General features: G+C 38.8%; 117 protein-coding genes (1 of these 117 running past the window's edge). 63 read left to right on the forward strand and 54 right to left on the reverse strand.

The annotated features are described in order from the left end of the window. From K8F54_RS10215 to K8F54_RS10225, 3 genes are all read left to right on the forward strand, one after another. Window positions 1-693: efflux RND transporter permease subunit (locus tag K8F54_RS10215; RefSeq protein ID WP_290790431.1), on the forward strand; the 693-nt coding region annotated here is incomplete at its 5' end. Next, complete coding sequence (locus tag K8F54_RS10220) at window positions 690-995, forward strand: hypothetical protein (protein ID WP_290790434.1); 306 nt, start codon at window positions 690-692, stop codon at window positions 993-995. The genes K8F54_RS10215 and K8F54_RS10220, both read left to right, overlap by 4 nt. Window positions 996-1,014: 19 nt before the next feature. Continuing rightward, window positions 1,015-1,200: a DUF2892 domain-containing protein gene (locus K8F54_RS10225; RefSeq protein WP_290790437.1), complete on the forward strand. Its 186-nt coding sequence runs from the start codon at window positions 1,015-1,017 to the stop codon at window positions 1,198-1,200. 15 nt (window positions 1,201-1,215) lie between these two features. On the opposite strand, the gene upp is transcribed toward K8F54_RS10225, so the two are convergent. Next, window positions 1,216-1,869 (reverse strand): uracil phosphoribosyltransferase, encoded by a 654-nt coding sequence (gene upp, locus K8F54_RS10230; RefSeq protein WP_290790440.1) that lies wholly within the window; start codon window positions 1,867-1,869, stop codon window positions 1,216-1,218. A 118-nt stretch (window positions 1,870-1,987) separates the two neighbouring features. On the opposite strand from upp, the gene K8F54_RS10235 reads away from it, so the two are divergent. The 3 genes from K8F54_RS10235 (at window position 1,988) to K8F54_RS10245 (ending at window position 3,620) form a co-directional block, all read left to right on the forward strand. Further along, window positions 1,988-2,383, forward strand: a complete 396-nt coding sequence (locus K8F54_RS10235) for a DUF302 domain-containing protein (RefSeq protein WP_290790443.1) — start codon at window positions 1,988-1,990, stop codon at window positions 2,381-2,383. A gap of 90 nt (window positions 2,384-2,473) precedes the next feature. Then, window positions 2,474-2,773: a ribosome-associated translation inhibitor RaiA gene (gene raiA, locus K8F54_RS10240; RefSeq protein WP_290790446.1), complete on the forward strand. Its 300-nt coding sequence runs from the start codon at window positions 2,474-2,476 to the stop codon at window positions 2,771-2,773. A gap of 10 nt (window positions 2,774-2,783) precedes the next feature. Then, window positions 2,784-3,620 carry a universal stress protein gene (locus tag K8F54_RS10245; protein WP_290790449.1) on the forward strand — a complete coding sequence of 279 codons (837 nt, stop codon included), beginning with the start codon at window positions 2,784-2,786 and terminating at the stop codon, window positions 3,618-3,620. Between the two features lie 65 nt (window positions 3,621-3,685). Here K8F54_RS10245 and deoD read toward each other — a convergent pair whose 3' ends face one another. From deoD to K8F54_RS10270, 5 genes are read right to left on the reverse strand one after another with little or no spacing between them, the layout of a single operon-like run. Beyond that, window positions 3,686-4,387, reverse strand: a complete 702-nt coding sequence (gene deoD / locus K8F54_RS10250; RefSeq protein WP_290790451.1) for a purine-nucleoside phosphorylase — start codon at window positions 4,385-4,387, stop codon at window positions 3,686-3,688. Between the two features lie 4 nt (window positions 4,388-4,391). Continuing rightward, window positions 4,392-5,036: a deoxyribose-phosphate aldolase gene (gene deoC / locus K8F54_RS10255; RefSeq protein WP_290790454.1), complete on the reverse strand. Its 645-nt coding sequence runs from the start codon at window positions 5,034-5,036 to the stop codon at window positions 4,392-4,394. Continuing rightward, on the reverse strand, window positions 5,036-5,335 hold the full coding sequence (gene trxA, locus K8F54_RS10260) for a thioredoxin (RefSeq protein ID WP_290790457.1): 300 nt from the start codon (window positions 5,333-5,335) through the stop codon (window positions 5,036-5,038). Before trxA ends, deoC begins: the two co-directional genes overlap by 1 nt. A gap of 46 nt (window positions 5,336-5,381) precedes the next feature. After that, the gene (locus K8F54_RS10265) at window positions 5,382-6,260 is read right to left on the reverse strand and encodes an RsiV family protein (protein ID WP_290790460.1); all 879 of its coding nucleotides are present in this window, start codon (window positions 6,258-6,260) and stop codon (window positions 5,382-5,384) included. A gap of 10 nt (window positions 6,261-6,270) precedes the next feature. After that, window positions 6,271-6,675 (reverse strand): hypothetical protein, encoded by a 405-nt coding sequence (locus K8F54_RS10270; protein WP_290790462.1) that lies wholly within the window; start codon window positions 6,673-6,675, stop codon window positions 6,271-6,273. 106 nt (window positions 6,676-6,781) lie between these two features. Between K8F54_RS10270 and K8F54_RS10275 the strand changes: the two genes are divergently transcribed. From K8F54_RS10275 to K8F54_RS10310, 8 genes are all read left to right on the forward strand, one after another. Further along, entirely contained in the window at window positions 6,782-8,005 is a 1,224-nt protein-coding gene (locus K8F54_RS10275) for a PAS domain-containing sensor histidine kinase (RefSeq protein ID WP_290790465.1), read from the forward strand. Window positions 8,006-8,011: 6 nt separating this feature from the next. Then, window positions 8,012-9,070, forward strand: a complete 1,059-nt coding sequence (locus tag K8F54_RS10280; RefSeq protein ID WP_290790468.1) for a response regulator — start codon at window positions 8,012-8,014, stop codon at window positions 9,068-9,070. 82 nt (window positions 9,071-9,152) lie between these two features. Then, window positions 9,153-9,992: a universal stress protein gene (locus K8F54_RS10285; protein WP_290790471.1), complete on the forward strand. Its 840-nt coding sequence runs from the start codon at window positions 9,153-9,155 to the stop codon at window positions 9,990-9,992. Window positions 9,993-10,111: 119 nt separating this feature from the next. Continuing rightward, window positions 10,112-10,960, forward strand: coding sequence for a universal stress protein (locus K8F54_RS10290; protein ID WP_290790474.1), 849 nt, complete (start codon window positions 10,112-10,114; stop codon window positions 10,958-10,960). A gap of 16 nt (window positions 10,961-10,976) precedes the next feature. Beyond that, entirely contained in the window at window positions 10,977-11,828 is an 852-nt protein-coding gene (locus K8F54_RS10295) for a universal stress protein (RefSeq protein ID WP_290790477.1), read from the forward strand. A 15-nt stretch (window positions 11,829-11,843) separates the two neighbouring features. Next, complete coding sequence (locus K8F54_RS10300) at window positions 11,844-12,650, forward strand: universal stress protein (protein WP_290790480.1); 807 nt, start codon at window positions 11,844-11,846, stop codon at window positions 12,648-12,650. Between the two features lie 8 nt (window positions 12,651-12,658). After that, window positions 12,659-13,510: an ATP cone domain-containing protein gene (locus K8F54_RS10305; protein WP_290790482.1), complete on the forward strand. Its 852-nt coding sequence runs from the start codon at window positions 12,659-12,661 to the stop codon at window positions 13,508-13,510. Between the two features lies 1 nt (window position 13,511). After that, on the forward strand, window positions 13,512-14,882 hold the full coding sequence (locus tag K8F54_RS10310) for an MBL fold metallo-hydrolase (protein ID WP_290790485.1): 1,371 nt from the start codon (window positions 13,512-13,514) through the stop codon (window positions 14,880-14,882). Between the two features lie 14 nt (window positions 14,883-14,896). On the opposite strand, the gene K8F54_RS10315 is transcribed toward K8F54_RS10310, so the two are convergent. The 15 genes from K8F54_RS10315 to K8F54_RS10385 form a co-directional block, all read right to left on the reverse strand. After that, window positions 14,897-15,739, reverse strand: coding sequence for a restriction endonuclease (locus K8F54_RS10315; RefSeq protein WP_290790488.1), 843 nt, complete (start codon window positions 15,737-15,739; stop codon window positions 14,897-14,899). Window positions 15,740-15,896: 157 nt separating this feature from the next. Beyond that, on the reverse strand, window positions 15,897-16,481 hold the full coding sequence (locus tag K8F54_RS10320; RefSeq protein ID WP_290790491.1) for a Pycsar system effector family protein: 585 nt from the start codon (window positions 16,479-16,481) through the stop codon (window positions 15,897-15,899). A 32-nt stretch (window positions 16,482-16,513) separates the two neighbouring features. Further along, window positions 16,514-18,346, reverse strand: coding sequence for a pyruvate kinase (locus K8F54_RS10325; RefSeq protein ID WP_290790493.1), 1,833 nt, complete (start codon window positions 18,344-18,346; stop codon window positions 16,514-16,516). Window positions 18,347-18,448: 102 nt separating this feature from the next. Further along, window positions 18,449-19,369, reverse strand: coding sequence for a hypothetical protein (locus tag K8F54_RS10330; protein WP_290790497.1), 921 nt, complete (start codon window positions 19,367-19,369; stop codon window positions 18,449-18,451). Continuing rightward, on the reverse strand, window positions 19,362-19,757 hold the full coding sequence (locus K8F54_RS10335; protein ID WP_290790500.1) for a hypothetical protein: 396 nt from the start codon (window positions 19,755-19,757) through the stop codon (window positions 19,362-19,364). Before K8F54_RS10335 ends, K8F54_RS10330 begins: the two co-directional genes overlap by 8 nt. Further along, complete coding sequence (locus K8F54_RS10340; RefSeq protein WP_290790503.1) at window positions 19,754-20,512, reverse strand: TIGR00730 family Rossman fold protein; 759 nt, start codon at window positions 20,510-20,512, stop codon at window positions 19,754-19,756. Before K8F54_RS10340 ends, K8F54_RS10335 begins: the two co-directional genes overlap by 4 nt. Before the next feature lie 5 nt (window positions 20,513-20,517). Beyond that, window positions 20,518-21,639, reverse strand: a complete 1,122-nt coding sequence (locus K8F54_RS10345; protein WP_290790506.1) for an ABC transporter permease — start codon at window positions 21,637-21,639, stop codon at window positions 20,518-20,520. Further along, entirely contained in the window at window positions 21,639-22,745 is a 1,107-nt protein-coding gene (locus tag K8F54_RS10350; protein WP_290790509.1) for an ABC transporter permease, read from the reverse strand. Before K8F54_RS10350 ends, K8F54_RS10345 begins: the two co-directional genes overlap by 1 nt. A gap of 15 nt (window positions 22,746-22,760) precedes the next feature. Then, window positions 22,761-23,495 carry an ABC transporter ATP-binding protein gene (locus K8F54_RS10355; RefSeq protein WP_290790512.1) on the reverse strand — a complete coding sequence of 245 codons (735 nt, stop codon included), beginning with the start codon at window positions 23,493-23,495 and terminating at the stop codon, window positions 22,761-22,763. Next, on the reverse strand, window positions 23,485-24,414 hold the full coding sequence (locus K8F54_RS10360; RefSeq protein ID WP_290790514.1) for an ABC transporter ATP-binding protein: 930 nt from the start codon (window positions 24,412-24,414) through the stop codon (window positions 23,485-23,487). Before K8F54_RS10360 ends, K8F54_RS10355 begins: the two co-directional genes overlap by 11 nt. 18 nt (window positions 24,415-24,432) lie before the next feature. Then, entirely contained in the window at window positions 24,433-24,891 is a 459-nt protein-coding gene (locus tag K8F54_RS10365) for an OsmC family protein (protein WP_290790517.1), read from the reverse strand. Between the two features lie 16 nt (window positions 24,892-24,907). Beyond that, on the reverse strand, window positions 24,908-25,405 hold the full coding sequence (locus K8F54_RS10370) for a hypothetical protein (protein WP_290790520.1): 498 nt from the start codon (window positions 25,403-25,405) through the stop codon (window positions 24,908-24,910). Window positions 25,406-25,471: 66 nt separating this feature from the next. Next, on the reverse strand, window positions 25,472-26,365 hold the full coding sequence (locus tag K8F54_RS10375; RefSeq protein WP_290790523.1) for an HlyD family efflux transporter periplasmic adaptor subunit: 894 nt from the start codon (window positions 26,363-26,365) through the stop codon (window positions 25,472-25,474). Between the two features lie 12 nt (window positions 26,366-26,377). Beyond that, the gene (locus K8F54_RS10380) at window positions 26,378-27,640 is read right to left on the reverse strand and encodes a TolC family protein (RefSeq protein WP_290790526.1); all 1,263 of its coding nucleotides are present in this window, start codon (window positions 27,638-27,640) and stop codon (window positions 26,378-26,380) included. A gap of 5 nt (window positions 27,641-27,645) precedes the next feature. Then, window positions 27,646-28,242 (reverse strand): TetR/AcrR family transcriptional regulator, encoded by a 597-nt coding sequence (locus K8F54_RS10385; protein ID WP_290790529.1) that lies wholly within the window; start codon window positions 28,240-28,242, stop codon window positions 27,646-27,648. A gap of 286 nt (window positions 28,243-28,528) precedes the next feature. Here K8F54_RS10385 and K8F54_RS10390 point away from each other — a divergent pair, with 286 nt between their 5' ends. From K8F54_RS10390 to K8F54_RS10405, 4 genes are all read left to right on the forward strand, one after another. Next, a complete protein-coding gene (locus K8F54_RS10390; RefSeq protein WP_290790531.1) occupies window positions 28,529-28,972 on the forward strand; it encodes an Hsp20/alpha crystallin family protein in 444 nt (147 codons plus the stop codon). A gap of 63 nt (window positions 28,973-29,035) precedes the next feature. Then, window positions 29,036-29,479 carry a hypothetical protein gene (locus K8F54_RS10395; RefSeq protein WP_290790534.1) on the forward strand — a complete coding sequence of 148 codons (444 nt, stop codon included), beginning with the start codon at window positions 29,036-29,038 and terminating at the stop codon, window positions 29,477-29,479. Between the two features lie 35 nt (window positions 29,480-29,514). Next, complete coding sequence (locus tag K8F54_RS10400) at window positions 29,515-30,150, forward strand: hypothetical protein (protein ID WP_290790537.1); 636 nt, start codon at window positions 29,515-29,517, stop codon at window positions 30,148-30,150. 8 nt (window positions 30,151-30,158) lie between these two features. After that, window positions 30,159-31,145 (forward strand): NAD(P)-dependent oxidoreductase, encoded by a 987-nt coding sequence (locus tag K8F54_RS10405; RefSeq protein ID WP_290790853.1) that lies wholly within the window; start codon window positions 30,159-30,161, stop codon window positions 31,143-31,145. 10 nt (window positions 31,146-31,155) lie between these two features. Here the strand turns inward: K8F54_RS10405 and K8F54_RS10410 are convergent, their stop codons facing one another. After that, complete coding sequence (locus tag K8F54_RS10410; protein WP_290790540.1) at window positions 31,156-31,989, reverse strand: universal stress protein; 834 nt, start codon at window positions 31,987-31,989, stop codon at window positions 31,156-31,158. Between the two features lie 173 nt (window positions 31,990-32,162). On the opposite strand from K8F54_RS10410, the gene K8F54_RS10415 reads away from it, so the two are divergent. The 18 genes from K8F54_RS10415 to K8F54_RS10500 all read left to right on the forward strand — a co-directional run bounded on the left by K8F54_RS10415 (window position 32,163) and on the right by K8F54_RS10500 (window position 48,837). Next, window positions 32,163-32,666, forward strand: a complete 504-nt coding sequence (locus tag K8F54_RS10415; protein WP_290790542.1) for a cytochrome c — start codon at window positions 32,163-32,165, stop codon at window positions 32,664-32,666. 94 nt (window positions 32,667-32,760) lie between these two features. Further along, the gene (locus K8F54_RS10420) at window positions 32,761-33,333 is read left to right on the forward strand and encodes a fasciclin domain-containing protein (protein WP_290790545.1); all 573 of its coding nucleotides are present in this window, start codon (window positions 32,761-32,763) and stop codon (window positions 33,331-33,333) included. A 28-nt stretch (window positions 33,334-33,361) separates the two neighbouring features. Beyond that, window positions 33,362-35,323: a Sec-dependent nitrous-oxide reductase gene (gene nosZ, locus K8F54_RS10425; protein ID WP_290790550.1), complete on the forward strand. Its 1,962-nt coding sequence runs from the start codon at window positions 33,362-33,364 to the stop codon at window positions 35,321-35,323. Between the two features lie 104 nt (window positions 35,324-35,427). After that, window positions 35,428-36,021, forward strand: coding sequence for a hypothetical protein (locus tag K8F54_RS10430; RefSeq protein ID WP_290790553.1), 594 nt, complete (start codon window positions 35,428-35,430; stop codon window positions 36,019-36,021). A gap of 11 nt (window positions 36,022-36,032) precedes the next feature. Further along, window positions 36,033-36,464: a nitrous oxide reductase accessory protein NosL gene (locus K8F54_RS10435; RefSeq protein WP_290790555.1), complete on the forward strand. Its 432-nt coding sequence runs from the start codon at window positions 36,033-36,035 to the stop codon at window positions 36,462-36,464. Between the two features lie 2 nt (window positions 36,465-36,466). Next, window positions 36,467-36,694 (forward strand): hypothetical protein, encoded by a 228-nt coding sequence (locus K8F54_RS10440; protein ID WP_290790558.1) that lies wholly within the window; start codon window positions 36,467-36,469, stop codon window positions 36,692-36,694. 101 nt (window positions 36,695-36,795) lie between these two features. Then, window positions 36,796-38,037 carry a nitrous oxide reductase family maturation protein NosD gene (locus K8F54_RS10445; protein WP_290790561.1) on the forward strand — a complete coding sequence of 414 codons (1,242 nt, stop codon included), beginning with the start codon at window positions 36,796-36,798 and terminating at the stop codon, window positions 38,035-38,037. Continuing rightward, complete coding sequence (locus K8F54_RS10450; protein ID WP_290790564.1) at window positions 38,030-38,740, forward strand: ABC transporter ATP-binding protein; 711 nt, start codon at window positions 38,030-38,032, stop codon at window positions 38,738-38,740. Before K8F54_RS10445 ends, K8F54_RS10450 begins: the two co-directional genes overlap by 8 nt. Beyond that, entirely contained in the window at window positions 38,733-39,515 is a 783-nt protein-coding gene (locus tag K8F54_RS10455) for an ABC transporter permease (protein WP_290790567.1), read from the forward strand. Before K8F54_RS10450 ends, K8F54_RS10455 begins: the two co-directional genes overlap by 8 nt. Window positions 39,516-39,578: 63 nt before the next feature. After that, entirely contained in the window at window positions 39,579-40,871 is a 1,293-nt protein-coding gene (locus K8F54_RS10460; protein WP_290790571.1) for an acetyl-CoA hydrolase/transferase C-terminal domain-containing protein, read from the forward strand. Between the two features lie 123 nt (window positions 40,872-40,994). Continuing rightward, on the forward strand, window positions 40,995-41,453 hold the full coding sequence (gene nrdG / locus K8F54_RS10465; protein WP_290790574.1) for an anaerobic ribonucleoside-triphosphate reductase activating protein: 459 nt from the start codon (window positions 40,995-40,997) through the stop codon (window positions 41,451-41,453). Further along, the gene (gene nrdD, locus K8F54_RS10470) at window positions 41,450-43,312 is read left to right on the forward strand and encodes an anaerobic ribonucleoside-triphosphate reductase (RefSeq protein ID WP_290790577.1); all 1,863 of its coding nucleotides are present in this window, start codon (window positions 41,450-41,452) and stop codon (window positions 43,310-43,312) included. Before nrdG ends, nrdD begins: the two co-directional genes overlap by 4 nt. A gap of 161 nt (window positions 43,313-43,473) precedes the next feature. Continuing rightward, complete coding sequence (locus K8F54_RS10475; protein ID WP_290790580.1) at window positions 43,474-43,923, forward strand: cytochrome c; 450 nt, start codon at window positions 43,474-43,476, stop codon at window positions 43,921-43,923. A 10-nt stretch (window positions 43,924-43,933) separates the two neighbouring features. Next, on the forward strand, window positions 43,934-45,274 hold the full coding sequence (locus tag K8F54_RS10480) for a cbb3-type cytochrome c oxidase subunit I (RefSeq protein WP_290790583.1): 1,341 nt from the start codon (window positions 43,934-43,936) through the stop codon (window positions 45,272-45,274). A 116-nt stretch (window positions 45,275-45,390) separates the two neighbouring features. After that, window positions 45,391-46,236: an AAA family ATPase gene (locus K8F54_RS10485; RefSeq protein WP_290790586.1), complete on the forward strand. Its 846-nt coding sequence runs from the start codon at window positions 45,391-45,393 to the stop codon at window positions 46,234-46,236. 10 nt (window positions 46,237-46,246) lie between these two features. Continuing rightward, window positions 46,247-48,016, forward strand: coding sequence for a VWA domain-containing protein (locus tag K8F54_RS10490; protein ID WP_290790589.1), 1,770 nt, complete (start codon window positions 46,247-46,249; stop codon window positions 48,014-48,016). Window positions 48,017-48,019: 3 nt separating this feature from the next. Continuing rightward, window positions 48,020-48,601 (forward strand): cytochrome c oxidase subunit 3, encoded by a 582-nt coding sequence (locus K8F54_RS10495; RefSeq protein ID WP_290790592.1) that lies wholly within the window; start codon window positions 48,020-48,022, stop codon window positions 48,599-48,601. A 2-nt stretch (window positions 48,602-48,603) separates the two neighbouring features. After that, window positions 48,604-48,837 carry a cytochrome C oxidase subunit IV family protein gene (locus K8F54_RS10500; RefSeq protein ID WP_290790594.1) on the forward strand — a complete coding sequence of 78 codons (234 nt, stop codon included), beginning with the start codon at window positions 48,604-48,606 and terminating at the stop codon, window positions 48,835-48,837. On the opposite strand, the gene K8F54_RS10505 is transcribed toward K8F54_RS10500, so the two are convergent. Continuing rightward, window positions 48,829-50,910 carry an acetate--CoA ligase family protein gene (locus tag K8F54_RS10505; RefSeq protein WP_290790597.1) on the reverse strand — a complete coding sequence of 694 codons (2,082 nt, stop codon included), beginning with the start codon at window positions 50,908-50,910 and terminating at the stop codon, window positions 48,829-48,831. The genes K8F54_RS10500 and K8F54_RS10505 overlap by 9 nt on opposite strands. A gap of 113 nt (window positions 50,911-51,023) precedes the next feature. Here K8F54_RS10505 and K8F54_RS10510 point away from each other — a divergent pair, with 113 nt between their 5' ends. Both K8F54_RS10510 and K8F54_RS10515 read left to right on the forward strand, forming a co-directional pair. Continuing rightward, window positions 51,024-51,515 (forward strand): cytochrome c, encoded by a 492-nt coding sequence (locus K8F54_RS10510; protein ID WP_290790600.1) that lies wholly within the window; start codon window positions 51,024-51,026, stop codon window positions 51,513-51,515. After that, window positions 51,505-52,830 carry a cbb3-type cytochrome c oxidase subunit I gene (locus tag K8F54_RS10515; RefSeq protein WP_290790602.1) on the forward strand — a complete coding sequence of 442 codons (1,326 nt, stop codon included), beginning with the start codon at window positions 51,505-51,507 and terminating at the stop codon, window positions 52,828-52,830. The genes K8F54_RS10510 and K8F54_RS10515 overlap by 11 nt, the downstream gene beginning before the upstream one ends. 9 nt (window positions 52,831-52,839) lie before the next feature. On the opposite strand, the gene K8F54_RS10520 is transcribed toward K8F54_RS10515, so the two are convergent. Beyond that, entirely contained in the window at window positions 52,840-53,286 is a 447-nt protein-coding gene (locus K8F54_RS10520) for an Rrf2 family transcriptional regulator (protein ID WP_290790605.1), read from the reverse strand. A 185-nt stretch (window positions 53,287-53,471) separates the two neighbouring features. On the opposite strand from K8F54_RS10520, the gene nadA reads away from it, so the two are divergent. The 3 genes from nadA to K8F54_RS10535 are packed head-to-tail and all read left to right on the forward strand — an operon-like array spanning window position 53,472 to window position 56,587. After that, complete coding sequence (nadA, locus tag K8F54_RS10525; RefSeq protein WP_290790608.1) at window positions 53,472-54,398, forward strand: quinolinate synthase NadA; 927 nt, start codon at window positions 53,472-53,474, stop codon at window positions 54,396-54,398. A gap of 1 nt (window position 54,399) precedes the next feature. Next, window positions 54,400-55,989: an L-aspartate oxidase gene (gene nadB / locus K8F54_RS10530; RefSeq protein WP_290790610.1), complete on the forward strand. Its 1,590-nt coding sequence runs from the start codon at window positions 54,400-54,402 to the stop codon at window positions 55,987-55,989. Then, window positions 55,970-56,587 (forward strand): thioredoxin family protein, encoded by a 618-nt coding sequence (locus K8F54_RS10535; protein WP_290790612.1) that lies wholly within the window; start codon window positions 55,970-55,972, stop codon window positions 56,585-56,587. The genes nadB and K8F54_RS10535 overlap by 20 nt, the downstream gene beginning before the upstream one ends. On the opposite strand, the gene K8F54_RS10540 is transcribed toward K8F54_RS10535, so the two are convergent. The 6 genes from K8F54_RS10540 to K8F54_RS10565 form a co-directional block, all read right to left on the reverse strand. Next, window positions 56,584-57,789: a hypothetical protein gene (locus tag K8F54_RS10540; protein WP_290790614.1), complete on the reverse strand. Its 1,206-nt coding sequence runs from the start codon at window positions 57,787-57,789 to the stop codon at window positions 56,584-56,586. The genes K8F54_RS10535 and K8F54_RS10540 overlap by 4 nt on opposite strands. A gap of 173 nt (window positions 57,790-57,962) precedes the next feature. Next, entirely contained in the window at window positions 57,963-58,685 is a 723-nt protein-coding gene (gene ric / locus K8F54_RS10545) for an iron-sulfur cluster repair di-iron protein (RefSeq protein ID WP_290790616.1), read from the reverse strand. A gap of 18 nt (window positions 58,686-58,703) precedes the next feature. Then, the gene (locus K8F54_RS10550) at window positions 58,704-59,312 is read right to left on the reverse strand and encodes an SCO family protein (RefSeq protein WP_290790618.1); all 609 of its coding nucleotides are present in this window, start codon (window positions 59,310-59,312) and stop codon (window positions 58,704-58,706) included. A gap of 15 nt (window positions 59,313-59,327) precedes the next feature. Beyond that, window positions 59,328-60,032 carry a formylglycine-generating enzyme family protein gene (locus K8F54_RS10555; protein ID WP_290790855.1) on the reverse strand — a complete coding sequence of 235 codons (705 nt, stop codon included), beginning with the start codon at window positions 60,030-60,032 and terminating at the stop codon, window positions 59,328-59,330. 90 nt (window positions 60,033-60,122) lie between these two features. Then, window positions 60,123-61,589 carry a copper-containing nitrite reductase gene (gene nirK / locus K8F54_RS10560; RefSeq protein ID WP_290790620.1) on the reverse strand — a complete coding sequence of 489 codons (1,467 nt, stop codon included), beginning with the start codon at window positions 61,587-61,589 and terminating at the stop codon, window positions 60,123-60,125. A 10-nt stretch (window positions 61,590-61,599) separates the two neighbouring features. Next, a complete protein-coding gene (locus K8F54_RS10565) occupies window positions 61,600-62,874 on the reverse strand; it encodes an alginate export family protein (RefSeq protein ID WP_290790622.1) in 1,275 nt (424 codons plus the stop codon). Window positions 62,875-63,161: 287 nt separating this feature from the next. On the opposite strand from K8F54_RS10565, the gene K8F54_RS10570 reads away from it, so the two are divergent. The 9 genes from K8F54_RS10570 (at window position 63,162) to K8F54_RS10610 (ending at window position 74,031) form a co-directional block, all read left to right on the forward strand. Next, window positions 63,162-65,564 carry a heavy metal translocating P-type ATPase metal-binding domain-containing protein gene (locus K8F54_RS10570; RefSeq protein ID WP_290790857.1) on the forward strand — a complete coding sequence of 801 codons (2,403 nt, stop codon included), beginning with the start codon at window positions 63,162-63,164 and terminating at the stop codon, window positions 65,562-65,564. 80 nt (window positions 65,565-65,644) lie between these two features. Then, window positions 65,645-65,866, forward strand: a complete 222-nt coding sequence (gene ccoS, locus K8F54_RS10575; RefSeq protein WP_290790624.1) for a cbb3-type cytochrome oxidase assembly protein CcoS — start codon at window positions 65,645-65,647, stop codon at window positions 65,864-65,866. Next, window positions 65,857-68,058: a cytochrome-c oxidase, cbb3-type subunit I gene (gene ccoN, locus K8F54_RS10580; protein WP_290790626.1), complete on the forward strand. Its 2,202-nt coding sequence runs from the start codon at window positions 65,857-65,859 to the stop codon at window positions 68,056-68,058. Before ccoS ends, ccoN begins: the two co-directional genes overlap by 10 nt. Window positions 68,059-68,060: 2 nt before the next feature. Next, window positions 68,061-68,252 carry a CcoQ/FixQ family Cbb3-type cytochrome c oxidase assembly chaperone gene (locus K8F54_RS10585; protein ID WP_290790628.1) on the forward strand — a complete coding sequence of 64 codons (192 nt, stop codon included), beginning with the start codon at window positions 68,061-68,063 and terminating at the stop codon, window positions 68,250-68,252. Continuing rightward, entirely contained in the window at window positions 68,249-69,196 is a 948-nt protein-coding gene (locus tag K8F54_RS10590; RefSeq protein ID WP_290790630.1) for a cbb3-type cytochrome c oxidase N-terminal domain-containing protein, read from the forward strand. Before K8F54_RS10585 ends, K8F54_RS10590 begins: the two co-directional genes overlap by 4 nt. A 15-nt stretch (window positions 69,197-69,211) precedes the next feature. Then, window positions 69,212-70,633 (forward strand): cytochrome c oxidase accessory protein CcoG, encoded by a 1,422-nt coding sequence (ccoG, locus tag K8F54_RS10595; RefSeq protein WP_290790632.1) that lies wholly within the window; start codon window positions 69,212-69,214, stop codon window positions 70,631-70,633. A 149-nt stretch (window positions 70,634-70,782) separates the two neighbouring features. Beyond that, window positions 70,783-71,229, forward strand: a complete 447-nt coding sequence (locus tag K8F54_RS10600) for a FixH family protein (protein ID WP_290790634.1) — start codon at window positions 70,783-70,785, stop codon at window positions 71,227-71,229. 2 nt (window positions 71,230-71,231) lie between these two features. Then, a complete protein-coding gene (locus tag K8F54_RS10605) occupies window positions 71,232-71,957 on the forward strand; it encodes a sulfite exporter TauE/SafE family protein (protein ID WP_290790636.1) in 726 nt (241 codons plus the stop codon). A gap of 238 nt (window positions 71,958-72,195) precedes the next feature. Next, window positions 72,196-74,031 (forward strand): hypothetical protein, encoded by a 1,836-nt coding sequence (locus K8F54_RS10610; RefSeq protein ID WP_290790638.1) that lies wholly within the window; start codon window positions 72,196-72,198, stop codon window positions 74,029-74,031. Here K8F54_RS10610 and hemN read toward each other — a convergent pair. After that, the gene (gene hemN, locus K8F54_RS10615; protein ID WP_290790640.1) at window positions 74,024-75,388 is read right to left on the reverse strand and encodes an oxygen-independent coproporphyrinogen III oxidase; all 1,365 of its coding nucleotides are present in this window, start codon (window positions 75,386-75,388) and stop codon (window positions 74,024-74,026) included. The genes K8F54_RS10610 and hemN overlap by 8 nt on opposite strands. A 138-nt stretch (window positions 75,389-75,526) precedes the next feature. On the opposite strand from hemN, the gene K8F54_RS10620 reads away from it, so the two are divergent. The 3 genes from K8F54_RS10620 (at window position 75,527) to K8F54_RS10630 (ending at window position 77,748) form a co-directional block, all read left to right on the forward strand. After that, a complete protein-coding gene (locus tag K8F54_RS10620; protein WP_290790642.1) occupies window positions 75,527-76,060 on the forward strand; it encodes a hypothetical protein in 534 nt (177 codons plus the stop codon). A gap of 34 nt (window positions 76,061-76,094) precedes the next feature. After that, the gene (locus K8F54_RS10625; protein ID WP_290790644.1) at window positions 76,095-76,808 is read left to right on the forward strand and encodes a Bax inhibitor-1 family protein; all 714 of its coding nucleotides are present in this window, start codon (window positions 76,095-76,097) and stop codon (window positions 76,806-76,808) included. 103 nt (window positions 76,809-76,911) lie between these two features. Continuing rightward, window positions 76,912-77,748 (forward strand): zinc-dependent peptidase, encoded by an 837-nt coding sequence (locus K8F54_RS10630; RefSeq protein WP_290790646.1) that lies wholly within the window; start codon window positions 76,912-76,914, stop codon window positions 77,746-77,748. A 49-nt stretch (window positions 77,749-77,797) separates the two neighbouring features. Here K8F54_RS10630 and K8F54_RS10635 read toward each other — a convergent pair whose 3' ends face one another. The 9 genes from K8F54_RS10635 to rpsO all read right to left on the reverse strand — a co-directional run bounded on the left by K8F54_RS10635 (window position 77,798) and on the right by rpsO (window position 86,952). Beyond that, window positions 77,798-78,922 carry a T9SS type A sorting domain-containing protein gene (locus tag K8F54_RS10635; RefSeq protein WP_290790649.1) on the reverse strand — a complete coding sequence of 375 codons (1,125 nt, stop codon included), beginning with the start codon at window positions 78,920-78,922 and terminating at the stop codon, window positions 77,798-77,800. A 93-nt stretch (window positions 78,923-79,015) separates the two neighbouring features. Then, complete coding sequence (locus K8F54_RS10640; protein ID WP_290790651.1) at window positions 79,016-80,101, reverse strand: helix-turn-helix domain-containing protein; 1,086 nt, start codon at window positions 80,099-80,101, stop codon at window positions 79,016-79,018. A gap of 78 nt (window positions 80,102-80,179) precedes the next feature. Beyond that, entirely contained in the window at window positions 80,180-80,842 is a 663-nt protein-coding gene (rpe, locus tag K8F54_RS10645) for a ribulose-phosphate 3-epimerase (RefSeq protein ID WP_290790653.1), read from the reverse strand. A gap of 145 nt (window positions 80,843-80,987) precedes the next feature. Then, a complete protein-coding gene (locus K8F54_RS10650; protein WP_034261238.1) occupies window positions 80,988-81,851 on the reverse strand; it encodes a sigma-70 family RNA polymerase sigma factor in 864 nt (287 codons plus the stop codon). Window positions 81,852-81,965: 114 nt separating this feature from the next. Then, a complete protein-coding gene (locus K8F54_RS10655) occupies window positions 81,966-82,553 on the reverse strand; it encodes a hypothetical protein (RefSeq protein ID WP_290790655.1) in 588 nt (195 codons plus the stop codon). Continuing rightward, on the reverse strand, window positions 82,553-83,092 hold the full coding sequence (locus K8F54_RS10660; protein WP_290790657.1) for a sigma-70 family RNA polymerase sigma factor: 540 nt from the start codon (window positions 83,090-83,092) through the stop codon (window positions 82,553-82,555). The genes K8F54_RS10655 and K8F54_RS10660 overlap by 1 nt, the downstream gene beginning before the upstream one ends. A 24-nt stretch (window positions 83,093-83,116) precedes the next feature. Then, entirely contained in the window at window positions 83,117-84,145 is a 1,029-nt protein-coding gene (locus tag K8F54_RS10665; protein WP_290790659.1) for a hypothetical protein, read from the reverse strand. Window positions 84,146-84,262: 117 nt separating this feature from the next. After that, on the reverse strand, window positions 84,263-86,488 hold the full coding sequence (locus tag K8F54_RS10670) for a polyribonucleotide nucleotidyltransferase (RefSeq protein WP_290790661.1): 2,226 nt from the start codon (window positions 86,486-86,488) through the stop codon (window positions 84,263-84,265). A gap of 194 nt (window positions 86,489-86,682) precedes the next feature. After that, window positions 86,683-86,952, reverse strand: coding sequence for a 30S ribosomal protein S15 (gene rpsO / locus K8F54_RS10675; protein ID WP_100804323.1), 270 nt, complete (start codon window positions 86,950-86,952; stop codon window positions 86,683-86,685). Window positions 86,953-87,128: 176 nt separating this feature from the next. On the opposite strand from rpsO, the gene K8F54_RS10680 reads away from it, so the two are divergent. Continuing rightward, the gene (locus K8F54_RS10680; RefSeq protein WP_290790664.1) at window positions 87,129-87,959 is read left to right on the forward strand and encodes a hypothetical protein; all 831 of its coding nucleotides are present in this window, start codon (window positions 87,129-87,131) and stop codon (window positions 87,957-87,959) included. A 48-nt stretch (window positions 87,960-88,007) separates the two neighbouring features. Here K8F54_RS10680 and accD read toward each other — a convergent pair whose 3' ends face one another. Genes accD through K8F54_RS10695 form a run of 3 tightly spaced genes read right to left on the reverse strand, consistent with a single transcriptional unit; the run spans window position 88,008 to window position 92,591 of the window. Further along, window positions 88,008-88,874, reverse strand: a complete 867-nt coding sequence (gene accD / locus K8F54_RS10685; RefSeq protein ID WP_290790859.1) for an acetyl-CoA carboxylase, carboxyltransferase subunit beta — start codon at window positions 88,872-88,874, stop codon at window positions 88,008-88,010. A 47-nt stretch (window positions 88,875-88,921) separates the two neighbouring features. After that, window positions 88,922-89,989, reverse strand: a complete 1,068-nt coding sequence (gene fbaA / locus K8F54_RS10690) for a class II fructose-bisphosphate aldolase (RefSeq protein WP_290790666.1) — start codon at window positions 89,987-89,989, stop codon at window positions 88,922-88,924. A gap of 43 nt (window positions 89,990-90,032) precedes the next feature. Further along, entirely contained in the window at window positions 90,033-92,591 is a 2,559-nt protein-coding gene (locus K8F54_RS10695) for a BamA/TamA family outer membrane protein (protein WP_290790668.1), read from the reverse strand. Window positions 92,592-92,644: 53 nt separating this feature from the next. Here K8F54_RS10695 and K8F54_RS10700 point away from each other — a divergent pair, with 53 nt between their 5' ends. Continuing rightward, complete coding sequence (locus K8F54_RS10700) at window positions 92,645-93,373, forward strand: RNA methyltransferase (protein ID WP_290790670.1); 729 nt, start codon at window positions 92,645-92,647, stop codon at window positions 93,371-93,373. On the opposite strand, the gene K8F54_RS10705 is transcribed toward K8F54_RS10700, so the two are convergent. Both K8F54_RS10705 and ubiE read right to left on the reverse strand, forming a co-directional pair. Then, complete coding sequence (locus K8F54_RS10705; protein ID WP_290790672.1) at window positions 93,360-94,067, reverse strand: porin family protein; 708 nt, start codon at window positions 94,065-94,067, stop codon at window positions 93,360-93,362. The two genes, K8F54_RS10700 and K8F54_RS10705, sit on opposite strands and share 14 nt — an antisense overlap. Window positions 94,068-94,069: 2 nt before the next feature. Beyond that, the gene (ubiE, locus tag K8F54_RS10710) at window positions 94,070-94,801 is read right to left on the reverse strand and encodes a bifunctional demethylmenaquinone methyltransferase/2-methoxy-6-polyprenyl-1,4-benzoquinol methylase UbiE (RefSeq protein WP_290790674.1); all 732 of its coding nucleotides are present in this window, start codon (window positions 94,799-94,801) and stop codon (window positions 94,070-94,072) included. A 254-nt stretch (window positions 94,802-95,055) separates the two neighbouring features. Between ubiE and trkA the strand changes: the two genes are divergently transcribed. Beyond that, a complete protein-coding gene (gene trkA, locus K8F54_RS10715) occupies window positions 95,056-96,405 on the forward strand; it encodes a Trk system potassium transporter TrkA (RefSeq protein ID WP_290790676.1) in 1,350 nt (449 codons plus the stop codon). Beyond that, the gene (locus tag K8F54_RS10720; protein WP_290790678.1) at window positions 96,405-97,910 is read left to right on the forward strand and encodes a potassium transporter TrkG; all 1,506 of its coding nucleotides are present in this window, start codon (window positions 96,405-96,407) and stop codon (window positions 97,908-97,910) included. The genes trkA and K8F54_RS10720 overlap by 1 nt, the downstream gene beginning before the upstream one ends. A gap of 135 nt (window positions 97,911-98,045) precedes the next feature. Here the strand turns inward: K8F54_RS10720 and K8F54_RS10725 are convergent, their stop codons facing one another. Then, on the reverse strand, window positions 98,046-99,236 hold the full coding sequence (locus tag K8F54_RS10725; protein ID WP_290790680.1) for a pyridoxal phosphate-dependent aminotransferase: 1,191 nt from the start codon (window positions 99,234-99,236) through the stop codon (window positions 98,046-98,048). A 5-nt stretch (window positions 99,237-99,241) separates the two neighbouring features. Next, entirely contained in the window at window positions 99,242-100,345 is a 1,104-nt protein-coding gene (locus tag K8F54_RS10730; RefSeq protein ID WP_290790682.1) for an acyl-CoA desaturase, read from the reverse strand. Window positions 100,346-100,472: 127 nt separating this feature from the next. Here K8F54_RS10730 and rsmG point away from each other — a divergent pair, with 127 nt between their 5' ends. Further along, entirely contained in the window at window positions 100,473-101,102 is a 630-nt protein-coding gene (gene rsmG, locus K8F54_RS10735) for a 16S rRNA (guanine(527)-N(7))-methyltransferase RsmG (RefSeq protein WP_290790684.1), read from the forward strand. A 71-nt stretch (window positions 101,103-101,173) separates the two neighbouring features. Here the strand turns inward: rsmG and K8F54_RS10740 are convergent, their stop codons facing one another. After that, complete coding sequence (locus K8F54_RS10740) at window positions 101,174-102,841, reverse strand: Omp28-related outer membrane protein (RefSeq protein ID WP_290790686.1); 1,668 nt, start codon at window positions 102,839-102,841, stop codon at window positions 101,174-101,176. Between the two features lie 399 nt (window positions 102,842-103,240). Here K8F54_RS10740 and K8F54_RS10745 point away from each other — a divergent pair, with 399 nt between their 5' ends. Then, window positions 103,241-103,960 carry a T9SS type A sorting domain-containing protein gene (locus K8F54_RS10745; RefSeq protein ID WP_290790688.1) on the forward strand — a complete coding sequence of 240 codons (720 nt, stop codon included), beginning with the start codon at window positions 103,241-103,243 and terminating at the stop codon, window positions 103,958-103,960. Between the two features lie 72 nt (window positions 103,961-104,032). Here K8F54_RS10745 and K8F54_RS10750 read toward each other — a convergent pair whose 3' ends face one another. Together K8F54_RS10750 and K8F54_RS10755 are read right to left on the reverse strand one after the other, a co-directional pair. Continuing rightward, window positions 104,033-105,682 (reverse strand): DUF6029 family protein, encoded by a 1,650-nt coding sequence (locus K8F54_RS10750; RefSeq protein WP_290790690.1) that lies wholly within the window; start codon window positions 105,680-105,682, stop codon window positions 104,033-104,035. Window positions 105,683-105,793: 111 nt separating this feature from the next. Further along, window positions 105,794-106,276 (reverse strand): TlpA disulfide reductase family protein, encoded by a 483-nt coding sequence (locus K8F54_RS10755; protein WP_290790692.1) that lies wholly within the window; start codon window positions 106,274-106,276, stop codon window positions 105,794-105,796. A gap of 147 nt (window positions 106,277-106,423) precedes the next feature. Between K8F54_RS10755 and K8F54_RS10760 the strand changes: the two genes are divergently transcribed. Then, window positions 106,424-107,722 carry an Omp28-related outer membrane protein gene (locus tag K8F54_RS10760; protein WP_290790694.1) on the forward strand — a complete coding sequence of 433 codons (1,299 nt, stop codon included), beginning with the start codon at window positions 106,424-106,426 and terminating at the stop codon, window positions 107,720-107,722. A 68-nt stretch (window positions 107,723-107,790) separates the two neighbouring features. Here K8F54_RS10760 and pruA read toward each other — a convergent pair whose 3' ends face one another. Next, window positions 107,791-109,416 carry an L-glutamate gamma-semialdehyde dehydrogenase gene (gene pruA, locus K8F54_RS10765; protein WP_290790696.1) on the reverse strand — a complete coding sequence of 542 codons (1,626 nt, stop codon included), beginning with the start codon at window positions 109,414-109,416 and terminating at the stop codon, window positions 107,791-107,793. Between the two features lie 206 nt (window positions 109,417-109,622). On the opposite strand from pruA, the gene K8F54_RS10770 reads away from it, so the two are divergent. Continuing rightward, on the forward strand, window positions 109,623-110,327 hold the full coding sequence (locus tag K8F54_RS10770) for an NRDE family protein (RefSeq protein WP_290790698.1): 705 nt from the start codon (window positions 109,623-109,625) through the stop codon (window positions 110,325-110,327). Here the strand turns inward: K8F54_RS10770 and apaG are convergent. From apaG to K8F54_RS10785, 3 genes are read right to left on the reverse strand one after another with little or no spacing between them, the layout of a single operon-like run. Continuing rightward, window positions 110,320-110,706 carry a Co2+/Mg2+ efflux protein ApaG gene (gene apaG / locus K8F54_RS10775; RefSeq protein WP_290790700.1) on the reverse strand — a complete coding sequence of 129 codons (387 nt, stop codon included), beginning with the start codon at window positions 110,704-110,706 and terminating at the stop codon, window positions 110,320-110,322. The genes K8F54_RS10770 and apaG overlap by 8 nt on opposite strands. 1 nt (window position 110,707) lies before the next feature. After that, window positions 110,708-111,844 carry a DUF3667 domain-containing protein gene (locus K8F54_RS10780; RefSeq protein ID WP_290790702.1) on the reverse strand — a complete coding sequence of 379 codons (1,137 nt, stop codon included), beginning with the start codon at window positions 111,842-111,844 and terminating at the stop codon, window positions 110,708-110,710. A gap of 28 nt (window positions 111,845-111,872) precedes the next feature. Next, window positions 111,873-113,126, reverse strand: coding sequence for a DUF5103 domain-containing protein (locus K8F54_RS10785; RefSeq protein WP_290790704.1), 1,254 nt, complete (start codon window positions 113,124-113,126; stop codon window positions 111,873-111,875). Window positions 113,127-113,318: 192 nt separating this feature from the next. Between K8F54_RS10785 and K8F54_RS10790 the strand changes: the two genes are divergently transcribed. Together K8F54_RS10790 and K8F54_RS10795 are read left to right on the forward strand one after the other, a co-directional pair. Then, window positions 113,319-114,671, forward strand: a complete 1,353-nt coding sequence (locus tag K8F54_RS10790; protein ID WP_290790706.1) for a Na(+)-translocating NADH-quinone reductase subunit A — start codon at window positions 113,319-113,321, stop codon at window positions 114,669-114,671. A gap of 4 nt (window positions 114,672-114,675) precedes the next feature. Then, window positions 114,676-115,343: the 5' portion of an NADH:ubiquinone reductase (Na(+)-transporting) subunit B gene (locus K8F54_RS10795; protein WP_290790708.1), read on the forward strand. Its footprint extends 541 nt past the window's final position; 668 of the gene's 1,209 nt are visible here — the first part of the coding sequence; its start codon is at window positions 114,676-114,678; its stop codon lies beyond the right edge, outside the window.

The following is a 115,343-nucleotide window of genomic DNA, read 5'->3' on the forward strand; positions in this document are numbered from 1 at the left end:
AATCAAAAGCGAGTGGTGTATGTGATGGCCGATATGGCAGGCGCACTTGAAAGTCCGGTCTATGCCATTTTAGGAATGACAGATAAACTGAAGCAGATACCACTTCCTGAAGGGTATTCTTTAGAAGAGTTGTATATAAAACAACCGGCTTTTGAAGATGACTACACCGTGAAATGGGATGGAGAATGGCAAATTACCTTAGAAGTATTCCGTGATTTAGGGATGGCATTTTTAGGGGTGATTGTGATTATCTATATGTTGATTGTAGGGTGGTTTCAGAATTTTAAAGCTCCCGTTGTGATGATGGTGGCAATTCCACTTTCGTTGATCGGGATTGTGTTAGGACACTGGTTCATGGATGCCTTTTTTACGGCAACCTCCTTTATTGGAATGATCGCCCTCGCCGGTATTATGGTGAGGAACTCGGTGCTGCTCATCGACTTTGTCAACCTAAGGGTGGCAGATGGTATACCGTTAAAACAGGCCGTTATCGAAGCCGGTGCGGTACGAACCACGCCCATATTATTAACAGCGGGAACTGTGGTCATTGGGGCATTTGTTATCCTGTTCGATCCTATTTTCCAAGGACTAGCAATCTCGTTAATGGGAGGAACCATTGTATCGACTGTGTTGACATTGCTGGTGGTGCCTTTGGTGTATTATTTAATTGAACGTAAAAAACACGAGATATGAAATTATTAATAGTTACCGTGGTCGAACAATTCGAAAAAGAAGTGTTGCAGCTTTTTAAGAAAGCCCATATCGAGAACTTTAGTGGCTCAGACATCGAAGGATATCGCAATCCCAATTCGGTTTTACTCAATTCCAGTTGGTTTCCCAGTCAGGGAGGCGGAGCCGAATCCGGAATGTTTTTTTCATTCACGGATGAGGAAAAGATCGATGCTTTCTTCGATCTCGTAAAGACCTTTAATACTACCATAGAAACAAACAATCCTATAAAAGCGGTAGTTGTTCCTATCGAAAAATTTATTTAACAATTTAATACACAAGATTATGATTAACAGATATATTAGAGCTATTGCCGGAATATTTATCCTTATTAGTTTGCTACTTGCCGTTTATGTGAATATACATTGGTTGTGGTTTACTGCCTTTGTTGGAGCCAATTTATTACAGTCTTCCTTTACCAAATGGTGTTTGATGGAAACTATTCTGAAGAAGTTCGGCGTACGCGAGTAATTTAATATTAAAACCTTAGCGTTTTAAGCCGAAGGATAGATCGCCTGCATCACCTATCCCGGGAATGATATAGCCTTTGCTATTCAAGCTGTCGTCAATGGCGGCAATCCACAGGTGGGTATTTTCAGGGAATATTTTTTGAACATGAGAAACCCCGGCCTTCGAACCTATAACGGAAACGATATGAATTTGTTTTGGCGTACCGTGCTCTTTAAAGGCACTTAGCACATTTTCTAACGTCTTGCCGGTGGCCAGCATGGGGTCTGTTAAAATTAGGGTTTTGTTTTCAATAGAAGGGGAGGCCAGGTAATTGACAATAACTTCAAAGGCATCCTCATCTCCTCGGTGATGGCGATAGGCCGAAATAAATGCATTCTCTGCCTTGTCGTAGTAGTTGAGGAGTCCTTGATGCAAGGGTAATCCCGCTCGCAATACGGAACAAAGCACGAGCTGGTTTGAAGGTGTCGAAACCATTTTGGAGCCCAATGGGGTTTCTACCTTTTGAGATTGATAGTCTAGGGTCTTGCTGAGTTCGTAGCCCAAAATTTCACCAATACGTTCGATATTCTTTCTGAAGCGCATGGGATCTTTTTGAATATGTGTGTCCCTAATTTCAGCAATGAACTGATGCAAAAGTGAATTTTCCTCTCCTAAATTGTGGATTTTCATTTTGAACGAATTTACCCTAAATGTAGCAAATTATTGTTTGGGTTCAGTTGATATTTATCATAGTATCTTTTGGTGTTGCGGTCTAATTTTGTCATGAATACATAAAAAACCAAATAGTATGAGTTATTATATATCCACCACGCTTCAGAATAGTTCATTTGACGAAGCAATAGAAAGAATCACAGCGGAACTTAAAAAAGAAGGCTTTGGCATTCTAACAGAGATTGATATCAAAGCGACTTTACAAAAAAAATTGGATGTCGATTTTTATAACTATAAAATTCTTGGAGCCTGTAATCCGCCCTTTGCCTATAAGGCATTACTAGCTGAGGATAAAATAGGTACCATGTTGCCGTGTAATGTAATTGTTCAGGAAAAGAAGCCGGGAACTATTGAAGTTTCGGCTGTAGATCCAGTGGCTTCAATGGTTTCGGTGAAGAATGAACATTTGGGAGAACTGGCACTAGAAATTCAGAAAAGATTAGAGAAGGTGATTAACAGTCTTCAGAAATAGGTTTAAACGAAGGGGAGCACTGACGAATATCATATTTTAAAAACGCTTTCCGTAGTACTTTTATCCTACTAGTAATTAAAGATTTTAAATATGACTATTCGAATTCAATATGTGAAAATACCTACTAGCGAAAGCATGTCGGATTATGTAACAAAAAAGCTCGAAAAATTGAGTGCTAAGTACAACTGGCTTATCAATGCCGATGTATATTTTAAATATGAGAACGACCCTACCGGTAAACGAGACACTTGCGAAATTGAATTGAGCCTTCCCGGGCCTAGAATATTTGCAACCTCAACCGATAAAAATTATGAATCTGCTGTAAAAAAAGCGATTTCAGATTTAGAAAAACAGCTTAAAAAACGCAAAGCAACCTTTACAACTCATTAAATTCTAACCCATGAAAAAAATACTTGTACCCGTCGATTTTTCCGAACATTCTGAATATGCGTTAGAAGTAGCTTCCGTAATCGCAAAAAAACAAAATGCCGAGATAATTGCCCTTCATATGATGGGACTATCTGAAGCTGTGATCAATAAAAATGAAGCGAAGGAAGTATTTGAAGCCATGTATTATTTAAAACTGGCCGAAAAACGTTTCTCCGAATTTCTAGACAAAAAATTCTTGGAAGGAGTGAAGGTTACCGATACCGTTTACAACTACAAAAACTTTAGCGAGATCAATGATGTGGCAAAAGATCACGGTGCCGACTTAATTGTAATGGGATCACATGGTAGCAGTGGAATAAGTGAAGTATTTGTAGGTTCTAACACCGAAAAAGTGGTGCGTACCTCTGAAATTCCTGTGTTGGTGATCAAAAATAAGCCTAAGAACTTTACATTCGAAAATGTAGTCTTTGCATGCGATTTTGAGAAAGAAAGTATCATTGCTTACCAAAAGGCCATGAAATTCTTTAAGCTATTTTCCGCAAATGTACACTTACTACACGTCAATCTACCCAATGAGCGCTTTAGAAGTACTCCCGAGATTGAAGAAAAAGTGAGAGAATTCTTGTATCAGGGCGATCTAGGAAGCTTAGATAGCTTGGGTAAAGTTGTATATGTGGATGACTATTCGGTTGAAGACGGTGTCTTTACCTATAGCAATAAGATCAATGCAGATGCTATTGCCCTGTCAACCCATGGTCGTCGTGGCTTGGCGCATTTCTTCTTCGGAAGTGTTGGCGAAGATTTGGCAAATCACGCCGATATACCGGTACTCACATTTAAAATTTAGCTGATTACTAATTATAATAGGTTGGTAATAGGAAGAAGGGGTCTTTAAAAGGATCCCTTTTTTAGTTATGACAGCGTGTTTAGCGCAATATCGATCATCGTGCTAAACGTGCTTTCTCTTTCGGTTGCCGTAGTTTCCTTTTTGCTTATAAGTGAATCTGAAATGGTTAAAATTGCCAGGGCTTTTACCCTGTGTTTTGCGGCAATGGTATATAGTCCTGCAGCTTCCATTTCAACACATAGGACTCCAAAATTGGCCCATTTCTTATACGAATCAAAAACATCGTCGTAATATTCGTCTGCAGAGAGTACATTTCCTGCTTTGATAGGAATTCCTTGATCCTGAGCATAGCGTGCCGCTTTCATAAACAACTCAAAATCTGCAGTTGGAGAGTAATCTGAATTGAAAAATCGCGAATTGTTAATCCCCGATGTAGACGAAGCCGCCATGGCAATCACGATGTCCCGAATCTTTACATCGGGTTGGTAAGAGCCGGCCGTCCCTACACGAATGAGGTTTTTAACTCCGTAGTCATTGATAAGTTCGTGACAGTAGATCAAGGCCGAAGGAATGCCCATTCCCGTTCCTTGTACCGAAATTGGTTTCCCATTATAGGTTCCGGTATACCCTAACATACCACGCACATCATTATAACAGAAGGGATCCTTTAAAAATGTTTCAGCAATCCATTTGGCGCGCAATGGATCTCCCGGCAATAAGACCGAGTCGGCTATTTCTCCTTTTTTCGCTTCAATATGTATACTCATAGTGCTAGTTTGTGGTGACAATGACGATTCCGGAGGAGGTCCCAATCCTGCTAACACCAAGATCTATATAGGTCTGAGCCGTGACAGCATCTTTAATCCCTCCCGAAGCCTTTACTTTTAATTTACCATCCACGGCATTCAGCATTAGCTTGACATCGTGAATGCTTGCTCCTCCCGTACCAAATCCTGTCGAGGTTTTTACGTAGTCTGCCCCCGCTTTCTCAGTAATATTACAGGCAATTCGTTTTTCATCGTCGGTTAAATAACAAGTTTCCAAAATAACTTTAAGGGTCTTGTCCCCGACTATTTCTTTGATGGCCGAGATTTCTTCGCGTACACTTTTAAAAAGATTGTGCTTTAAGAAGCCAATATTCATTACCATGTCTATCTCGTGGGCACCTTCTTTTATGGCTCTTTTTGTTTCTGAACGCTTTGCCTTGGTAGAAGCGGTACCCAAAGGAAACCCAATGGTAGAAACCACTTTTATATCGGTGTTTAATAATTCGTTACTCGCTAAGAAAACATAGCAGCTATTCACGCAGACACTGTGAAACTTATATTTTTTTGCTTCATCACACAGTTGCACTATATCATCGGGAGTGGCGGTTGGTTTCAGCAGTGTATGGTCTATGTATTTGTTTAACTCCATTAGTTGTGGCTTCGTATTGCTGAAATAATTTCATTCTTTGGAAGGACTCCAGACTGTCTCCAAAGTTGTTTCCCTTGCTTAAAGATAAGCATGGTGGGAACTCCTTGAACCTGGAATCGAGAGGCGATGGATGGGTTTTTATCGACATCGATTTTTACAATTTTTACACTGTCTCCCATCTCATCTTTTACCTGTTTAAGAATGGGTGCCAGTGCTTTGCAGGGGCCACACCAGTCTGCGTAAAAATCGATTAAGACCGGCGTTTCAGAATTAATTATATCGCTAAAGCTGCCTTTCATTGGTTCGAGATTTAATGGTATTAAGATACTACTTTGTTTCTTGTTGTTAACTTATTAATGGGTTGAATTTGTACTTTCGGAGCACGGGTAGTAATCGCACCAAAGGGATCTTTATGGAATAGGTTCCCGTATACGAAGGACAGATTACACAATCGTCGAAATAGAATTCAACAAAGGTTTCGTCCACCACAAAGTTGTTTTTATATTCGAAGAAATCTTCTTCAGAAATCTGCCAACAGTCATAGAAAAATTCTCCGGAAGCAATCTTTTCCTGTAGGAGTTCATTTAAAATAACCCGCAGTTCTTCCTCCGAGCCATCGTTAAAAAAATCTTCATAATTCATAAACACGGCACGGTTGAGGTCGAAATTGAGGCAGTCAAACGTATAAGATGGATGCATGGCACCGGAGTAGTAATTTTCCTTGTAGAACAAAACACTAATCAATTTTTCATTGATGTTATAAATCTTATAATCGACCAATCGTTTTTCACGGTATCTGTTGGTACGCAGCGTGTCACAATACAATTCTTTATCTTCCAAAATTTGAGCCTCAACACCTTTTATATCGATATAATACTTTTGAACGTATTCGTTAAAATTTCTATAGGAAGGTTTTAAGGCTTCATTGAGGTGAGGATATTTAAAGTCGAGTACATAAAGGTCTTCTTCTTTAAAAAAAGTCTTTGACAATACCAGATCTTCTAATTGTACCCGTTCGTCTTCCTTCTTTATAAGTTCCTCCCGTTTTATTTGAATAGTTTGCTGTTTTCTCAAATCAATATCATGATCTGAAACTACCAACGAATCCTCAACAACATCGGTCACGTCTTCGATAGCATCGGTTTCCTTTTTTTGTGAATCATTTTTACAACTTATCAAAAGCCCAAAAACAAGCAGGAGGGAAAGGTATTTCATAGATTTCATAGCGAGTGTATTATTGTTCAAGTTCGAGTTTTAGTCTGGTGAGTAGGATTAATTCCGATTTGTTTTTTCCTGAAAAGGCATCGGCTATGGCATTGGCTGTAATCCAGATAAGTTTTTTTCGTTTCAAACTAAACAGACTAGGATGTTCTTTTTTAAAATATTTGAAATCCTTAAAACATGCATCTGCATCGAGCGAATTATAATCGAGCCAACCAAAGACAATTTCTATTTGATAGGCAGCGTCAGAGTGGAATTCGTCTTCATAGTCGTCCAGTTTAATCCAATGGCTATTCACAATGTCGATAAGTGCCTCGTATTCCGATTTTCGCACTACTTTATCCGCAGCCGCAACAGCATAGAACAACTTACCAATAATTTGATAGAATTCTATTTCGGGTTTTGGTACTTCACGCATAACAATTCATTTAGAATTTATAAGTAAAATTACAGATAACACCTCACTTTTTTTATGATAAAAATCAGTTCTGAAAACCAGCAATAAAATTGTTACTTTTGGGGACATGAAGGTTTTTGAGGAGAAAAAAGGGAATATTTTTAAATTACTTTCTGAAGCTATTTCGGAAGGCATTATTATTGTGAATGTACAGCAAGAAATTGTCGCTTCCAATGGTGTTGCTAATGTAATGTTTGGCTACGAAGAAAATGAGTTATTGGGTTCGCAACTTAATCGTTTAATTCCGAAGGATTATCGAAAAAAGCATACAGGTCATTTTGATAGTTTTATTGAAAAAAGCGACGTGAGGCAAATGGGGCATGGTCGCGATTTGTATGGTTTACGTAAGGATGGTACTGCTTTTCCCCTGGAAGCTGGATTAAATCCATTTGAAATTTATGAGAATCAATATGTCATGGCTTTGGTGAGTGATATTACCATTCGGAAAAGGCAAGAACAGGAAATCAAAGAACTTAATGAGAGTTTAGAACTTCGTATTCAGCAAAGAACAACAGAATTACGCCATAGTATTTCAGAATTAAAGGAAGAAGTGGCAAAGCGTAAGGAAGCAGAAAATAGAATAAAGGAATCACTTCGTAAGGAACGTGAATTAAATGAACTTAAAACGAAATTCCTTTCATTGGTATCTCACGAATTCAAGACACCTTTAAGCGGAATTTTAACCTCGGCAACGCTGGTTGGAAAATACACGTTGACAGAACACCAGGAAAAAAGAGATAAACACCTAAAGACGATCCAAAGCAAGGTTAAATATTTGAATAATATATTAGACGATTTTCTTTCTATTGAGCGCATTGAAACGGGTAAGGAAACGTATAAATTTAGTCTTTTTCCATTGAGTAAGGTGGTAAATGAGGTTATTTACGACGCTAATATGTTGTTGAAGGAAGGGCAAAAAATAAACTATCCTCAAAATATCGATGATATTATTGTTGAGTTTGATGAAAAAATATTGGAACTTGTTTTGACCAATTTAATTAATAATGCGATTAAATACTCACCCGGAAATACCGCTATCGATGTTCGGGTTGATCAGAAAAAATCGAGCTTGTGTATTAGTATTCAGGATGAAGGCATGGGTATTCCAGCAAAAGAACAAAAGTTTATCTTTAACCGTTACTTTAGGGCAGAAAATGCCTTGTTGGATCAAGGTACGGGTATTGGACTCAATATTGCGAAAAGCCATTTGGAAAACCTAGGTGGGACAATTACCTTTACCAGCAAAGAAAATGAAGGAAGCATCTTTAAAGTAGAAATACCAATTAAGTAGATACAAATGAAAACAATCCTTATCATCGAAGATGATGCAGCCTTGCGAGAAAACACGGCAGAGTTGTTAGAACTTTCAAACTTTAATGTCCTTACGGCACCTAATGGGAAATTAGGGATTGAAGTGGCAAAAAAGGAGCAGCCGGATATTATTGTTTGTGATATTATGATGCCCGAGGTAGATGGATATGGCGTGTTAGAAGCGCTTAATTCGGATGCATTGACCAATCAAATTCCGTTTATATTTCTTTCGGCAAAAACGGAACATAAAGAAGTTCGCAAAGGAATGGATATGGGTGCCGATGATTACCTCACAAAACCGTTTGATGAAGAAGAACTTATAAGTGCGGTTGAAAGTAGGCTGGCCAAAGCAAGTTTGCTTGAACAAAAGATTAAAAATCAAAATGCCCAAACGGTTCATGAAAATGATGATGATAGCCTGCGAAACTTGAATGAACTTAAAAATTTCTTCGATGATTACGGCAGTATTTTAACTTTTAAAAAGGGAGCCAGTATCTATAAACTTGGGGAGCATTCCAATAATATTTTCCTTATTTTAAAGGGGGTTGTAAAAAGTCATAAGATGGATGAAAGCGGAAAAGAACTCACCACGGCATTGCTTAAAGCCGATGATTTTTTGGGTTTCACCTCCTTCGATGAGAATGTTCCCTATACCGAGTCGGCTACGGCGGTAGAAAATGTAGAGCTCGCTGCAATCTCAAAAATGCAACTTAAGGAAGTGTTGGGTAAAAGTCAGGGGGTATCACTCGAATTAATGAACGTACTTACCGATAATCTTTCAGAAATAAAGGAACATCTCCTTCAAATGGCCTATGGTTCGGTGCGTAAGAAAACTGCACAAACTATTCTTCAGTTTGCCGAAATACTGGGTAAAACATCGGAAGACACCATTAAAATTTCGCGTAACGATCTGGCCAGTGTAGCCGGAATTGCTACAGAAAGCCTTATTAGAACCTTGTCAGGTTTTAAGAAAGACGGCCTCATTGAAATTGAGGGGAGAAACATAAAAATTTTGGATCTTCAGCAACTTCAATTAATTGAATAGTCAATTAATTTGAAAAACTGACCATTGTCATTCTTTGCCTTGTTACATCAGGATACATTTGTTTTTATTACAATGTATTGAGATGAAGCATATTCTTATCCCAACAGATTTTTCTGAAAACGCTCAAAATGCCATTAGCTATGCGCTGTCTTTTTTTAAAGATAGTGATGTAACGTTCTATTTGTTACATGTTTCTTTGATGGATGAAGTAGATGAAGATGAATGTTATTACAAGATACCGGAAGCGGTATTGGATAAGAAGGTTGCTTACAAGCCTTCGGATAGATTAAAATTTGAATTGAAACATTTAAAGAAACACTCCAAAAATGCCAAACATCATTTTTTCGCAATTCATGAATATATCCAATTTATCGAAGCCATGCGAAAACATGTATTGGAAAAGGAGATCGATTTCATTGTTATGGGAACCAAAGGAGCTTCCCAATGGAAAGGAGATGTCATTGGCACCAATACCGGGAATGTGATTACCAAAGTGAAGTGTCCCATCTTGGTGATTCCCGAACAAGCTTCGTATAGTCAGGTAAAAAACATTGTTTTTCCTACCGACTTTAATATTTTTTTTAAGCACAGGATCCTCAATACATTTACTGAAATACTACACCATACAGGTGCATTGGCAAGCATTTTATATATATCTAAAAAAGTACAGGACCTTACTGCCCTTCAGAAAAAGAATCGAAATTATCTGCAAGAACACCTAGAGGACAAGCCGCATAATTGTTATTTTATAACCGATGAAAATATTGAAACAGCTATCGATACTTTCGTCGAATCACATCATGTCGATATGATTGCCATGGTAGCCAAAAACCTAAACTTTTTTCAACGCCTCTTGTTTAAGCCTACCGTAGAAAAATTAAGCTACTATACAAAGATTCCTTTCTTGGTATTACACGAGTAATAGCTGCTTTCCTAGCTAGTTTCACACCTCGAAAAATCAGCTACTTAGCTGATAATTATCATGTTTTTTCTGCTCCGGAAAACATAGCTTTGAACATAACCTCAAAATGAACAAAAACCATGAGAAAGGTGTTAATTCCAACCGATTTTTCTGAGAACGCGATGAACGCGATTAAATATGCAATGGAGCTATTTAAATACGAGCGAAGCGAGTTTACAATTATGCATGCCTTCGCCGATGAGGTTTATGAAAACAACCTTGAAATGTCCCGCGAGCTTTTCGAAGAATACAAAGAAAAAGTGAAAGAGAGTTCCGACAAGGAATTGCAACAGGTATTAAGCGAAATGTTGGAAATTTCACCCAATCCTCGACACGAATATAATTTCATTTCGGTTTTTGGAAGTTTGGTAGATGAAGCCAATGATTTTGTAGATAAGGAGAACATCGATGTTTTGGTTATGGGAACCAAAGGCGAAACAGATGATCGTAATCTTACGTTTGGCAGCAATACCTTGCAGGTAATTAAATATGTAAAATGTCCCGTATTGGCTATTCCGTCGACGTTTCACGATGTACATACAAAACGAATTCTCTTCCCAACAGATTACCTATTGCCTTTTCAAAGGCGAGAGATAAAACTCCTGAGTACCATTGCCAAGAACTATGCGGCCACGATCAATTTTTTATATGTTTCCGATTTTAAAAAGATGTCCTTTAGACAATTGGATAATAAGTCGCTTATTGAATGTTATCTGGTTGATAACAATACTGCTTTTTATACCGAAGCCGGTACAGATATCACCAAGGGAGTCAATGAGTTTATTAAAAAGCACAATGCCGATATGCTCGTAATGGTAAACACTAGACGATCGTATTTGGAAAATGTACTATACACCTCAACCATTCAAAAGATGGGATTGAACGTTCAAATTCCTTTTTTGGTGCTTCAAAATTTACCCCGATATTAATGTTAAGTCAATTACAATGAAAAAGATACTAGTCCCCACCGATTTTTCCGACAATGCCTACAACGCCATTCAATATGCCATGAAGCTTTTTGAAAAAGAAACATGTACCTTCTATTTGTTGAATACGTTTACTCCTGCTGCGTACAATGTGGGTGCCATGGCCGACAGCTATTCGGCATTGCGCCTTCAGGAAATTGTTAAGGAAAATTCTGAAAATGAATTAGCCAGAATTGAAAAAAGCATCAAAAAAGAGTTTAACAATCCAAAACACAGTTTCGAAAAAATTGCCAGTTTCAATCTGCTGGTTATGGAAATTTTAGATATTATAGAGACTCATGATATAGATTTAATTGTAATGGGAACCCAAGGGGCTACAGGTGCTAAAGAAGTATTCTTGGGGACACATACTACATTCACTATTAAAAAGGTAAAATGTCCTGTGATAGCGGTGCCTTCCGGGTTTACCTATGAAACCCCTAAAGAGATTTTATTTCCCACCGATTTTCGATTGAGTACGTCAAACAGATATTTGAAACTTATCAAAGATATCTGTGATTCGCATGTCGCCAGATTACATATTTTAAATGCCTATTACGAACCACTTGACGAAGAACAAAACAAGGTAAAGGACTTTTTGGATCAATACTTTAAAGGAAATGCCCACTTATTTCACTTGGCAGAAGATACAGATGTATTGGGGGCGATCGAAACCTTTCAGGTAAAACATAAGATCAATTTCTTAATTATGATCCACAATAAACATTCCTTCTTCGAAAACATGCTTTTTAAACCTGTTGTCAATCAAGTGGCCTACCATACCAATATTCCATTTTTAGTGATTCCTTCGGAACAACGAATGCTTCACTAAATAAAACCAAGATATATGAAGAAGAGAATTCTAATCCCCACCGATTTTTCTAAAAATGCCTGGAATGCAATTGCATATGCCGCTGATCTGTACAAACGAGAAGCAGTAGATTTTTATATTGTACACGCCTTCGGTAAATCAAGATCGAGCACAGCCGATCAACAGGCTGAAATCGGACTTCAGAAAACGCTAAAACTTCTCGAAATAAAAACAACATACCCTAACCATACTTATTTTACACTTGCTTTAGATATGCTACCACTTAGAGCAATCAAAGAAACCGTAGAGCGTAAAGATATCGAATTGGTCGTGATGGGGACCAAGGGAGAAACAGATGATAAGGATGTCTTCTACGGAAGCAACACGGTCGACGCCATGGAAAAGGTGCGAAACTGCCCGGTCTTAGCAATACCGGGAGACATTACATATCAAGACCCCAATGAAATTGTCTTTCCTACCAGTTATAAGACGCATTATAAAAGAAGAGAGCTGCGGTATTTGTTTGAAATATCACGAATCACCAATGCACCTATTCGTATTTTGCACGTACAATCGGAGAAAAACCTGAGTCCATTGAAGCAAAGCAATAAGGAACTTTTGGAAAATTGTTTGGATGGGACTAATTATTCCTTTCATTGGTTGGAGAATGTGAGTGTGCAAGAAGGCCTTTTCAATTTTGTTTCTCAGCGAAATAGTGGTATGATTGCCTTTATAAATAAGAAACATCAATTCTTTGGCAGTATTTTTTCAAATCCTTTAGTGAAACAATTGGGGATGTATGCAACGATTCCGGTGTTGGCATTGCACGACCTTAGAAATTAAATAGCAGCATGGGAAAAAAACAAGAGGAATCCATTGAGGTTGTAAAGTCATCGGGGCAAATCGTCCGGTTTTCAATTGAAAAATTGAAAAATTCGTTACGTCGCAGCGGTGCCGATGAAAGCAGTGTTCAGCATATTGTGGATGTGGTACGGGATGAATTATATCAGGGTATTTCTACCAAAGAAATTTACAACCGAGCCTTTGCCTTATTGAAAAAGAAAAAATCAATTTACGCCTCGAAGTATAAATTGAAAAAAGCTATCTATGAATTGGGTCCCACCGGATTTCCTTTCGAAAAATTTGTAGCCTCTGTGTTGTTCTATTCAGGATACGGCGTTCAAACGGGTCAAATCTTACAAGGAAAATGCGTAACGCATGAAGTAGATGTAGTGGCTCACAAAAATGGACAGTACATTGTGGCCGAATGCAAATTTCACAATGTGGAGGGAAGAAACTGTGATGTGAAGGTGCCGCTGTATATTCATTCTAGGTATCAAGACATTCTAAAATTTTATGAAAAGGAAATTCAACCGGGAAAGACCCCTAATGAAGGATGGGTGGTTACCAATACCCGATTTACTTCAGATGCCTTGCAATACGGCAAATGTGTAGGTTTGAATCTGTTAAGTTGGGATTATCCTATTAACGATGGTCTAAAAGATCGTATAGACAGATTAGGACTTTACCCCATAACCGTTTCCACCTTGCTTTCTCAACGAGAAAAGCAATTTTTATTAAGTAGAGATGTGGTGCTATGCAGGGAGTTGATAAATGATGTGTTTTATTTGGATCACCTGGGAATTTCAGAAACTAGAAAGGCAAAAATCTTAAAGGAGATAAATATGTTATGTACTACTTGATATGGAATCGATTAAAATTCATTTTTTAGGAGCGGCCGGAACTGTAACCGGATCGAAATACTTACTGGAGACACCACAACAGAATATCTTGATCGATTGTGGTATGTTTCAGGGGCTTAAAGAATTGCGGGAGAAGAATTGGGAGCACTTGCCCATTGATGTAGCCTCTATCGATGTGGTCTTATTAACACATGGACATTTGGACCATACCGGATACTTGCCCAGATTGGTAAAACAGGGATTTCGCGGCAAAATAATTGGGACGGCACCTACTTTGGCTATTACAAAGATTATTTTGTTGGACAGTGCCAAGATTCATGAAGAAGAGGCCCAAAGGGCTAACGAAGAAGGTTATTCAAAACACCATCCTGCCCAACCGTTTTATACCATCAAAGAAGCAGAAGTAACACTTGGATTTTTTCAGCAGAAGGAAAAAGAGCAGTGGCATTCACTAACTGAAGATATTTCCTATAGGTTTTTGTACAACGGTCATATTATTGGAGCCACCTTTATCGAATTAAACCTCTTCGGAAAGCTATTCGTTTTTTCGGGAGATATTGGAAGAGAAAGTGATCTGTTATTGTTTCCGCCGGAACGCCCTACTCGGGCCGATTATCTTTTTATTGAAAGCACCTATGGTAATAAATTGCACCCTGCGGAAAGCGTTTCAGAAAAACTGGTAGCGCTCATTTCACAAACCATTCATCAAAGAGGCGCCTTGATAATTCCTTCTTTTGCGGTAGAACGACTCCAAACTTTGATGTTTATCCTTTGGAAACTGTACAATGAAAATCGAATCCCTAACATTCCAATTTTTATTGACAGCCCTATGGGAAACAACGTACTATCTGTTTTTGAAAGCTTTCCCGATTGGCATAAAATTCCGCCGAAGGACTTTAGTGCCATGCAGCGTAGAATGAATATTATTACTTCCTACAAAGAAACCTGGGAAACTATTGACAATCCACAACCAAAAGTGGTGATTGCAGGAAGTGGTATGGTTACCGGAGGCAGGGTGTTAACCTATTTGCAGCAGCTTATAGATAAACCGGAAACGGCAGTTTTATTAGTTGGCTATCAAGCCGAAGGAACCCGCGGGCGGCAGTTATTGGAAGGAGCTCACGAATTAAAATTCTTCGGAAAGTATCGAGAAGTAAAAGCTCAGATTCATCATATTGAAAGTTTGTCGGCCCACGCAGATCAGCAAGGTTTGTTGGATTGGACGAGTCATATTAAAAACAATCCTGAAGATGTATTTTTAGTTCACGGTGAAGCTACTGCTCAAGATGCCCTTCGTGTTAAGTTTATGGATACCTATGGCTGGAAGGTGCAAATTCCGAAGCTATATGAAATAGTTGAGATTGAGATCTAATTCTACCGAAGCTCTTAAAGCTTGCAAAGGTTTTTAACCTCTTCTAGAATACGTTCGATGCGCTGAGAGGAAACACCTATTTTATCCAGAATACTACTGACTTCAAAAAGTTCCTTGACTAGAATCACATCATTGTCAATAAGTTGTGTCTTTTCGCTTTTGGAAAGGGTGGTTAATGTTGTAATGGGATAAAGTCCAAATTTATCGACATTCTGTTTTATACCGCTATTTTTTGGATAGTCCCAGCTAAGTAAATGTAAGCCTACACATTTGGCATAGTCTATTGCATCTTGAGAAAAACGCGTATTGGTGATCAACCATCCTTGTTTTAAATGAGATGCTTTTTTAGGGTCTTTGTTCCATTGTTCTTGAATGTCTAAAAATCTGGAATTGATATACAAGGGAACTCTCACATTGCTCACCCCTTTGGGATCTGAGTGAAACTTACATTCGATAGCGTATGTATTTCCATCTTTTTCAGCTAAGACGTCAATTTCGTGAGTAACACATTTACCCTTTAAAACGATTCCGACTCGAGTGGTATAATCGTGTTGTTTAAGCAATGCGCTTACTAAGCGTTCAAATGGAAATCCAGTAGGGCCTAAATCGAATATGGCGCGTTTTAAACTGTAGCGCGATGCCGATATTCTATTGTATTTTTTTAATATGGAAAAGGCTTTCTTATAGATTTCATTTGAAGAAATACCGTCATAAATTGAAGGTTGGATTTGAGTAATAATGGTGTCAACTTCATTATTAGTTGCCCCTGATGACTGAAGTGACTGTTTTAATTTTTGAACTGAAAATGGTTCAGCTTCTTCGGTGTTTTTCACAACAAATATTTCATTTTTAGACATAGTGCATTGTTTTAGTATTTTAAGATTTCAGTAATTTTTAAAGGTTGGTCGATATCAATTTTAGGGTCATAACAGGATATTGTGCAGGTATTTAACCAATCAAGATCAAAAGCAACAAATCTTTATAATTGTTAAAAAAAGAGGTGTCAACCCGCTTTTATGCAAAGGCTATAAGTCCTTTTATCAATGAATATATTATCGCTGTTACCAATCCCACTAAAAAAATGACCACCGAAAGGACCAATATTTTTTGTTTTAGAGCGATAGTCTTACCCAAAAAATAAAGATCGTCTATCATTTCTTCATAGATCGTATGCCCTGTCTCCATAATACGTTTAAATTCAGATTTGAACTCTTCTAAGGATAGCGAAGAAAAATTTTCTGCATATAAAACTCCTTTATAACCACTTTTTTTAAAAGCTCTGCCAAAGTAACGATGTGGGAGCATACTAAATAAGGCAAAAACCATAGAGAGCATACTACAAATTAGTAATGCCCTAATGCCTAGTACAATTTTAAATCCATCATTATTCGGTGCTATAAATAGGACCCCCAATAATAGGGAAGTGATTATTGAGTTAACGGTGAGTACGATCCTTGCTTTATTATCAACCATTTTTAACAGATTATAATGATTTCGGGAAAGTGTTCTAAACAACGTTTGAACACCTCGGGAATCGTACTTGTCTTGCTTTCGTTTTTTTGGCTTACTTTCAGTGTTTGATTGTTTATCGTCTTTCATAATATTTAATTTATTAAGAGAGAATGCTCACTCTATAGATCTTCATTAAATTTCAATTTCGGTAAAATGGTTTTATTTCCTCTTTGAACATGTTGCATTTTACACAGTATTTTGTCCAACATTTTAACCGCTTTTTCTATGTATGGCCCTTTGTTTAACATGACACATTCTGCTCGCTGAGCCATGGCAGCATCGGTGATTTCTGCCCTTGTGGGTATTCCTTTTTTTATCATGTTTTCTAAAACCTGAGTTGCCCAAATATCAGGCAAATGAGCAGATTCGCAAAGCTGTAGTATTTCTTCCTGAATAATGGCGAAATTTTCCCACCCTGTTTCTATGGCTAAATCACCTCGCGCTATCATAACACCAATTGGATAATTTTCCATGGCCTTTAATATGATGCCAGGCAGATTTTTATAGGCTTCTTGCGTTTCAATTTTTAATATAATACCAATATTAGCATTGAGACTTTTTAGTTCATTGAGTAAATTTTCAATATCCTGTTTGTCATTGATAAACGAAAAATTAACTACATCAGCATTTTTCACAACAAATTGTAAGTCCTTTTTATCTTTATCGGTCAACTCGCTAAAACTCAATTTACTTTTGGGTAAATTTATTCCCTTATCAGCTCTTAATTTGCCACCTTTACTTTTGGTACCGGTAATTTCTATAATTAAATACTCTGTTTGAATTTCTTTGATGACCCCTTCAATTTTACCATCATCAAAATAAATTTGCTCTTTTTCATTGACCATATTAAAAACCTCGGGCAAAGTACATGAAACATGAGCCATTTCAGTAATACTACCTTCCTGGTCATATAGAGCAGGTTCTCCCAAAATAGGCTCTTTATCAAGCCTCAATAAATCGCCTTCAGACAAAAAGATAACTTCTTCTAATGGTAATAACTTATTAGCAGTATGCTTTTCAGAAGCAGATCCTTTTCCAAAAAATACGTTTAGCGAAGTTCCGGAAACAATAAAGGCCGATTTTTTACAATTCCCCCAACGCCCATTATTTTCTAGTTTATCAATGATGATTTTACGCCTTTTACCCCGTGAATCTTTAAAAATAATATAGGAACCAATTTGTGTTTTTTGAAGCCAATTTTTATTTATCGGAATGATAGCATCCGCTTCTTCTCCCTGAGGAGGTTGAGTGCCGTAGGGTGCCATCCAAATTTTTGCAGGAGCTACTACTTTACCTAGATCATTTTTTTTTGGCTTTATATGAATAACCTTATGACCAGGTTTCATTTTGCCGGTCCTAATTTTGGGCCCCGCCAAATCCATCGTGATTTTGCAGTTATTCTCATGGGCTCTAATGTTATTTATTATGCTCTTCCATGTAGTTTCATCATCATGTGCGCAATTAATTCTTGCACAATCCATTCCCAAATCTATAAGTGATTTAGTAAATTGTGCGTCACTTGCAGCATTCAATGGCTGAGTAACCATAATGGCTGTTTTTCTTTTATTTTTTATCTTACCAAAGAGAGCTTCAAAATTTTCTTTCTGGATTTTCTTTGCTTCCTTATTGGTGAGGAATATTTTTTTATCATCAGATGAATCAGTCTTCAGTAAACTATTAATAATGGTTTTAAAACTTAAAATTCTATGTAAAATACTCCCTTTAAACTCAGGTGAATTCGGCAAACCAATTTCATCAATTTTTTTTTGTAAAATATCGATACTAAACGAACGTAAGGCCAAATAATGAATTAAATTCTTAGCGCTGTTAGTATAATTAGGGTGTACACTATCTATTTGTTGTTTATACTTAGCTTCAAATTCATAAATTTTAGCAAGTATTAAATCACTTGTGACTTCAATTTCTTGTAATTTATTTTTCGGGTAGAGCATGTTCCAAAATTTTAGTTTATAAAGCAAAATAGTTGCAAAAAGCCTAGAATTACTTGTAATTGAACCTCCATGAATTAGAGGTTAAAACAATTGCATTTAGATTTAAAATCTTAATATTTCCGTCATAAGCCCAAATCGGATAATATTCAGTTGTTGTTGAAAATAGATATTATAATAATCTGCACCGTGATATAATTGGACGAAAAACCCAATATCTTCTAAAAACTTCGGATGATAGTAAAAGGTAAGACTAGCATTGAATCTATCTAAATCAAAAAAGGCTAAATCATTAAAATTATCAAGCATTATGGTTGTTTCTACTTTTAACGAAAAATTAGCCGATCTTTTTTTACTGAAAAAATCGCGATCCATCGGAAGCTTATAGGCAAAAAATGAGTTATGCCATCGAAGCCCGCTGTACAGACCATGTAGTTCTTCTTGCGTCCAACTTTTAGGGTGTATTTCCAGAGCGCTTTTAATAAATTTTACCGCGTTCACAGTAGTGCCGTATGATGTATCGATAAAGCCGAATTCAAAAAAATTGGTTGCAAAATTTCCAGATTGGAGATTAATTTTGGGTTCGTTAACATCTAATAAAGGACCGTCTAAATAAAAATTGCCATCCTGTCCATTTGAATGATGTGCTATTCGAGCAAATACTGTGGTATGATGTGCTAGCTCTGGATAACCCATCAAATAGTAGAACGAAATTTGCGGAATATAACTAGGGGTTTTTACGGGATACGATTCTTCATTATACATCCGAATCATAATTTGTGGGGTAAGCACCATCATCATTTTTGAATCACTGCGTTGACGGATGATAAAATTAGGATTGAGATTGGCTTCAAACATTAAAGGTGCTATGTTTCCAATATCTATGGGGAAAGTAATATAGCTATCACTTTGATTTATATGTGCTATTTTCGCTAGATCAAGTCGTGGTAGGGTATCATTTTTGGTTTGGGCATAGCCAAAACTCAGAAGAAGACAAAAGAATATTAGATTTGTAGATTTAATCATGTTTTCTTTTTAGGTACTTGTAGAACAGAAGGGCAAAAAACAAGGTGATTCCGATTCTGAAAAACAAGGCGCCAATTGTTTTGGTTTCATATAAACCACCACTATTTATATGAAAAAACAAACCAATTACAGCAATTATTAAAACCACTACAGAAACAATTAATATTTTGTAAGCTACTTTATTCATTTTAAAGAATTCATAAACAGCGATGAGGTAGAGAAGACTGCAAATTAAATTTGCCCAAACGACAAAAGGTACATAGTTGCCTTCTTTGGCTCTAATGCCAAACCAATCAAAAATCACAGAACTACTTAAGAATAAGGTGAGCAAAGCAAATAGTGCTAAGGCAATCGCACTTACAGTATGGACAGTTTTTTTAGTTTTCATTTGGCGATTGATTTATTATTAGATTCTCCAAGCCACCATTTTGGCTTTATATGTTTTCTAACTAATTTGAATTTTTTTATGGCATGTGTTTCTATATGAGTAATTAAATCTTCCACAGAATCGGTTACAAAAAGCAGTTGCATGTCTTCCGGACTGATACTTTCTCTTTCTGCCATAATTTGAATATGTTCACATAATTCCTTGTGGTATTCGGAATCAAAAATAACTACTGGGAAATCCTCAATGACTTTTGTCTGTATCAAGGTTAATGCTTCAAAGAGCTCATCGAGCGTACCGATACCTCCGGGCATGACTACAAAAGCGTACGAATATTTTACCAAAATTACTTTTCGCAGAAAAAAGTAAGGAATGTCAATCCACTTATGGAGATATGGATTTGGTTTTTGTTCAAAGGGTAGAATTATATTACAACCCACAGAATACCCCCCTGACTCATAAGCGCCCTTATTGGCGGCTTCCATAATACCTGGGCCGCCACCTGTCATCACGGTAAACCCCAATTTTGAAAGTTCAGCTCCTATTCTCTCTGCATTTATATAATGTTCAGAATCGTTTGTAAATCGAGCAGAGCCAAAAACAGTCACACAGGGACCAATAAAATGCATTTTCCTAAAGGCTTTTATAAAGTTGAAAAACACCTTAAATGCAAAGGTAAATTCGTTAAAACGTGATAACGGACCGCGTACGAATAAAGATTCGTCCTTTGAAAGCTTAAATTTTTGTCGTCTTTCCATAACTTCTAATTTGTCTTCTTATAACTCCAAACAGCCAGACCATTCATTACAAATGCAAAAACGGTAATAACAGAGAGTTGATAAATCACATCTATAAAACCGGAACCCTTCAGCATAACCATTCGAATTACTTCCACATAGTATCGAATAGGATTTAAAAGTGTTAGTTTTTGAGCCCAAGGTGGCATGCTTTCGATAGGTGTAAACAATCCACTCATTAAAATAAAAATTACCATTAAAAACCATGCAATAAACATTGCCTGTTGCTGAGTTTCGGTGAAATTCGAAATAAAGAGCCCAAGACCTAAGATGAGTAGTATATATACTGCCGTGAATACGTAAATAAGTCCGATACTTCCAACAATGGGTACACTGAATACGATTTTGGCGATCACTAGCCCAACCGTTAAAAGCACCATTCCCAATACCCAAAACGGAAACAATTTACCAATGATAAATTGGCTTTTTCTAATAGGAGTGACGTTAATTTGCTCGAGAGTTCCTATCTCTTTTTCACGAACAATGTTCATTCCCGAAAGAAATAGTGTAATCATCGTTACTAATAACACCAATATCCCCGGAACCATGAATGTTTTATAATTCAGGGTATTATTGTACCAAAACGCGGGGATGGCGAGGATATTAATTGGCCTTGCCACTTGATGGTCTGTTAGAGATAGACTTGCACTTAGGTGTTGATTGTATTCTCTAATAATCTGGTTGATATACACGTTTTCAATGCCTGCTTTTGCCCCGTCAATGGCGTTGGTATAGACTGCGAGTTCGGCCTTTTTGTTCTTCACCAGATCTCTTTCAAAGTGCCTCGGAATATCTAAAATAACATCCACGGCGCCTTTTTCCATCGCTTGATCGGCTAGCTCTTTTGAAGTAAAATGTTCCAGTACATCAAAGTAGTTGGATGCTTCAAATTTGCTGATAAGTCCTCTCGAAGTTGAGGTTCTGTCGTTATCGATAAAGGAAAATTTAATATTTTTAACATCAAACGTAGCGGCATTGGAGAGGATAAGCAACTGAATTAACGGCAACACAAAAATGATAGGCAACATGGCTTTGTTCCTGAATATTTGCAGAAATTCTTTTTGAACGATATAGCTTATAATTCGCATTATTCTAATCGGATTTTATATTTCTTCACACTCAACACGATAAAAAAGACTGTCATTCCCAATAAAATTAGCGTTTCCTTCCACAGAAATTGTAGTCCAACACCTTTCAACATAATACCTTTTAAAATCACAATAAACCACTTGGCCGGGATGATATTGCTAATATATTGCAGCGGCAAAGGCATACTTGAAATAGGAAAAATAAATTCCGAAAGTAGAATTACAGGGAGCATCAGACCCATTAGGGAGATCATCATTGCAGTTTGCTGCGTTTGGGAAATCGTCGAAATTAATATACCCAGAGATAATGCGGTAACTATAAAAAGGATCGTTTCAAAAGCGAGTAAAAGGTAACTTCCTTCGATGGGCATTTCAAAAACAAGAAATCCAAGAACCAGAATCACCAAAGCATTGATAATTGATAAAAAGATATAAGGAAATACCTTGCCAATAATTACCTGAAAAGGTTTTAGAGGTGAAACGAGAAGTATTTCCATAGTTCCCAATTCCTTTTCTCTCGTAATCGAAATGGAAGTCATCATGGCAGAAACCAGCATTAATATGACCGTCATTACACCCGGGACAAAATTAAAAACACCCTTGAGTTCGGGGTTGTATTGTAATTGTGTTTGTACGCTAATTTGATATGGAATTCTAGCGTTTTTGTTTAAAAGCTGCTGATGATTTTGCAGGATAGACTGAACATAATTGGAAATAGTATTCGCCGTATTTGGATCGGTGGCATCGGTGATAATTTGAACATTGGCAAGTTTTTTGATTTCTAATTTTTCAGCAAAATTTGATTCAAAGACTAGTATGGCCTTGACTTTTCCTTTTTTGAGAACCGTTTCTATATGTTTTTCTGACAGTACTTCAGTTTCGATATTAAAATAGGGTGAGGCATTTATTTTTTGAATGATCTTCCTTGTTTCGTTGTCTTTCGAATTGTCCAAAATGGCGATTTCCACATTGTTAATTTCGTTGGTTATCGCAAATCCGAAGAGCAATATTTGTACGATAGGCATACCAAAAAGTATGAACATAGAGCGCTTATCCCGAAATATGTGGAAGAACTCCTTTCTGACAAAACCTATAAATCGCTTCATTTTTGAGCTTTCAGTTTATTCAACATTACGGGCAAGTTTTAGGAATACGCCGTCCATTGAATTAGTGTTGTACTGCTTTTTTAATTTCTTGGGGCTGTCGAGTGCCTCAATTTCTCCTTCCGCCATAATGGAAACACGGTCGCAATATTCGGCTTCGTCCATATAATGAGTGGTTACAAAAATGGTTGTGCCTTTATCGGCTTCAGCGTAAATTAATTCCCAAAATTGCCGACGTGTAATAGGATCCACACCGCCTGTAGGTTCATCTAGGAATACTATTTTTGGTTCGTGCAAAAGGGAGATCGAAAAAGCGAGTTTTTGTTTCCAGCCAAGCGGTAGGGATTTTACCAGTTTTTTTGATTCTTTCTGTAATCCTAAGCTTTCAATTAATCGCGCCGATTTTTGCCTAATCTGGTCTCTGCTCAATCCATAGATACCTCCAAAAAAATTGATGTTTTCCCGAATCGTCAAGTCGTCATATAGGGAGAACCGCTGGCTCATATATCCTATACTTTTTTTGACCTTTTCGGTTTGGGTTGCAACATCCAATCCGGCAACGGTTGAAGATCCACTCGTTGGTTTTGAGATACCGATCAACATTTTCATGGCAGTTGTTTTTCCGGCGCCATTTGCTCCGAGAAAACCAAAAATTTCTCCCTTATAAACATCAAAAGAGATGTTCTTAACTGCCGTAAAATCGCCAAACATTTTGGTGAGATTTTGAACCGAGATGATCTTTTCAGTTTTCAATTGCTTCAGATTTAAAAGTTGATGCCAAATCCATAAATACATCTTCTATGGTTGTAACTGCGGTATGTATATCAACGTTCTTGTGATTATTCTGAAGTAAATACGCTCGTAATTCTTCTGGTGAAAAACTAGATTTTGAATCTGTATAATGAATAAATTCTCCAAATGCATACACCGCCTCCTGCGTTGGGAATCTTTTCAAATCCTGAATCAGTCTATACGTATTCTCGGCGCTCACGTTGTAGATTATTTTTTGGTGCCTGTCGACAATGTTTTGAGGACTATCTACTTCCAGTAGCTTTCCGTGTTGTATCAATGCAATTCGATCACACAAGGCGGCTTCGTCCATATAGGGAGTTGAAACCAAAATAGTGATTCCGTGTTTATTAAGTCGTTTCAGCATATCCCAGAATTCTTTACGGGAAACTGGATCGACTCCGGTTGTAGGCTCATCCAGAAATAGTACTTTGGGTTTGTGAATTAAAGCACAGCACAGGGCTAGTTTTTGCTTCATTCCTCCCGAAAGTTTTCCCGCCCGCCGATCTTTGAACGGCTCAATTTGGATATAAATATCTTTAATGAGCTCGTAATTTTCTTCAACGGTAGTTCCAAAAATAGTGGCGAAGAAATTGAGATTCTCCAAGACGGTTAAGTCCTGATACAATGAAAACCGGCCGGGCATATACCCAACCGATTCTCGTATGCGCTTATACTCTTTCACGACCTCCATATTGGCAACTTTGGCCACACCTTCATCGGCAATTAGAAGGGTGGTAAGTATTCTGAATAGGGTTGTTTTTCCCGCGCCATCGGGACCTATAAGCCCAAAAAGTTCACCCTCATTTACCTCAAAAGAAATAGCATCTAGCGCCTTTATTTTGTCGTAGGATTTACTTAGGTTATGGACAGAAATACTCACTTGTTTCGGGATTTGATGTTAAGATTCGGTTTCGATTTTCGGAATCATCGTAACCTTCGATTTTACTGAATTTGTAATCAAACAGGCAGCTTCCGATTTTTCTAATACCTTTAAGGCTCTTTCACGGTCTTCTTCTCTTTTAATCACGACAGTTGGTTCAAGAATTACTTCAGACATTAGGTATTTTCTGTCAATTTGATCCAATATCCCTTTGGACTTACAACTAAAACTTACAAAGTCCAATTTCGAATTTTCAGCAATTGCCAAAAAAGTAGTCATTAAGCAGCTACTAACAGCAGCCGTGAACAAATGTTCTGGCGACCAAATATATGGCATCCCTTTTGGGAATTGAGGCGGTGTAGCGACTTCAATACAGTTTGCGGATGGTGCGTTGGTCGGGTTTAATTCGGGAGAACACATTATCCCTTTGCGTTCTTTGTTCCATGTGATATCGACATTATATATATGTTTTTCCATGATTTATGGGTATAAACTATTTGAAATAATTGGAATAGGCTTCTAGGTTTTCGATGATGCTTTCGACAATTTGATTTCCTTCATCTGTAGTCGAAACCTGTAAGAGCCCATCTATCTTTTCGATAAGCGGATGTAAGAAAATATGCAGGTTGTCGTGAGAGGGTCCAGTCATTGTACATTCCTTTACGACATAGTTTTTTTCTTCGTTTAGTTTTGCAGCCAGATCGTGATAGTCTTCTACAGTTTTTGGATCGCTTTGTTTTATCATACCGAGCATATTATCGACACCTTCGTTTGTTTCCAGATTTGCCACCCATTTCGCACCATTGTCGAGTGCTATCTCATTCACCCAGTTGTTGTTAAACGAATGTGAGGTTTTCAGATCAGTTTCCTCATGTTCATGAACCACTTCCGATGCTTCAACGGCTTCATGTTTCTCTTGTTTTTCTTGTTTTTCGTTACAGCTTACTAATAAAGCTGCTAGGATTGCTGTTGTAAAAATTACTTTTTTCATAATGTATTATTTAGAATTTGTATTTGTTTTTATTTTAAGTTTCAGCGCGTGATTGCTTTAATCTTTCTATTCACTGTTCACACTAATCCACATTTCTGCTGGCATGCCAATTTTCAGGCTTCCATCGTTTTGTACGCGGACCTTTACCGCATAGACCAGGTTGACACGTTCCTCTTTGGTCTGAATTATTTTTGGAGTAAATTCGGCGGTTGAGGAAATCCAGAACACCGTACCTTCATAGGATTTCATTTCATTTTCAGTATCTATTTTGACCGTTACCGTCTGACCTTGATTAAGTCCGGCGAGTTGCGTTTCACTCACATAAACACGTAGTGTCATCTCATTTAAATTTGCCAATTTGTAAATGGGTCTGCCAAAAGAAGTTACTTCACCCGCTTCGGTAAATTTTGTTAGAACAGTTCCGGCTATAGGATTCTTGATATTACTTTTCTTTATTTGGTCGTCAATTTGTGCGACTTTCGCCTTAATAGATTTCAGTTCGTTAACTATTGGTGCGTTTTGCGTTTCAACATTTTTTATTTGCTTCTTTAGCACACTCACCCGGCTGCTGGCTTCATCAGCTTGTCGTTGGGTTGCCGCATTTTCTGCAAACATTCCATCTACTCGATCTTGCTCTGTTATCGCAGTTTTCAGCTGCTCTTCCAGAATGCCAATTTGTGACCAAACAGTACCAGATTTCGAAGCGATCGTAGTCATAGTTGCCTGTAGTTGACGCTTCGTTAAGTGAAGTTGCAGTGTGTCAATAAGCCCAACAATGGCATCCTTTTCTAAGAGGTCACCTTCCTCTACATTTAGAAATTCAATTTTTCCGTTTGCTTCAGAAGAAACCGTGATTTCTGTTGCTTCAAAATTTCCATAACCATCGGCCTTTTCGCCATTAGTACAGGATAAAAAACTTCCGAAGATTATACCAAAAATTAATATTGTCGCTTTTTTCATTTGTCCTTTTTTTTATTCTGAAACCCCTTTAACTACCAAATAGTTTGCAGTTGTTAGGCCTAATTGGATTTCGTGTATTTGCTGATCTGTCTTTGCCTCATAGAGCATATTAAAATCGATAATATATTGTGAAGCGGTTATAACACCGTGTCTAAGCTGTGAGTTGGAAGCATCCAACACCTTTTCTCTTAAATTGATAATTTGAGAGTCGGTTAAAATGAGTTGCAGGTATTTATTTCGGTCATTTTCCAGCTCTTTCAATTGAATTTCATTGTTTAAATTGAACGTTTCCCTTTCCGTATTAATTAATTGCTGTGAAATTGTTAATACCTTATCCTTTTCCTTTGTTTTACCCCAATCGAAAATATTCCAGTGGAGTTTAATACCCGCCATATAGAAATCTTGAAACGAATTATCCAGCATATTTAAACCTGGATTTCCATAACCGACTTGAGCAAAACCCATGACTTTTGGATATTTTAATTTTGAATTCACTTCTTTAGAGGCTTCGATTTCTTGTTCTTTCAATTCAAATAATTTGAGTTCTGGCCTCTTTGATTTTGCTTCGAAACTAAGTGTAGATATGGGTTGACTTAAAATTATATCGTCGTCAAATGTCATGTTGATTAAACTAGATAGGTTGTCAAGGGCTTTCTTTCTGTCGAAATTGGCTTGTGAGATTTGTTGCTCAATTTTAAGAAGTTCAGCTTCTATTATTTGCCCTGCTGAAGCAAGTACAGCACCGAATTTAATTCCCGAATTGACTTCTGCTAACCTTAGTGCTAGCTGTTCTTTTTTTGTATTGAGTAGTTCAAGGTGTTTCTGAAACAGCAATGTGCCAAAATAGTATTGATTGATTCTGCTTTTTAATTGATAGAGATTTACAACTACTTGTTGTTGCTGACTTTGCAATTCGGCGGTTTTCAATTGGGTGGTTGCCGCAATGATTCCGCCGTTGTAAATAAGCTGATTGGCGTCTAAAGTAGCGCGATATTGATCCTTATTTGGAGCTTCAATTGTTACATTTGGCAGTTGTAAAGGAAATTCAATAACATCTGATTGATAGGTTGCCTGTGCGTTTAGATCAAGTTTGGGGTATTGTTCTTTTTTGATCGTATTAATTTCGGAGTCGATTTTATTTTTTAATAAATCGCTTTGTTGTGCTAAGGGATAATTCTTTTCAGCCAAATCATAACAGGTATCCAAATCCAATACTTGCTGTGCGTGTAGAAGTAGCGGGGATATTAATACTATTAGAAATAAAAACTTTTTCATTTTTCTTATATTTTGATAGAATCGATAATCTGGTCGGCGATTAAAGTCTTTCGCTCTTCCATAAGTGCTTCGAATTCTTCTTCGGAAATATTCAGCAAACCCTTTACCATCACAGGGGCGACAAAAGGAAAGGCAGAAAGTGCGAAAATATTCAAGAGCACTTGTTTCGGATTTATTTGTCTTATAGTTCCGGCGGCAATTTCTTTGTTAAGTTGATCGATAAAAGGTTGTGGATTTGGTTTTCCGTCATGACTCATAAATTCTACGGCAAAATCTGGATTGTTATTGAGCTCTTGAATTATAAATGATGGCAAGTATGGATTTTCTACTACAAAATCTATATAGTCTGCCGTAAACCATCGAATCTTTTCGAAAATTCCTTCAGTTCCACTAAATATGGCATTCAACTGAGGTGCTAGCTTTCCAAAGGCTTGCATAAATACAGCTCGAAATAGTTGCTGCTTATTCTTGTAATAATAGTGTAGCATCGCCTTATTGATGGCCGCTTCATCTGCTATTTCTTGCATGCGGGCTCCGGCATATCCACTTCTGTGAAATACATTTTTGGCAGCAACGAGTATTTGTTCTTCTGTCGATATCATAATTAACTAAATGGTTTAACCAAATGGTTAACAAAGATAAAAAAAATATTGTTCTTTTCATCTTTTAAAAAATAATAATAATAGTGGAACTTTCTAACTAGCAATACTATTCAAAAAAATTCAAGCAAAATATACGGTACATCTCCCTTTAAAAAGCTGATAATTATCAGTTGACATTCTTCGTTTGTAAACGCCAATGGAAACTGATGGATGTCATAGTTTTCAATAGAGTTTCTCTGTATTTTTATGTTTAAGTAACTGAGTATTAACAAATAATTAAAATGCTATGTCACTTATTAAATTAAACCGAAGAAGATTTCCTTGGCTAAATGATGCGGTGCCCTCTTGGTTGGACACCGATGAATTTTTAGGAGATGATTTTTTTCTAACCGAAAGAAACATACCCGCGATGAATGTCAAGGAGCATGAAACCAATTTTGAGATCGAGTTGGCCGTACCTGGTTTTTCTAAAGACGAAATCGAAGTGGTTTTGGAAAATGACCTTTTACAAGTAAGCGCTAAAAAAAGCGAAGAAAAAAAGGAAGACAAAGAAGGATACAGTCGTAAGGAGTTTAGCTACAATCAGTTTGAGAGAAAATTACAACTTCCTTCGAATGTTGATCCTTCAGAAAAGGTGAAAGCCGTTTACAACAATGGAATTTTAAAGCTTGAACTTCGAAAAATTAAAGAAGCAAAGGCTACTCCTAAAAAAATAATCCAAATAGATTAACCTATTGTGAAAAGCAGGAGATGAATGAGGAGTCGTTCTCTGCTTTTCTAGAATCCTACCATCATGGAAGTTAATAAATCAAATATTAAATACATTGAGTGGCGAAGTACAGAAGACCTTCATGAGGATATCCGAAATAGTATTTCCGAGTTGCGGTTTATAAAGGATGAGCAATTGTTTTTAGAAGATTTAATTAAAGGTCATACCATCCAACTCATATCCGGAAATACATACGAAGAGAGCAAAGAAGTGATTTCAATGCTATCAAAACACAGTAAAAAGCTTCCGCAATTGCTAACTCAATTGATGACACACAGCAATAACCTTCAAATTCTTTTAGATGAACAAGAAGTGCCGGGTGAGATGCAAGATTATAAAGAAGTGCATTATAAGTTAATGTTCGATGTGATTGCGTATCACTCAAAATTCAAAAAAATAAAACGAAAAATATTCCTGCTTATTAAGCAATTAATGAAACAAGACCGACAAAAACGATTGTTGAAATAACAGGCTGATCTATGATTCCTAAACTTACATGTGTTATGAAACTTTCTGTGCTTTTTTTAATTCTAGTCACGCTTAGCGGTTGTTCTTCAAGTAAAGTGATTGAACAATGGAAAAATGAGGAGACACCAACTTTTCAAGCCAATAAAGTATTGGTTATTGGTATCTCAGCGAATGCCGAATCACGAAGATTATTCGAACAGAAATTGGTTTCTGAATTAGCGAAGGAAGATGTCGTCGCTGTTAAAAGTATCGACTTCTTTGACGATTCGTTCACCAATGCCGAAAAAACAGAAAAAGAACTTAATAAAATTGAAAGTCAGTTGCTGGCAGCGGGTTTTGATGCGGTCTTATTTTCGAAGATCACGGGCTCTGCAAGTAAAGTCAACTTAGTCAACTCTTTCAATAATATCAATAGTAGCCTCAATAATTTCCGTGACTATTTTTACGAGAATCAACATGTCTATTTTAGAGAGCACAACCAGGAGTACTACGACATTTATCATACGGAGACTTTATTATACTGTATCTGTCCGGATAAGGCACGAGAATTATTATGGAAAGGATCTATCGATATAATCGATCCTCAAAAACCCAAAAAGGCCGTGAGTGACTATGTAAAGACCTTATTGAGTCAATTGAAGGCACAACAACTCTTGGTCGTGGAATTGTGAAAAAAAAGGTGTTAATATATAGTGCTAAGAATTTTGAAATTCCCTTTTTGAAAGCGGCAAATCGTCAAAATCATCAGGTGGTATTTACTTCAGAACGGCTGACTTCTAAAACGGCTCAAATAGCTATTGGATTTGAAATTGTATCTATTTTTTCTGCCGATGATGCCTCTCCTTTGGTCTTGGAAAAGCTGAAGGACTTTGGCGTGAGATATATTACGCTTAGATCTGCTGGACACGACAATATCAACATAAAGGTCGCGAAAAAATTAAAGTTAAAAGTCGCCAATGCACCCGGATATTCCCCAAATGCCATTTCCGAACACGCCATTGCCCTCCTATTGGCACTTAATAGAAAAATCTGTACCGCAGTTGGTCAAGTTAAAAGGCGAAACTTCACTTTAGATGCCTTGGTGGGCTTCGACGTGCAGGGGAAAACAGCAGGGGTTATAGGCACAGGTAAAATTGGCAGCGTTTTGGTGAAGCTATTATCAGGTTTTGAATGTGATATCCTCGCAAACGATTTGGTTAAAAGTACGGCCCTTGAAGCAGCATATAAGGTTCGCTACAAATCATTGGAAACCCTTTGCAAGGAGGCGGACCTTATTTTTTTATGCCTTCCCTTAACATCAGAAACACATTATTTGATTGACAAAAAACTACTTGCCTTTATGAAGCCGGAAGTTGTGTTAATAAATGTTGCCAGAGGAGCTATTGTAAACACCAGAGAGGTACTTCAAGCATTGGATTTAGGAAAAATTGGAGGCTATGCAACCGATGTATATGAAAAAGAAAGCGGGATATTTTTTTATGACCATTCTGATGCTGAAATTAAGGATACTTTATTATTAGAGTTATTACAACATCCTAAAACAATTGTAACTCCACATCAAGCGTTCGTCACAAAGGAGGCACTTACAAATATTGCTAAAACTACCTTTTATAATATAGACGCTTGGAATAAGCAAAAAACACCTGTTACATCTTTAACAGAATAAAAAATGTTTTCTACAGGCGCAGAATAAGTAGAGGTACACGGCTGTTATAACTTATTGCTGAAGTTTCAGAACCAAAAACAAAGCGATCCAAAAAGGATTTTTGCTCTACAATCAAAGCATGCAAGTCGACAGGGAATAATTGCTCGAATGCATCAATTGCAATAGGTATGGGGATGCCGGAAAGTAAGTAATAGTCATACGATAAATTACCCAATAAATCTTTTAACGAAGCTTCGGTTTCGGCAGATGTTACGTGGATGTTTTCTTCTTTAACATCAAGTACTTTTAACGTGGCCTTATATAATTTCAAAATCTCAATTAGCGGAGCTATCGAAGTAGTTGGGACGCCTTGATAGTTTATCGAAAACAAAACATTTTTTATGTCCTTAAAGGTATAGGCTTCAGGCACTGCAATAAGCGGACAATTCACCTGGCGAATAACATTAAGCGTATTGCTGCCAAATAAAACCTCTTTTGCCCCTGTGGCTCCATTGGTTCCCATAATGATAAGGTCAATATTCTTTGTGACCACAGCCTGCTGCATTGCATCGGTAAAAACATCAAAATCTACTAGGCCATGAAAGGTATATTTTTCACCAACACATTCCTTTTTTAATTTTTCGATGAATTTATTGAGGCTTTTTTTATTGTCATCCAAAATGGCGCGATAAACGGTACTTCCAGAAGATCTTGACATAAGGTCCGCTGTAGTGTAATTTGAAGTTTTTTGAACATTAAGGACAAAGAAATCCACTTCAGAATTTTTAAAAAAGGCCATTGCATATCGAATAGCATTTAGAGAATTCTCAGAAAAATCTGTGGGTAGTAAAATGCGCTTCATCATTTGTGAAATTAGCTAATAAATGTAATAAAACATTTGTGTATACACCATGATTTATATCATGAAGCAGAGGGTTTCAAAATAAAATACCAAACCATCTTAATTATGACAATTGTCATATTTTAAGAGAACCTCTGCTAGTACTTTTGACCCAGAAATATTAATCAACAAATACTATGAAATACCTATTGAAATCGATCGCTTTACTTTTTGTAATCACTCTAGTAAGTTGTGGTGGTGGTGACGAAAAAAAGGAAAAAGAACAAGTTAAAATTGGCAGTTACAAAAAAGAAGAAACCAAAAAAACTTCTGAAACCACAACATCGGCAGAGGCTACAATAGACTTGACCAACAAAGGGGTGGGACCTATTAAAAATTTGGAGCTTCCTGAAACTATTGACCAAGCAATGGCAGCAACAGGTGCCGAATTATTCAAAACCAAATGTACCGCTTGTCATAAAACAGACAAGAAGTTCATTGGACCGGCTCCAACGGGTGTTACAAAAAGACGTTCGCCAGAGTGGATTATGAATATGATTTTAGATCCTGAGGGAATGACGCAGAACGATCCCATTGCAAAGGCCTTATTGATCGAATATAACGGATCGCCTATGGCAAATCAAAGTTTAACAGAAGTAGAAGCACGTAGCATCTTAGAATATTTTAGAACCTTAAATTAAAGAATTCTATACACTTAAATATTCACTTTTAAACCTAGTCGAACCAACTTCTATTTTACAATAGTTGTTGGTTTGACACCAAAAAACACAACATATGAAGACCATATTTAAAATACTGTTTGTATCAGTTTTTATACTTCTTTCAAGTTGTAAAACTGAAACCAAAAATGAAACTACTTCAACGGAAGATCCAGCAGTTGAAGAAACCACGGATACCGAAAAGCAAGGACAGGCCTTTCTCAAAGACGACGAGTCCAGACCTACTGTTTTACACATTGCCATTGGATCGCCAGATCATTCCACTTTAGTGGCGGCAGTTCAGGCTGCTGAACTTGAAAATGTACTGGTGAATACGGGACCGCTCATGGTATTTGCTCCTACCAATGATGCATTTGCTGCATTGCCGGAAGGAACCGTGGAGGATCTCCTCAAACCGGAGAACAAAGAAAAACTAGCTTATATATTAAAGCATCATGTAACTCCCGGAAATTATACCAAGGACTTTCTTAAGAAGTTTAAATCGTTGGGACAGGCCAGCAATGAGAATATCACAGTTGAAGTAAAAGGTGATGATGTATATGTAGGAGGTGCTAAGATTATTGCTAGCGTTCCGGCAGGGAATGGGATAGTGCACGTAGTGGACAAAGTGATTTTACCAGAAAATTAAACTAAAAAACAATTTAATTCAGATAATTATGAAAAAACAATTAAATATTATGTTATCTCTCATCTTCCTTGTGGGATTAGTGAGTTGTAACAACAGTGATGCTTCTAAAAAAAATAAAGGGGCACTAGGTACCAATGCTGCTGAAAAAGTATATGTAGCACCTGGAGAATATGATGAGTACTACGCCTTTATTTCAGGAGGATTTAGTGGACAATTATCTGTTTATGGATTGCCTTCAGGGCGTTTGTTTAAGGTGATTCCCGTTTTCTCTCAAGATGCTGAAAAGGCCTGGGGATATAACGAAGAAACCAAACCCATGTTGAATACGTCTCACGGTTTTGTGCCTTGGGATGATTCTCACCACCCTGATATTTCACAAACCAATGGAGTTGTAGACGGTCGTTGGGTGTTTATCAATGGAAACAATACACCTCGTATTGCTAAAATTGATCTAACCACCTTCGAAACCACAGAGATTATTGAAGTTCCCAATAGTGCTGGGAACCACAGTTCTTCATTCGTTACCGAAAACACAGAGTATGTAGTGGCGGGAACACGTTTTTCGATACCGGTGCCTCAACGAGATATGCCTATAAACGAGTATAAAGGAAATTTCAAGGGAGCATTGTCCTTTATTAGTGTTGATCCGGAAGATGGAGGAATGGATATAAAATTTCAATTATTAATGCCTGGATTCGATTATGATCTTTCACATCCCGGTCGAGGAAAATCACACGGTTGGTTCTTCTTTACTACTTATAATACGGAAGAAGCGAATACGCTGTTAGAAGTAAATGCATCTCAAAACGATAAGGACTTTATCGCTGCAGTGAATTGGAAAATAATTGAAGAGTATGTGAACAATGGCGGCGGAACAAAAATGCCGGCCAATTATGCTCATAATGTCTATGATGAAGAAACACATACTGCTACTTCAACCATGAAAAAGGAAGTATTGGTTGTAGATCCTTTAAAGGTGCCTGGAGCGGTTTACTTCTTGCCTACTCCAAAATCTCCTCATGGTTGTGATGTAGATCCATCTGGTGAGTATATCGTAGGAAACGGAAAACTTTCAGCAAATTTAACGATTCACTCGTTCACCAAAATGTTGGATGCTATCGAAAACAAGAAATTTGACGGAGAAGCCTATGGAATTCCAATTTTGAAATTCGAGGATGTATTGGCAGGTGTTGTAGAACAACCCGGATTAGGACCATTACACACCGAATTTGACGGTAAAGGAAATGCATATACTACCTTCTTTATTTCTTCTGAAGTAGTGAAATGGAAATTAGGAACCTGGGAAGTGGTTGACAGACAGCCTTGTTATTATTCTGTGGGTCACTTAATGATACCCGGAGGAAACTCACGTGAGCCTTTTGGCGATTATGTATTGGCAATGAACAAGATTACCAAAGACCGCTATTTACCAACAGGTCCGGAAGTCACTCAATCTGCTCAGTTATATGATATTAGGGGTGATAAAATGGAATTATTATTGGATTTCCCAACTATTGGAGAACCTCATTATGCAGCCGGAATAAAAGCCGACATTATAATGAAGAACTCTAAAAAGATTTATAAACTGGAAGAGAACAAGCATAAATATGCAATTACTACCGAAGCCGGTGCGAAAGTAGTTAGAAACGGAAACGAAGTACATATTTATATGTCAATGATTAGAAGTCACTTTAACCCGGACAATATTGAAGGCGTGAAAGTGGGAGATAAGGTATATTTCCACGTAACGAATCTAGAACAAGATTACGATGTACCACACGGGATAAGTATTATTGGTGCAAATACATCCGAATTGTTAATCATGCCGGGACAAACCGAAACTTTTGTTTGGGAACCTAAACAAGTGGGCGTATGGCCATTCTATTGCACCGATTTCTGTTCGGCCTTACACCAAGAAATGCAAGGGTATGTAAGAGTATCCCCTGCCTCCTCTAGTATCGAGCTTAGCTGGTCTTTAGGAGAAGATTAATAGTTGTTAATACCGGAAATACAAAATAGCGTAGTGATTAGTAGTATTTCCACAAGAGACGGGAGTTTTCGACTGCTCCCGTCTTTTATTAAACCCAAATTGCAATGAAGAATTCACGAATTATAATGACCCTTGGAGCGCTCTTAATTTTAGGATTATTTGTGTTTCCGCTTTGGAATATAACACTCGAAGCACCTCAATATCCTATTCCCCTTGGAATGGATATTTATATCTACGATTTTGCAGATAAAAATCCACATGATATCAAAAATATTAATTTGATGAATCACTATGTCGGGATGAAATATATTCCGGAAAACATCCCTGAGTTTAAAATATTTCCTGCTGTTATCTTAGTGATGTCACTCTTAGGAATCATTTTAGGGCTTAAGGCAAATTATAAATGGTTTCTTGGTTGGTTTTTATTGATGGCCCTACTGGCTGCTGCCGGAATTTACGATTTCTATTTATGGGGGCACGACTATGGACATAATCTGGATCCAAAAGCTATCATGAAATTTACAAATCCGGATGGCTCGGTCATGGGCTTTCAGCCACCTTTATTTGGATCGAAAGATATTTTGAATTTTAGAGCACACTCATATCCACAATTAGGAGCTTATTTCCTAGCTTTTGGAATGGTACTATCCGCGGTTGCCTTCTTTGTAGGGAGAAGAGCTTCAAAATCGAAAACATAAGTTCATAAACCATGAAAAATCTTATCACACTTGTCGCGTTGTTGGTTATCGTTGCATCCTGTAATGTCAAACCAAAGGAAATTAATTATGGAGAAGATGCTTGTCATTATTGCAGCATGACTATTGTCGACAGACAACATGCCTCTCAATTAGTTACCGATAAAGGGAAGGTATATAATTTTGACGCCATAGAATGTATGGTTAATCACCTTTCGGAAGACACTACACCCATAGCACTTTATTTGGTTACCGATTACACACATCCCGAGGAGTTGATAGATGCTAAAAAGGCCACGTTCATTATCTCACCAAATATTCCCAGCCCTATGAAAGCCAACCTTTCAGCCTTAGAGTCGAAAGCGAAAGCGGAAGAATTAAAAGCTTCAAAAGGAGGCGAATTGTATAGCTGGGAAGCTTTGCTGGACCATTTGAATGAGGAATAGCTATGTATGAAAATGCGAAGACGATTCCAGATTCGGTTATGCAGCGATTAAAATCTCAGGAATTCGCTTCAAAGGTTGGATGTGAAACACCTTTAATCTCCTTGCAAAAAGGGTTTGGGTTTTCGGAGTATTCGTCACCAAGAGATGCGTTACCTATTATGTTGGAAGGGGATATTAATTTCAGTATAAATCATACTGCTTATCAAGTACACACCTACCAACCATTTTAATTTCTGGCAGAGGAAAAGCACAAGGTCTTTGCCAACAAAAATTCCAAGTTTTTAATTATAAGATAGTTTTATCTTTATAGCCAAATTGCAATTCAGTGATAATGATTAGCCGTTTACTTCTTTTTGTTTTCTTATGCCTGATTTCATTTTCAGTATATGGGAATACGCTTATCGTGTGCAACACTTGTTCGTACAAGACGATCAACGAAGCGTTGCAGCAGTCCAAAGCCTATGACACCATCCTGATAAAAAAAGGAACTTATAAGGAGTACAACCTAATTGTGGACAAACCACTGACTATTCTTGGTGAAGATTTTCCTGTAATCGATGGTCAATCGAAAGGTGAAATTATCAAGATCATTTCAGACTATGTTACCTTGGATGGCTTATTTATTATTAATGTTGGAACAAGTTACACCGAAGACTACGCAGCAGTTCGCGTAGTTAAAAGCAAGTATTTTACCATTCAGAATTTGGTATTGGAAAAGTTGTTCTTCGGAATTTACCTCGAAAAAGCGAGCGATGGAAAAGTATATCACAATAAGATCGTGGGCGATGCCGAAGAAGAATACAATTCGGGCAATGGAATTCAACTTTGGCACTGCAGGAACATCGAAATCGATCAAAATATAGTGACCCATGTTCGTGACGGAATCTATCTGGAATTCTCAGATTTCTGTACTATTACCAATAATATTAGTTCTCACAATATCCGGTACGGTCTTCATTTTATGTTTTCGAACGATGACCTATACGAAAACAACACCTTTCAGAATAATGGTGCCGGCGTTGCTGTCATGTTTTCAAAAAAGATTGAAATGTACAATAATACGTTTCGCGACAATTGGGGATCTGCCTCTTTTGGTATTTTACTGAAAGAAATCAACGATTCGAAAATAATAGGGAACTTGTTTGAAAGTAATACCATAGGAATCAACATTGAAGGCTCTAACAGGGTCGATTACAAGAACAACGATTTTATTAATAACGGATGGGCTATCAAGTCGAGAGGAGCGTGTTATGCCAATATTTTTACCAATAATAATTTTATGCATAACTCTTTCGATTTATCGTATAACAGCAAGCTTAATGATAATAAATTTGAGCATAATTATTGGAGCAACTATACGGGGTACGATTTAAATAAGGATGGGATAGGCGATGTCCCGTACCGACCTGTAAAATTGTTTTCCTATGTAGTGAATAGGACGCCCGAAGCTATTATTTTGCTCCGTAGTTTGTTTATAGATATTATCGATTTTTCAGAAAAAGTATCCCCGGTATTTACACCGGATAACCTCTTGGACAATGCGCCAAAAATGAAAAGAATTTCTCATGATTAGTGTACAAAATCTACATAAAAAATTTGGAAAGAACCTGGTGCTTCAAGGTGTTGATCTGGAAATTGAAGAAGGTGGCATCTTTGCCATTTTAGGACCCAATGGCTCTGGAAAAACTACCCTGATCAAATGTATATTAGGAATGGTAATTCCGAACAAAGGAACTATCGAAATTGAAGGGAAACGAATTAAACGAGATTGGAAATACCGACATAAGATCGACTACCTGCCCCAAATTGCAAACTTTCCCTCAAATCTTACCGTCGAAGAATTAATTAGAATGATCAAAGACCTTCGCGGTAAACAAACTGTGGATGATCAACGTCTTATCAAACTCTTCAAATTGGAACCCTTCCTAAAGAAGAAGCTTGGAAATCTTTCCGGCGGGACCAAACAAAAGGTAAATATCGTGCTCGCCTTTATGTTTGATAGTCCGCTTATCATTTTAGACGAGCCCACCTCCGGGTTGGATCCTATCTCTTTAATTAGACTAAAAAATCTTATTACCGAAGAAAAAGCAAAGGGTAAAACCATTCTAATTACATCCCATATTATGAGTTTTGTTGAACAGGTGACTAACGAAATTGTTTTTATACTTGAAGGAAAAATTTATTTTAAAGGAAGTATTTCTGAGTTGAAATCGAAAACAGCCCAACCCGATTTCGAACATGCCATTGCCTCTATTTTACAACAAAGTTATGATTAAGATATTAAAATATAGTTTTTACGATTTAATGCGAAGCCGTTGGAGTTACGTGTATTTTGCATTTTACCTCATGTTGGGAATTGTATTATTGTTCTTAAACAATGATCTTTCAAAAGCAGTGATTACCCTCATGAACGTCATCATTATTCTGGTACCCCTCATAGGGACAATTTTTGGTGTGATGTATTACTATAATTCGAAAGAATTCACCGAACTGCTATTAGCGCAACCCATCAAGCGCTCTTCCATCTTCCTGGGGCAATATTTGGGGGTGGCATTGTCGCTGTCCATGAGTTTGATCATTGGCCTTGGCCTGCCCTTTATTTTCTATGGAATTTTTAAATCATCGGCCATATGGGATTTCTCTTTGCTGCTTATTACCGGCACCTTTTTGACGCTCATATTTACGGCCCTTGCTTTTAATATTGCCCTTTATAACGAAAACAAAATCAAAGGTTTCGGATATGCCATACTACTCTGGCTGTTTCTGGCAGTTATTTACGATGGAATATTCTTGATGTCTTTAATCGCTTTTGAAGAATACCCACTTGATACATTTTCATTGGTGGGAACCATGTTAAACCCAATCGATCTCTCCAGAGTTTTAATATTGCTGAAGCTGGACATTTCGGCCTTACTGGGGTATACTGGGGCTGTTTTTCAAAAATTCTTCGGAACCAATTTCGGCCTAATTATCTCCTCGGCTATGTTGTTGCTGTGGGTGATTATTCCTGCCTTTTTTATTCAACGGAAAGCAAAACGAAAGGATTTTTAATCTATGATTTTTATCATTTGATTACTGCAGTCTTAGCCGAATCTTTGCTGAAAATTTATTGCTATGAGTTTAACCAATACAAGCGAACTAAAAATTGTTACTCCCGCCGAAGCGGTTTCGGTGGTGAAATCGAATGACCGAGTCTTTTTTCAAGGCGCGGCAATGACACCTAATTTATTGATAGATACGCTCTGTGCGCGGTACACGGAATTGGAAAACGTCGAGATTGTTCAAATTCATACACATGGCGATGCAAAATATACCCGAGCGCCCTATTGTGAGGCATTTAGATTGCAGAGTTGTTTTGTTGGTGATAATGTACGCAAAGGCGTAGATGAACGTAGAGGCGATTATATTCCTGTGTTCTTAAGTGAAATTCATTGGTTATTCAGAAGAAATATTCTTCCACTAGACGTGGCATTTATTCAGGTTTCACCCCCCGATAAGCACGGGTATTGTTCATTAGGTGTTTCCGTAGATATCACCTTACCGGCCATTCAGACGGCAAAAACAGTAGTGGCATTAATTAATCCCCGGGTGCCTCGAACACATGGTGATGGCATTATTCATATAAAAAATATCGATTTCGGAGTTGAGATTGATACGCCAATTCATGCGACTGCTTTAGGAGAACCCACTCACATCGAAGCTACCATTGGTAAGCATGTTGCAGGCCTCGTTGAAGATGGCGCTACCTTGCAAATGGGGATAGGAAATATCCCAAATGCTGTTTTGAGTAACCTAACAAATCACAAGCGATTAGGCATCCATACCGAAATGTTTAGTGATGGAATTTTACCCCTAATAGAACAGGGCGTGATCACCGGAGAGGAAAAGGAGATCAAAACCGGCAAGATTGTTACCTGTTTTGCCATGGGAACTCAGAAGTTGTACGATTTTATCGATGACAATCCTATCGTCCATTTTAAAGAAGCGGGATATACCAATGATACCGCCATTATTCGGCAAAACCCAAAAGTAACAGCTATCAATAGCGCCATCGAGATAGATCTAACCGGGCAAGTATGTGCCGATTCCATTGGTGCGTTTCAGTACTCCGGAGTGGGAGGGCAGATGGATTTTATTAGAGGGGCCTCACTTTCTGAAAATGGAAAACCAATTATTGCGATGCCATCGGTCACAACAAAGGGTATATCTAAGATCACCCCTTTCTTAAAACAGGGTGCCAGCGTTACAACGACCAGAGCACATGTGCACTATGTGGTTACTGAATATGGGGTGGTGAATTTATTCGGTAAGAGTTTGGAGCAACGCGCCAAAGCGCTTATATCGATTGCGCATCCTGATCATAGGGATGTTTTGTGCCAAGCTGCAATGCGAAGATTTAAGGTGTAAGCCACTCCAAATTCTGCATTAAAAAGCGGTCTGTTAATAACCTGTTTACAAACAAAACCGAAGCAAATAAAAATCACTTGATAAGTTCTATATTTTTATAAAAGACAAAAAGGTCTTTTATACGTGTATTATCAAAACTTTCAAGTAGTACTTCAAGAGGTTCCGGGAGAAATAAGTCTTTGTTTTTCTATTTCGGGCTGCTCTTTGCGTTGCGAAGGGTGTCATTCTTCATACTTATGGAAAGAAAAGCAGGGAACACGACTTACAGAAACCCATTTTCAGCAACTCATTAAAACTTATAAGAGTTTTGCGACCTGTGTTCTTTTTATGGGAGGAGAATGGCATACAAAGCACCTCGCACGCCTTTTACAACTCGCAAAAGAGGAGGGATATAAAACCTGTCTGTATACTGGAGAAGAAGAAGTTTCTCCTAAAATTATGAGTCGCTTGGATTGGATTAAAACAGGTAGGTGGGAAGCTAATTTAGGAGGACTGGACAGCAAAAAGACCAATCAGCGATTTACTGAAATACGCACCAATAGAAACCTCAATTATTTATTTACAAAAACCCAATATTTATGATACGACTTTCAGATGCACAACTAGCCAAAAAAATTGACTTTATTGATCACTATATTAATTCATCCAATGCTGCGGACGGTTCTAAAGTAGATGCCAATGCCAATGTTACTTCAAAGAACATCGCTACCATGGAGGCAGAACTAAACAAGGATATTAATATTCAGGTGAACAGAGCATTAATTGCAAGAAAGATCGCATCTCTTTTTGGTGAGCATACGGCCAAAGAATACATTCGACAGATCGAAGAGCACGAGATCTATGTGCACGACGAAACCTCTTTGAAGCCCTATTGTGTTTCTATAAGTATGTATCCGTTTCTTTTGGATGGACATACAAAAATGGGGGGCGAGAGTAGAGCTCCCAAACATTTGGAAAGCTTCTGTGGTGAGTTTGTCAATTTGGTGTTTGCAGTGAGTTCGCAGTTTGCAGGAGCCTTGGCTACTGTGGAATTTCTCCTGTATTTTGACCATTTTGCGCGCAAGGATTATGGAGATGCCTATCTCATCACTGACCAAAATATTATAGAAAATCATTTGCAGCATGTGGTCTATGCCATCAATCAGCCGGCTGCTGCTAGAGGCTACCAATCTGTTTTTTGGAATATTTCGCTATACGATGAGGCCTATTATAATAGTATGTTCGGTGAATTTGTTTTTCCGGATGGGGTATTGCCCAGTTGGGAGAGCGTTAAGAAGTTACAAGCTTTTTTTATGAAATGGTTCAATGAGGAACGTACCAAGGCTATACTAACATTTCCCGTGGTAACAGCCGCCATGTTGGTTAACGAAGGGAAACCTGTAGACACCGAATTCACCGAAATGTGCGCTCGAGAATTGAGTGAAGGCAATTCCTTTTTTATCTATCAATCGGAAAATGCCGATAGTTTGGCTTCCTGTTGTAGACTTCGAAACGAAATTAGTGATAATACCTTTAGTTATTCTTTAGGTGCAGGAGGTGTCGCCACCGGATCTATCAATGTGATTACCCTCAATATGAACCGCTTGGTGCAAAAAGGAGCCGATGTAGTACAAGAAGTGAGAAAAATACATCAATATCAGGTGGCCTATCGAAAATTAATTGAAGAATATGAAACTGCCGGTTTATTGCCGGTCTATGAGGCCGGATTTATATCTCTAAACAAACAATTCTTGACCATTGGAATCAACGGGATGGTTGAAGCGGCGGAAAGCTTAGGGATTGAAGTTAAAAACAACGACACTTATAAGAATTTCGTAAACAAATATTTAAAGGCAATTTATGATGAAAACAAAAAAGCGAAACAATCGTATGGGTATATGTTTAATACCGAATTTGTTCCGGCAGAAAATCTGGGAGTAAAAAATGCAAAGTGGGATCGCGAAGACGGCTTGTTTGTCCCTCGGGATTGTTATAATTCGTATTTCTATGTGGTGGAAGATGAGCAGACCAATTCCTTGGATAAAATTATCCTACACGGAAATGAAATTATCAAATATCTGGATGGAGGATCGGCCTTACATCTCAATCTGGAAGAAACACCCAATAAAGAAGGGTTTATAAAGCTTATTCATGCAACTGCGGCAGCCGGATGTAACTATTTTTGCTTTAATATTCGAATTACAATTTGTAATGACTGTAATCATATTGACAAGCGAACCCTATATCAATGTGGACATTGCGAATCGGTAAATGTTGATCACGCCACACGTGTGATCGGGTATTTAAAACGGGTTTCAAGTTTCAGTTCGGGGCGTCAAAACGAGCATCGATTACGCCACTACCACAAACAGAAATACAGCAACAATCTTGTGAATCGAAGAGCTGAAGTTTTATTGAAAGCGAATGAAAAAACAATTCAAAAAATACCAACTTCTAACTAATTGCTAGTCTCAGTTGAGACATATTATTTCTTATTTTTTCCCAAGAAGTTATAATTCGTTAACTCAAAATGACCATTGTCATATTTTGATATTTAATAAAATCTGAATATTTGTAATAAAGATAAAAAGGTCTTTTAATATTAATTAACCAATCTATTTCTATGTTATCAAAAAAACAGGCCCGAGCCTTCTTTCTCGGAGGAACATTAGTCACTTTTTTAGTGTTCATAGGACTGACCATCTTCTCATTTAGCAAGGGGCAAGATCAAACCAATTACGAGGGTATTACCGAACAAGTTGTTCGAGGAAAGCAAATTTGGGAAGCCAACAATTGTATGGGATGTCATACTATTTTAGGCGAAGGCGCATATTATGCACCCGAGTTGACCAAAGTAATGGAGCGCAGAGGAGAAGGATATGTTAAAGCAGTCCTTATGACACCAAACGCATGGGCTCCTAACGGCCGTAAAATGGTGGCCTATGGTTTCTCGGAAGAGGAAGCCATGGACGTAATTGCCTTTTTCGAATGGATAGGCGGTATCGATCTCAACGGTTTCGATCGAGTGGTATCACCGCTTGCAAAAGATGAAAAATCAATAGATAACAACTAAACTAACTACCATGAAATACAAATCACAAAAAGTAGCATATTGGTTTTTTGCCTTATCGATGCTATTGCTCATTTTACAACTTACTTATGGATTCATCATGGGTTTTGCCAGAATTGGCATGGATGGCTTACACGATTTTATCCCCTTTAATACGGCCAGAGCGGTCCATACTAATCTATTGGTCGTTTGGCTATTATCCGGGTTTATGGGGGCTGCCTATTACATTATCCCCGAAGAGGCGCAGCGTGAGCTGGTTAGTGTAAAATTAGCATATGTTCAGCTTATATCTCTAGCTTTGGTAGGTGTTGCTGCTATTGTTGGCTACCACTTCAATTGGTGGGAAGGGCGGAAATTTTTAGAAATCCCTAGACAACTGGATTACTTGGTAGTAGCTAATGTCTTGCTATTTCTGGGGCTCATATTAACCACCTTGTTTAAGGGAAAACGAAAAACAACGACCGCCCTGGTGCTTTCTATGGGCTTGCTTTTTGCGGCCTTGTTATATATACCGGGAATGCTGCCTTTCGATAGTCAGGTAACCGATTCATTCTTCCGCTGGTGGGTGGTGCACCTATGGGTTGAAGGCGTATGGGAATTGATTATGGGAGGTATTCTGGCCTTCCTGCTAATCAAACTCACGGGAGTCGATAGAGAAGTCATTGAAAAATGGTTGTATGTAATCGTTGGTCTTACCTTTCTTTCAGGAATTTTAGGAACGGGACACCACTATTATTACATAGGAGTCAATAAAATTTGGCTTGTTGTTGGAGGTATTTTCTCGGCTCTAGAGCCGCTAGCCTTCTTGGCGATGGCTCTGTTTGCTGTAAATATGTATCGAAAAGGAGAAAAGAAACACCCCAATAAAATTGCTTTGTTCTGGACATTGGGATCTGCAATCGTATCGTTTGTGGGAGCAGGATTATTGGGGTTTGCGCATACCTTACCACAAACCAACCTTTATACACACGGAACCTTGGTAACAGCTATGCATGGTCACCTTGCTTTTTGGGGGGCTTATGCCATGATTGTACTGGCTATTATAAGTTATTCATTACCTAATATGACCGGTAGAAAGCTTTACGACGGAGTTCGGGGTCGAATTGCCTTCTGGACCGCAAATATAGGAATGATAGGAATGACAGTAGCCTTTGGTGTAGCCGGCGTAGCGCAGGTATACCTAGAACGCAAGTTTAAAATGGACTTTATGGCTGTACAGGAAGAAATTAGCATTCATTTCGTGGTGCTTATTCTTTGTGCCTCATTGTTTACAATTGGAATTATTGCCTATATCATTGATTTTATAAAACACGGCCGTCCAAACGACGAGGCTTTAGAAAAGATTGAAACTTAAATTATGCTTGGCTAATTCAAAAAAAGGTCCGAAATAGGCATAGACTCATACCTGATAACTGACGTGATTCATTTCATTGAAGTGTGCTTATCCGGGCCTTTTAAAAGTAAAATTAAATGACACAGAATACAACTTCAGATATTGAAACAGTTCAAAATAAGAAGACTATGTACAATGCATCAAAAGATATTATTACACCCTTCTACAAGGCTATAGATCGTGAGATTGAAGTCTTTCAGCAATCCTTTGCAAATAAGCTGCCCGTACTATTGAAAGGCCCTACAGGGACCGGTAAAACAAGATTTGTTGAATTTATGGCACACGAACTCGATATGCCATTGATTACAATTTCATGCCATGAGGAAACTTCCTCCACAGATCTAATAGGTCGTTATATTATTAGGGGTGCCGAAACGGTTTGGATAGACGGACCATTAACACGGGCAGTAAAAGAAGGTGCAATTTTGTATTTAGATGAAATTGCCGAAGCACGTCCCGATGTGATTGTTGCTATCCATTCACTTACCGATCACAGAAAAGAATTATATATAGATAAATTAGGTGTTACTATTAAAGCCCATCCTAATTTTATGTTGGTGGCTTCTTTTAATCCGGGATACCAAAAAGGGTTTAAAGAACTAAAACCATCTACAAGGCAACGATTTGTAGCACTTTCTTTTGCCTATCCAAAACCTAAAGATGAAGCCGAAATTGTTTCTGCCGAAACAGAGATCTCGTTAGATATAGCCAAGAAATTGGTGAACATTGCCAATAAAATTAGAAACCTAACCGAGTTAGGTCTTACTGAAACCGTTTCAACTCGTTTGCTCGTTGACGCAGCCAAACTAATTCATACCGGTTTGCCCAAACGCCTGTCTGTTAAAGTTGCCATAGTAGAGCCGCTTACCGATGATGTCGAAATTACACAGGCGCTCACAGATCTATGTGATTTAATGATTTAAGCCCTGCTATATGTTTGAGCCCGATGAATTTCTGTTTTCTAAGGTTGCCAAATTCCTTAAAAATAAGCGAAAGAGTGCTAAAGAGGCCGAAAAGCACGCCATTCTCTTAGAACAAATAAAACCCAGACTTACATTACTGGCGCGGGCTGTAACCGGACATCCTATTGAGATATTTCCCGCCGAACGCGAAGGAGGCTATAAAAACAACAACTTTTTCTTGCCTATTCGCTTTGCGGAATTTGATAGTGCCGAAAAAAATACCCTGTTCTACCTGTTCAGGATATTGTACTTGGCGATTCAGAAAAACGAGCGATTTAATTTTGTTTCGGGTCAGGAATACACGCTCGAGGATGCCCGAGACAATGCTTTGGAAACTTCCGAAAAAGTGCTTCAGGAATTATTCGATCAATTTCCTGTGACCGAAACAGTGCATGACGATTTAATACAATTATTTCAGAAAAAAGCTTCGGGTAAAAACCCGCCAGACTATTCGTACATCTACGGAAAGTGGATGCAAAACGATCCGGAAGCGACCAAAAAGAAGGTGCTTCAGCAGATTTCAGAAAACGTAAAAACGGCCATTCAGGAAGAAATAAATACGATCTTGAAAGCGAATGCGGTAGAGGAGATTACCTCCTTAGAAATTGATAAAAAGGCGCAGGATGACTATGTGTTGACCCATAACTTCGAAAAGGTGGAAACTGCCGAAGAATGGGAAGGTGGCTGGCGCGATTTTGATGGAGACGATGAGTTGGACGATCATGCCAATGCCTTGGAGGATCTAAACATGAAACATACGGTGAGAGTAGACGATCCTACTCATTCTATTTATCAAGCAGATTTTATTGAGAATACCACCATATCGGAGAGTGCTGAGGTGCCTTCTGAAGAATTTTATTATTCCTACGACGAGTGGAATTATGTAAAGCGCAACTATAAACCGAATTTTTGTAAGGTGTATCCAAAAACCCAAACCGAAACAGACGGCGCCTATTATAAAAAAACGCTTCAGGAAAATGGGTCAACACTTATGGGACTTCGTAAAATGCTCACTTCTGTCAACAATAAATACCGTCAACAAAGACGTCAGACCGATGGAGAGGAGTTTGATCTCGATGCCATAACCGATCTGTTTGTCGATGTGCATACCGGGCATACCCCTTCAGAAAAAATATACCTTTCAAAGCGAAAAAAGGAAAAGGATCTTTCCATCCTTATGCTATTGGACAATAGTCTGTCCAGTGACGGCTATGCCGCTGGAAATAAAGTGATCGATGTGGAAAAGCAGGTGTCTATTATTTTTGGAGAGATTTTAAACGAATTCAATGTGGATTTCGCTATTGACTGTTTTTATTCAAAAACCCGAAATTACAGTACCTATTTAACATTGAAAGGCTTTGATGAAGATTGGAACAAAGCCAAGCATCGCATAGGAGCCATTCAGCCCAGTGGATACACGCGCATAGGGGCAGCCTTACGGCATTCGGGTGCTTTAATGGATCAACGCAATACCAAGAACAAATGGGTTATCCTGCTTTCGGATGGAAAACCAAACGATTACGACAAGTACGAAGGGAAATACGGAATCAACGATGTAAAACAGGCCTTACGCGAATTGAACCAACGCGGTATTAATTCGTATGCACTTGCAATTGAGGCACAGGCAAAGTATTATCTGCCACAAATGTTTGGACAAAATCATTATCAAATATTAACCACACCGGTAGAATTGTTACATGCCCTTGTAAAATTGTACGATAAAATTAAACACCAAAGCTAGGGAATGGAACAACTTAAAATAGATTATAAAAATATTTACTACCCACCTGGCGGTATCTTGCTGTGGATCATTATTTACCTCGAACTGCTCACCTTTGGAATCGCCTTGGTTTTTATGGCGATAAATGCTTCGGAAACGCCCCAAGAATTTCATGAATCCCGTTTGCTCCTCAATACAACTTTTGGCGCGGTAAATACGCTGTTTTTGTTGAGCAGTGGATGGTGTATGGCGCAATCGGTTCATTTTTTTAAACGGAAGAATTTTAATAGAAGTCGGTTCTTTTTAAAACTTACAGTATTGGGAGGAATCCTATTCCTTCTCTTAAAAGGCGTGGAATATTACGAAAAGATAACCGCCGGTTTAACCATGAGCTTCGATACTTTTTTTTCCTATTACTGGATGCTGACCCTTTTTCATGTGGTACATGTATTGGTTGGAATTGTGATTTTAGGGAGTATGGGTAGGGGTTTGCGAAAACGCCCTAACGAAGTAAAAACAGAAGATTTTGAAGCCGCAGCCACCTTTTGGCACCTATGTGACCTCATTTGGTTATTGCTATTTCCCATCATTTATCTACTTTTTTAACAATGGAAAAATCATTCAATTATACCTGGCTCGCGCTAATGGCACTTACCGTCTTGTCAACCTTATGTGCATATCTCGAATTGCGTTATACCACCTTACTTATTGTAGGACTTGCATTTCTGAAATTTATGGGAGTCGCATTCAATTTTATGGAATTAAAGAAGGCGCATCTCTTTTGGAAAATACTTGTACTTTTCTTTGTGGCGATCTTACTTGTTGTGATTGTACTAATTTGAAGTCGGGGCGTCCAAATCTTTTTCAATTTTAATCCGAACATCCACAGCCGTTATGGCTCGCTTCGTACCAATTAATGGATTGATGTCCATTTCGACAATCTCGGGCGCGATACGCACCAGAGCAGATAGCCGAAGGATGATATCAATAAGTTGTGACTCTTGAATGCCTTCTTTTCCACGTAGGCCTTGCAGTAATTTATACCCACGCAACGACTGGATCATGGTAGTTGCTTCTTTTCTAGAAATAGGGCTCAGGCCGGCGGCGACATCATTTAAAACTTCAATAAAGATCCCGCCTAAACCACAGAGTATGGTATGGTCAAATCCGGGTTCTTTTACAACACCCACAAACAATTCTAAGCCAACAAGCTGTGGTTGTGCCATGACGGCCACAGCATCTTCAATTTCCATCAATTGGTCAAATATTACAGCTGCCTCTTCGGAAGAGGTAATATTTAAATGGACCCCTTTGGCATCCGATTTGTGTATGGGTCCAACGACTTTCAACACCAATGGAAAGTCTATTTTTTTTATGGCCGAAAGGAATGCAGTTTTTGAGTTTTCTACTATTTCTAGCACTCTTGAGATCCCCGAAGCATCGATGAGTTGTCCGGTTGTTTCCGGGTCCAGATAACCATTTGAAGCGGTGTTGATGATGCTTCGGATCTGTAATGTATCTAAAAGAGGCGTTTTAATTTCTTCTGAAGCCGGTTCGGGGGTGTTGTATACCTGTGCTAGTGCTTTCCCCAGAACTACTTCGTCCGGGAAGTTAACATTCCCTTTCGCTAAAAATGTCTGTATTTCCTTTTGTGCGTTGATTACCGATGGTAATACCGGAAAAATTGGTTTGGTACAAATGTCGAGTTTTACACTCAATACGTTATATACGTTTTCTACATCGAACAGGCCAGGACTTCCAAAAACAACCACCATGGCGTCAATAAAATTGAATTTATGCTCACAGTAATCTATAATAATACTTAGTTGTTCGGCAGTACCTGTTGCCAGAAAGTCGATGGGATTTCCTACCGAAGAACCCGGATACAGAAACCCTTTAAGTGTTTGGGCTTCGGCCCCACTAATTTCCGGGACTTCTAGTCCTCCTTTTGAAAGTTCATCGGCCAACATAACAGCCGAGCCTCCTGCGTGAGTGATAATCGCGATGTTCTTACCCTTGAGGGGTTTGTAGTAAAAAATAGAGGCGACACTTAACAGTTGCTCCCTGCTGCTACAATATACTATACCCGCCTTATTAAACAGTGCACGGACGGTCATATCGCTGCTCGCCAAAGCGCCGGTGTGAGAAGTAGCAGCCCGACTACCCTCCTTTGTACTTCCTGCTTTAATCGCCGCAATCTTCGCTCCTTTATTAATTAAAGAGGAGGCGTGCTTAAGTAATTTTTTAGGATCCTTGATGGTTTCGAGATATAATAGTTTTACCCTAGGATCATTTGAAGGGTCAAAATGGATATCCATATATTCTAAAACATCCTCGGCACTGGTTTGAGACCCGTTTCCAATAGAAAATATATTGGCAAAGGTAACGCCCAACGCCATACCGGCCTCCATAATAAAAACAGCCGTCGCCCCCGATCCCGAGATAAGATCACAGCCTTTTTTATTGAAAACAGGAATGGGAGAGGTAAAGACCCCCTTATAGGTTTGTGTGATTACTCCGATACAATTTGGGCCAATCAAACAACCATTCACACTGTTTACCACTTCCGAAATTTGTTTCTCCAATTGTGAACCTTTGGCATCGGCTTCGCCAAAACCTGCGGAAATAATGATAAAGGCTTTGGTTTTTTTTTGTTTCGCAAGTATAGTAACCGCTTCTAAACAATAGTTTGAAGGAATTGCCAAAATCGCGAGATCGGTTTCGGGCAAAGCTTCGGTACTAGCATAACTTTTTACACCTTGGACGTTTTTCTCTTTTGGGTTTACCACTGTCAATCTGCCCTTGTAACCGCCATCGATAATATTTTTCAGCATTTTCCCTCCCGGTTTTCTAATATTGTTGGAAGCGCCAATAACCGCAATACTTTTTGGAGAAAGAAGTTGTTCGTTCAGCATGTGTTCGGTGTAATAATCTGTAAAGCTAGGAAAGGTAAATTGACTGTAGCATGATAAAAATCATGTAAAGGAATAAAATAACTCTGAAATCAAACAGCTCAAATAACTGATAAATGTCATATTTGGAATTTGGCTATTTCTCTACTTTTAAAGCCCGATTACAGCTACTAAAGATGCCGACCGATACTAAAAAGTACATTGTTATTATTGCAATATTAATTGCACTGTTTTTAGTGTACAATTATATTATTTATACCAATGAAGGATATACTGCAAAGGTTGAGTTATCTCCAATGGCGATGGAAGGGCAGCTATTATGGCAAAAAAACAATTGCTGGTCCTGTCATCAATTGTATGGCCTGGGAGGCTATTTGGGACCGGATCTTACCAATGTGTATTCTCACCCAGATAAGGGACCGGTATATATTAATGCCTTTTTAAATAGTGGGGTAAAGACGATGCCCCAATTTCATTTTAATGAGTCAGAAAAAGAAGCCATCATCGAATATTTACGCATAATCGATAAAACTGGATATTATCCCATTTTTGATGCTAGTATTGAGCCTTCGGGGTGGGTAAACATCAAGTATAAATATGAAGACTAAACTTCCACTGTACTTTTTAGCTTTTGCCCTTATATCCTTGTTACTTGGAATCACTTTCGGTTTGTGTGCCTCCCTACAATATGTTTTTCCCGAATTTCTAAAAGAATACATCCCCTTTTCAAAATTACGCCCTTTTCATGTAACCTCTGTAATTTCTTGGATTATACTTAGTGCTACAGGAAGTATTTACTTTTTTTTGGTGTATGTGGAGCGATTGAAGCTCTACTCAGACCGACTTTTAAAAGCACATTTTTGGATCTTTGCGTTAACGGGCTTGGCCATTTATATTTCGTATCTGGTAGGTTATACAGAAGGCCGAGAGTATTTTGCATTCGGTCCTGTCATCATGATTCCTATTCTATTGGGTTGGGTGCTGTTTGGGATTAACTATTTTAAAACACTTCGGAAAGCGGTTTCGGGATGGCCGGTATATTACTGGATGTGGGGTACGGGTATAGTTTTTATGATCTATCACCTCACCGAAGCTCATGTATGGGTTTTTGAATATTTCAGAGAGAATTTTATTAGGGATATGTCGGTGCAGTGGAAATCGTATGGCTCCTTTACCGGATCCTGGAATATGTTGGTATATGGAATTTCCATCTACGTGATGTCTAAAATAAAGGGAGACCAGAAAATGGCGAAGAGTAAGACCGTCTTCTTTTTTTATTTTTTAGGACTGACCAATTTAATGTTTGGGTGGGCACATCATACCTACTTTTTACCCATCCAACCGTGGATTCGCTATGTGGCCTATGCGGTAAGTATGACCGAATGGATTGTTTTGGCGTCTATCATTTATAATTGGAAACGATCCTTACCAAAGGTTAAGCTCGAAAATCATCCAATGGCAACCCGGTTTATGATGTCTGCCGATGTGTGGATTTTATTGAACCTAATTTTGGCAATTCTATTTTCCATTCCGGCCATCAATTTCTTTACACATGGCACTCATATTACCGTGGCACATTCTATGGGAACAACCATCGGTATTAATACAACGATCTTATTTTCGGCCCTTCTTTTTATATTGGGAAAGCTGAATCCCACATTCAACACCAATCAGTTTTCTTTGCGAAGAGGCCTGCAATTATTTAATATTACGCTTTTCTTTTTTTGGTGTTCCCTATTGACAGCAGGAATTAAAAAAAGCTATTGGATGTATTTTTCGAAAAAAGGCCTATTTTCTGAAATGCAGGATGCGATGATGACAGTCTATATCTTAATTTTTGTTTTTGGGACAGGGCTTGTCATTGCTCTGTGCATGATCTCATTCCCAATTTTGAAGGAATTTTTGAGGAAGATAAAGCGCTAACTAAAACGATCAAATTTCAAGCTCCTTTAGCGTAAGATACGTTCCTTTTTCAAGGGATTCGTCTGCATATTGCCCGATGGTTTTATCTCGGAAATTTTCAAGTATTTGTTTCTTAAATGGTGACACGATTGCATGTGCCGGACATGGATTTACATCATTACACTCGGATAGGCCTAAAAAACACTGATTGAATTTTTCACCTCCGTCAATACATTTTATGATATCCCAAAGTGATTTCTTTCGGTTTTTTGCGCTTAAATAAAACCCTCCATGCGGACCTTTGGCAGATGAGACTAGCTTGTTAGTGGTTAATTGTTGTAATAATTTGGCTAAAAAAGACTGTGGGGTTTCTAGATCTTCTGCAATGACCTTCACACTTATTTTGTGATCTTCAGAACTATTTGTAGCCAAATAGAGGATGGATCGTATGGCATATTTAGATGCATTTGATAACATGTGATCTTGTTTTGTGATTTCAAATATAACTAAAAAGAGTGATTAGTCCTTTATTCTTTATGTATCCCTTGTAATTGCTTGTTATTATTGAATCTTTTGATTATCTAAAGTATGATTTTTATCATATATTTCACCTGTAAATCTATTTAATTTTGCGGTTTATAGATTCTTAATCGATTTTGATAATGAGTTTGGTAGATGATATATTACAGCTGAAAAAGGAGAAGAACGCAGTTATCCTCGCGCATTATTATCAGCAACCCGAAATTCAAGAGATAGCCGATTATGTGGGAGACAGTTTAGGGTTGTCCCAAAAAGCAGCTGAAACTGATGCTGATCTCATTGTCTTTGCAGGAGTGCATTTCATGGCAGAAACCGCAAAAATCCTAAATCCTTCAAAAAAAGTTGTACTCCCCGACCTGAATGCGGGTTGTTCCTTGGCAGATTCATGCCCGCCAAAAGCATTTTCAGAATTTATAAATGCACATCCCCATCATGTAGTGATCACATATATTAATTGCTCCGCAGAGATCAAAGCGATGAGTGATATAGTTTGTACTTCTTCCAATGCCTTGAAAATTGTAAATTCAATTCCGAAAGAGGTACCCATTATTTTCGCACCCGATAAGAACTTAGGAAAATATATTCAGAAAGAAGCCGGTAGGGAATTGGTATTGTGGGACGGTTCGTGTATAGTCCATGAAGCGTTTTCCATTGAAAAATTACTCAGCTTGTACAAAGAACATCCCGGTGCGAAGATTATAGCACATCCCGAATCTGAAACCCATATCCTCGATACAGCAACCTATATAGGATCCACCGCAGGAATGATCAATTATGTGAAGGAACATCCTTCTGAAAAATTTATCGTCGCGACCGAAGCCGGTATTCTTCATAAAATGCAGCAGGAAGTTCCTAATGCAGTGTTAATTCCCGCCCCTGCCGAAGAAGACAATACCTGTGCCTGCAGTGAATGTGCCTTCATGAAGCTAAACACTCTTCAAAAATTATACGACTGCTTATTGCATGAAACACCTCAAATTGAGGTACCTGAGGAGGTCAGAAAACGCGCCTTGCTTCCTATTGAACGTATGCTTGCCTTATCAAAATAAGATGGTAGAAACTAATTTTCTTGTTATAGGCTCTGGAGTGGCGGGATTGACGTTGGCAGTAAAATTGGCTTCAACTTTTCCAAATAAAAGGGTAACCATAGTTACCAAATCTAACGAATCTGAGTCCAATACCAAATACGCTCAAGGTGGTGTAGCTGCTGTCTTTAATGCAGAAGAGGACTCCTTTCAGAAACATATAATCGATACGCTTCAGGCGGGCGATGGCCTGTGTGATAAGAAAGTGGTGGAAATGGTGATAAAAGAAGGCCCCAAACGATTGTACGAGCTTATGGAATGGGGTGCGAGATTCGATAGGGATACTTCTGGAAAAGTCGCTTTGGGAAGAGAAGGAGGGCATTCCGAAGACCGGGTGCTACATCATAAAGACATGACCGGTTTCGAAATTGAACGTGCCCTGCTTGAAAAAGCACACCAACTTTCGAATGTGATACTTCTGCCGCATCATTTTGCCGTAGACCTTATAACCGAACACCATCTGTTGGATGCAAAAACAGATCGTATTTCCTGTTATGGCGCCTATGTGATGGATCAGATCTCAGGAAACATAATAACGATTAAATCGGATACCACAACCCTGGCGGCCGGTGGTTTGGGACAGGTGTATGGGCATACCACAAATCCTGCGGTAGCCACTGGCGATGGAATCGCTATGGCATATCGGGCAAAGGCTCGCATCAAGGATATGGAATTTATACAATTTCATCCAACGGCATTGTATGATGGCAAAGAAGGTGCTTCCTTCTTAATCTCGGAGGCGGTTCGTGGTTTTGGAGCTTTGCTTCGAAATGGGAAAGGCGAACGATTTATGTTGCGGTATGACCCCCGGGCCGAATTGGCATCGCGAGATATTGTTTCGCGAGCTATCGATTCTGAATTAAAAAAATTAGGAGATACCTGTGTGTATTTGGATTGCACGCATCTGAATATAGCTGAGTTTGAACATGAGTTCCCAACGATCTCCGAAACCTGCAAAAGTAAAGGAATAATACTTTCTAAAGATTGGATTCCGGTAGTACCGGCAGCGCATTATGTATGTGGCGGTGTTGAAGTTGATGTACACGGCAGGACTTCTGTATTAAATTTATTCGCTTGCGGGGAATGTTCGAGAACAGGTCTGCACGGTGCTAACCGACTCGCATCGAACTCACTTTTAGAGGCCTTAGTGTATGCGCATAATATCTTTGAATACCACTGTAAGTATTCGTTGTCTTCATCGACCATTAGCATTCCATATTGGAATGATGAGGGCGTTGTCTTCTTGGAAGAACATAAAATACTTCAAAAAAAGATAAAAAAATTACAAAAATTAATGCGGCGATATGTCGGTATCCTGAGAAGTAATGCAGAATTACAAAAAGCATCAACAGAGCTGGATAAACTATATGTCGAAACCGAAAGGCTTTATCAAAAACACAAATTAAACACCTCCCTTTGTGAACTGCGAAATATGGTAAACGTAGCACACATGATTATTGATCAATCACTGAGTCGTACTGAAAATAGGGGAGGATATTTTAATATGGATAATTTAATAAAAAAGACAAAATCTTATGGAAAAATTGATCACTGAAGCTGTAAAGGCTGGAATGACCTATGCTGAATATAACTCACTTTTTAAGCGATTGGTTGAGGCCGGCCGCACAACAGGCGAATCGACAACCGAAAAGATTACATACACAAAATTGAATTTTAGTAGAAGTAAACGTTTGGACAAAACCTTTTTCCTGACCGATATTCAAGCCAAGCAATTTAGGAGCCTGACACAAAAACAAACCTGGCTTGTTATTACAGAGCCATGGTGTGGTGATGGAGCACAAACGCTCCCCTTATTGCACCGAATAGCAGAAACATCTCCACACATAGATTTGAAAATAGTACTTCGAGACGATTATCTCGATCTTATGGACGCATTTTTAACCAATGGATCTCGATCTATTCCGAAGCTAATTATTTTGGACGAACATATGGAAGTGTTGGGGGACTGGGGACCGCGCTCAAATGCCGCAACACAAATGGTAACCGATTACAAGACGACGCATGGAAAAATTGATGCAGCGTTTAAAGAAGAATTACAGCGCTGGTATAACCAAGACCGAGGACAGGCTATAATTAAAGAACTACTGGCATTGATTCCTGTTATTGCAAAAGGCGCACTAAAAGAGGTCTAACGATTTTTACTCGAAAATTGCGCCATAAAAACCCAGCCTATGGCCAAAACAAGGGATATACTGGCGAAAGTCAGAAAGTAGTGATAATTCGCGCTAAGTGACCCACCTATCCATACGAGGATACCCTTGTAGAAGATAAGTGTTTCGGTAGCTAAAAAACCAAAAAGGTATAAGGGAATACTCAGTTTCGGTATATAGATTAGTTTAGCTGAATTCAGAAAGGCTAATAATGCGACACTCACAACTCCTAAAAATGTCCAATGGAGGTAGCTGATGACCAGATCGATATTGGCTGAAATAGATTGGGCTGCTTCAGGAAAGGCACCAATCAATTGCGCGATCAATTTTACCAGTAAAAAGATACCGGAAGCAATTAAGAGCCTTGTTATGGGTAAAGAAAGTTGTTCCTTTAACCGCTGGAACGATGTATATATTTTTCGGAATAATATTCCGAAGGCTGCCAGTTGTAAAACGCCTCCTACGCCTGCCAATATATAAAAGACAGGATGAGGTTTCATCCACAATACCGATAGGAAAAAGCTGAGTAGTACCCCCCAATTCAGCAATAGAAAAAAAACACGGAACGACTTTTTTGAAAGCGAGAGCTTATACCTCTCTAAGACTACAAATAAAAAACCACAAAGCGCAACTATAAACCAGCCGTTATATTGAAAGTGTAAAAAGAAATAGATAGCGTTTCGGTACCAGGGAGAACTGCTTCCCAGAGTCGTCATAATACCTCCCAAAGCCCAAGGGCCTATACTAGAAAGAATCATAAACCAGAGGGCAACACGAATTAATTTGAAGGATTGCCGCTGCTTTTGATCGGCATCTATTTGCTTCAGAAAAAAATAAGTAAACCAATAAGACGCCAGTAAGAAAAGGGTTGAAAACAGGATTGAGAAAAATGCATAGCCGGTAAAAGGAAAGGAAACCAACATACCTACTATGGTAAGTTGTGTACTCCAAAAAATACGTCTGTATTTCTTAGCGATGGGTTTATCTTTTACATAGTGAAAGTAGAGCAGGGTCGTGATAGCCGTGTATACCCATCCTAATAGGGCGATATGTGAGTGGGTATGCACAACAAACCGATAATTGGCCGGAATATCCACCACTTGGAATAACCTTAGTACAAGCCCTAATACGGCTATGATTAAGAAATAGCCAAGCGCAATTTGTACGTGCTTTTTTAAATCCATGAGTTACTATACAAAACTAAAAAGAGGCGGTTTGAAAAGTTGTGTTTTTGTCAAATTGAACTTGATTCAGTTTCTAACAACTATTGGCAATCAATGCTATAAGATTCTGAATTAAATTCAGAATGACAAGTTTTTTCTTTTCGAGCAGCCTCTTTTTAAATTATATGTACATACTAGTTTTTCAACTTTTCCTCAAGGCGTAGGGCTTTTGGATGTAGAATGTTGTTTTCTAGGTGAATGTGTTTGTGCAGATCTTGCTCAAATTCATCCAGCTTATCGTACAAGGCTCTAAATGTATTACAAGCTCCTTCCGGTGGGGTGTAATTATTTGTGAGACGGGCAATTTCTTTAAAAATATCGCCAACTTCTTCGTGTTCACTTTCCATCATATGAATAGGGTTCTGAACGGATCCAAAGTGTGCATTGGGTGGGGTGCTATTTTCTTTTTCAGCCTTTACCAACTGCTTGATATAAGGGAATAGTACTAATTCCTCCTTTTTCATATGTCCGGCCAATTCCTTGGCAGCTAATTGAAATAGTCTATCTATTTCTACAACCTCGGTATAATGGTGCCCATGCACTTTGGCTACCTTGGCAGCGTACAAAAGCAGCATCGGCGTGCTTTCTTCTACATAATTGTGATGTACATTTTCGATATAGTCGATCAAAAAAGGAAGCGTCCATCGATTGTAATCGTTATTGTCTTCAGCAGACACATTCACTTCTTGTAGTTCTTGCAATAATGTATTGTAATCCAATCCTTTTTTCTCACAAACCTTTTCGATGGAAACACCACCGCCACAACAAAAGTCAATGTTGTATTTTTTAAATACATGAGAAGCTTTAATGTTTTCGGTAACTACCTGTGCTACGGTTTTATCTTTTGTAATATTCATAACTAACAATTTATGCACTTAACGTGCGGTTTCAACAATTTTTTCAACAGTTTCCTTATTATTAACACCCAGACCTTCTTTTTGGTGTACGAGCTCACCTTTTTGGTTAAAAACGCTGATAATATTTGAATGCGAAAAGTCCATAGGTGATATTTTCTTGTAATTTACGGCCAATACGGCTGCAAATTCGCGGGTGTCTTCTTCAGTGCCCCGTAAGAAGATCCATTTTTCGTCATCCATATCATTTTCGATAGCGAATGCTTTTAGTCGTTGTGGTGTATCGGTAGCCGGATCGATACTTATAAAAACGTACTTGACATTTCCTTTTTTCGAATCGGGGACTTGTGCTTCAATCGCCCGCATATCGGCAATCAGTCGAGGGCATGCGGCCGTGCAGGATGTATAGATCATAACCATCACCAACACATCTCCGTTCAATTCTTTTAGTTCAATCGCTTCGTTATTCTGAGTTGTCCAGACCGAGGGTAAATTGTAAATGGATAATTCAGAAATAGCTGTATCTGTAACTGAAGCTTCAGCGATTACTTCCGAATTTTTGTCCTTGCACGAGGTAAATAATGCGGGTATCACTAATATAAATAGAATATGTCTTATTATGTATTTCATTTTTTTCCGAAAAAATTAGGGTTGGTCCTCAACATCTTTTACACATCGAAAACCTAAATTTTTAATTGAATAATTTGCTTTAATACTCCCTCTGAAGGCATATCGCATAAAGGCGGCATAATTCATTAGATCTGAAGCACCTACAGCTGCACTTCCGCAAAAAAGATTACTATCCTTATCCACATCTTTCCGGGACTCCCCAGAAATAAGCACCGAGTTGAAATCACTTGTCCATTCCCACACCAATCCGTGTAGATCGTAAATGCCCCAGTAATTTTTAAAAGTGGAGCCTATCGCTTCATTGTAGGTGTTTCTCCGTTCGTACCAGCCCAAAATAAATTGATTATAGCTTTTCTTTTTTCTTGCATCTGCCGTACTTTCATCGGCCATGGCAGCATATTCCCATTCATCGATGGTTGGTAGTCGTTTCCCTTGGCATTCGCAATACTTTTTAGCTGCAAACCAAGAAATATTCGTCACGGGTGCATTGGGTTGTAATTGATCGCCAAAACTATCGTCATTGGGCCAGCCGGTGAGATAACTTTTGTTTGCAAACAACCTTTTGACCTGACTCTTTTTCCAAGTTGGAAATTTTTGAACAAAGGCAAGGTATTCGCTATTGGTAACAGGATAGACATCCATATGGAATGATGCTACTTTTACTGCCATAGAATCTACCCCATATAATGGAATATAAACCCCTTCCATAACAGTCACCATATTCTGCGGTTGCGCGACCCCGTTTCCGGAAAGAAAACCACAAATTAGAATAACGATTGTTTTTTGAAAGAGGTTCATATTATCATATAATTATTGTGCGTTTCGTCTGCTTTTTACCATGGCCGGTGTAACTTCTTTTTTCGAGTTGCCCCAGCTGTTATAGACATAGGTAAGTACATTGGCAACTTCATCATCGCTGAGATTCTGCCGTGTCATTACACTGTTGTACTTTTGCCCGTTTACGGTTATTTCGCCCGTTAAACCGTTTAAGATAATATCAATAGCTCGATTCACATCTGCGTTTAGATAATCCGATTTAGCCAGTGGAGGGAAGGCATTTGGTATTCCTTGTCCCTCGGCTTGGTGACATGCAAAACAGGTTTGCATATATGCTTGTTTACCAAATTCCATTTTTTCTTCAAAAGATTTTGCTGGAATTTCGGACGCTACAACTTCGCCAGTTTCAGGCATTTCTTGTATACCTGGTCCTTCAGGTAAGTAGATACCATCTTTAAGTTCACCGGAATATATTTTTTTATTTTCTTCACCTTCTACTTTTAGCATTCCTAAAGCACCTTTATTGAATGCTCTAAAGATGGAGTGATCAACTAGGATTAAAGTTCCGGGTACATCGACGCGAAATTCTACTATGGCAGCGCCACCAGCTGGAATTAAAGTGGTTTGTACATTTTCATTGATCAAATCTCCTCCCTCAACATGTACTTTATCAAATATTTCACCAATAACATGAAAAGAAGATACTAAACCTGGGCCTCCATTTCCAACAAAGAGTCTAACGGTTTCGCCAACTTTTGCTGTAATGGCATTGTCTCCAGTAAGTGCTCCCACCTTGCCATTAAACACCACATAATCTGCTTTTTCATCTACAGCTTTTTGCATATCAAAGGGTTGCAAACCACGCTCGCCATTCGCACCTTTTGTATAAAAATCACCTTGCATGACGTAATACTCTTTATCTACAATTGATAAACCGCCTTCTGGTTCTACTAAAATCAAACCGTACATTCCGTTAGCAATATGCATTCCAACTGGAGCTGTTGCGCAGTGATAGACGTAGAGTCCAGGATTTAAGGTCTTAAAAGAAAACACTTTTTCATGACCAGGCGCTACAAAAGAGGATTCTGCACCACCACCGGGGCCTGTTACTGCATGTAAATCAATGTTGTGTGGTAATTTATTATCTGGATGGTTTTGTAAATGGAATTCAACTTCATCGCCCACTCGGGTTCTAATAAAACTTCCCGGAACCGATCCTCCGAATGTCCAATATACATATCGAACCCCATCGGTCATTTCTCCTTCTTCTTCAAGGATTTCCATTTTAACGATCAGTTTCTTGGCTTTTCTTTTACCAACCGGTGTGGGTACATTGGGTGGTGAGGTTAGTTCGGCGATCATCTCCTGACTTACCGGAATATCCGCTTTGTCTTCATAAACTTTTTCTCCTTGTTTGTTAAAACAGGAAGAGACCATAAATGCTAACAGGGTTGCAAATACGACTAAGGATGCTGAATTGTTTAAAAATTTTAGTTTCATAAATCTTATTTTACGGGTTGGTTTTATTAGTTTCAGTCTTAAATAGTGTTGGGTGGATGGTTATCATTATCCAGCCCCAATTGTTGGTGTTATTATCGAAATTGTTTTTTATAATTTCAAGTCCTTCCGAAGCGAACATATGTGAATATCCGGCTTTTAAATTAATATCCTTAGAAAATTGATACGAATACCCAAAATCAAGTTCCGTCCCAAGTTGTTTTGAATCTGTTCCCGGAATATCAGCCGCTCCTAAAAAATAATGCAAAGCAACATCAAAGCTCGATTTTTCACTAGCAGATAGTTTTGCCTTGGCGAATAGATCAACGAGACCTACGTTGTTCATGTGATTCCCTACATAGAAATAATCCATGAAGCCATTAAATTTATGGTTGGTTCCATACAACGGTGTAAACGCATTGTTTTCTCCATTAGCAGGAACTCCATTGTCATTACCACTCTGTAGCTCACCGCCTAAACCCAAATTTACTTTCTGACTTATCTTATAGTTGGCCTCAATCCCTAACAAATAAGCACTAAGGTCCTTATTAGAAACGTCTTTTCCAAATTGGTAGTACAAATTCGAGTTCAAATGAAGATTTTCTCCTTTATACGTTAGATGTGAGCCAACAGTTTGGCTGTATCTGGTTTCGGTGTTCGATTCATTTTCAGCATCTATAAACTGGAGGCCGTTATTCAAAAATAAAAAACTGGCTCCAATGGCGTCCCAATCGTGATGTAACCAAGTATAGAATAGACTTTTATAGGTATTCACATTTAAAACATGTCCTGTCAACGCTTCTCCATTTTGATTAAAGGCATATCCGGCGTGGGCTTCGAATTTATTTTTCTGAAACTTTATAAGGGCGGCATCATGGCTACGTGCCTGCTGTGCCCATCCCACATTACCTAAAATTCGGTGATCATCATAAACAATTTCTTGCCGTCCTACTTTGGCTCTCCATTGTGGGCTAAATAAAAGTTCTCCCCAAGCCTCATGAACCGAAAATCCATTTTCGTCTGCGGTATTAAGTTGAGGGACATCTCCCCAAACTCGAACATCCTGAAGGCTGAGATAAAAGTTTAGCTTTTCGTTAGTGAAGCCTGCATTTAAGCGAGTACGTTGTGATACAAAACTTGCGGCATCCACATCGTCAGGAAAGAGCGTTTTGTAACCATGTCGGTACTCAAAACGAGGGCGAAGTTCCGCATCAACCGTAAGTTGAGCATAGGTGTTAATACTAATGAAAAGGAATAAAATTTGAATCGAAAGTGCTGTCTTTTTCAAAAGGACTAATTTAATATAATGGGTGCAAAAATTGACCTATATAAGGTCTTAAAAAATGATATTTATCATAGAAATAACTCATTTATCTTTTACACATAGTTTCAAACATTTTCAGCTTGACAAGCTTTGTTAGTTTCGTATACGAAGATACTCCTTTTGCTTTTAGTAGCTATAAGACAAAAAATAATTGTTGTCTAAATAAGGTTGTAGCCTTCTGATATTTATCATATTTTAGTAGATGAACAATTAAAACCTTTGCACCGGGTATAATGAGCAAATTAAATGGGATGGTTACGTGCTTTCATTGTGGAGACGAATGCTTAGATATAAAGATCGAACAAGACGAAAAGTCGTTTTGCTGCCATGGCTGTAAAACGGTTTACGATATACTGCACGAAAATGACTTAGGTTATTATTACGATCTCGAAAGTACACCCGGCACCTCACCTAATTCGATAGAAGGGAAATTTGATTATTTAGACAACACGACGATTGCTGAAAAACTGCTGGAATTCAACGATCAAAACTTTCAGATAGTCTCCTTTACAATTCCATCCATACACTGTAGTTCATGTATTTGGGTTTTAGAAAATCTGAATAAACTTCAAAAGGCTGTACAAACCTCACAGGTTAATTTTCCTGAAAAGACAGTCAGAATTACATTCAATGCTGAAGAGATTTCGTTAAAAGAGTTAGTGATCCTACTGAGTAGAATAGGATATGAACCTACAATCTCCTTAGAAGATTCTCAAAAGAAGAAAAAGGAATATAACCGAAGCCTCACCTACAAATTAGGGATAGCGGGATTTGCGTTTGGAAATATCATGTTCCTGTCGTTTCCCGAATATTTTGAAGTGCAGGAATTTTGGCTTGATCAGTTCAAACACGTCTTTCGCTGGCTAATGTTCGCCTTTTCGCTTCCTGTTGTGTTTTACTCGGGACGCGGCTATTTTATTTCTGCCTACAAAGGACTCCGCTCGGGATTTTTGAATATAGATGTTCCCATCGCCATTGGGATTGCAGTTTTATTTATTAGAAGTACTATCGATATTTTTTTCGATTGGGGTTCGGGTTTTTTCGACAGTCTCACAGGTTTAATTTTCTTCTTATTATTAGGAAAATTCTTTCAGCAAAAAACCTATGCCTTTTTATCTTTCGAACGTGATTATAAATCGTATTTTCCAATTGCCGTAACCAGATTGCTGCGTTCTAAAAGCGGGTTGATTTCTGAAGAACAGGTGGAAGTGTATGAAATATCAAAAGGCGACCGACTGCTAATTCGCAATAATGAGATATTACCGGTGGATGCCATTCTTATTAAAGGAAATGCACTCATAGACTACAGTTTTGTAACCGGTGAGGCCGAGTTGGTGCGTAAAACGAGTGGGGATAAACTATTTGCCGGAGGAAAGCAACAGGCGGGAATTCTTGAAGTGGAAGTGCTTAAGCCCATTTCACAGAGTTATTTGACACAGTTATGGAGTAACGAAGCCTTTAGTAGTGAAAAACCCAATCTGTTTCAATCGCTTACCGATAGTATTAGTAAGCGATTCACCATTGGTGTGCTTTCTATTGCAGTGATTGCAACGGTTTTTTGGTTGCTGGTAGACCCGTCAAAGGCGTTCAATGTGTTTACCGCAGTGTTGATTGTGGCATGTCCTTGTGCCATAGCATTAGCATCTCCATTTACTCTTGGGAATATGTTACGCATCTTCGGTAGGAATAAATTGTACCTAAAAGAAGCCTCCGTCATTGAACATATGGCAAAGGTAGATACGGTTGTTTTTGATAAGACTGGAACCCTTACCACCCATAAAAAAAATAGTATCACCTATGAAGGAATCTTACTTTCTGAAGAAGAAATAGTCCTTTTAACGAGTTCGCTTCGCGCCTCCAATCACCCATTGAGTCGTGCGCTGTATGCTATTTTGGATAAGAATAACATTCAGACATTGGATGCTTTTGAGGAAGTGACCGGGAAGGGAATTTCGGCAAGGCAGAACGGAATGCGCTTAAAGATTGGGTCGAAGGCTTTTGTGGAAAAGGATATTTCGATAGCTGCACCGATTTCCTCAGATAATCTAGCCAAAACAGCTGTGCATGTGAGTAGTAATGATGACTATAAAGGATGTTATATTTTTCAGAATAAGTACAGAGAAGGCGTCTCCGAAATTTTCGAAACACTTCATCGGGGTAGCGAAGTGATTGTACTTTCGGGAGACAATGAAGGAGAGCGAGAACGATTAGAGCAGCTACTCCCAAAGGGCACGGAACTCTATTTTAATCAAAAACCGGATGACAAACTTGAATTTGTAAAAAACCTTCAGCAATTAGGAAAATATGTAATGATGGTTGGAGATGGTTTAAATGACGCCGGAGCTTTGAAGCAAAGTGATGTGGGGATTGTAATTTCAGAAGATATCAATGTGTTTTCTCCTGCCTGTGATGGTATTTTAGACGCATCTCGATTTCAATACCTAACAAGCTATTTACAGCTTTCCAAGAAGGCGATCAAAATTATAAAATGGAGTTTTATACTATCGCTGGCCTACAACTTAATAGGGTTGTCTTTTGCTGTTACGGGTAATTTAATGCCTGTAGTTGCGGCAATATTAATGCCTTTGAGTTCCATAAGTATTGTAGTTTTTACTACCTTGGCAACGCAGTATGTGAGTAGAAATTTAAAATGAAACTAAATAAATCAAAGCTGATAAATATCATATTTTAAAGTGGAGCACGCTCCTAATTTTACGGCTTAATTCGGGTAGGTATGAGTATTATTTATGTATTACTAACAATTAGTGTCATTGTCGCATTGGTCTTCTTTGCGGCTTTTATTTTTTCAGTAAGAGCGGGTCAGTACGACGATACCTACACACCTTCTGTTCGTATGCTTTTTGAAGATGAACTAATAAAAGATCAGAACTCCCAAACTGTACAAAATCAAAAACCAATCAATAATCAAGAGAAACAGGAAACACTATGCAATTAGAACAGTTTTATTACGATAATAAGATCGTAAAGAAGTTTATCTGGGCCACCCTTATTTGGGGGATCGTAGGGATGTCTATTGGACTAATCCTTGCGTATATGTTCTTATTCCCCAATATGACCGATGGTATTTCATGGTTAAGCTTTGGGCGATTACGCCCCCTGCATACCAACGCCGTAATATTTGCCTTCGTTGGAAATGCAATTTTTGCGGGTATTTATTATTCAACACAGCGGTTGTTAAAAGCGAGGATGTGGAGTAATTTTTTAAGTGAACTCAACTTTTGGGGTTGGCAATTAATAATTGTTGGAGCTGCCATTACACTCCCATTAGGTTATACCACATCAAAGGAGTACGCCGAATTGGAATGGCCTTTTGATATTGCTATTGCCTTAATATGGGTAGCTTTTGGAGCTAACTTGATAGGCACAATACTAAAGCGAAGACAACGTCACCTGTATGTTGCTATCTGGTTTTACCTTGCCACCTTCGTGACAGTAGCGGTACTACATATTGTAAATAGTATGGAGATTCCGGTGAGTGCCATGAAAAGTTATTCGATGTATGCAGGTGTTCAGGATGCCTTGGTGCAGTGGTGGTACGGACATAATGCAGTGGCGTTTTTCTTGACCACACCATTCCTAGGACTGATGTACTATTTTGTTCCCAAAGCGGCGAACCGACCTGTTTACTCGTATAAATTATCGATCGTTCACTTTTGGTCCTTGATATTTATATATATCTGGGCCGGACCTCACCATTTATTGTATTCGTCTTTACCGGATTGGGCACAAAACTTAGGTGTTGCTTTTTCGGTAATGCTTATTGCGCCTTCTTGGGGTGGGATGATCAATGGGTTGCTCACATTACGAGGCGCATGGGATAAGGTACGGACCGACCCTGTTTTAAAATTTATGGTAGTTGCCATTACCGGTTATGGTATGGCGACATTTGAAGGCCCCATGCTTTCACTTAAAAACGTGAATGCAATCGCTCACTTTAGCGATTGGATCATTGCGCATGTGCATGTTGGTGCCTTGGCGTGGAACGGTTTCCTCACCTTTGGGATGATCTATTGGTTAGTGCCCAAATTGTTCAAAACCCGTTTGTATTCAATTGGTTTGGCCAATGCGCATTTTTGGATAGGTACCTTGGGTATTATTATGTATGCGCTACCTATGTATGTTGCAGGATTTGTTCAAGCTTCTATGTGGAAGCAATTCAACCCGGATGGAACCCTAACCTACGGAAACTTCTTAGAAACGGTTAGTGAGATTATGCCTATGTACTGGATGCGTGCCATTGGAGGATCACTATTTATTATAGGTGCTTTTATCGCATTGTATAATATTATACAGACGGTACGCCAAGGAGAAAAAGTGACCGATGAACTTGCCGAAGCGGCTCCATTAGAAAGAGTTACTAAAAAGCAAACTGCTGCCGAAGGTTACCACACTTGGTTGGAACGACGTCCTGTGAAATTGACAATTTATGCTACTATTGCCATCTTAATTGGTGGGATGGTACAGATTATTCCTTCTTTAATAGTTGACGAATATGTACCTGTAATTTCAAGTGTAAAACCCTATACACCACTTGAATTGGAAGGACGGGATATTTATATTAGAGAAGGATGTGTTTCCTGTCACTCACAAATGATACGTCCCTTTAGAAGTGAAGTAGAACGCTATGGAGAATATTCCAAAGCCGGGGAATACGTATACGATCATCCATTCTTATGGGGAAGCAAACGTACCGGTCCCGACTTGATGCGAGTAGGAGGGAAGTACAGTGATAACTGGCACCTCAACCACTTTTACGATCCACAAAGCACCTCATCTGGTTCGATTATGCCATCCTATAAATGGTTGATTCAGCGAAGATTGGATAAATCCATGACCGAAAAGAAAATGGAGGTAATGGTAAGCTTGGGAGTTCCCTATACCGAAGAAGAAATTGCCAATGCACAGTCTTGGATGGATGAACAAGGTGCAAAAATAGAACAGAACTTGTATAGCGATCCCGACTTTGTGAAGACCTATGAAGCCGATAAACTATATGCGCAGGAGAACGGATTGGATTTTATCGATATGAAAGATCGTGAAGTGGTTGCCGTAATTGCATATCTGCAGCGCCTAGGCACCGATATTAAAGTAAAAACGAATGCTGAAGCTTCAGCTAAAAACGAATAACTATGTTGCGATTTATCAAAGGAAATCTCGAAAACATTGATGGAGTGGAAGTATATCCAATTATATCCTTATTGATCTTCTTCATATTTTTTGTCGTACTTTTTTGGTGGGTTTTTACTGCCAAAAAAGAACACATCAACGAAGTAAGCAACATTCCATTAGACAATAACCACCAAAACGAAGAACTATTATGAAAACAGGAATATCGTATATACGTGTCATCATATTTATGGTAGTGGCATTTTGGTTGCTGGAGTTTATAATCGATTCCGGTGAACAAATGGCCATCGTCAAATATCCTATAATTTGGGCTGTATTGGGAGTCCTCCTATTGTTTGCAATTGCTGTGGAGGTGATTGTAGAAGCTATGAACAGCATCCTTTACAGAGGCTTGGATGAAGAAGCAAAAAAACGTTTTAAAGAACAAGAAGCACTTAAAAAAGAGCAAGGTTTCGGGTGGTTTAGCAGTACGTATAAAAAACTATTAGGTAGTAAGCCAGTTGAAAAAGAAGCCGAAATAATTTTCGATCACAACTACGATGGGATTAAGGAATTGGATAATACATTACCGCCATGGTGGGTGTATATGTTTTATGCGACCATCGTTTTTGCAGTAGTGTATTTGGTGCGGTACGAGGTTTTTGATGATGTAAATCAGACAGAAGAATATGAAATTGCAGTAGCCAAAGCGAAACTCGAAATTGAAGCCTATAAAAAGACAGCAAAAGATCTGGTCGATGTCAATACCGTCGAATTGCTAACGGATGCATCCGACCTGAGCGCAGGAAAAACGATCTATGAAATGAATTGTGTCGCCTGTCATAAGGCCGATGGCGGAGGTGGTATTGGACCCAATTTGACAGATACCAACTGGATTTTGGGAGGTGGCATTAAAAACGTATTTAATACCATTTCTGAAGGAGGACGAGCCGGAAAAGGAATGGTACCTTGGAAGAACGATTTGAAACCATTGGAAATGGCGCAAGTGGCAAGTTATTTATTGACATTTCAAGGAACAACACCTGCCGAACCCAAAGAAGCCGAAGGAGATGTATGGATAGATCCGGATGCGCCACAAATAGAAGCGAGTACTGAAGTAACACCAGATGTGAGCGACTCGACGGAAGTGAATAATTAGGAAGAATAAAACACCTTGGAAACACCCAACAACGAACAGTTTAGAGATAGTATTGGAACTATTACCGAAGAAGGAAAACGAGCGTGGGTCTTTCCGAAAAAACCTTCCGGGAAGTTCTATGAGTATCGCAAGTATGTAAGCTATGTGTTGCTGGCCTTTTTGATTTCGTCGCCATTTATAAAAATTGGCGGTAATCAATTCTTAATGTTCAATGTGTTGGAACGCCGTTTTAATATTTTCGGGTTTCCATTCTGGCCTCAGGATTTTCATCTCTTTGTCATTATGATGATTATTGGTGTGGTGTTCGTCCTTTTCTTTACCGTTGCCTTTGGTCGTATTTTTTGTGGATGGATTTGCCCACAGACTATTTTTATGGAAATGGTTTTTAGACGCATTGAATACTGGATCGATGGTGATCGTGGCAAGCAAATTCGGTTGTCGAAAATGCCTTGGAATGCTGAAAAGATTCGGAAAAGAGTACTGAAGTGGTTTGTATTCTTTATCATTTCGTTCTTGATTGCCAATGTGTTCTTGGCCTATTTGATAGGAAGTGACCGACTGATTCAATACATCATGGACGGGCCATTGAATCATATTAGTACCTTGATCTCATTGCTCATATTTACCGGGGTCTTCTACTTTGTTTTTGCCTGGTTTCGGGAACAGGTTTGTATCATTGCCTGCCCATATGGAAGACTTCAAGGCGTATTGTTGGATAATAAATCGATTGTAGTTGCTTACGATCACAAGCGAGGGGAAAAGGAGGCCGGTCGGGCTAAATTTAAAAAGAACGAAGACAGACCCGCTACCGGAAAAGGAGACTGTATAGATTGCTTTCAGTGTGTGCATGTTTGCCCTACCGGAATTGATATACGAAACGGAACACAGCTCGAATGTGTGAATTGCACGGCTTGTATCGATGCCTGTGACCATATGATGGAATCGGTTAATTTGCCGAAAGGCTTGATACGCTATGCCAGTGAAGATAATATCGAGAAGAAGGCGAAATTTAAGTTTACGCCCAGATTGAAGGGCTATACTGCCGTCTTGTTTATATTAATATCGGTACTCGTTGGGATGCTGTTTCTGCGAAATGATGTGGAAGCGCGCATCTTGCGATTACCGGGTCAGTTGTACGAACATAAGGATAATAATATTATCAGTAATGTATATACGTTCAAACTGGTGAACAAGACAACTGTCGAAGTTGAGGATGTTCATTTTAAATTACTCTCACACAAAGGAGAAGTGAAATTGGTGGCACATAGCAATTTTGTGGTTCCGGCGCAAGGATTATCTGAAGGGACCCTTTTTGTGGAGATCAATGCCAGCGGATTAAGTGGTGACAAAGACAGAGTGGAGATTGGAGTGTATAGTGGCGAAAAGTTAATTGAAACAACTACTGCGGCATTTTTAGGGCCTCGGAGTTATAAGTAGGGCCGCGTGAGGGGTAGCAGTGAAAATCCCGAACCGCCAAAGGCGGGGCGGATTGTAGCGAATAACCCGACCTTTTGAAGCTTTAGCAAAAAAGGGCACGCCCAAAAAGAGATGTACAACTAAAACCGCGCTGCAAGGCGCATATGGATATGAAAATTAATTGGGGAACGGGATTGGTGATTGGAATGATACTCTTTATAGGGTTTATCCTATTTATGGTGATTACGATGAGTACCGATGAAAAGTACAGCTATGATTTGGTCACCGAAGAATATTACAAAAAGGAATTGGCCTATCAGGAAGAGATAGATGCCGAAGAAAATTTAAGCGATTTTTCTGAAAAAATAACAGGGACTAAAGTTGCCAACGGATGGCAAATAAGTTTTCCTGAAGAAATAGAAACTTCAAAAGTTGAAGGTACTGTGTTCCTTTACAGACCGTCTAATAAGCAACTGGATTTCGATCTACCCATCGAACTATCCGGATCAAATTTGCTCATACCTGACGAACGCTTGTTAGACGGTCGATGGAACATTACTATTGATTGGAAGTACGATTCAAAGAAATACCTCTACAAAGCTTCAATAAGCTATTAACTATGTTTGTGTCGGCACTTATATTAGGGTTAATCGGAAGTTTCCACTGCGTGGGAATGTGTGGTCCTATTGCCTTTTTATTACCGGTGGATCGAACAAATACGGTCAAGAAAACGGGTCAGATATTTTTGTATCACTTTGGGCGAGTGTTGGCATACAGTATTATTGGTTTGTTGTTTGGCTTGGCGGGAAAGAGCTTTTCCCTTTTTGGATTACAACAACAACTCTCTATCGTGATAGGGATGCTGATGATTGTGGTGATCTTGCTTCCGTATAAGACTTTTAATAAATATAATTTTTCGAAACCTGTTTTCAAGGCGATTTCCAAGGTGAAAAGCGCTTTGGGTGCTGCTTTAAAAAAGAAAACACCCGATACTTTTTTCACGATTGGTTTTTTAAACGGGTTTTTGCCCTGTGGTTTGGTATATATGGCTGTATTTGGTGCGATTGCATCGGGAAATGCCATCGAGGGAAGTTTATACATGGCATTGTTCGGATTAGGGACTATTCCACTAATGACCACCGCTATTTATTTCGGAAATTTTTTAAACGGAAAAGTACGACAGCATATTCGAAGGGCTATCCCGGTAGTGGTGGTACTTATAGGGTGTCTGTTTATTGTAAGAGGTTTGGGACTTGGGATTCCTTATGTGTCACCAAAACCTATTACACAGATGGTAGATGCTAACTATAACTGTCATGTCATTTCCACTGAAGCTATTAACTAATTTATTAACACATAAAATAAAAAGACATGATGTATAATACGATTCCTTTAGTAAATTGGGAGATGGGAACTATAATTATTGGAGTTTTTGTCCTCGTTTGTATTGCCCTTGTTTTGGTAGTTTTTAGTATGATGAATTCAGACAAAAAGAAAAAAGAGTAAATTCTCATAAACAGGCAAATACAAAATTTAAATTTGCAAAATATCAATTGTAATAATTGAAATAACAACTAATAAAAATGATAAAGTCACATTCTTTTCATATTCCGGTAATGGGCATTGGTTTTACTATCGACACCCCTCTAAAAGTTTCACATTTTGGTATTGATTCGGTTATTTCTTTAGTGGATGATATTCTACTTGAAAGATTGAGAAAGATGTACTCTATAAAATTTGAAATTCCATATAAGGAGATCACAAATAAAATGGACGATTTTAGAGCTAAAAGAATTACGGCTTATTTGAATCTAATTAAAAGTTTAGCTGAAAAAAAGTTTGAAGACTTAAAAAACGATGCTATCAATAATGGTAACGAGATAAAAAAGTATTTCAATATGTTGCCCGAAACCTCCTCTATAAAACAAGAGTTTAAGCGTTTGACCGCAAACTGTTTTAATCTCAATGAAATGAGAGATTGGATTAATGAGACTATGACGATGGGAGCGATAGATGTCAATGTAATGACCAAAGTCGATAAGGATAATTACAAAAAAGATGTAAAATTACCTATTGAATTTAATGATGCCCATGCGGCATTAAGAGGATTTGCTAATAGCGATTTAAATTCGTCCATAGTGTTGTCAGCAGGAATGAATCCCAGACTTTATTCTTATATGGAACAGTTTGATGATTTTTATCCGGATGAGCAGGGTGCTTTTAAAAAGAAAATTATATTAAAAGTTAGCGATTATCGATCGGCGCTTATTCAAGGAAAATTTTTAGCAAAAAAAGGTATTTGGGTATCAGAATATAGAGTAGAATCGGGTTTAAATTGTGGCGGACATGCTTTTGCCACCGATGGGTATTTATTGGGTCCTGTCCTGTTTGAATTCAAACAGAAACGATTGGAATTGGTACAATCGATACAAGAAATATTGGTACAGGCATTAAAAAATAAGAACCGGATCCTACCTAAAAGCGATTTAAAGATAAAAATTACTGCTCAAGGGGGTGTAGGTACTGCAGAAGAACACGATTTTTTGATAGATCATTATCAGGTGGATTCTGTTGGCTGGGGAACTCCATTTCTATTAGTTCCGGAGGCTACCTGTGTGGATAAAGAGACCCTGAGGAAATTGATGGATGCTAGGGAGGCAGATTTATATTTAAGTGATGTTTCTCCTCTTGGCGTTCCGTTCCATAATCTAAAAGGTAATACGAAGGACGTTGAAAAATTAAATTTAATAGAAAAAGGAAGACCAGGCAGTTCTTGTCCGAAGAAATTTGTCGCCTTAAATAAAGAGTTCAAAGAAACAGGAATTTGTACCGCCTCTCGAGAATACCAATACTTAAAATTAAAGGAGTTGGACAAGGAGCAATTAGGATTGAGTGAACACCAACATCGAAAAAATAAAATTATCGAAAAATCTTGTACTTGTGTTGGCCTAGGTACTTCAGCCTTACTCGTACACAATTTAGACACAAAGGTGGAGGGAAAAGGTGTTTCAATTTGCCCCGGACCTAATATGGCTTATTTTTCAAAAATAGTAAGCTTAAAAGAGATTACCGGCCACATTTATGGAAAATTAAATGTAATTAAAAGAACCGACCGGCCAAATATGTTTATTAATGAGCTCAATATTTATATTGACTATCTAAGGAAGAAAATACTAGAGGCCGAATTCAATACAGCAACAAAACAAGGAAAGTATCTTACTACTTTTGTGAATAATCTTAACGAGGGTGTAATGTATTATGCACAATTGGTGGACACCTCAAAAATATACTCCAAGGCAACTAGTTTAGGTTTTTTGAAAGATTTAGAAGACCGTAAAAAAATGTTGTGTCAATTGACAGAGAAAATTTCCGAATTAGTACTTACAGAACAGAGGGCATTATTCCCAAGCACTAAATAGTCATAGAAAACAATTGTGTTTCGGGTTGTTTTCGCTGTAACAACAAATCGAAGGCCATACATACATTCCGAACATAAGGACGTCCTTTTTCGGTTACTTTGATGGCTTCCGGTGCTATTGATATCAATCCATCTTTCTCTAATTCATTCAGATTTTGAAGTACTTCGGGAAGTTCTTCAAAAAACAACTCCTTGTCATGCCAAAATGTTTCTAATCTACACATAAGGTTGAGAATGTGTTTTCGAACCACAAGATCTTCGGGAGTTAAAATATGACCCCTATAGACCGGGATAATCCCTTTTTCAATAAGATCCTGGTAGGCCTCCACCCCTTTTTCATTTTGTGCAAAACTGTACCAGCTATCACTAATAGCCGATGCTCCCAGACCAATCATTACCTGAGTCTTTGAGTCGGTATACCCCATAAAATTACGGTGTATGGTTTTGTTTTCTAGCGACTCGTAAAGACTATCACTCGGCAAGGCGAAATGGTCCATGCCAATTTCTATATACCCTGCTTCCAATAACAGCTTTTTACCGAGTTCGTATTGCTCGCGTTTTTCACCGGCGGTGGGTAGATCTGCCTCTTTAAACCCGCGTTGTCCATTCCCCTTAATCCACGGGACGTGGGCATAGCTGTAAAAAGCGATGCGGTCTGGGCGTAGTTCTTTGGTCTTCTCGATTGTATGGATAATGTGTTCTTTCTTCTGAAATGGCAGTCCGAAGATTAAATCATGTCCAATCGATGTATACCCTTCTTTTCGGGCTGCTTCGGTAACTTTTTTTACATTCTCGAAGGGCTGCTTCCTATGGATGGCCTTTTGGACGGTTTCGTTATAATCCTGTACCCCATAACTTACTCGAGTGAATCCGAGAGCAGCCAAGGTTTGTAGATGTTGCACCGTAGTATTGTTGGGGTGGCCTTCGAAACTAAGTGCTGCATCGGGCGCTTTCTTCGCTTTTCGGAAGATACCTTCCAGTAGCATTTGTAGATTTTCGGGAGTAAAAAAGGTGGGGGTGCCGCCGCCAAGGTGCAATTCCTTTATTATAGGGCGTTCACCAAATAGATCAACATACAATTGCAGCTCTTTTAAAACCGATTTAAGATAGGGGATTTCCACTCCATGATTCCGCGTAATTCGCTTATTACAGCCACAGAAAGTACAGAGGCTTTCGCAGAACGGAAGATGAATATATAGACTGATACCTTGAGTTTGGTTACTTTCAGCAAAACTCTTTTGCAGGGTCTCTTTCCAAGCCTTTAATGAAAAGTTGGCATTATTCCAATACGGTACCGTGGGATAACTCGTATATCGAGGCCCAGCCACATTGTATTTTGATACTAAGGATGTACCCATGGATTGCTATTTACAAGACAAAAGTAGGGGAGGGTATACTACTGAAAAATGATATTCGTCAGCTGTTTTGTTTTTTTGAAGGATAGGTTTTCAGAACAATCAAAAATGTGTATTTTCACTTTTTAGAAATACAATATTATGGCTCAAATTTTAGGAATTGGATCTCGGATCAATCACCCGGAGTACGGAAAAGGAGTAGTAACCAATGTCACCTCTAAAATGTATTGGGTTACCTTTATTGAAAACGGTTTGGAAACCATTGATGTGGATGCCGAATTCGAAATCATTGAAGCTGCCGAAGATGAGGTAGATACCGTAAGTTTTTATGAAATTGAGCGCAGTCTTCGCGGTATTCTGAAGAAGTGGAGTGATGTAAGCGAGATTGTACCCATAGCCGATAAGTATAAAGGCGGTACCATGATCTTACAGCCAAAAGACACAAGCCTTTCTAATAAGGAGATTCCTATAGATACTTTTTTTCATAAAATTGTGATGTTGCGGGATCGGTTACGCGTCATGGAACAGAAAATAAATTCGAGCAATGCACTGGATGATCAGGACAAGGTTGACTTGCAACAATACATAACTCGTTGCTATGGAAGTCTTACCACCTTTAACGTACTTTTCAAGAATAATTCACAACAGTTTAAAGGTGAAAGTTCAAAAAGTTAGTATTATTTTTAAGCCGAATTGAAGCAAAAATCGCATGGAAGAAATACAACCACAATCACAGCAGCCACTTGTTATTAGTCAACTCACCGATGAGGTCCGAGTCGCTTTTTACAGAAAGACCTATACCCATTTGGCCTTGGCTGTACTCTTGTTTATTCTGGTGGAAACTATTTTCTTTCAGATTCCGGCACTTTTGCAATTTGCCCTTTCATTAACCGAAGGCTGGTTGTGGTTGGTCATGTTGGGAGGATTCATGTTGGTAACCAACTATGCCGAAAAAATAGCCTTGACCAATCACGATAAAAATAAGCAGTATTTGGCCTTACTCCTCTATGTGGTAGCCGAAGCATTTATCTTTATTCCACTCATCTTTATCGCAATGATGATCGCCGAGGATGGAGGTATGGAAATATTGAATCAGGCAGCTATTTTAACACTATCCCTGTTTTCGGGACTTTCTGCCATTGTGTTGCTTACCAAAAAAGACTTTTCATTTCTTAAATCCATACTTGCCATCGGATTTTTTATTGCGTTAGGACTTATTGTTGCCGGAGTGCTTTTTGGCTTTAATTTAGGTCTTTGGTTTAGCGTTGGGATGGTGATTCTGGCTTCAGCTTCTATTTTGTACCAAACTTCAAATATAGTGCATAAATACGGTGAAGATCAATATGTGGCGGCATCGCTTGGTTTATTTGCCTCCCTCATGTTACTTTTCTGGTATATTTTAAGCATACTCTCAAGGGATTAAATTCCTTTTTTGGTACGTACTAAAATGCGGTTTTAAGGCGTTTATAGACAGTGACTTAGCTATTATGACTAAATAATTGTTATATTTCACAGCCCAAATCTGTATGATGCTACTGCTACAACCCGATGAAAATGCTACCTGGCTTGCACCCTATGCGTATATCATAGTACTATTGGGTTTTGCCTTCTTTTTGTTTCGAGTGTTTGAAAACTGGTACGCAGCTGCGTATAATAGACCGCTCTACCGACATTATTTTGTCTACAAAAAAGTAACTTCAGAACAACGAAAAATCCTGGAACAAGAATTTACTTTTTACGGGAAGTTATCACCAAAACACAAACGGCAGTTTCAACATAGGGTGGCATCCTTTATTTCTGAAAAAAAGTTTGTGGGCCGAGATCAATTAGTAGTTACTGAACGTATGAAAGTATTGATCGCCGCGATGGGATGTATGCTTAGCTTCGGTCGGAAGAATTACGAATACGTGCTTATTGAATTTATACTTATTTACCCGGGAGAATTCTACAGCAGCATCAATAACGATTATCATAAGGGCGAATTCAACCCGAGGGAACGGGCACTGGTATTATCCTGGAAGCACTTTGAAGAAGGCTATAAAATAACCGATGATAATTTGAATCTTGGAATACACGAGTTCATGCATGCCATGCAGCTGGAAGCCATACGAAGCAAGGATATTGATTCATCCCGCTTTGGTAAACAATTTCAGAATATTTTACAGGAACTAACGCAACAAGATGTAAAGGACAAATTGGATGAAACGCGGTATTTCAGGGCTTATGCGTTTTCCAATCAATATGAGTTTATGGCAGTGTTGACAGAGTATTTTATAGAATCTCCCGGTGACTTTAGATCGCACTTTCCCAAATTGTACGATTACACCAAAAAACTGCTCAATTTCAACTTTGCAGGCTATTAAAAAAGGCTCACATCTTGCGAAATGAACCTTCTTATATGACAGCAGAATCTTACTTTTTCTTTACAATTATTTTCTGTGTGGCTCTATCAGTGCCTTGTCTAGCTACAATAAAATAGATGCCTTCGGCATTTTTAGAAGCATCCCATTCAGTTGAATCTGAAAGGACGATGGTATCGACGAGTGTGCCGGAGTTGTTATATACCTCCAAGGTTTCGAAGGACTGGACCGCCAAACTATTTATTAAAAACCGATTTCCAATAGTTGGTGTGACAAATATGTGACTAATTTTTTTTTCAGGGACTGAAAGCGGAATGTCATCTCGAATGACAATAGCATTGGGCGTTAATAAGATACCCGGGTCGACAAAATTTTCGATAAAATTAAAATTACTGTCATACCTTCTAATAGAACCATCGCTTCCAACACCCATAAGAAGGTCTCCATTAGGGAAGAAGGCAAATCCCTCACAGCCGTTAACGCCGGTAATCAAATCGGCAAGAAGAGTTCCTGTGGCGTCAAAACGCTTTACAATTCCGCTGTTATAGTTAAAAACAATAAGGTTTCCGTCTGCTTCAAACCAAATATTGGTAGGGCCTTGCAATCCTGAACTTATAAAAAGTCCCAGATCGTCTCCGGTGGTTCCATCGAATTTACGGATGGAGTTCCCTCCATACGAAGACACATATAAGTCGCCATTGCTGTCCCAATCAATACCAATGCTTTGCGAAACTCCTACGCTGGTGAATTCATCGACAAAGGTGCCGTTCAGGTTATAACGCAGCACTTTATTAATCGTATTGCTCCATTGCAGCACATACAACAGTCCATCTGGGCCTATTTTCATACGGGTGGGTCCGCCAAGACCTTCGGCGAAGTTTTCAATAAGGTCACCGTTTGACCAGTTGTGTTTTGAAATGATTCCCGCAGCACTAAGGTTTGAAATAAGCACGGCTTCTTCCGAATCCAGAAAAATTATGTCTTGTGGCCAAACAAGTCCGTCTTCAACGCGAATTAATGCTCCTTCATAATTTCCGGATGCATCAAACTTGGCAATTTGATAGGGCCCGCTATTAAAATTTGCGGCATCGCTCACATACACTGCCAAATTTTGTGATGAGAGAAGGCTCGTACTAATTAGCAGGTAGAGCATAGCAATTGTGTATACATTTTTCATGGTAATAGGATTTAAAAATTAACTAGGACCAATTTCCGAAGTAATAAAAAGAAACAGGTTTAGAATTATAAACGCTAACACATTTACGAGTAACTATTCGTCGGCAAGCTTTTGTTTAAACTCGAGTGGTGTACATTGATACTTGCTCTTGAAGGCCTTGTAAAAAGTAGCCTTGTTGTTAAAACCTACGTCGAAGTAGATGTTTTTTATATATTGATCATCGTTTGAAGTCAATAGGTTTTCAGCTTCCTTAAGACGATAGTCATTGACAAAATTATTGAAATTCTTTCCGTACTTCTTGTTGATGACCTTTGACAACAAATGAGTAGAATATCCCACCTGATCTGCAAGGTTGACTAAGCGCAGTTCATTATCAATATACGGTTTCTTTTGTTCCATATAATGAGTGAGGTTTTCGTAAAATTCGTTTAGCAAGGAAATCTCGAAGGGTTCGTCCTTATCGGGAATAGGAAGGAAGAGATTTGCAAATAACGCTCCGTCGAAAACCTTAGGTTGTTTTATGCTAAAATAACCAATGGTATATATGGCAACACTCATGGTTATTGAGATCATATAATCCCATTGTTCGTTGAAGAAATCAAAATTAACCAGTACATAGTACGATACATAGGCCAGAATAAATGTGATATAAAGCGAGAGCAAGATCTTTGACCATTTGTGTCTTACCTTGGTATATTCTGAAGAATTTGCGTTGTGTTGGGAAATCAATACCATGGTAAGAACGGCATATACACTCATATGCAAGGCAATAAGCCAATAACTATTGACAACTCCCATGAGCGGGATTTCAAGAGAGGTTATCCCTAAGTATCTCCCCCAAAGGACAAGCGTTGGGACTAGAACCAACAATGCCGGTAAAAAGTGTAATAAATAATGGAAGGCAATTTTTCGTTTGTAGAGATTCAGAAAATATAAATAAAGCAGCGGTCCGGTTGAAAAGTAAAAAATAGGTGGGGAAAGTACCAAATACGGGAATACATTTTCGTATCGTGTCCAAAATAAAACATACTGAAAAAGAATACAAGAAAAGGCTAAGATGAGTAAGGCGATGGGGTAATTTCTTTTTACCCTACTTGTTATAAGTACTATAAAAAGAAATATTCCCATGGCAACTGCCAATAGGAATACCGAAGTCCAAGTGTCTAATGAAGGTTCCATGCTAGTATAGCTAAAAATAGCCAAACAGGAACTTAAAATGGTAAGGGTTTATAATAATTAACTCAAATAAGGTAGTGGTTAGCCGTTGGTCATCGCCTTTAGATCTTTAATGGTTTCGGTAGGGTTTGAAGCACTAAACACATAACTCCCGGCAACCAATACATCGGCTCCAGCTTCTATTAATTGTATTGCATTCTTATTGGTAACGCCTCCGTCGATCTCGATTTTTGTAGCGGCGTCATTTTCGTCTATAATCGCTTTTAATTGCCGTACTTTCGCATAGGTATTCTCAATAAAACTTTGTCCGCCAAATCCTGGATTGACACTCATCAAACACACCAGATCTATATCCTGAATGGTATCGCGTAACAAATCCACATTGGTGTGTGGATTCAAAGCGACCCCCGCTTGCATTCCTTCGGCTTTTATGGCTTGCAATGTTCTGTGCAAATGTGTAGAGGCTTCGTAATGCACGGTAAGTATGTTAGTGCCTAATTCAGCAAAGGTCTTTATGTAGCGATCCGGTTCTACGATCATTAAATGCACATCCAAGGGTTTTTTGGCATGTTTTGCGATACTTTTTATAACCGGCATCCCAAACGAAATGTTTGGTACGAAAACACCATCCATGACATCCAGATGGAACCAATCGGCTTCACTTTTGTTAACCATTTCAATGTCGCGTTGTAAGTTTGCAAAATCGGCTGCCAATATAGAAGGGGCAATTAAAGTGTTTCTCATGGTAATAGCTTTTTGCAAAAGTACTAATATTAATAAGACCTAACTAAAATGTATTGCAATGAAAAACCTCCGGTAATCAGCCGGAGGTCATTCATCAATCAAAAAACGAACAGTTATTTTTAACTGTTTGTTGCTGTTATTGGGATTATCCCAAATATGTTTTTAAAATCTTACTACGAGAAGTATGTTTCAAACGTCGAATCGCTTTTTCTTTGATTTGACGTACACGCTCGCGGGTAAGATCGAAGGTTTCTCCTATTTCTTCCAAAGTCATAGGATGTTGATCTCCAAGACCAAAGTACAAACGGATCACATCTGCCTCACGTGGCGTAAGTGTTTCCAAAGCGCGTTCAATTTCGGTGCGAAGTGATTCGTGCAATAACGAACGATCCGGATTGGGGGATTCCCCACTGCGCAATACATCATAAAGGTTCGAATCTTCACCTTCCACCAAGGGAGCATCCATGGATACATGACGCCCCGAGTTTTTCATAGACTCCTTAACATCATTGATGGTCATATCTAATTCTTTTGCTATCTCTTCGGCAGATGGCGGACGCTCATGTGCTTGCTCAAGGAACGCAAAGGTTTTGTTTATTTTATTGATACTTCCAATCTTATTCAATGGTAAACGAACAATTCTCGATTGTTCAGCCAATGCTTGAAGAATCGACTGTCGAATCCACCAAACGGCATACGAAATAAATTTAAAACCACGTGTTTCATCAAAACGTTGTGCCGCTTTGATCAACCCCAAATTCCCTTCGTTAATAAGATCGGGCAGGGTAAGTCCTTGGTTTTGATATTGCTTTGCTACCGAAACGACGAAACGTAAATTTGCCTTGGTTAATTTTTCCAAAGCACGTTGATCCCCCGCTTTTATACGCTGGGCCAACTCTACTTCTTCGTCTGCGGTAATTAAGTCAACTTTTCCAATTTCTTGTAGGTACTTGTCTAAAGAAGCAGTTTCCCTGTTGGTGACTTGCTTCGTAATTTTAAGTTGTCTCATTAAGGTTTGTCCTTTATTTCTAAGTTAAATGATGCTTGTACATTTAATTATACGTAAAAAGACTTCAAAATGTTACAGAATGATCTAAAATCTTAAAAATAACCTATCTATTTTTCAAATACTGTCCACAGTTTTATTTGGAATGGTATCTCGAATTTTTTTAGAATTAATCAGTAAACTATCGATTATACGTTTGTCGGTGGTTTCAACTTGTGTGCCGTCACTACTGTTATAATACCTGTATGTAGTCACCGAATCCAATAGGATTTGATTTCCCTGTTTTCTATCGGTACGTGTTTTTTTCTTTGTGTTTTCTTCGGAAGTGTTTTTTTCCGGGACATCCAATTTCATCTCGTTAGGAGCTGTTTCGGATGCGTTCGATGGCAGTACGGTATTGTCTTCTTTAGAAGATACATCCCTATTCGATTTAGAAGCTTTTTCAGCAGGAATACTTGTTACATCTTCAATAGGAGGAGTCTCTGTTGTATTATTCCGTGTCAAACTAGGGGAAAAAACGAAAAACAAAAGGAATAGTGAGCCAATTCCCACTCCTGTAAACCAAAGGTACATAAGTCTTCTGCGTTTTTTTCCCTCTTGGTCCAACGTAGTATTAATTTTGTTCCAAAGGAATGCATCCGGTGATTTTTGTATACCAGCGAGTTTTTCCTTCAGTAGTACACCAATATCGTCTTTCTTTTTCATCAGTGATTTATTTTTTGATTAGCGGCATTCATTTTTATAATTTTTTCTCGTAAAATCAATTTAGCGCGGTGGTAATTCGATTTGGAGGTACTCTCGGAAATGACAAGCATCTTAGCCACTTCTTTGTGAGTGTATCCATCCAGTTGAAACAAATTAAAGACCAGCCTGTATTGATCGGGTAACTCCTGAATTAATTGTAAAATGGTATCCAACGGCAACGCCAAAATTTCTGTTTCAATCGAGGTGTCTTCCAAAATATCATCGCGTAATTCCAGAGCATGACTCTTTTTGTATTTGTCGATGGCTTTATAAATTGTAATTCGTTTTATCCAGCCCTCAAACGACCCTTTTCCCTTGTATTTTTGAATCGATTTGAATATTGCCACAAACGCATCGTGCAAATTGTCTTCAGCATCTGTTTCATTTCTACAATACTTTAGGGATAAAAAATATAGGGTGTCCTTATATCTGGAGAACAGCTCACTTTGTGCGTTCCGGTCGTTTTTTTTACATGCCTTTATGAGATCTTCTAATTCCAAATAGTTACAGCCTTTTAACAACGCTCAATCGCAAGCGATCGCTTCTATCTCAAAGGAAGAAATTCCAATTAAATTTCCGGTTTCCAAATCCTCCAAACGAACATATATGGTTTGCGGATTTGTAGTATTGACGTATGCTGAAGCTGAAATTTCATTGGTGTTGTTCTGTGCATCGTCTTCAGTTTCAAAATAAGACAGTTCCAAAGCCGAAGCCCCATCGTGATTGACGGGTATCAAATGACAAATACTGTACTCTTGTAGTTCAAAAGAAGCAAAACCCGGATTGTTTTCAAATTCGCAAACTTGATATATACCCGTCGCACATGGGATAACGCAATCTTTCTTGATAAGGATGTTGTGAATTCCAAACTGCAATTCCATTTGATCCACACCTAATCCAACCACCTTCCAATCGTGATTCCATTGGCTTCCTATGTCACCGGACGCATTGAAGTTCATGTTAAGGTGCAAATCATTTCCTATAAAGAAACTCACCCAGGTGCCAAAGTAAATATTGTTGGCACGATGAAACTGAATAATCCCGTTGGTACTTACCTTAAAATAATCGCCCTCATAATCGGTTGGGTGTCCCGACAAAGCACTTACTTTCCAAGTACAATCAACGATGTTATTGTCACAGAGCGCTTTATCCTCTAATCGTACGCAGGCATCAATAGCTTCCTTCAACTCCTCATTGCTATTTATTTCAATAAGATCGCCGTTGTTCAATGTTCCGCTAATGGGGTAGCTAAGGCTAATCGAATAGTTTTCATTCAAACTTCCCAGAAACACGCTAAATTGTTGGTCACTTGTGATCGATATCACATCCAGATATTGCATTTGTTCGTCGAAAATGAATAAGGCGAAGGGGTAGTTGAAGTCGATACAATTGATAGCATTTTCAGCGGGTTCATCGGCGATGCGCTCCATTAATAGATACAAACTCGAATCTACTTCGATTGTATCTGTGTTAATATTCGCTTCCGAGATGGGCTCATTGTCACAAGAAGTAATAAGTATTGCAAGTATTAAAACAGTAAGAATCTTTTTCATAGTAATTTTTTAATGTTTCCTTTCCTTATAGTCTCAAGGTAGTCAAAAAAGTTGCGTAAGACCCAAAAAAAACGCCTCCTTTAATAGGAGGCGTTGTATATTGAGAATTATATTGAATTAATCTCTTTTCTTATCGCGATCACGGTTTCTATTGTCCCGACCTCTGTTGTCTCGGCCGCCGCTTCTTTTATCGTCGCGTGGTGGACGTTCTTTATAGCCTTCCGGTTTTGGCAATAATGCCTTGCGGGATACTTTGTCTTTACGAGTTCTTGCGTCTACACCAAAGTATTTCACATCAAAAACATCTCCCATGTTCACCACATCGCTTACATTTTCTGTGCGTTCCCATGCTAGTTCAGAAACATGTAATAACACTTCGTTTCCGGGAGCATCCATATATTCAACAACAGCACCAAAATCTAACATTTTGATTACTTTTACCTCGTAAACACTTCCAACTTCCGGCTTGAAGGTAAGCGAATCGATTTTCGCAAGAACGGCATCAATTCCTTCTTGATTGGTACCAAGAATTTCAACGATTCCCTCTTCCGTAACAGGATCTTCGTTAATAACAATAGTTGTTTTTGTCGTTTTTTGCAATTCCTGAATTACTTTTCCACCAGGTCCAATTAAAGCACCAATGAATTCGTTTGGAATAGTCACCGTAACCATTTTTGGAGCATGTGCTTTTACATCGGCATTTGGTACAGCAATGGTTTCAGTAAGCTTACTTAAGATATGTAACCTACCTGTAGATGCTTGTTTTAATGCATTCACTAAGATTTCATAAGAAAGTCCTTTTACTTTTATGTCCATTTGACATGCAGTAATTCCTTCAGCTGTTCCTGTTACTTTAAAATCCATATCTCCTAGATGATCTTCATCACCAAGGATATCACTAAGTACGGCGTACTTTCCAGAATCACCATCAGAAATTAATCCCATAGCAATCCCTGAAACCGGCTTAATCAATTGAACTCCGGCATCCATAAGTGCCATAGTCCCCGAACATACGGTTGCCATAGAAGACGAACCATTAGACTCTAACACTTCCGCAACTACTCGTACCGTATAAGGGCAATCTGCAGGAATCATTCCTTTTAATGCGCGTTGCGCTAAGTTACCATGTCCTACTTCTCTTCTTGAAGTTCCACGAATAGGTCGGGCTTCTCCAGTTGAGAATGGCGGGAAGTTATAGTGAAGGTAGAATGTTTCTTCTCCTTCAAAGGAAGGCATATCAATTTGGTTTGCTTCTCTTGAAGTTCCCAAAGTTACTGTTGCCAATGCCTGTGTTTCTCCTCTTGTAAAGATAGCCGAACCATGTGTAGAGGGTAAATAGTCAATTTCACACCAGATGGGACGAACCTCATCGGTTTTACGACCGTCAAGTCGCAGCCCTTCGTTTAAGGTAAGATCACGAATCGCAGCTTTTTCAGCTTTACGGTAGTATTTAGAAACTAGATCTCCAAAATCTTCCAATTCTTCTTCAGAAAAAGTTGCTTTAATCTCTTCCTTTATACTATCGAAAGCTGCACTTCTTTCGTGTTTAGCCGACCCTGCTTTTGCAATCGCGTATACCTTGTCATAGGCCATATCATGAACCTTCTTCTCTAGTGCTTCGTCTTCTCTTTCATTGGGATATTCTCGAACTTCTTTTCTTCCGAAGGCCTCAGCAAGCTTCATTTGTGCAGCACACTGAACTTTAATATGATCATGAGCAAATTTAATGGCTTCTACCATTTCTTCTTCTGAAATTTCTTTCATCTCTCCCTCAACCATCATTACTGAATCGGCTGATGCGCCAATCATCATATCAATATCCGATTCTTCTAATTGAGCTCTGGTTGGGTTAATTACAAATTTTCCGTCGATACGACCTACTCTGGCTTCAGAAATGGCACATTCAAACGGGAAATCTGAAAGTTGAATAGCAGCCGAAGCAGCTAGTCCTGCCATAGCATCAGGCATTACATCGTCATCATGAGACATCAATTGAATCATAACTTGCGTCTCAGAGTGATAATCTTTTGGAAATAATGGACGCAGTACGCGATCTACCAAACGCATGGTCAATACTTCTCCGTCACTGGGTCTGGCTTCTCTCTTAAAGAAACCTCCTGGGTAACGTCCAGAAGCTGCAAATTTTTCACGGTAATCCACCGTTAGGGGTAGGAAATCTAAATCTTTCTGTTCGTAGTTAGACACTACGGTACACAGTAACATACATTTCCCTGATTGAACAACAACAGCCCCATGGGCCTGTTTTGCCAGTTTTCCGGTTTCGATAGAGATCTCTCTACCATCACCTAGGTCAATGACCTCTTTAAATACTTTAGGTATCATGAATTTGTTTTTCATTTTGTACACCAATGGCGCACGGTTAATTTGGTCAACGGCTGGTTGTCAGCCGCAGTGTTGTTGTGTTGTTGTGGTCGACCAATGAAAAACCTAAGGGTAGCTTTTCTATGTGTTTCTGAAGTGTTACTTCAAAAAAAATGAATTTTAAAAATAAGGGGGCAATGAAGCCCCCTATTGTATTACTTACGTAATCCTAATTCTTTAACGATTGCACGGTATCTCAAGATATCCTTCTTCATAAGATAATCTAAAAGAGAACGACGCTTACCTACCAATTTTACCAAAGAACGTTCTGTATTGTAGTCCTTGTGGTTTGCTTTAAGGTGTTTTGTCAAATGTTCAATGCGATAGGTGAATAACGCGATTTGACCTTCTGCCGAACCCGTGTCTGTCTTAGACTTTCCGTGCTTTGCGAAGATTTTTTGTTTTTCTTCTGGTGCTAAATACATGCCAATATTGTTTAAATGATTTTTATGTACCGACTACCACTTTGATAATCGAGCGGCAAAAGTACAAAATCTATTTAATATAGTGATACTGAGAACTCTTTTTCTTACAAATCATGTACGAAATTAAACTTTTATGCGTTAGTACTGTCATAGAATCACTAACAAATAACAAACGTATGAATACCTTAGTAAAGAAAACAGCCCTATTTTCTTGTTTGGCAGCAAGTATCTTAATGAGTAGTTGTGACAAGAGTGATGACAGTGGCACTGTTGGTGCCGATTTCTCTGTAGAAAACTCGGCACGAGCAGCTCAAGCCGACAACGTGGTGGAAAACACCTTGAATATTATGGAAAGTGCTTATGTTGAAACTGAAGGCGGCGAGGCCAATTCAGTTTCTCTTTTTACGGCCTGTACTATCATTACCATTATCCCTAATGGCGATGGCGGAACAATCATTCTCGATTTTGGAGAAGGATGTACCCTAAGTAACGGAAGCATAGTTTCCGGAAAGATCCGTTTAGAATACGGCCCAATTGTAAGTGCTACTCGTACCATTACCTATACGTTCGAAGATTATACCTATAATGGACACGGCGTTGCAGGAGGTGGAGAGATTTTACGTGAACTGGAAAACTCGAATGGGTATCCTTCCTCTACCGTAAATGAAACGATCACAGTAAGTTTTGCGAACTCTACTATTACAGCGACTCGCGTTGGATTGCGCATTGCTGAATGGACCGAAGGTGTTGGTACAGGTACCTGGGCTGATAATGTTTATAGCATCACCGGAAATTGGGATACTACTTTTTCCAATGGATTTAATAGAAGCGGTGAGGTAACTGAAGCACTTATAAGAAAGCTGTCCTGCATTTATTTGGTAAGTGGTAGATTGGATATTTCACAGGAAGGAATTACGGGGACATTAGATTTTGGGGATGGTACCTGCGATAATATGGCCGTCTTCATTTTCAATGGACAAGAGTATCCTATAATTTTAGGATTGTAACCTCACTAGGTAAAGAAATAAAAAAGCCTCCAAACTTGGAGGCTTTTTTTATGCTGTCTTTTCCCGTAGCGGCCTATTCAAAATAAGGTCGAGATATAGATTTAAATTTCGCTTCAAATTCTTTCGATGAGTGATAAAATCTAAAAAACCATGATCCAAAACAAATTCAGCGGTTTGGAATCCTTCTGGTAATTCTTTACCTGTGGTATCACGCACCACACGCGGTCCGGCAAAACCAATCAAGGCTCCGGGTTCACTAATATTTATATCGCCTAACATGGCAAAGGATGCAGTGGTCCCTCCCGTTGTTGGGTCGGTACAAAGAGAGATATAGGGTATACCGGCATCAGAAAGTTGTGCAAGTTTGGCACTGGTCTTGGCCAATTGCATTAGTGAAAGTGCTGCTTCCATCATACGTGCACCACCACTTTTTGAAATAATTAAAAATGGGATCTTCTTTTTTAAGGCATAATCGGCGGCACGTGCAATTTTTTCACCAACCACACTGCCCATAGAACCCCCAATGAAGCGGAAATCCATACAAGCTACCACAAGATCTTCACCCATAGATTTACCAACTGCTGTTCGCACAGCGTCCTTCAATCCGGTCTTTTCCTGAGCATCCTTTAACCGATCAATGTATTTCTTACTGTCTTCAAAATTCAACGGATCTTTGGATGTCATATTTTTATCCATTTCCTTGAATTTATTGTCATCGAATAGAATTTCAAAGTATTCGGCGCTGCCAATACGTACGTGATACCCATCCTCCGGACTTACATAAAAATTTGATTCTAATTCTTCGGAATCGACAATCTTTCCGGTGGGTGATTTATACCAGAGTCCTTTTGGGACATCTTTTTTATCTTCCGTAGGGGTTTGGATCCCTTTTTTTGTTCTTTTAAACCAAGACATATCTTTTCGGGTTTGAGGAGTTTCGTCTGCCATAGGGAAATTCCCGGTTATAGTGTATTGATATTATTCAAGTCCTTAAAAGCCTGCTCCAATCGCTTTCTAAATGTAATTTCACCTTCGCGTAGCCATTTACGCGGATCGTAGTATTTTTTGTTAGGAGCGTCAGCACCATCCGGATTTCCAATCTGAGACCTAAGATAGTCAATATTATTGACCATATAATCACGAATCCCTTCGTTGAAGGCAAACTGAAGGTCGGTATCAATATTCATCTTGATGACACCATAGCTAATAGCCTCCCTAATTTCTTCTAAGGTAGAACCACTTCCTCCATGAAAAACAAAATCAATGGGGTTGTGGTTTGTATTGAATTTTTTCTGAACGTACTCCTGAGAGTTCTTTAAAATTATTGGCGTTAATTTTACATTTCCCGGCTTGTAAACACCATGCACATTTCCGAAGGCTGCCGCTACCGTAAATTGATCGCTTACTTTTAACAACTCTTCGTAGGCATAGGCAACTTCTTCGGGTTGGGTATATAATTTGGACGAATCAACATTCGTGTTATCCACGCCATCTTCTTCTCCTCCTGTAATGCCTAGTTCTATTTCAAGTGTCATTCCCATCTTGCTCATACGCTCCAGATACCTTTTTGAGATTTCAATATTCTCTTCAATCGGTTCTTCAGAAAGATCCAACATATGCGAGCTATAAAGCGGAACTCCTGTTTTTTTGAAATGTAGCTCACCGGCATCTAACAAGCCGTCTACCCATGGTAAAAGATTCTTAGCACAATGATCTGTATGTAAGATAACCGTGGCGCCATATACTTTGGCCAATTCATGGATATGCATGGCACCGGCTACACCTCCTGCGATGGCGGCTCTTTGGTTTTCATTTGAAAGGCCTTTTCCGGCATTAAAATGTGCTCCGCCATTCGAAAATTGTATGATAACAGGAGCGTTTAATGCTGCAGCTGTTTCCATAACGGTGTTAATACTGTTAGAACCAATTACGTTCACTGCAGGCAGGGCAAACCCCTTTTCTTTTGCGTATTGGTGAATTTTTTGAACTTCTCTTCCCGTAGCAACTCCGGGCTGTATAGAATGACTCATGGTATGACTGATTAGGAATGCAAAAATAACAAATTTTAATGGTTTAAAAGGGATAGTTTATACCTATGTTATAAACGGCATGGGCAAAATTATAATCTTTGAACCATCGTTCACCAACGGGTCGTGCAGGATCGTGGGTTTTAAATCCTACGTCGAAGCGAAACACGAAGAAACCGAAGTCGTACCGAATTCCCAACCCCGAGGCTACCGCAATTTCCTTGAGATCCTGAATTCCATCAAATTTGAATTCTGGGGTTTCCACATCATCAAATACATTCCAGATATTGCCCGCGTCTACAAAGAATGCTCCTTTAAAATCCCCCAAGATGGTATATCGGTATTCTCCGTTCAGAGCAATTTTAAAATTGGCCTCGTTAAAATCTAAAATGCTCCCACTACTCCCCGGGCCAAGGTCATACGCTCTCCAACCTCTATTGTCATTAGTACCCCCTGCAAAATAACTACGCGTAAAGGGAATGCTATTGCTATTTCCATAGGGTATGGCAATCCCGCCGAAAGCGCGAATGGCAAATACATTTTTGTCGTTCAGTTCCCAATGTTTTATATATTCTGCTTCTACCTTGACATATTGGGAGAACACAACGCCCAAGGTTTCATATTTCCCGTCGGTATTCTTCTGAATTCCCGCCACACTTGCAATTCCTGAAAGGAAATTTCCAGCCGCCTCCAGTTTGGCGCGAAATCGCGAAAAGCTATTGTCAAAAATCCCTTCTCTGGTGTCGCGTGTCCAAACAAAATTGGAGGCGAAAATAAGGTTGTTCTCTGTCAGTCGAAACCGCCTTTCGGCAATACCCAATACCTCTTGAAAGATCGAGGTATTTGTCGATATAGAATTGTTTAAAATCTCCGAGATGAAGTCGTCCGCTTCCATTGGAATCTCAAGCTTGGGGTCTTCAGAAGGATTGTTAAAGTCGTATCCAACTTCCTGTGCAATTTCATTGAGTCGATTGTAGGAACTGGGATAGACATTAAAGTAATTCTTGGTGTTCAAATTGCGGACATATTGAATGTTCATCAGATCGAACGAATTTGTTCTAATCTTTGAAGGTTTCCAACGATAACTAAAAATAGCATTTAAGTTTTGTCGATCCAGTCCGATATTGTTTTGGGCATTCGCTCCAAAACTCATACTGGTCGATGGCGACATATATTTCGGAATCAATTTTTCTGTCCTTATAGGGAAGAGTATCCGGGGAAAGGACAGCTTTACATCGCCTCCAATTTCAGAAATATTAAAAAAACTACCACTGTTATCGGCGGCATCTTTAGAAGAACCCACATTTCCACGGCCAGAGATTTCTAAAATTTCGGCGCCTCGAAATACATTCCGGATCATTAAAGTACTGCTAAACCCAATTCCAAACTGCTGAATTGGCGATGGGAAGGGAATAACATCGAAATCTACCCCCAAGGTATATTTTTTCTGGGGTGTCAATAGAATCGTCGCAATAAGCCCGGTTCCGGTACTATCGGCAGGGTCTTCCTGATAGGAAATATTGGGATATTTAAAAATTCGCAGATCGCTTATCTGATTGTAAGTGAGCGTTCTATCAATGTCTTTAAAAATCCTGTTTGGCGTTATCGAAATTGCATCGGTAATAGCCTTAGGTCTAAATTTCAATGCATCATAGCTAAATAATTTGTAGCCGTTATATGAAATGGTATCTGTCCATGGCATATTCCTGTTGGCAAACTTATAGTCGGTTATGATACGCACCTCATTTACCTTGTGAATCTTAAAAGGTTCGGTGCGAGTACTATCATCTTCCGAAATTTTCCTATCGGGTATAATAAGGGTCATATTGGCTTTATGACCGGTTTGGACGGTATCGCCTTCAAAACCTACATAATCTTGGTCGAAATAATACAAGCCCGAATTCCGGAATTGAATGGTCAATCTGTCCCGTTCATTTACAAAATCATTGGCTGCATACTGTTTACCCGGTTTTATGAAGGAACTCCTTTTGGTTCGTTGATATAAAGAATCCACCACCGGCGAACTTATCTGAATGATTAGCGAATCACCCACAAAATAGGGTTGCGATCTTTGAACGTTATAGGTAACCGACGCGCGTTTCTCTTTCTTTTCGTTCGTATTGATCTTATAGTCTGCCGTTGCATTAAAATATCCAAAGCTGGCATAGTAGCGTTTTAGTCGATCGACCGATTTATTGATCTTTCCTTTGTCGATTACAACGGGCACGTCCCCCGATTTTTTTAGCCAATTGTTGAAGCCTACATAACTATTGCCCAATTCGTCAACTTGCTTTTGTGATATAAAACGCGTTAAACGTGCCTCCCGTTTCGGGTTTTTATGCAACCATCGCTGAAAGGTAGAATCGGGTTTCGGATCGGCGAGATTGTAAATGTAAATACCAATGGGGAGCCCAAGTACCTTGGAGTTTGGACGTTGTGATAATTGGCTAAACACCTTGGTGTCCTTTATTTCCACACTGTCAACAACAATGGTATTTTCGGTAAGTAAAAATTTATCATCTTCAACACGTTTCACGGCATTGCAGGAAAAAAGAAAGATCGTTAATCCTAAAAATAATGATATTTTTGTGAGGGTTCGGGTCAAGCGTCTGGGTTTACATCTGGCGTTCTAAAGCTCAATTCAAAAATAGGATAATTTTGGTAAGTAAAAGTCAAATAAAACTAATAACGAGTTTACAACAAAAAAAGTACCGAGATAAAACCGGACTTTTTGTAGCCGAAGGCCCCAAAGTTATAGCCGAACTTCGAGAAGCTGGACTCAATTTGCATTCCCTTTTTTCTACTGAAGCAGTTTCGGGTTCTTCTGAAACATTTTTTTCGGTGACCGAACTCGAACTTCAAAAGATTAGTTTTTTGAAAACGGCAAATACTTCCTTGGCCCTTTTTGAAATTCCGAAGCAAATAGCGATGCCTCAGCAGGGATTGGTGCTTGCCTTGGATGCGGTGCGAGATCCAGGAAATTTAGGAACTATTATTCGATTGTGTGACTGGTTTGGGGTTACACAATTGGTATGTTCTGTGGATACGGCAGATTGTTATAACCCCAAAGTCATACAGGCTACTATGGGTTCAATAGCACGTATTCAAGTTTCGTACTGCGATCTGGAATCGTATATTAAAAACTCCAAGATACCTGTATATGGTGCCTGTATGGAAGGTGTTAATGTGTATGCTCATACATGGGCTGCCAACGGAATTCTGGTGATGGGCAATGAGGCCAATGGTATTTCTGAAGGAATTTCGAAGCTACTGCATGAAAAAATCACCATTGCTCAATTTGGGAAAAAGCAGGAGGCAGAAAGTTTAAATGTTGCCACTGCAACCGCTATCTTGCTTAGCGAGTTTAGGCGGTCTACTGAAAGGTAAAGTTAATAAAGATTCCTCGTGTCGCCATTCGATCTATATTGCTGGTCCAAGGACTGTTTGGGTCCTCGTCGCGCACCAATTCATCACTCGTTGCAAAAACACCGCGAATGGAAGGTGTAAATTTGAAGTAATACAAATAGAAATCTATTCCAAAACCCAGCTCGTAATAACTCGTTCCACTGGTCATTCTAAACTGCCCGGTCGAATTATCCTCGGGATTCTTTTCGTCACCGGATAAATTTATAGAGGATGAAACTCCCCCTACAATAAAAGGACGAATGTTGTTGAGGCGTTTGGTGGATAATTTTACCAATAAAGGAACATGGATATAGGTAGATTTTACCTCGCGCAGGTAATCTTTTTGATCTTCAAAACCTGGAAAAGTCAAATTCCGCTGTGTATAGTACAGTCCTGGTTCCAGGCGTAAATTTATATAGTTATTAATCCGCATATCACCAACCAGACCAACATTAAAACCAGCCTGCCCTTCTACAAGAATATCGGTGTTGGCATCTGTATTTTGATTAATATAATCGAATTTAAAGTCGTAGCTGTTGAAACCCAAAAAATAACCCCAGGTAAGAAAGCGGTTGTCAAAATTTTCCAAATTTGCCAATCGTTCTTTGCTAAATAATTGTGCCTGTGCGCTTTGCGCGAACAAAAGTATTGCTAATACAAATAGTAACTTCTTCATAATTATTTGGTAGCGCTATAAATGGTGGCTACACCAAAAGTTTGGGGTTTATTTTTCACCTCTATAAACCCAATTTTTCTTAAAATATTGTTGAGCGTTTCTCCGTATGGGAAAACCGATGCGCTTTCACTTAAGTATTTGTAGGCAACTTTATCTTTTGAAAAAACGCTACCTATAAAGGGAAGCATTCGTTTTGTATAAAAGTGGTAACCCTGTTTAATAGGAAATTTGGTGGGGACCGATGTTTCCAATATCACAAACAAGCCATTGGGTTTTAATACACGTAGAATTTCAGAAAGTCCTTTCTCTAGGTGTTCAAAATTTCTAATTCCAAATGATACGGTAATTGCTTCAAATGAACTGTCATCAAATGGCAATGCTTCCGAATCTCCTTTGATAAACTGTATCTTTGACTGTAGAGATGTGTTAATCACTTTTTTACGAGCCATTTCTAACATCCCTTCAGAAAGATCCAAACCCACTATCGTGGGAATTTCAGTCTTTTTGGCGAATTGTATAGCCAAATCTCCGGTACCAGTTGCTATATCCAGTACATTGGAAGGGTTTTTTTCAGCAACCATTCGCAACACTTTTTTTCGCCAGGAAACATCTGTTCCAAAAGAAATCACTCGATTCAACCCATCATAATTTCCGGATATAGTATCGAACATCTGCTCAACCTGTTCCTTTTTGTTAAGGTTAGAATTTTTATAAGGGGTTACTTTTTCACGCATAATCTACGGTGTTTGCCTTTCGGTCAACACGGCTGCAAAGCTACCAAAATTTTACAATTTCATAGTATTTAAAGGAGTAAATAGATTTGCAATGTGTTAGGTGTGATTATTCTAAAATTCAATACCTTTGTCCAGCCTATTGCTTGAAAGTTTATGAAATGCCCAATAATAAGTTGCAAAACGGAAGAAATGTATTATTTGGGTATTCCTTCCGATACGTATCGGGATTCCTATTTTTCAAATAATTTATACCGATGAAAATTATAATAGCCGGCGCCGGCGAAGTTGGATTTCATTTAGCAAAACTCCTTTCATTCGAGTCTCAAAACATTACTTTAATTGACACTAACAGAGAGTCATTGGCGAATGCCGATACACATTTGGATATCCGTGTGGTGCGAGGTGATGCCACTTCCATTTCGGTGTTAAAAGATTCGAAGGTAGATAAAACCGACCTTGTTATTGCTGTTACTTCTAGTGAAACGACCAATATTACAGTTTGTGTATTGTCGAAACAATTGGGCGCTAAAAGAACTATTGCCCGTATATCTAATACCGAATTTATTGATAATAAAGAAGAAGTGGGCTTTACCAAGTTTGGTATCGACGAATTGATTTCACCCGAATCGTTGGCTGCCAACGAAATTGAGCTATTACTCAATCAGAGTGCATTTAACGATACTTACGAGTTTGAAAATGGTGCCTTGACCATGATTGGATTGTCACTTTCTCGTACCGCTGCCTTTGTAGGGAAAACGGTTCGCGAGGTAGGGTTGCAGTATCCCGAATTGAAATACGTACCTATCGCTATACAACGCTATGGTACACAATATACCTTGATTCCTCGCGGGGATACCCAATTTAAAGAGGGTGATCAAGTGTATTTTATCACAACTAAAAAAGGAGTGGAGCATATTTATAAATTAACCGGGAAGGTGCGACAAGAGATCAAAAATGTGATGATTTTAGGGGGTAGTAATATCGGCAGGAAAACCGCTAGGGATCTCTGCAAGAGTAGCTTTAATGTAAAATTAATTGAAATCGATAAGAATAAAGCATTTGAAATTGCCGATGAAAACCCCAACTGCCTGGTGATAAATGGAGATGGAAGGAATGTAGATCTGCTTCAGGAAGAATCGATTCAGGATATGGACGCCTTTATTTCGGTGACCGGAAATAGTGAAACCAATATTATGTCCTGCCTTGTTGCCAAGTCGAAAGGAGTAAAAAAGGCAATCGCATTGGTGGAGAATATGGATTATTTTCAGTTGTCACATTCAATTGGAATTGACACACTTATTAATAAAAAACTTTTGGCCGCAAACAATATTTTCAGGTATGTTAGAAAGGGTGAAGTAGTCGCGATGACCAAGCTGAACAATATGAATGCGGAACTACTTGAATTTATCGTATCACCCTCTTCCAAGGTCTGTGATTTGCTTGTCAAAGAAATTGATTTTCCCAGATCGGCCATAATCGGAGGCGTGGTTCGAAATGGTGAAGGCTTGATTGCTTTGGGAGATTTCAAAATTAAGAGCGGTGATCGAATTGTGGTTTGCTGTTTGCCGCAATCCATATCTAAAGTTGAAAAACTCTTCGTGTAATGCGCGCTATTTCGACCATTAATTTTAAGATCATTTTCCATTTAATGGGGTTGTTGCTTACGGTGAATGGCGCTTTTATGTTGTCTGCTAGTATCGTTAGTCTTTATTATAAGGACGGCGTTTTTACTGAAATGCTTTCAGCTGGAATTGTTACACTTATACTGGGAGGAGCCTTAATGTTGGCAACAAGAAACCACCGTAAGGAAATCCAAAAAAGGGAAGGGTATATTGTTGTTACTTTCGGATGGATATTTATGTCGTTAGCAGGTACGTTCCCTTATATCTTTACGGGTGCAATCCCTACATTCACGAATGCTTTTTTTGAAACAATGAGTGGTTATACAACCACCGGCGCATCTATTTTAAGTGATATTGAAAGTATTCCGAAGGGGGTTTTATTCTGGCGAAGTATAACCCATTGGATAGGAGGAATGGGAATTATTGTTTTGGCGATTGCTATTTTACCCTTGCTAGGAATAGGAGGGATGCAACTTTTTGCAGCCGAAGCTCCCGGTCCCGGGGGAGATAAATTACATCCCCGGATTACCGATACGGCAAAACGCCTGTGGCTTATCTATGTTGGTTATACCTTGGCCGAAACATTGTTGTTAAAACTAGCCGGAATGAGTTTTTTCGACGCCATCAACCATTCGTTAAGCACGTTGAGCACCGGAGGGTTTTCTACAAAAAATGCGAGTGTTGCACATTGGAACGGACAGCCACTCATTCAATATATTATTATTGTCTTTATGTTTTTGGCAGGGACCAATTTTGTGTTAAGCTATTTTGCTTTTAAAACTAAATTCAGTAAGATCTTTAAGGATGAAGAGTTTAGGCTTTATTCGTATGCCATCTTGCTTTTTACCACCGTAGCTGCACTAGTTATATATTTTCAGGCAGATTTTGCGTTTTCAAGTATCGATCATCCCATGGTTTGGGGCAAATTGGAAAGTGCCATCCGACATGCTTTATTTTCTGTAATCGCCATCGTGACCACTACCGGATTTGTAAGTGCCGATTTCACAGTTTGGACACCGTTTTTAACGCTGTTCTTTTTTGGATTGATGTTCTTGGGAGGTTCTTCCGGATCTACAGCGGGAGGGGTTAAAATTGTACGTCATCTCATCATGGTAAAGAATGGAATATTGGAATTTAAAAGAACCTTGCATCCCCACGCCATCTTGCCGGTGCGGTATAATAATAAATCGGTTCAACAGCCTATTGTATTTAATATACTTGGGTTCTTTATCCTTTATATGCTTTCCTTTATTGTTGGGGTTTTGGTCTTTTCATGGTTGGGATTAGATTTTAAGACGGCCTTAGGTGGAGCAGCATCTACCTTAGGAAACGTTGGACCCGCTTTGGGCGATTTAGGACCTGTAGATAACTACGGACATCTTCCGAGCCTAGCCAAATGGTGGGCCTCCTTTTTAATGTTGATTGGACGTTTGGAATTATTTACTGTCCTTATACTTTTGACACCATTTTTCTGGAGAAACCGATAGTTTACCATACTACCTTTACTTTATTTGTGAGTTGTTTTGTCTGGCTGTTACTTCGGAAATAAGCCCGTTACCGGCATCGTATATAAACTACGCGCACAAATAGTGACTTGCTGTTAATAGAATTTATTTTATAAATTAATCAATCAATGCCGCTTTGATTCGCTTCATGGCTTCCTTGATATCTGCTTCGGAGGCCGCATAGGATATTCTAATGCAATTTGGGTCACCAAAGGCTTCACCGGTAACGGTAGCAACAGTGGCTTCTTCTAAGAGATATAAAGAAAAATCGGAGGCAGAATTGATCTGTTTTCCTCGAAGTGTTTTTCCGAAGTAATAGGAAATATCCGGAAAAACATAGAAAGCACCTTCCGGTTTATTGGTTTTAAAACCAGGAATTTCAGAAAGTAATTTCAAAATCATGGTACGTCTCTCTTTAAAAGCATCCACCATATACTGAATCTTACTAGGCGGGTTTTCTAGCGCAGTAATCGTAGCGCGTTGTGCAATACAATTGGCACCACTTGTTATTTGGCCTTGCATTTTATTACAGGCACGCGCTATCCATTCGGGCGCGCCTATATAGCCAATACGCCAGCCGGTCATAGCATAGGCTTTGGACACTCCATTTACCGTAACGGTTTGTTCGTACATATCATCAAACTGTGCCATGGAAGCATGTTTTCCGGTAAAGTTGATGTGCTCGTATATTTCGTCACTCACGATAATGATATTGGGATATTTCACCAAAACATCGGCAAGAGCTCTTAATTCTTCTCGACTATATACAGATCCGCTTGGGTTGCAAGGAGAGCTGTAAATCATCATTTTTGTCTTTGGTGTAATGGCCGCTTCGAGTGCTTGAGGTGTGACCTTAAAATCTGAATCGATCGTCGAAGGAATTTCCACAGGAACACCTCCTGCTAGTTTAGCAATATCTGCATAGCTCACCCAATACGGAGCCGGGAGGAGTACTTCATCACCTTCGTTCAGCAAAACCATAGCCAAATTTGCCAGAGACTGCTTGGCTCCCGTTGAAACCACGATCTGTGCGGGGGTGAATATTAGATTATTATCTCTTCTGAATTTGGTAATGATAGCTTTCTTGAGATCTCCATAGCCATCCACAGGGGTGTAGGCATGAAAATCGTCCTTTACAGCTTGAATGGCAGCTTCCTTAACAAAATCGGGAACAGTAAAATCCGGTTCTCCGAGGCTTAAACCAATTATGTCTTTTCCTTCTTCGCGCAGTTCTCGCGCTTTCGCCGCCATAGCAAGCGTGGCCGAAGTTGCCATTTCGTTTACACGATTCGAAAGTTTTGAATTCATAGGTGCTATATAGAGACAGTGGCGGGATTAAGCCCCATCTCCCTTAGGTGTTTAAAATGTGCAATAATAGCCTTACGCGTCGTTTTGTATTCGTTATAAGGCAGATTGAATTCGATAGCGGTCTGTTTCACTATTTTAGAGATTTTGGTATAGTGGATATGACTTATATTCGGAAATATATGATGTTCAACTTGGTGATTCAAGCCACCGGTAAACCAGTTCATAATTTTATTCTTGGTCGAAAAATTAACCGTGGTAAACAACTGGTGAATTGCCCAAGTGTTTTTCATGGTTCCTGAAGGATCGGGTAATACCATTTCGGCTGCCTCCACCACATGTGCCAATTGAAACACTATACTCAGAATCAGCCCTGCAACATAGTGCATAATAAAAAAGCCAATGAGTATTTTCCACCAGGCAATATCGAAGAAAAGAATAGGGATAGCAAGCCACACTCCAAAGTAAATAAGTTTTGTAATTATTAGGATACTCCATTGGGTAGCCGGTTTTGGAAACTTCCCAAAAGATAGTTTTCTAGCCAAATACCGCTTTGTCTGTTGGAAATCGGTCGTTAGCGCCCAATTAAAGGTTAAAAGACCGTAGAGGAGCACGCTGTAATAATGCTGAAATTTATGCATGCGACGCCACTTTGCGTGTTTTGAAAAGCGAAGGACACGCCCGGCTTCTAGATCTTCATCGTGACCGTGTATGTTCGTATAGGTGTGATGTAACACATTGTGTTGTACTTGCCAGTTGTATACATTACCTGCGAGGATATACATACTTCCTCCCATGATTTTATTCACCCATTTCTTCGATGAATAAGAACCGTGATTGGCATCGTGCATTACATTCATTCCCACACCGGCCATTCCAACGCCCATTACAATAGTAAGCAGCAATTGTGCCCACCAAGGGAAATCGAGTGCTAAAAACAGAAAATAGGGTGTGAGGTAAATTGAAAACATGACTACGGTTTTCAAGTGCAACTTCCAGTTTCCGTTTCGCGATATCTTATTTTCTTTAAAATAATCGTTTACGCGTTTGTTTAGGGTTCGAAAAAACTTTGCGGAATCGATTCTTGAGAAAGTAATTTGTGTGTTGCTCAAAATAATTTTGTCTTAAGTAGCTTCTCTATAATTAGAAAGCGCTAAAATACGCAACTTCGATTTAAAATTACTTTCGGAAAGCATAAAATTATCAAAGAAAACATATTTTTGCGGTTAATAACTCACCATGGAATTAATTCAGGCTTATTTTTCGCATCTTTCTGAAAACCAGCAAGAACAGTTTGGTTTATTGCAAGCATTATACAAAGATTGGAATCTGAAAATCAATGTGGTATCCCGAAAGGATATAGATGAATTGTATCTGCGACATGTACTTCATTCTTTGGGAATTGCGAAGGTGCAGCCGTTTCTTTCAGGTTCGCATGTTTTGGACGTTGGAACGGGGGGCGGATTTCCCGGAATTCCATTGGCCATCCTTTTTCCAGAGACACAATTTCACTTAGTGGATAGTATTGGAAAGAAAATTAAGGTCGTTGAAGAGGTTGTTAGCGGATTGAATTTGCAAAACGTTAAAGTGACTAACGCCCGTGTTGAAACAGTATCTGGCAGCTACGATTTTATTGTAAGTAGAGCAGTCGCGCAAATGGATACCTTTGTACGCTGGGTTCAGCCTCGGGTAGCCAAAAAAAGTAGGCACGATCTTAAGAACGGCATTTTATACCTAAAAGGAGGTGATCTAACCGAGGAACTTGCGGCATTCCCCAAGGCTACCGTCTATCCGTTAAGCGATTTTTTTAAAGAGACGTTTTTTGAAACTAAAAGTGTGGTACATCTTCCGCTGAAGTACAGGGGTTAAATTTTACTTTTTAGCGCATAAAAAAACTCCGACATTAAGTCGGAGTTTTTTATTTATCTATTATTTCAGAATTAATTCGAAATAACCAATCTTTCTACTTTAACCGCTTTATCGATGGAGATTTTAACAAGATACGTTCCTGTTTGTAATCTGGAAACATCAATTTGCTGGTTGTTTGAGATATTCGATTTGGTAGCAACCATTTGTCCCAATAAATTATACACCTCGACTGTGGCAGTTTCGGCATTGGCAATATTAAATTGTGATTGGGCAGGATTTGGATAGATTCGAACCCCTTCCAACACATTATCAACAATACCTAATACCCCATTTGAAGAGAAATTTCCTTGCGCTTTATCTCCGTAATTACCACCCACGTTATACATAATATCATTATTCGAGTCGTATAAAACGATGGAAGCTCCACCATCACCACCTGAATCATTCACAGTAAATCTATAACAATCGGCAGCTAATGAGAAGGTATCCGTGAACGTTTCGTTATTTGCATAAGGTCCTCCACTAGCGATAGTACTTCCAGAAGAATCAATTAAATCCCAGGTAACTTGGCTACCACCTGTACCCGAATTCAAGATCATGTGAACTGTTCCGGTTCCTTCAACGGCAGCATCAAATGTACCGGATGCAATATTGTTTGCATTATTATCATCATTTTCAAGTGTCACTTCTACAGTGTTAACTGCTTGCACTGTATATGAGATTGCGGGTAATTCAATTGTTTCGTCCTGAAGAGACGTTAAATTTCCTGACCAGTTATAAGACTGGGTCGCTCCTCCATTTACCGAATAATTAATGGTAACATTGGTTAGGGGATCCGAACCATTATTTTGAATATTTACTTTGGGTGTAATATCAATACCGCATTGATCTTCAATGGCATCTACATATCTCGCATACGCATCGTTCGCATTTGCAAACCCGGTATAGGTGGGGAATGCTCCTGCACCACTAAGGGTTTCAGACTGAGTTTCGGTCATAAAAGCGACGATTTCCATATCTGCTAATTCTACAGGAACGTTGTTATACATAGCGGGAATTGTATAGGTATAGGTTTCATCAATGAAGGTTCCAGTAGTTGTAGGTGAGATATCCTCTCCCCATTGTCCAGTGATTAGATCAACAAGTCTGTGCATATGAACGTATTCGTTACCCATATTTCCTCCTGTTTGTGGCCCTAAGGTGTTGTTTTGCAATAGCGCTACATTCAATTTATTAGTTGCTTGCGGGCTGTTTCCTGTATAATAGGCTTCAACATGTACGGTAAGTTCGTTGTTTGAAACATCAATAACGGCTTCAACTCCAACATTCACATATGAGTTTTGACCAAGTATTTGGTTCGCTGAACTTGTCCAGGTACCTCTGCCTTGAACGGGAGAACTACCAGAAAAAATGTGACGATTGATCATGCCCGATGGATAGCTGGTCACTCCATAAAAGCTTCTGATGCCATTTCCGTCCGGTACTCTAAAATCAGGTTCACCAGTGTTTGGTACGGCAAAACCTCCAGTATGGATATTAATTAAGAATACATCTCCGGGGTTGTTGTCTTGGATCGCTTTAGCGATGGCATGTCCTTCTGGACACCACACACAATGAATTCCGGTAAACTCTTCCAGAACTACATTTTTATTTTCTGGTGTAGTATTTACAATGGTCTGGGCATAGGTAAAAGCCGTGAGAAGTGTAAATACCAAAACTGCGGGTAATTTTTTTAACATCTTCATTGAATTTTAAATTAGTATTGAGGGTTTGTTATGAAACAATTTTTTTTAATAAATAACATAGCGGTGATAAATATACAAAGAACTTGATTAAAAATACGAAATGTTAAAGCTTTCAAATTCAATTTTATGGCAAGAAAAAAAATTATCTTTTGCAATCGCTTTTGTACGCTGTTATCCCATTAAAATAATAGGTTTTTTAAAAAAATAAAAATTAACATAATTCTTTCTGAAATTAAACTTAAAATTGAATAATCTCTTTAAAATAAAGGGGTTAGAGCTTGTTTAATTTTGGAATATTATTGGTGATTTGTCATAAAAAAAGTATTTTAGCCAAAAATACAATCGACCTTATAAATAGTTAGATTGTTTTATTAACCCATAATATCATTTAATATGAAAAAGAATTTACTTTTTATGTGTATGCTTTTTGGAGCCGTTGCGATGAATGCACAATTTACAGTTGAAGACGATGAGGGAAACTTTATTGAAGACGGAGATGTTGTTGCTTATAATTCAATTATTTTTGACGAAGCTTCCTTAGAGTTTTTTGTAACAAATACTTCGTCCGATGAAATACGTTCAAGAATAGAATTTGTAAGTGCAACCAATGCAGATGGTTCTCAAATGGAATTGTGCTACGGAGAGTGTTATACGGGGATCACCATTGGAGAAAATTATCCGGTAGGCTTTGATATTGTTATTGCACCCGGTGCGCAAACAGGACTTGGAAATCATATGTTCAACGCAGATCCTGGGAATGGAACCGATGTCTTGGATTATGTTTTTAGATTCTATCAAGTTGATGTCGCAGGAAACGAAATTGGAACGCCATTGTCAATGACCTACCGTTATGACCCGCTCTTGGGTGTTAATGACCAAAATATGCTGGATGTAACCATAGCTTCTACTGTTGTGACCAGTCAAATTATTGCTACTACCTTTGAGCCGCTTGATGTAACAATATACGACTTACAAGGAAGACAAGTACTTAGTCAGAAATTAGATATAGGACAGCAAGCTATTGATGTTTCAAACCTGAGATCTCAAATGTACATTGTTCAATTTGAAAATACTGAAGGTGCTTCACAAACGACAAAAATCGTTGTGAGATAATACAAACACTCCTCAATAAAAAACCCGATAACAATTTGTTATCGGGTTTTTTTGTTACTGTATTTTAAAGCCTTAGAAGGTCACCACTAAATTGGCACTTAGGCCGGTATTCTCTGGTACGAATCTACAAACGCCACCTACACATATCAAACCCCCTCTTTGGCGACCGTAATTCAATCCAAAACGAGTCCTTCCCTTTGAGTAGCTTCCTCCCATATTGTAATAGTGAATTTCTCCTTCACCACCGTAGTTCCAAGAATCGGCTACGTAGACTCCTAATTTCGAATTGAAGTTGTATTCAATGACACCTGCGGCCCAATTCATTCGATCCTGACTGGTCCACAAATGCTCTCCGACCACTCTTAGCGACTTGCTCCCCTCAAATTGAAAGGTGCCTTCAATGGCAGCAATGCGCGCCTTAATATCTCCCTGAACACCTACAGGGCCCCCTTGAGAAACACCTTTGTCTATAATCACTTCTTGAAAGGTGGCAACCGAATTAAATTTAGGCGCCCAACGTTTTTTGATCTCAATACTCCAATCTCTATACAATCTTGGACCATCTCCAATAAATTTTGCTTCATACCAACGGTTGGTAACATTATACTCGGCATCTAAACCTGCCCAGTACGAAAAGTTTGCGGCTACTTTGGTTCCATATTTACCCCCTAAGGCACTTCCTTTGTCAAAGGTATAGAAGACATCGGCCTGCATACCTACTTCACCCGATCGTTGATCGAAACTTTCAATAATCAATCTCGGTTGCGAATTGTACACATAGATATTGGTTAGCAAATAATCTTGTTGCTTGGTAAGCGCTGGGACATAGTTAATGATCTGTTGGTTGTACACGTTACCTTCGGCTAAACGATCGCTATAAAAACTGAAATTTTCCAATCTTCTGAAAGTACTGTTCATACCAATCCCTTTCTTCGCATAGCCTAAATTCACTTGTAAAGCGGTTCCGTCGTATAATTTGTTGGATACCAATTGTCCTTCATTGGCGATTGCATCGGCATCTTTAGAAATCGCCTCAACACCACCATATAAGTTTTCCCAAACAAAGTCCAATCTACCTCCATAAGCGTTTACCGTACTTGGGATTGCTTCGTTGGTGCCCGTGCTCTGGTAACGGCCCACATAACTTGCGCCTAATTTTAAATCTACCTTATCTATTTGTAAGGCCGAACTTAGGTCAACGTTGGCATCTATACCTTGAATCACTCCTTCAGACACATCAAATCCATTGCGTTGCTGTCCGTAGACACCGGTTACATTAACATCTTTCGTCGCTTGCCATTTAACTCGTAATCCCTTTAAGGCATTGTTAATCCCCAATTGTCTGTCCTCCCAGGAGCGCATAATAAGTCCACTACCAAATTGTTCGTAGAAATATCCACCTGTGATATCCAGTGTTTCGTTTTTGAAGTTGAGGTAGTATGTACCGATATTGTTACCGCCATCATATACAGGAGAATATCCTAATAAGGCAGAAGGTAAGTAGGCTTCATATTGAACGCCGGCAGTAAATTTTCCTAAACTGTAATTTAACTGTACGTAGTTGTTTGCCCTAAATTGATCTTCAGGCGTCACGAAATTGATTCCGTCATCGTCAAGAAGCCATTGCGAATTAGATTCCAGTCCCCCAAAAAAATATCCGTTGTCCTGTGCAAGTGTAAGTCCGCTACTCAAGATAGCGATGGATAAAAGTAAATATTTCATCTTTTCGTTTTTATGGTATTGGTAAGAAAGCATGCCTTAACAACCCATGTTTCCGATTTGAAAATTGTAAAAAGGCATTTCATTTAAATAGGTTTGCGTAAATTGAGGAGACTACTTTGAATGCTCCTTTATCTTTTCATACAATTCGACCTCAGCACCGGGGCTATACCCCGAATGTCTGTAAACAATCTGATTGTTCTTAATCAATAAGGTAAGAGGTACAGTAGCCGCGCCTAGTGAGCGCTTAAGATCGTTGTTGGTATCTAATAAAATTGTGTAGTCCCAGCCTTTTCCATTGATTAGAGGCTTTACACGCTTTACAGTTCGACTGTCATCCACAGAAACTGCGATTAATTCAACATTGGTTTCGGCCTGCCAATCGTCGTAGACTTCGCTAATAGCATCCAATTCTTTTAAACAAGGGACGCACCAGGTAGCCCAAAGCGAAACAACAACCAGGTTGTCTTTATTGGTAGCATCTTTAATGTTAATAGTACTTCCACTCATGGTAGTCACATCCACATTGGGTAGGTCTTCTTGAGAAAAGGAGGTAAAAGTTACCAAAAGACATAAGAGTAATACAATTTTATTCATGATATTGGGTTTAAATAATTAGGCAATAATAGTTATTTTTCTTTTAAAATGTAAGGATAAATTGTGATAAGTCATTTTTTTGAATTCTTAAGATAATTTCTTTTAAAAAACTAGTATTATTGCATATGCAATTTAAATGCCATGATTATGAAACCCCATTATTTTAGTAGACTTTTCGCTGTTTTAACTATACTAACAGTTCTTATTTCTTGTAGTAAAAAAGAAGAAAATGTACCCCTGCAAGGAGGGGGAGATTTTACCGTTTTGGTGATCTCAAGTGATTCTCCTGACAATGTTCTTGTGGTCGATGAAACTGTTACTTTTACGGTAATGGGTGATGATGCAGTAGATTACACAAACGACGCCGTTTTTTATGTGAACCAAACTGAAATTAGCGGATCAAGTTATGTTTTTAACACCGCCGGGTCCTACGATATCTATGCCAGTCATTTAGGTGTGACAAGTAATACGCTTAGTTTTGATGTAATTGATGCAGCCGAACGGACTCTGCTAATAGATAATAAAAAAGCGCTGCGGAATCAAACGACAACCTTCACCATGGTCGATGCCGATGGAAATGATGTCACTTCCGAAGCTACCTTTTTCGTGAATAACACTGAAATATCAGGAAACACATATACTTCCGCATCCGCGGGTAACTTCGATGTATATGCCGAATATGAGGTTTCTGGAACAACCCAAACGACCGAAACTAAATCGTTTAGCGTATTTATTCCACTGCGTAAGGTGGTCTTGGAAGATTATACCGGAACTTGGTGCGGCTATTGCCCGAGTGTTGCCGCCGCCATTGTAGAAGCACATGCAGCTACCGAACATATTTCTGTAGTGGCCATCCACGAAACCGCCAATAGTTATCCGGATCCATATCACTTTCCACAGGTTGATCTTTTGCAGGCAGAATTTGGTGTGACCGGCTTACCGGCAGCACGTATAAACCGAACTACCACCTGGAGTGATCCTTATGATGTGAGTGAAGTAACTGCTATGGCTGGAGAGGAAACCGATTTTGCTATTGCCATCAATTCACAATTGTCCGGTAGTACACTTTCGGTTGAGGTAAAGGTAATTTATGAAAACGGTTCGGTACCAGGTGATAAACTGGTCTTGTATTTGATTGAAAATGGATTGCTCCACGATCAAGTCAATTACTATGACAACGATCCAACGAGTCCGTTCTATATGATGGGGAATCCAATTCCCAATTTCGAGCACAACGAAGTGTTGCGATTATCACTCACCGATATTTTTGGTGATGCTATTCCGGCAACCGATGCCTTCGATACCTATAACGCAAGTTTTAGCATAAGTATCCCATCCGATTATATTACACAGAACCTTGAATTGGTAGCCATGGTGGTAAGTGATGATAACACAGCCAGAAACTCACAGCATGCCGCCGTAAACGAAGAAAAGGAATTTGAATAGTATAGTTATAAAGCATAAAAAAACCCAAAGCATTTGCTTTGGGTTTTTTGTTTTATCAATTTTGGGAATTATCCTAAAAATGGATATCTATAATCTGAAGGAGAAACAAAGGTCTCTTTCACCATCCTTGGTGAAATCCAACGAAGTAGATTTAATTTGCTACCCGCTTTATCATTTGTTCCACTGGCTCTGGCACCACCAAAGGGTTGTTGTCCTACGACAGCTCCTGTTGGCTTATCATTTATATAGAAGTTACCAGCCGCGTTTTCTAGAACGCGAACTGCTTTTTCCAAGGCGTAACGATCTTCACTGAAGACCGCTCCCGTTAAGGCATATTCACTGGTTTCGTCTACCAAATGTAAGGTCTTTTCCCAGTCCTTATCTTCAAAAACATAGATGGTCACCACGGGACCAAATAACTCAGTACACATGGTGGTATACTTGGGATCTTCGGTAACAATAACGGTAGGTTCTATAAAATAGCCCTTACTCTTATCGTAGCCACCACCTACAATAATCTCAGCTTTCTTGTCTTTTTTAGCCTGATCAATATATTTTGCCAATTTATCAAAAGAACCTTCATGAATCACGGCGGTTATGAAATTGTTCATGTCTTCGGGAGAGCCCATTTTAAATGAATTTACATCGGCAATCACTTCCTTCTTAACGTCCTTCCAGATACTTTTTGAAATATAACAACGGCTGGCCGCGCTACATTTTTGTCCCTGAAACTCGAAGGCCCCTCGTGAAATAGCCGTAGCTACTTGTTTCGCATTAGACGATTTGTGGGCAACGATAAAATCTTTCCCGCCGGTTTCGCCTACAATACGTGGATAGGTTTTGTAATTGTGTATGTTAGTTCCAATCTTTTGCCAAATATTTTTGAATACATGGGTAGAACCCGTAAAATGTATTCCGCTAAAATCGGGACTTGCCAAAATAGTGTCGGTTATCATCACTGGATCACCCATCACCATATTGATCACCCCTGGAGGCACCCCTGCTTCTTTAAAGACATCGAGGATTACCTTGGCAGAATAGACCTGACTATCACTTGGCTTCCACAACACTACATTGCCCATTAAGGCAGCACTGGCCGGTAAATTGGCGGCTATCGCTGTAAAGTTAAACGGGGTAATGGCGTAAATAAACCCTTCTAAGGGGCGATATTCTAATCGGTTCCATGCTCCCGAAGTAGACTCAGGTTGTTCTGCATAGATCTCGGTCATATATTGCACATTGAATCGTAAGAAATCAATTAACTCACAAGCAGCATCAATTTCGGCCTGATAAATATTTTTAGACTGCGCTAACATGGTAGCCGCATTAATTCGGGCACGATACGGTCCTGCCAGTAATTCGGCAGCGCGAAGAAAAATTCCGGCACGTTGCTCCCAAGGCATATTTGCCCAACTTTTTCGGGCCTCCAATGCCGTTGCAATGGCATCGGTAATATGTTTTTTCTCAGCCTTATGGTAGCTTCCCAAAACATGTTTGTGGTCATGTGGAGGCGACATGGTTTTTGTATTTCCCGTTTTAACCGACTTGCCGTTAATGTATAGGGGTACTTCTACCGTGCTCTTGAACATTTTTTTATAGGTGGTCAAAACTTCCTCGCGTTCGGGCGAACCGGGCGCATATGATTTTATTGGTTCATTGACTGCTATTGGTACTTCAAAAAATCCTTTTCCCATGGGCGTATATATTATTGATTTGTAATTCAGAAAACACCGGATATTTTGCTTCGGTGTTGGAAGCTGCAAAGGTACAAAATTTGACACATGAAACCCCAAGATCGTGCAACAAAAGCCTATTGTGATTTTGAAAATTTATCTATTGTAGTTGTAGTTTGAATAAAAGGTTTTGTAAGTTTCAGCCTTCATAAAAAACCACTTAGTATATGTGTACCGTAACATTTATTCCCAAAGGAATCGAAGGCTTTGTGCTAACATCCAATCGCGATGAGGCACCGGGCAGGAATACCTTGGCTCCACAGATCTATTCGATCAATGACGTTGAATTGCTATTTCCGAAAGATGAAGTGGCGGGAGGCACATGGATAGGTGCGAGTAGTAAGAACCGACTTATTTGTTTGATGAATGGCGGTTTTACAACACACAATCGGAAAGATACTTATCGGATGAGTCGGGGTGTTATTGTCACCGATCTGCTTACTTCTGAAGATGTCATTGCCGATATAGAACTATATGATTTCACCGATATTGAACCGTTTACCATTATCATGGTAGAATGGCAAAAAGACCTTCGGTTGTACGAATTGGTGTGGGATGGAACAACTTCACATTTTTCTGAAAAACCGTTAGCCCCTCAAATTTGGTCGTCTTCACTGTTGTATTCCGAAGCGATAAAACGCAAAAGAGAGTCTTGGTTCTCCGATTTTTTATTTGAACATCTAAACCCTACCGAAGCAGAGTTGCTATACTTTCACAAAACGGCAGGTGAGGGTAATATTGAAACCAACGTGATCATGGATCGCGGTTTTGTAAAAACAAAAAGTATTACACAGGTGGTTAAAAAGTCGAAGCTTTCGATGCGCTATGAAGACCTTCAAACTCAGGAAGTATATTTAAACACAATTAATTGATTGCGAAGGGAGCACTCAATTTAAATGAAGGAATTACCACTCTGAATTTTCGAGTAGTAGTAAAATTGATCATTTCGTAATAGCCGTCCATAGCACCGAACGGGGATAATAGAAGGCATCCACTGCTGTAGGAATGTTTTGCACCCGATTGCAGTACGGGTTTTTTGCCAATAACGCCCTCACCTTCAACAACTTCTAAATCGTTTAAAGCATCCTTGATATTCCAATGTCTGGCCGTTAGCTGAACCGCGTCCTTACTCTGGTTCTCAATAGTCACGGTATAGCCATAGGCATAATACATTTTATAGTTCTTATAAAATGTGCCCTCATACGAAGTCTCTACAGAAACCTTAATACCTTGTGTTACTTGTTGTACCATTTTAATAGGTGGCTGCTGTTACTGCGAAAAACAATAAGGCAGCTATTGTTGAGCTAAACCAAAAAACAATGTTTAAAAATACAAATTTTATAATTGTTATCAAACGGTTCTGTTTGTAGAAGTTGCGAAGAGCCTTATAAAAATAAAACGGCCCTACCAATCCGAATAAGAGTGTGCTAAACACATCCTGGCCAAAAAGCATGTCGGGAAGTAAAGAAATTAACATCGCCAAAAAGATAAAACTGAAAATATGGAATATAAACACCATGTGTTCCATATAGGTATAATTGGTTTTGGAGTAAAATAGCCAAAAGAAAAAGGCATACATAGGGGTGAAGAAAAACAGAAAGAATGGAACCTTTTGCATCATATAGTTGGCGAAACCAAAGGGATCGTCGGATATTCGATCAATAGCACTGTTTTTATTGTAAACCCACCTATTGAATGACGTGTTCTTGTGCTTCATGCTATCCAATGCCATCGAAGCGTCCTTGATTTCATATACTTCATAGAAATCTCGGTAAAAAACGAAGCGCTCTATAATTCGGTTGCTCCATTGGATGGTATCTAAGTCTTCTTCTGTGATAAATTTAAAATTTTCTTTTGTTTTTTTCTCCTTTTTTGAAAGCGTATCCTTGTTTAATACAACGCCGCTATCGGCAATTTTCAAGGTGTCTTTCTTGCCGTCTTCATTCGTAAAAACTACGTTCTTACTACCCAGAGAGTCCAGTGATACCTTATTGCCATCGTTGTTGAAATTGATAAACGGATTCGAATTTGGGGCTAAAGAAGTAAGCAGACTTTGTAAGAGAAAATAAATGATAGAAACACTTAGAAAAAACCGAAACGGATTAGCGTATTTAAGCCGTTGGCCATTTACGTAGTTCTTTGTAATGGTTCCAGGTTTGAATAATAGGTCTTTTAGGGTATATCGAAGTCGCGAGTCGTAGACCAGAACACTGCCAATAAATTCTTCAATAAAATCTTTAAGGGAAAGCTGTTTTTTAGTGTTGAGTTGCGAGCAATACGAACAATAGCGATCGCTTAAATCCAGCGGATGTCCACAATTAAGACATTTCATTCCGCGGTACTTAAACGCCTTTCTACTATTACTCTTTACAGGTTTGTCTGATTCCATGGTTCCGTAAAGATAATTTTTTTACGGATTAATTATTTGTGATTTTCGAAGAGCTTCCTGTTCCCATCCCAACAATGCGATCGTAACGACCTCCCAGATCTCTGTAATAGACCAAAACAGTGTATTGATTTTCGGTCTGCCAAAAATTTCCATCAATGGCTCCTTCATCTACCGAGCCATCTCGATCTACAAGTACATATTTATAATCGTAATATCCCTGTTTAAAGAGTCGGGAAGTACGATAGGTATCGCTAGTCGAATCGTACTCTAAGAAAGTGGTTCCGTCAATAGTCCAATTGTTGAAATTTCCATAGATATGAATTTCCTTATCACCAATATCTTCAAAATACTGAAGGTTAAAATGAATGCGCACATAATCCGATTCAATACTTTGTCTTTCGGCGTCAATATTGCGCACCACAAAATTTCCATTTACGTCGGGATTGTAGGTGTAAGGCCGATCCTTTCGGGAGATATTTGTGTATAGGAAGTTTTCATAAATATCGTTTAGTTCGACCCTGCGTATTCCATAAGTTGCAGATCGAATATCCTTATTGTCAAAACTTAAAAATTCGTTACCTCCCCAAAATGCAGCTTCTTTGTCATACCTATAAATAAGTTCTGTTCCAATTGTGTACTGGGGTTTTAAATTGGTGATGGCGGTTTTTAAATTGCTGTTCTGAAGAACGACCGTTTTTACCGTTTGTTTGGGGTTAATGAGCAATAGTCTTGGAGAATTTATCACAAACTGAACCACTTGTTTTTCTTCTATATAATTGAGATCTCGGGATCTTTTAATTTCAACACCTACCGTAACATCCGACTCAACTACCATAAATTTCCTCGAAAAAATGAGTGCGTTATCATCGTTATAAATACTGAGTAAATAATTTCCGCTCTTTTCAATCTTACGCGTGTCCCTGTTCGGAATACGCAAGATATAATGTGAAAATAGCTGCAGTGTGTTTAAGGAATTCTCATAGGTTTGTATGCGCATTTCATCAAACCCATCCAGATATTCCCCCTTAGAAAGATCACTTGGCGTCCAGTCAAAATTATAATGTGTGATGGTGTAATAAAAATCTTCCTCTTCACCATTCAGCGCATCAAAGGTAAGATTCAGACTTTCACCAAGGCGTATAATAGGCAACTGACTTTGAGCGGTGGTGCCGCTAAATTGTATGGTGCTTATATAAGAGGGTGCTACGCGTTCCTCGACCTGTGAATAAACTGAAAATGTGAGACAAAATAGGAAGTAAAAAGCAACTGTTTTCCGATACATAAAATAAATTTTAAGCGTTTAAAGATACACAATTTTTGTGCCCTAAATAAGGCCTTAAAATACCGCTGTTGTTTTATGTGAAAATTATAAACAATTATTATGTGATGCTATATTAAATTTATAAATTTGCACTCGCTTTCCCGATAGTTATCGGGACGGAATCAAAAGGAATTTTTTTAACACTAGCATCCTATGTCCAAAGACATTAAGATTAAAAAAGGTCTTACCATTAGATTGAAAGGAGAAGCAGACAAAACGCTATCCAACGCACCTCGATCTAGAACTTTTGTGATTAGACCCTCAGCCTTTCATTTGATCACTCCAAAAATGGTAGTAAAAGAAGGGGCCAAAATACAAGCCGGAGACGTTCTATTCTATTCGAAAGCCAAGGAAGAAATTAAATTTGTTTCTCCTGTAAGTGGTACACTTACCAAGATTGAAAGAGGCGCAAAACGTGTGATCACGGAGATTGTACTTGAAGGAGATCAACAAGATACCTATAAGGACTTCGGCATTATTAATCCGGATTCGATGAAACCGGAGGATGTAAAAAAACATTTATTAGCTTCAGGTTGTTGGCCGTTTATCAAACAACGTCCTTACGATGTATTGGCAAATCCAGATGTAACCCCCAAAGCTATTTTTGTTTCGGCATATACGACCGCACCATTGGCTGCCGATTATGATTTCGTGTTACGCGGAAAGGAAAAACAATTGCAAGCTGCTGTTACGGCATTGCGTAAATTAACAGAGGGAGCTATTCACGTTTGTGTTGGTGCAAGCGGAGTTTCTCCTTTTGAAGGACTGGAAAATATTAATCTTCACAAGGTAAAGGGACCACATCCTGCGGGCAACGTGGGTGTGCAAATTGGAAAGATCGACCCGGTGAACAAGGGCGAGACTGTTTGGACTGTTTCACCCCAAGATCTCGTGATTATTGGCGAGTTATTCATAACCGGAAAATTCAAAGCCGAACGCACTATTGCTTTGGCAGGTTCTTCAGTAAAAACACCTAAATATTACACGACAAAGATTGGTTCCGAAGTAGCGACTTTTATATACGATTCGGGTTTAACAGAAGAGAATGTACGTGTGATTAGCGGAGATGTGCTTAGCGGGAAAAAGATTTCGGTAAAAAGCCATTTGGGCTACTATGAAAATACCGTCACTGTGATTCCTGAAGGGGATGATTACGACTTTATGGGTTGGACCAAACCTGTCTTTAATAAAATTTCGACATCACGCGCCCTGACATTCTCATGGATGCTTCCGAATAAAAAATTTGAATTGGACACCAATACCAATGGTGAGCACAGAGCCTTTGTGGTTACCGGAAATTACGAGGAAGTATTTCCTATGGACATTTATCCCTTACAAATTCTGAAAGCGTGTATGGTTGAAGATTTAGATGCTATGGAAGCTTTGGGTATGTATGAGGTAGCTCCTGAAGATTTTGCACTTACCGAATTTATTTGTGTGTCTAAACAACCACACCAGGAAATTATAAGAAAGGGTCTCGATTTAATGTATAAAGAAATAGGATAATGCTATGGGATTGAAACAAAAATTACATACGCTAAAAGAAAAATACAAGGGCAAAAAGATGGCACCTGCATTCAATGCATTGCACACCTTTTTGTATTTGCCCAACGAAACGACCCATTCGGGAGCACATGTGCGTGCCGCAGACGATTTAAAGCGTACCATGAACACAGTGATCATGGCGTTGCTTCCTTGTTTGATCTTCGGAATATTTAATGCCGGGTACCAACATCATTTGGGAGCTGGAGACATTCAGGCGGTAAGTGCCGGCTTTTTTAGCCCCGAATTTTGGAGCTGGACTAATTTCTGTACGGGAGCTTGGAAAGTGCTTCCCATAGTACTAGTTTCCTACGGAGTAGGTCTAGGGATAGAGTTCTTATTTGCTGTGATCAAAGGTCATGAGGTAGAAGAAGGGTATCTGGTAACAGGGATGCTGGTTCCATTAATTGTACCTATTGATATTCCGTTGTGGATGTTGACGATCGCTGTTATCTTCGGAGTAGTCATTGGAAAAGAAGTATTTGGAGGGACCGGGATGAATATTTTAAATCCGGCCTTAACCATTAGAGCCTTTTTATTCTTCGCCTATCCAACGTGGATGAGTGGAGATAAAGTATGGGTCCATGGAGCGGTTGATACCGTGGGACAACCCGATGCGATTTCGGGCGAAACTAT

The sequence above is a fragment of the Altibacter sp. genome, assembly GCF_019913785.1.
Taxonomy (GTDB): Bacteria; Bacteroidota; Bacteroidia; order Flavobacteriales; family Flavobacteriaceae; genus Altibacter.

Coding starts and splice junctions, on each gene's coding strand:
- K8F54_RS10220 (WP_290790434.1), top strand. CDS start 690: ATGAAATTATTAATAGTTACCGTGGTCGAACAATTCGAAAAAGAAGTG.
- K8F54_RS10225 (WP_290790437.1), top strand. CDS start 1,015: ATGATTAACAGATATATTAGAGCTATTGCCGGAATATTTATCCTTATT.
- upp (WP_290790440.1), bottom strand. CDS start 1,869: ATGAAAATCCACAATTTAGGAGAGGAAAATTCACTTTTGCATCAGTTC.
- K8F54_RS10235 (WP_290790443.1), top strand. CDS start 1,988: ATGAGTTATTATATATCCACCACGCTTCAGAATAGTTCATTTGACGAA.
- raiA (WP_290790446.1), top strand. CDS start 2,474: ATGACTATTCGAATTCAATATGTGAAAATACCTACTAGCGAAAGCATG.
- K8F54_RS10245 (WP_290790449.1), top strand. CDS start 2,784: ATGAAAAAAATACTTGTACCCGTCGATTTTTCCGAACATTCTGAATAT.
- deoD (WP_290790451.1), bottom strand. CDS start 4,387: ATGAGTATACATATTGAAGCGAAAAAAGGAGAAATAGCCGACTCGGTC.
- deoC (WP_290790454.1), bottom strand. CDS start 5,036: ATGGAGTTAAACAAATACATAGACCATACACTGCTGAAACCAACCGCC.
- trxA (WP_290790457.1), bottom strand. CDS start 5,335: ATGAAAGGCAGCTTTAGCGATATAATTAATTCTGAAACGCCGGTCTTA.
- K8F54_RS10265 (WP_290790460.1), bottom strand. CDS start 6,260: ATGAAATCTATGAAATACCTTTCCCTCCTGCTTGTTTTTGGGCTTTTG.
- K8F54_RS10270 (WP_290790462.1), bottom strand. CDS start 6,675: ATGCGTGAAGTACCAAAACCCGAAATAGAATTCTATCAAATTATTGGT.
- K8F54_RS10275 (WP_290790465.1), top strand. CDS start 6,782: ATGAAGGTTTTTGAGGAGAAAAAAGGGAATATTTTTAAATTACTTTCT.
- K8F54_RS10280 (WP_290790468.1), top strand. CDS start 8,012: ATGAAAACAATCCTTATCATCGAAGATGATGCAGCCTTGCGAGAAAAC.
- K8F54_RS10285 (WP_290790471.1), top strand. CDS start 9,153: ATGAAGCATATTCTTATCCCAACAGATTTTTCTGAAAACGCTCAAAAT.
- K8F54_RS10290 (WP_290790474.1), top strand. CDS start 10,112: ATGAGAAAGGTGTTAATTCCAACCGATTTTTCTGAGAACGCGATGAAC.
- K8F54_RS10295 (WP_290790477.1), top strand. CDS start 10,977: ATGAAAAAGATACTAGTCCCCACCGATTTTTCCGACAATGCCTACAAC.
- K8F54_RS10300 (WP_290790480.1), top strand. CDS start 11,844: ATGAAGAAGAGAATTCTAATCCCCACCGATTTTTCTAAAAATGCCTGG.
- K8F54_RS10305 (WP_290790482.1), top strand. CDS start 12,659: ATGGGAAAAAAACAAGAGGAATCCATTGAGGTTGTAAAGTCATCGGGG.
- K8F54_RS10310 (WP_290790485.1), top strand. CDS start 13,512: ATGGAATCGATTAAAATTCATTTTTTAGGAGCGGCCGGAACTGTAACC.
- K8F54_RS10315 (WP_290790488.1), bottom strand. CDS start 15,739: ATGTCTAAAAATGAAATATTTGTTGTGAAAAACACCGAAGAAGCTGAA.
- K8F54_RS10320 (WP_290790491.1), bottom strand. CDS start 16,481: ATGAAAGACGATAAACAATCAAACACTGAAAGTAAGCCAAAAAAACGA.
- K8F54_RS10325 (WP_290790493.1), bottom strand. CDS start 18,346: ATGCTCTACCCGAAAAATAAATTACAAGAAATTGAAGTCACAAGTGAT.
- K8F54_RS10330 (WP_290790497.1), bottom strand. CDS start 19,369: ATGATTAAATCTACAAATCTAATATTCTTTTGTCTTCTTCTGAGTTTT.
- K8F54_RS10335 (WP_290790500.1), bottom strand. CDS start 19,757: ATGAAAACTAAAAAAACTGTCCATACTGTAAGTGCGATTGCCTTAGCA.
- K8F54_RS10340 (WP_290790503.1), bottom strand. CDS start 20,512: ATGGAAAGACGACAAAAATTTAAGCTTTCAAAGGACGAATCTTTATTC.
- K8F54_RS10345 (WP_290790506.1), bottom strand. CDS start 21,639: ATGCGAATTATAAGCTATATCGTTCAAAAAGAATTTCTGCAAATATTC.
- K8F54_RS10350 (WP_290790509.1), bottom strand. CDS start 22,745: ATGAAGCGATTTATAGGTTTTGTCAGAAAGGAGTTCTTCCACATATTT.
- K8F54_RS10365 (WP_290790517.1), bottom strand. CDS start 24,891: ATGGAAAAACATATATATAATGTCGATATCACATGGAACAAAGAACGC.
- K8F54_RS10370 (WP_290790520.1), bottom strand. CDS start 25,405: ATGAAAAAAGTAATTTTTACAACAGCAATCCTAGCAGCTTTATTAGTA.
- K8F54_RS10375 (WP_290790523.1), bottom strand. CDS start 26,365: ATGAAAAAAGCGACAATATTAATTTTTGGTATAATCTTCGGAAGTTTT.
- K8F54_RS10380 (WP_290790526.1), bottom strand. CDS start 27,640: ATGAAAAAGTTTTTATTTCTAATAGTATTAATATCCCCGCTACTTCTA.
- K8F54_RS10385 (WP_290790529.1), bottom strand. CDS start 28,242: ATGATATCGACAGAAGAACAAATACTCGTTGCTGCCAAAAATGTATTT.
- K8F54_RS10390 (WP_290790531.1), top strand. CDS start 28,529: ATGTCACTTATTAAATTAAACCGAAGAAGATTTCCTTGGCTAAATGAT.
- K8F54_RS10395 (WP_290790534.1), top strand. CDS start 29,036: ATGGAAGTTAATAAATCAAATATTAAATACATTGAGTGGCGAAGTACA.
- K8F54_RS10400 (WP_290790537.1), top strand. CDS start 29,515: ATGAAACTTTCTGTGCTTTTTTTAATTCTAGTCACGCTTAGCGGTTGT.
- K8F54_RS10410 (WP_290790540.1), bottom strand. CDS start 31,989: ATGATGAAGCGCATTTTACTACCCACAGATTTTTCTGAGAATTCTCTA.
- K8F54_RS10415 (WP_290790542.1), top strand. CDS start 32,163: ATGAAATACCTATTGAAATCGATCGCTTTACTTTTTGTAATCACTCTA.
- K8F54_RS10420 (WP_290790545.1), top strand. CDS start 32,761: ATGAAGACCATATTTAAAATACTGTTTGTATCAGTTTTTATACTTCTT.
- nosZ (WP_290790550.1), top strand. CDS start 33,362: ATGAAAAAACAATTAAATATTATGTTATCTCTCATCTTCCTTGTGGGA.
- K8F54_RS10430 (WP_290790553.1), top strand. CDS start 35,428: ATGAAGAATTCACGAATTATAATGACCCTTGGAGCGCTCTTAATTTTA.
- K8F54_RS10435 (WP_290790555.1), top strand. CDS start 36,033: ATGAAAAATCTTATCACACTTGTCGCGTTGTTGGTTATCGTTGCATCC.
- K8F54_RS10440 (WP_290790558.1), top strand. CDS start 36,467: ATGTATGAAAATGCGAAGACGATTCCAGATTCGGTTATGCAGCGATTA.
- K8F54_RS10445 (WP_290790561.1), top strand. CDS start 36,796: ATGATTAGCCGTTTACTTCTTTTTGTTTTCTTATGCCTGATTTCATTT.
- K8F54_RS10450 (WP_290790564.1), top strand. CDS start 38,030: ATGATTAGTGTACAAAATCTACATAAAAAATTTGGAAAGAACCTGGTG.
- K8F54_RS10455 (WP_290790567.1), top strand. CDS start 38,733: ATGATTAAGATATTAAAATATAGTTTTTACGATTTAATGCGAAGCCGT.
- K8F54_RS10460 (WP_290790571.1), top strand. CDS start 39,579: ATGAGTTTAACCAATACAAGCGAACTAAAAATTGTTACTCCCGCCGAA.
- nrdD (WP_290790577.1), top strand. CDS start 41,450: ATGATACGACTTTCAGATGCACAACTAGCCAAAAAAATTGACTTTATT.
- K8F54_RS10475 (WP_290790580.1), top strand. CDS start 43,474: ATGTTATCAAAAAAACAGGCCCGAGCCTTCTTTCTCGGAGGAACATTA.
- K8F54_RS10480 (WP_290790583.1), top strand. CDS start 43,934: ATGAAATACAAATCACAAAAAGTAGCATATTGGTTTTTTGCCTTATCG.
- K8F54_RS10485 (WP_290790586.1), top strand. CDS start 45,391: ATGACACAGAATACAACTTCAGATATTGAAACAGTTCAAAATAAGAAG.
- K8F54_RS10490 (WP_290790589.1), top strand. CDS start 46,247: ATGTTTGAGCCCGATGAATTTCTGTTTTCTAAGGTTGCCAAATTCCTT.
- K8F54_RS10495 (WP_290790592.1), top strand. CDS start 48,020: ATGGAACAACTTAAAATAGATTATAAAAATATTTACTACCCACCTGGC.
- K8F54_RS10500 (WP_290790594.1), top strand. CDS start 48,604: ATGGAAAAATCATTCAATTATACCTGGCTCGCGCTAATGGCACTTACC.
- K8F54_RS10505 (WP_290790597.1), bottom strand. CDS start 50,910: ATGCTGAACGAACAACTTCTTTCTCCAAAAAGTATTGCGGTTATTGGC.
- K8F54_RS10510 (WP_290790600.1), top strand. CDS start 51,024: ATGTCATATTTGGAATTTGGCTATTTCTCTACTTTTAAAGCCCGATTA.
- K8F54_RS10515 (WP_290790602.1), top strand. CDS start 51,505: ATGAAGACTAAACTTCCACTGTACTTTTTAGCTTTTGCCCTTATATCC.
- K8F54_RS10520 (WP_290790605.1), bottom strand. CDS start 53,286: ATGTTATCAAATGCATCTAAATATGCCATACGATCCATCCTCTATTTG.
- nadA (WP_290790608.1), top strand. CDS start 53,472: ATGAGTTTGGTAGATGATATATTACAGCTGAAAAAGGAGAAGAACGCA.
- nadB (WP_290790610.1), top strand. CDS start 54,400: ATGGTAGAAACTAATTTTCTTGTTATAGGCTCTGGAGTGGCGGGATTG.
- K8F54_RS10535 (WP_290790612.1), top strand. CDS start 55,970: ATGGAAAAATTGATCACTGAAGCTGTAAAGGCTGGAATGACCTATGCT.
- K8F54_RS10540 (WP_290790614.1), bottom strand. CDS start 57,789: ATGGATTTAAAAAAGCACGTACAAATTGCGCTTGGCTATTTCTTAATC.
- ric (WP_290790616.1), bottom strand. CDS start 58,685: ATGAATATTACAAAAGATAAAACCGTAGCACAGGTAGTTACCGAAAAC.
- K8F54_RS10550 (WP_290790618.1), bottom strand. CDS start 59,312: ATGAAATACATAATAAGACATATTCTATTTATATTAGTGATACCCGCA.
- K8F54_RS10555 (WP_290790855.1), bottom strand. CDS start 60,032: ATGGTGACTGTTATGGAAGGGGTTTATATTCCATTATATGGGGTAGAT.
- nirK (WP_290790620.1), bottom strand. CDS start 61,589: ATGAAACTAAAATTTTTAAACAATTCAGCATCCTTAGTCGTATTTGCA.
- K8F54_RS10570 (WP_290790857.1), top strand. CDS start 63,162: ATGGTTACGTGCTTTCATTGTGGAGACGAATGCTTAGATATAAAGATC.
- ccoS (WP_290790624.1), top strand. CDS start 65,645: ATGAGTATTATTTATGTATTACTAACAATTAGTGTCATTGTCGCATTG.
- ccoN (WP_290790626.1), top strand. CDS start 65,857: ATGCAATTAGAACAGTTTTATTACGATAATAAGATCGTAAAGAAGTTT.
- K8F54_RS10585 (WP_290790628.1), top strand. CDS start 68,061: ATGTTGCGATTTATCAAAGGAAATCTCGAAAACATTGATGGAGTGGAA.
- K8F54_RS10590 (WP_290790630.1), top strand. CDS start 68,249: ATGAAAACAGGAATATCGTATATACGTGTCATCATATTTATGGTAGTG.
- K8F54_RS10600 (WP_290790634.1), top strand. CDS start 70,783: ATGAAAATTAATTGGGGAACGGGATTGGTGATTGGAATGATACTCTTT.
- K8F54_RS10605 (WP_290790636.1), top strand. CDS start 71,232: ATGTTTGTGTCGGCACTTATATTAGGGTTAATCGGAAGTTTCCACTGC.
- K8F54_RS10610 (WP_290790638.1), top strand. CDS start 72,196: ATGATAAAGTCACATTCTTTTCATATTCCGGTAATGGGCATTGGTTTT.
- hemN (WP_290790640.1), bottom strand. CDS start 75,388: ATGGGTACATCCTTAGTATCAAAATACAATGTGGCTGGGCCTCGATAT.
- K8F54_RS10620 (WP_290790642.1), top strand. CDS start 75,527: ATGGCTCAAATTTTAGGAATTGGATCTCGGATCAATCACCCGGAGTAC.
- K8F54_RS10625 (WP_290790644.1), top strand. CDS start 76,095: ATGGAAGAAATACAACCACAATCACAGCAGCCACTTGTTATTAGTCAA.
- K8F54_RS10630 (WP_290790646.1), top strand. CDS start 76,912: ATGATGCTACTGCTACAACCCGATGAAAATGCTACCTGGCTTGCACCC.
- K8F54_RS10635 (WP_290790649.1), bottom strand. CDS start 78,922: ATGAAAAATGTATACACAATTGCTATGCTCTACCTGCTAATTAGTACG.
- K8F54_RS10640 (WP_290790651.1), bottom strand. CDS start 80,101: ATGGAACCTTCATTAGACACTTGGACTTCGGTATTCCTATTGGCAGTT.
- rpe (WP_290790653.1), bottom strand. CDS start 80,842: ATGAGAAACACTTTAATTGCCCCTTCTATATTGGCAGCCGATTTTGCA.
- K8F54_RS10650 (WP_034261238.1), bottom strand. CDS start 81,851: ATGAGACAACTTAAAATTACGAAGCAAGTCACCAACAGGGAAACTGCT.
- K8F54_RS10655 (WP_290790655.1), bottom strand. CDS start 82,553: ATGAAAAAGAAAGACGATATTGGTGTACTACTGAAGGAAAAACTCGCT.
- K8F54_RS10665 (WP_290790659.1), bottom strand. CDS start 84,145: ATGAAAAAGATTCTTACTGTTTTAATACTTGCAATACTTATTACTTCT.
- K8F54_RS10670 (WP_290790661.1), bottom strand. CDS start 86,488: ATGATACCTAAAGTATTTAAAGAGGTCATTGACCTAGGTGATGGTAGA.
- rpsO (WP_100804323.1), bottom strand. CDS start 86,952: ATGTATTTAGCACCAGAAGAAAAACAAAAAATCTTCGCAAAGCACGGA.
- K8F54_RS10680 (WP_290790664.1), top strand. CDS start 87,129: ATGAATACCTTAGTAAAGAAAACAGCCCTATTTTCTTGTTTGGCAGCA.
- accD (WP_290790859.1), bottom strand. CDS start 88,874: ATGTCTTGGTTTAAAAGAACAAAAAAAGGGATCCAAACCCCTACGGAA.
- fbaA (WP_290790666.1), bottom strand. CDS start 89,989: ATGAGTCATTCTATACAGCCCGGAGTTGCTACGGGAAGAGAAGTTCAA.
- K8F54_RS10705 (WP_290790672.1), bottom strand. CDS start 94,067: ATGAAGAAGTTACTATTTGTATTAGCAATACTTTTGTTCGCGCAAAGC.
- ubiE (WP_290790674.1), bottom strand. CDS start 94,801: ATGCGTGAAAAAGTAACCCCTTATAAAAATTCTAACCTTAACAAAAAG.
- trkA (WP_290790676.1), top strand. CDS start 95,056: ATGAAAATTATAATAGCCGGCGCCGGCGAAGTTGGATTTCATTTAGCA.
- K8F54_RS10720 (WP_290790678.1), top strand. CDS start 96,405: ATGCGCGCTATTTCGACCATTAATTTTAAGATCATTTTCCATTTAATG.
- K8F54_RS10725 (WP_290790680.1), bottom strand. CDS start 99,236: ATGAATTCAAAACTTTCGAATCGTGTAAACGAAATGGCAACTTCGGCC.
- rsmG (WP_290790684.1), top strand. CDS start 100,473: ATGGAATTAATTCAGGCTTATTTTTCGCATCTTTCTGAAAACCAGCAA.
- K8F54_RS10740 (WP_290790686.1), bottom strand. CDS start 102,841: ATGTTAAAAAAATTACCCGCAGTTTTGGTATTTACACTTCTCACGGCT.
- K8F54_RS10745 (WP_290790688.1), top strand. CDS start 103,241: ATGAAAAAGAATTTACTTTTTATGTGTATGCTTTTTGGAGCCGTTGCG.
- K8F54_RS10750 (WP_290790690.1), bottom strand. CDS start 105,682: ATGAAATATTTACTTTTATCCATCGCTATCTTGAGTAGCGGACTTACA.
- K8F54_RS10755 (WP_290790692.1), bottom strand. CDS start 106,276: ATGAATAAAATTGTATTACTCTTATGTCTTTTGGTAACTTTTACCTCC.
- K8F54_RS10760 (WP_290790694.1), top strand. CDS start 106,424: ATGAAACCCCATTATTTTAGTAGACTTTTCGCTGTTTTAACTATACTA.
- pruA (WP_290790696.1), bottom strand. CDS start 109,416: ATGGGAAAAGGATTTTTTGAAGTACCAATAGCAGTCAATGAACCAATA.
- K8F54_RS10770 (WP_290790698.1), top strand. CDS start 109,623: ATGTGTACCGTAACATTTATTCCCAAAGGAATCGAAGGCTTTGTGCTA.
- apaG (WP_290790700.1), bottom strand. CDS start 110,706: ATGGTACAACAAGTAACACAAGGTATTAAGGTTTCTGTAGAGACTTCG.
- K8F54_RS10780 (WP_290790702.1), bottom strand. CDS start 111,844: ATGGAATCAGACAAACCTGTAAAGAGTAATAGTAGAAAGGCGTTTAAG.
- K8F54_RS10785 (WP_290790704.1), bottom strand. CDS start 113,126: ATGTATCGGAAAACAGTTGCTTTTTACTTCCTATTTTGTCTCACATTT.
- K8F54_RS10790 (WP_290790706.1), top strand. CDS start 113,319: ATGTCCAAAGACATTAAGATTAAAAAAGGTCTTACCATTAGATTGAAA.